At 68.8% G+C, this 115,029-nt stretch carries 107 protein-coding genes (1 of these 107 cut by a window edge); 54 read left to right on the plus strand and 53 right to left on the minus strand.

From position 1 onward, the window contains the following. Positions 1-200 precede the first annotated feature (200 nt). Together EV644_RS20780 and EV644_RS20785 are read right to left on the minus strand one after the other, a co-directional pair. Positions 201-2,504, minus strand: coding sequence for a sodium-translocating pyrophosphatase (locus EV644_RS20780; RefSeq protein ID WP_132190339.1), 2,304 nt, complete (start codon positions 2,502-2,504; stop codon positions 201-203). A 248-nt stretch (positions 2,505-2,752) separates the two neighbouring features. Continuing rightward, positions 2,753-3,112, minus strand: coding sequence for an STAS domain-containing protein (locus EV644_RS20785; RefSeq protein ID WP_439649178.1), 360 nt, complete (start codon positions 3,110-3,112; stop codon positions 2,753-2,755). 188 nt (positions 3,113-3,300) lie between these two features. Here EV644_RS20785 and EV644_RS20790 point away from each other — a divergent pair, with 188 nt between their 5' ends. From EV644_RS20790 to EV644_RS20830, 9 genes are all read left to right on the plus strand, one after another. Next, entirely contained in the window at positions 3,301-5,607 is a 2,307-nt protein-coding gene (locus tag EV644_RS20790; protein ID WP_132190340.1) for a DEAD/DEAH box helicase, read from the plus strand. 43 nt (positions 5,608-5,650) lie between these two features. Beyond that, the gene (locus EV644_RS45435; RefSeq protein WP_199239932.1) at positions 5,651-6,193 is read left to right on the plus strand and encodes a hypothetical protein; all 543 of its coding nucleotides are present in this window, start codon (positions 5,651-5,653) and stop codon (positions 6,191-6,193) included. A gap of 500 nt (positions 6,194-6,693) precedes the next feature. Then, complete coding sequence (locus EV644_RS20800) at positions 6,694-8,121, plus strand: extracellular solute-binding protein (protein WP_132190341.1); 1,428 nt, start codon at positions 6,694-6,696, stop codon at positions 8,119-8,121. Continuing rightward, a complete protein-coding gene (locus EV644_RS20805; RefSeq protein ID WP_132190342.1) occupies positions 8,121-9,044 on the plus strand; it encodes a carbohydrate ABC transporter permease in 924 nt (307 codons plus the stop codon). The genes EV644_RS20800 and EV644_RS20805 overlap by 1 nt, the downstream gene beginning before the upstream one ends. Continuing rightward, the gene (locus EV644_RS20810; protein WP_132190343.1) at positions 9,041-9,862 is read left to right on the plus strand and encodes a carbohydrate ABC transporter permease; all 822 of its coding nucleotides are present in this window, start codon (positions 9,041-9,043) and stop codon (positions 9,860-9,862) included. Before EV644_RS20805 ends, EV644_RS20810 begins: the two co-directional genes overlap by 4 nt. Before the next feature lie 40 nt (positions 9,863-9,902). Beyond that, positions 9,903-10,994, plus strand: coding sequence for an ABC transporter ATP-binding protein (locus tag EV644_RS20815; protein ID WP_132190344.1), 1,092 nt, complete (start codon positions 9,903-9,905; stop codon positions 10,992-10,994). 10 nt (positions 10,995-11,004) lie between these two features. Next, positions 11,005-12,255, plus strand: a complete 1,251-nt coding sequence (locus EV644_RS20820) for a CehA/McbA family metallohydrolase (RefSeq protein WP_132190345.1) — start codon at positions 11,005-11,007, stop codon at positions 12,253-12,255. Between the two features lie 206 nt (positions 12,256-12,461). Continuing rightward, positions 12,462-13,082 (plus strand): response regulator transcription factor, encoded by a 621-nt coding sequence (locus EV644_RS20825; protein ID WP_132190346.1) that lies wholly within the window; start codon positions 12,462-12,464, stop codon positions 13,080-13,082. Positions 13,083-13,180: 98 nt separating this feature from the next. After that, positions 13,181-13,588, plus strand: a complete 408-nt coding sequence (locus EV644_RS20830; protein WP_132190347.1) for an NYN domain-containing protein — start codon at positions 13,181-13,183, stop codon at positions 13,586-13,588. A gap of 74 nt (positions 13,589-13,662) precedes the next feature. Here the strand turns inward: EV644_RS20830 and EV644_RS20835 are convergent, their stop codons facing one another. From EV644_RS20835 to EV644_RS20850, 4 genes are all read right to left on the minus strand, one after another. Continuing rightward, positions 13,663-14,049 carry an Rv3654c family TadE-like protein gene (locus tag EV644_RS20835; protein WP_132190348.1) on the minus strand — a complete coding sequence of 129 codons (387 nt, stop codon included), beginning with the start codon at positions 14,047-14,049 and terminating at the stop codon, positions 13,663-13,665. Beyond that, positions 14,046-14,516: a TadE family type IV pilus minor pilin gene (locus tag EV644_RS20840; protein ID WP_132190349.1), complete on the minus strand. Its 471-nt coding sequence runs from the start codon at positions 14,514-14,516 to the stop codon at positions 14,046-14,048. Before EV644_RS20840 ends, EV644_RS20835 begins: the two co-directional genes overlap by 4 nt. 82 nt (positions 14,517-14,598) lie before the next feature. Beyond that, positions 14,599-14,808, minus strand: coding sequence for a DUF4244 domain-containing protein (locus EV644_RS20845; RefSeq protein ID WP_132190350.1), 210 nt, complete (start codon positions 14,806-14,808; stop codon positions 14,599-14,601). Positions 14,809-14,908: 100 nt separating this feature from the next. Further along, positions 14,909-15,697, minus strand: coding sequence for an aldo/keto reductase (locus EV644_RS20850; protein WP_241998543.1), 789 nt, complete (start codon positions 15,695-15,697; stop codon positions 14,909-14,911). On the opposite strand from EV644_RS20850, the gene EV644_RS20855 reads away from it, so the two are divergent. After that, the gene (locus EV644_RS20855; RefSeq protein WP_132190351.1) at positions 15,681-16,466 is read left to right on the plus strand and encodes an ArsR/SmtB family transcription factor; all 786 of its coding nucleotides are present in this window, start codon (positions 15,681-15,683) and stop codon (positions 16,464-16,466) included. The genes EV644_RS20850 and EV644_RS20855 overlap by 17 nt on opposite strands. Here the strand turns inward: EV644_RS20855 and EV644_RS20860 are convergent. From EV644_RS20860 to ssd, 5 genes are all read right to left on the minus strand, one after another. Continuing rightward, positions 16,463-17,251 carry a DinB family protein gene (locus tag EV644_RS20860; protein ID WP_132190352.1) on the minus strand — a complete coding sequence of 263 codons (789 nt, stop codon included), beginning with the start codon at positions 17,249-17,251 and terminating at the stop codon, positions 16,463-16,465. The genes EV644_RS20855 and EV644_RS20860 overlap by 4 nt on opposite strands. An 84-nt stretch (positions 17,252-17,335) precedes the next feature. After that, entirely contained in the window at positions 17,336-18,103 is a 768-nt protein-coding gene (locus EV644_RS46460; RefSeq protein ID WP_241998545.1) for a type II secretion system F family protein, read from the minus strand. A gap of 140 nt (positions 18,104-18,243) precedes the next feature. Beyond that, complete coding sequence (locus EV644_RS20870; protein ID WP_132190353.1) at positions 18,244-19,098, minus strand: type II secretion system F family protein; 855 nt, start codon at positions 19,096-19,098, stop codon at positions 18,244-18,246. Continuing rightward, positions 19,098-20,261, minus strand: coding sequence for a TadA family conjugal transfer-associated ATPase (locus tag EV644_RS20875; protein WP_132190354.1), 1,164 nt, complete (start codon positions 20,259-20,261; stop codon positions 19,098-19,100). Before EV644_RS20875 ends, EV644_RS20870 begins: the two co-directional genes overlap by 1 nt. Then, on the minus strand, positions 20,258-21,343 hold the full coding sequence (gene ssd / locus EV644_RS20880) for a septum site-determining protein Ssd (RefSeq protein WP_241998547.1): 1,086 nt from the start codon (positions 21,341-21,343) through the stop codon (positions 20,258-20,260). Before ssd ends, EV644_RS20875 begins: the two co-directional genes overlap by 4 nt. A gap of 318 nt (positions 21,344-21,661) precedes the next feature. Here ssd and EV644_RS20885 point away from each other — a divergent pair, with 318 nt between their 5' ends. After that, a complete protein-coding gene (locus EV644_RS20885; RefSeq protein ID WP_241998549.1) occupies positions 21,662-23,380 on the plus strand; it encodes a glycosyl hydrolase family 18 protein in 1,719 nt (572 codons plus the stop codon). A gap of 28 nt (positions 23,381-23,408) precedes the next feature. After that, complete coding sequence (locus EV644_RS20890) at positions 23,409-24,959, plus strand: glycoside hydrolase family 18 protein (RefSeq protein ID WP_132190356.1); 1,551 nt, start codon at positions 23,409-23,411, stop codon at positions 24,957-24,959. A gap of 108 nt (positions 24,960-25,067) precedes the next feature. On the opposite strand, the gene EV644_RS20895 is transcribed toward EV644_RS20890, so the two are convergent. After that, positions 25,068-25,946 carry a LysR family transcriptional regulator gene (locus EV644_RS20895; RefSeq protein WP_132190357.1) on the minus strand — a complete coding sequence of 293 codons (879 nt, stop codon included), beginning with the start codon at positions 25,944-25,946 and terminating at the stop codon, positions 25,068-25,070. On the opposite strand from EV644_RS20895, the gene EV644_RS20900 reads away from it, so the two are divergent. Both EV644_RS20900 and EV644_RS20905 read left to right on the plus strand, forming a co-directional pair. Next, complete coding sequence (locus EV644_RS20900) at positions 25,841-27,304, plus strand: MFS transporter (RefSeq protein ID WP_255511339.1); 1,464 nt, start codon at positions 25,841-25,843, stop codon at positions 27,302-27,304. The genes EV644_RS20895 and EV644_RS20900 overlap by 106 nt on opposite strands. Continuing rightward, positions 27,301-27,750 carry an aminoacyl-tRNA deacylase gene (locus EV644_RS20905; protein WP_132190359.1) on the plus strand — a complete coding sequence of 150 codons (450 nt, stop codon included), beginning with the start codon at positions 27,301-27,303 and terminating at the stop codon, positions 27,748-27,750. Before EV644_RS20900 ends, EV644_RS20905 begins: the two co-directional genes overlap by 4 nt. Positions 27,751-27,756: 6 nt before the next feature. Here the strand turns inward: EV644_RS20905 and EV644_RS20910 are convergent, their stop codons facing one another. Together EV644_RS20910 and EV644_RS20915 are read right to left on the minus strand one after the other, a co-directional pair. Continuing rightward, a complete protein-coding gene (locus EV644_RS20910) occupies positions 27,757-28,683 on the minus strand; it encodes a helix-turn-helix domain-containing protein (RefSeq protein ID WP_132190360.1) in 927 nt (308 codons plus the stop codon). A 14-nt stretch (positions 28,684-28,697) separates the two neighbouring features. Further along, a complete protein-coding gene (locus EV644_RS20915) occupies positions 28,698-30,416 on the minus strand; it encodes a chitinase (protein ID WP_132190361.1) in 1,719 nt (572 codons plus the stop codon). Between the two features lie 487 nt (positions 30,417-30,903). Between EV644_RS20915 and EV644_RS20920 the strand changes: the two genes are divergently transcribed. Further along, on the plus strand, positions 30,904-31,734 hold the full coding sequence (locus EV644_RS20920) for an HAD family hydrolase (RefSeq protein ID WP_132190362.1): 831 nt from the start codon (positions 30,904-30,906) through the stop codon (positions 31,732-31,734). 327 nt (positions 31,735-32,061) lie between these two features. Here EV644_RS20920 and EV644_RS20925 read toward each other — a convergent pair whose 3' ends face one another. Continuing rightward, positions 32,062-32,853 carry a Fic family protein gene (locus EV644_RS20925; RefSeq protein WP_132190363.1) on the minus strand — a complete coding sequence of 264 codons (792 nt, stop codon included), beginning with the start codon at positions 32,851-32,853 and terminating at the stop codon, positions 32,062-32,064. 67 nt (positions 32,854-32,920) lie between these two features. On the opposite strand from EV644_RS20925, the gene EV644_RS20930 reads away from it, so the two are divergent. The 4 genes from EV644_RS20930 (at position 32,921) to EV644_RS20945 (ending at position 39,119) form a co-directional block, all read left to right on the plus strand. Then, on the plus strand, positions 32,921-35,146 hold the full coding sequence (locus tag EV644_RS20930) for a bifunctional glycosyltransferase/CDP-glycerol:glycerophosphate glycerophosphotransferase (protein ID WP_132190364.1): 2,226 nt from the start codon (positions 32,921-32,923) through the stop codon (positions 35,144-35,146). 166 nt (positions 35,147-35,312) lie between these two features. After that, a complete protein-coding gene (argS, locus tag EV644_RS20935; RefSeq protein ID WP_132190365.1) occupies positions 35,313-37,019 on the plus strand; it encodes an arginine--tRNA ligase in 1,707 nt (568 codons plus the stop codon). A gap of 29 nt (positions 37,020-37,048) precedes the next feature. Further along, positions 37,049-38,077, plus strand: a complete 1,029-nt coding sequence (locus EV644_RS20940) for an alpha/beta hydrolase-fold protein (protein ID WP_132190366.1) — start codon at positions 37,049-37,051, stop codon at positions 38,075-38,077. 58 nt (positions 38,078-38,135) lie between these two features. Beyond that, entirely contained in the window at positions 38,136-39,119 is a 984-nt protein-coding gene (locus EV644_RS20945; RefSeq protein ID WP_132190367.1) for a GNAT family N-acetyltransferase, read from the plus strand. Between the two features lie 33 nt (positions 39,120-39,152). On the opposite strand, the gene EV644_RS20950 is transcribed toward EV644_RS20945, so the two are convergent. The 5 genes from EV644_RS20950 to EV644_RS20970 form a co-directional block, all read right to left on the minus strand. Continuing rightward, a complete protein-coding gene (locus tag EV644_RS20950) occupies positions 39,153-40,007 on the minus strand; it encodes a GntR family transcriptional regulator (protein ID WP_132190368.1) in 855 nt (284 codons plus the stop codon). A gap of 37 nt (positions 40,008-40,044) precedes the next feature. Beyond that, positions 40,045-41,091, minus strand: coding sequence for a 4-hydroxythreonine-4-phosphate dehydrogenase PdxA (pdxA, locus tag EV644_RS20955; protein ID WP_132190369.1), 1,047 nt, complete (start codon positions 41,089-41,091; stop codon positions 40,045-40,047). Next, positions 41,088-42,293, minus strand: coding sequence for a four-carbon acid sugar kinase family protein (locus EV644_RS20960; protein ID WP_132190370.1), 1,206 nt, complete (start codon positions 42,291-42,293; stop codon positions 41,088-41,090). The genes pdxA and EV644_RS20960 overlap by 4 nt, the downstream gene beginning before the upstream one ends. Further along, entirely contained in the window at positions 42,290-43,300 is a 1,011-nt protein-coding gene (locus EV644_RS20965) for a 2-keto-3-deoxygluconate permease (RefSeq protein ID WP_132190371.1), read from the minus strand. Before EV644_RS20965 ends, EV644_RS20960 begins: the two co-directional genes overlap by 4 nt. 192 nt (positions 43,301-43,492) lie before the next feature. Continuing rightward, positions 43,493-44,995 carry an MFS transporter gene (locus EV644_RS20970; protein WP_132190372.1) on the minus strand — a complete coding sequence of 501 codons (1,503 nt, stop codon included), beginning with the start codon at positions 44,993-44,995 and terminating at the stop codon, positions 43,493-43,495. A 145-nt stretch (positions 44,996-45,140) separates the two neighbouring features. On the opposite strand from EV644_RS20970, the gene EV644_RS20975 reads away from it, so the two are divergent. Beyond that, a complete protein-coding gene (locus EV644_RS20975) occupies positions 45,141-45,728 on the plus strand; it encodes a TetR/AcrR family transcriptional regulator (protein ID WP_241998551.1) in 588 nt (195 codons plus the stop codon). Between the two features lie 63 nt (positions 45,729-45,791). Here the strand turns inward: EV644_RS20975 and EV644_RS20980 are convergent, their stop codons facing one another. From EV644_RS20980 to EV644_RS20990, 3 genes are read right to left on the minus strand one after another with little or no spacing between them, the layout of a single operon-like run. Continuing rightward, on the minus strand, positions 45,792-47,009 hold the full coding sequence (locus tag EV644_RS20980) for a DUF2786 domain-containing protein (protein WP_241998553.1): 1,218 nt from the start codon (positions 47,007-47,009) through the stop codon (positions 45,792-45,794). 46 nt (positions 47,010-47,055) lie between these two features. Beyond that, the gene (locus EV644_RS20985; protein ID WP_132190374.1) at positions 47,056-48,000 is read right to left on the minus strand and encodes a sigma-70 family RNA polymerase sigma factor; all 945 of its coding nucleotides are present in this window, start codon (positions 47,998-48,000) and stop codon (positions 47,056-47,058) included. After that, positions 47,997-49,424 carry an MFS transporter gene (locus EV644_RS20990; RefSeq protein WP_241998556.1) on the minus strand — a complete coding sequence of 476 codons (1,428 nt, stop codon included), beginning with the start codon at positions 49,422-49,424 and terminating at the stop codon, positions 47,997-47,999. The genes EV644_RS20985 and EV644_RS20990 overlap by 4 nt, the downstream gene beginning before the upstream one ends. Positions 49,425-49,550: 126 nt before the next feature. On the opposite strand from EV644_RS20990, the gene EV644_RS20995 reads away from it, so the two are divergent. Then, positions 49,551-49,832, plus strand: coding sequence for a hypothetical protein (locus EV644_RS20995; protein WP_132190375.1), 282 nt, complete (start codon positions 49,551-49,553; stop codon positions 49,830-49,832). A gap of 379 nt (positions 49,833-50,211) precedes the next feature. Here the strand turns inward: EV644_RS20995 and EV644_RS21000 are convergent, their stop codons facing one another. Beyond that, positions 50,212-51,921, minus strand: a complete 1,710-nt coding sequence (locus tag EV644_RS21000) for an HNH endonuclease signature motif containing protein (RefSeq protein ID WP_132190376.1) — start codon at positions 51,919-51,921, stop codon at positions 50,212-50,214. 266 nt (positions 51,922-52,187) lie between these two features. After that, positions 52,188-52,997, minus strand: a complete 810-nt coding sequence (locus EV644_RS21005) for an LLM class flavin-dependent oxidoreductase (protein WP_132190377.1) — start codon at positions 52,995-52,997, stop codon at positions 52,188-52,190. Between the two features lie 210 nt (positions 52,998-53,207). Between EV644_RS21005 and EV644_RS21010 the strand changes: the two genes are divergently transcribed. Then, on the plus strand, positions 53,208-54,542 hold the full coding sequence (locus EV644_RS21010) for an FAD-binding oxidoreductase (RefSeq protein ID WP_241998559.1): 1,335 nt from the start codon (positions 53,208-53,210) through the stop codon (positions 54,540-54,542). Positions 54,543-54,579: 37 nt separating this feature from the next. Here the strand turns inward: EV644_RS21010 and EV644_RS21015 are convergent, their stop codons facing one another. The 4 genes from EV644_RS21015 to EV644_RS21030 form a co-directional block, all read right to left on the minus strand. Further along, entirely contained in the window at positions 54,580-55,326 is a 747-nt protein-coding gene (locus EV644_RS21015) for an SDR family NAD(P)-dependent oxidoreductase (RefSeq protein ID WP_132190379.1), read from the minus strand. Next, complete coding sequence (locus EV644_RS21020; RefSeq protein ID WP_132190380.1) at positions 55,319-56,575, minus strand: AMP-binding protein; 1,257 nt, start codon at positions 56,573-56,575, stop codon at positions 55,319-55,321. The genes EV644_RS21015 and EV644_RS21020 overlap by 8 nt, the downstream gene beginning before the upstream one ends. Continuing rightward, on the minus strand, positions 56,572-56,823 hold the full coding sequence (locus EV644_RS21025) for an acyl carrier protein (protein WP_132190381.1): 252 nt from the start codon (positions 56,821-56,823) through the stop codon (positions 56,572-56,574). The genes EV644_RS21020 and EV644_RS21025 overlap by 4 nt, the downstream gene beginning before the upstream one ends. A 128-nt stretch (positions 56,824-56,951) precedes the next feature. Continuing rightward, a complete protein-coding gene (locus EV644_RS21030; protein ID WP_132190382.1) occupies positions 56,952-57,140 on the minus strand; it encodes a hypothetical protein in 189 nt (62 codons plus the stop codon). Between the two features lie 175 nt (positions 57,141-57,315). Here EV644_RS21030 and EV644_RS21035 point away from each other — a divergent pair, with 175 nt between their 5' ends. Then, positions 57,316-59,754, plus strand: coding sequence for a hypothetical protein (locus EV644_RS21035; protein ID WP_132190383.1), 2,439 nt, complete (start codon positions 57,316-57,318; stop codon positions 59,752-59,754). On the opposite strand, the gene EV644_RS21040 is transcribed toward EV644_RS21035, so the two are convergent. Continuing rightward, positions 59,755-61,332, minus strand: coding sequence for a glycoside hydrolase family 10-like protein (locus EV644_RS21040; protein ID WP_132190384.1), 1,578 nt, complete (start codon positions 61,330-61,332; stop codon positions 59,755-59,757). Between the two features lie 85 nt (positions 61,333-61,417). Between EV644_RS21040 and EV644_RS21045 the strand changes: the two genes are divergently transcribed. The 4 genes from EV644_RS21045 to EV644_RS21060 are packed head-to-tail and all read left to right on the plus strand — an operon-like array spanning position 61,418 to position 65,485. Continuing rightward, positions 61,418-61,942, plus strand: a complete 525-nt coding sequence (locus EV644_RS21045; RefSeq protein WP_132190385.1) for a GNAT family N-acetyltransferase — start codon at positions 61,418-61,420, stop codon at positions 61,940-61,942. Beyond that, the gene (pseI, locus tag EV644_RS21050) at positions 61,939-62,997 is read left to right on the plus strand and encodes a pseudaminic acid synthase (protein ID WP_132190386.1); all 1,059 of its coding nucleotides are present in this window, start codon (positions 61,939-61,941) and stop codon (positions 62,995-62,997) included. The genes EV644_RS21045 and pseI overlap by 4 nt, the downstream gene beginning before the upstream one ends. A gap of 57 nt (positions 62,998-63,054) precedes the next feature. Continuing rightward, on the plus strand, positions 63,055-63,990 hold the full coding sequence (locus EV644_RS21055) for a glycosyltransferase family 2 protein (protein ID WP_255511341.1): 936 nt from the start codon (positions 63,055-63,057) through the stop codon (positions 63,988-63,990). A 4-nt stretch (positions 63,991-63,994) separates the two neighbouring features. Then, positions 63,995-65,485 carry a class I SAM-dependent methyltransferase gene (locus tag EV644_RS21060; protein WP_132190388.1) on the plus strand — a complete coding sequence of 497 codons (1,491 nt, stop codon included), beginning with the start codon at positions 63,995-63,997 and terminating at the stop codon, positions 65,483-65,485. Positions 65,486-65,529: 44 nt separating this feature from the next. On the opposite strand, the gene EV644_RS21065 is transcribed toward EV644_RS21060, so the two are convergent. From EV644_RS21065 to EV644_RS21090, 6 genes are read right to left on the minus strand one after another with little or no spacing between them, the layout of a single operon-like run. Continuing rightward, a complete protein-coding gene (locus tag EV644_RS21065) occupies positions 65,530-67,359 on the minus strand; it encodes a hypothetical protein (protein ID WP_132190389.1) in 1,830 nt (609 codons plus the stop codon). Further along, positions 67,352-68,182 carry a hypothetical protein gene (locus tag EV644_RS21070; RefSeq protein ID WP_132190390.1) on the minus strand — a complete coding sequence of 277 codons (831 nt, stop codon included), beginning with the start codon at positions 68,180-68,182 and terminating at the stop codon, positions 67,352-67,354. The genes EV644_RS21065 and EV644_RS21070 overlap by 8 nt, the downstream gene beginning before the upstream one ends. After that, positions 68,182-70,503 carry a glycosyltransferase family 2 protein gene (locus EV644_RS21075; protein WP_132190391.1) on the minus strand — a complete coding sequence of 774 codons (2,322 nt, stop codon included), beginning with the start codon at positions 70,501-70,503 and terminating at the stop codon, positions 68,182-68,184. The genes EV644_RS21070 and EV644_RS21075 overlap by 1 nt, the downstream gene beginning before the upstream one ends. 60 nt (positions 70,504-70,563) lie before the next feature. After that, positions 70,564-71,337: an N-acetyltransferase gene (locus EV644_RS21080; protein WP_132190392.1), complete on the minus strand. Its 774-nt coding sequence runs from the start codon at positions 71,335-71,337 to the stop codon at positions 70,564-70,566. After that, a complete protein-coding gene (rffA, locus tag EV644_RS21085; RefSeq protein WP_132190393.1) occupies positions 71,334-72,488 on the minus strand; it encodes a dTDP-4-amino-4,6-dideoxygalactose transaminase in 1,155 nt (384 codons plus the stop codon). The genes EV644_RS21080 and rffA overlap by 4 nt, the downstream gene beginning before the upstream one ends. 11 nt (positions 72,489-72,499) lie before the next feature. Beyond that, entirely contained in the window at positions 72,500-73,495 is a 996-nt protein-coding gene (locus EV644_RS21090) for a glycosyltransferase family 2 protein (protein WP_132190394.1), read from the minus strand. Between the two features lie 58 nt (positions 73,496-73,553). Between EV644_RS21090 and EV644_RS21095 the strand changes: the two genes are divergently transcribed. Then, positions 73,554-75,890 carry a hypothetical protein gene (locus EV644_RS21095; RefSeq protein WP_241998561.1) on the plus strand — a complete coding sequence of 779 codons (2,337 nt, stop codon included), beginning with the start codon at positions 73,554-73,556 and terminating at the stop codon, positions 75,888-75,890. A 195-nt stretch (positions 75,891-76,085) separates the two neighbouring features. On the opposite strand, the gene EV644_RS21100 is transcribed toward EV644_RS21095, so the two are convergent. Further along, entirely contained in the window at positions 76,086-77,084 is a 999-nt protein-coding gene (locus EV644_RS21100; RefSeq protein WP_241998563.1) for a PseG/SpsG family protein, read from the minus strand. Between the two features lie 138 nt (positions 77,085-77,222). Between EV644_RS21100 and pseB the strand changes: the two genes are divergently transcribed. The 8 genes from pseB (at position 77,223) to EV644_RS21140 (ending at position 85,234) form a co-directional block, all read left to right on the plus strand. Continuing rightward, positions 77,223-78,206, plus strand: a complete 984-nt coding sequence (pseB, locus tag EV644_RS21105) for a UDP-N-acetylglucosamine 4,6-dehydratase (inverting) (RefSeq protein ID WP_132190396.1) — start codon at positions 77,223-77,225, stop codon at positions 78,204-78,206. Further along, complete coding sequence (gene pseC / locus EV644_RS21110) at positions 78,199-79,335, plus strand: UDP-4-amino-4,6-dideoxy-N-acetyl-beta-L-altrosamine transaminase (RefSeq protein ID WP_132190397.1); 1,137 nt, start codon at positions 78,199-78,201, stop codon at positions 79,333-79,335. Before pseB ends, pseC begins: the two co-directional genes overlap by 8 nt. Beyond that, positions 79,332-80,765, plus strand: a complete 1,434-nt coding sequence (locus EV644_RS21115; protein ID WP_241998565.1) for a hypothetical protein — start codon at positions 79,332-79,334, stop codon at positions 80,763-80,765. Before pseC ends, EV644_RS21115 begins: the two co-directional genes overlap by 4 nt. Further along, the gene (locus tag EV644_RS21120) at positions 80,765-81,595 is read left to right on the plus strand and encodes a hypothetical protein (protein WP_132190398.1); all 831 of its coding nucleotides are present in this window, start codon (positions 80,765-80,767) and stop codon (positions 81,593-81,595) included. The genes EV644_RS21115 and EV644_RS21120 overlap by 1 nt, the downstream gene beginning before the upstream one ends. Continuing rightward, on the plus strand, positions 81,592-82,320 hold the full coding sequence (locus EV644_RS21125; RefSeq protein ID WP_132190399.1) for a cytidylyltransferase domain-containing protein: 729 nt from the start codon (positions 81,592-81,594) through the stop codon (positions 82,318-82,320). Before EV644_RS21120 ends, EV644_RS21125 begins: the two co-directional genes overlap by 4 nt. Before the next feature lie 38 nt (positions 82,321-82,358). Beyond that, positions 82,359-83,165 (plus strand): class I SAM-dependent methyltransferase, encoded by an 807-nt coding sequence (locus EV644_RS21130; protein WP_132190400.1) that lies wholly within the window; start codon positions 82,359-82,361, stop codon positions 83,163-83,165. 90 nt (positions 83,166-83,255) lie between these two features. Beyond that, the gene (locus EV644_RS21135; RefSeq protein WP_132190401.1) at positions 83,256-83,597 is read left to right on the plus strand and encodes a DUF485 domain-containing protein; all 342 of its coding nucleotides are present in this window, start codon (positions 83,256-83,258) and stop codon (positions 83,595-83,597) included. After that, complete coding sequence (locus EV644_RS21140) at positions 83,594-85,234, plus strand: monocarboxylic acid transporter (protein ID WP_132190402.1); 1,641 nt, start codon at positions 83,594-83,596, stop codon at positions 85,232-85,234. The genes EV644_RS21135 and EV644_RS21140 overlap by 4 nt, the downstream gene beginning before the upstream one ends. Positions 85,235-85,320: 86 nt before the next feature. Here the strand turns inward: EV644_RS21140 and EV644_RS21145 are convergent, their stop codons facing one another. Continuing rightward, complete coding sequence (locus EV644_RS21145) at positions 85,321-85,974, minus strand: winged helix-turn-helix transcriptional regulator (RefSeq protein WP_132190403.1); 654 nt, start codon at positions 85,972-85,974, stop codon at positions 85,321-85,323. Positions 85,975-86,024: 50 nt separating this feature from the next. Here EV644_RS21145 and EV644_RS21150 point away from each other — a divergent pair, with 50 nt between their 5' ends. The 3 genes from EV644_RS21150 to EV644_RS21160 all read left to right on the plus strand — a co-directional run bounded on the left by EV644_RS21150 (position 86,025) and on the right by EV644_RS21160 (position 88,051). Next, positions 86,025-86,465, plus strand: a complete 441-nt coding sequence (locus EV644_RS21150; protein WP_132190404.1) for a pyridoxamine 5'-phosphate oxidase — start codon at positions 86,025-86,027, stop codon at positions 86,463-86,465. Between the two features lie 35 nt (positions 86,466-86,500). Further along, positions 86,501-87,577 (plus strand): right-handed parallel beta-helix repeat-containing protein, encoded by a 1,077-nt coding sequence (locus tag EV644_RS21155; protein WP_241998567.1) that lies wholly within the window; start codon positions 86,501-86,503, stop codon positions 87,575-87,577. Between the two features lie 285 nt (positions 87,578-87,862). Beyond that, positions 87,863-88,051, plus strand: a complete 189-nt coding sequence (locus EV644_RS21160) for a hypothetical protein (RefSeq protein WP_132190405.1) — start codon at positions 87,863-87,865, stop codon at positions 88,049-88,051. Between the two features lie 397 nt (positions 88,052-88,448). Here the strand turns inward: EV644_RS21160 and EV644_RS21165 are convergent, their stop codons facing one another. Then, positions 88,449-88,874, minus strand: a complete 426-nt coding sequence (locus tag EV644_RS21165) for a MarR family winged helix-turn-helix transcriptional regulator (protein ID WP_132190406.1) — start codon at positions 88,872-88,874, stop codon at positions 88,449-88,451. Between the two features lie 172 nt (positions 88,875-89,046). Next, a complete protein-coding gene (locus tag EV644_RS21170; protein WP_132190407.1) occupies positions 89,047-89,664 on the minus strand; it encodes an NAD(P)-dependent oxidoreductase in 618 nt (205 codons plus the stop codon). 82 nt (positions 89,665-89,746) lie between these two features. On the opposite strand from EV644_RS21170, the gene EV644_RS21175 reads away from it, so the two are divergent. Both EV644_RS21175 and EV644_RS21180 read left to right on the plus strand, forming a co-directional pair. Then, positions 89,747-90,100 carry a winged helix-turn-helix transcriptional regulator gene (locus tag EV644_RS21175; protein WP_132190408.1) on the plus strand — a complete coding sequence of 118 codons (354 nt, stop codon included), beginning with the start codon at positions 89,747-89,749 and terminating at the stop codon, positions 90,098-90,100. 36 nt (positions 90,101-90,136) lie between these two features. Continuing rightward, complete coding sequence (locus EV644_RS21180) at positions 90,137-90,586, plus strand: MarR family winged helix-turn-helix transcriptional regulator (protein WP_206751502.1); 450 nt, start codon at positions 90,137-90,139, stop codon at positions 90,584-90,586. Here EV644_RS21180 and EV644_RS21185 read toward each other — a convergent pair. Continuing rightward, on the minus strand, positions 90,568-90,807 hold the full coding sequence (locus EV644_RS21185; RefSeq protein ID WP_132190409.1) for a hypothetical protein: 240 nt from the start codon (positions 90,805-90,807) through the stop codon (positions 90,568-90,570). The two genes, EV644_RS21180 and EV644_RS21185, sit on opposite strands and share 19 nt — an antisense overlap. Positions 90,808-91,074: 267 nt before the next feature. Between EV644_RS21185 and acs the strand changes: the two genes are divergently transcribed. The 4 genes from acs (at position 91,075) to EV644_RS21205 (ending at position 95,171) form a co-directional block, all read left to right on the plus strand. After that, the gene (gene acs / locus EV644_RS21190; protein ID WP_132190564.1) at positions 91,075-93,009 is read left to right on the plus strand and encodes an acetate--CoA ligase; all 1,935 of its coding nucleotides are present in this window, start codon (positions 91,075-91,077) and stop codon (positions 93,007-93,009) included. Positions 93,010-93,097: 88 nt separating this feature from the next. Beyond that, positions 93,098-93,538 (plus strand): hypothetical protein, encoded by a 441-nt coding sequence (locus EV644_RS21195; RefSeq protein ID WP_132190410.1) that lies wholly within the window; start codon positions 93,098-93,100, stop codon positions 93,536-93,538. Between the two features lie 248 nt (positions 93,539-93,786). After that, complete coding sequence (locus EV644_RS21200) at positions 93,787-94,329, plus strand: hypothetical protein (protein ID WP_132190411.1); 543 nt, start codon at positions 93,787-93,789, stop codon at positions 94,327-94,329. Next, entirely contained in the window at positions 94,326-95,171 is an 846-nt protein-coding gene (locus tag EV644_RS21205; RefSeq protein ID WP_132190412.1) for a hypothetical protein, read from the plus strand. The genes EV644_RS21200 and EV644_RS21205 overlap by 4 nt, the downstream gene beginning before the upstream one ends. 48 nt (positions 95,172-95,219) lie before the next feature. Here EV644_RS21205 and EV644_RS21210 read toward each other — a convergent pair whose 3' ends face one another. After that, complete coding sequence (locus EV644_RS21210; protein WP_132190413.1) at positions 95,220-95,978, minus strand: GntR family transcriptional regulator; 759 nt, start codon at positions 95,976-95,978, stop codon at positions 95,220-95,222. A gap of 167 nt (positions 95,979-96,145) precedes the next feature. Here EV644_RS21210 and EV644_RS21215 point away from each other — a divergent pair, with 167 nt between their 5' ends. Beyond that, positions 96,146-97,093: a glutathione S-transferase family protein gene (locus tag EV644_RS21215; protein ID WP_132190414.1), complete on the plus strand. Its 948-nt coding sequence runs from the start codon at positions 96,146-96,148 to the stop codon at positions 97,091-97,093. A gap of 1 nt (position 97,094) precedes the next feature. On the opposite strand, the gene EV644_RS21220 is transcribed toward EV644_RS21215, so the two are convergent. Continuing rightward, positions 97,095-97,676: a TetR/AcrR family transcriptional regulator gene (locus tag EV644_RS21220; RefSeq protein ID WP_132190415.1), complete on the minus strand. Its 582-nt coding sequence runs from the start codon at positions 97,674-97,676 to the stop codon at positions 97,095-97,097. A 52-nt stretch (positions 97,677-97,728) separates the two neighbouring features. Between EV644_RS21220 and EV644_RS21225 the strand changes: the two genes are divergently transcribed. From EV644_RS21225 to EV644_RS21240, 4 genes are all read left to right on the plus strand, one after another. After that, the gene (locus EV644_RS21225; RefSeq protein ID WP_132190416.1) at positions 97,729-98,406 is read left to right on the plus strand and encodes a haloacid dehalogenase type II; all 678 of its coding nucleotides are present in this window, start codon (positions 97,729-97,731) and stop codon (positions 98,404-98,406) included. 99 nt (positions 98,407-98,505) lie between these two features. Beyond that, positions 98,506-99,711 carry a Na+/H+ antiporter NhaA gene (gene nhaA / locus EV644_RS21230; protein WP_132190417.1) on the plus strand — a complete coding sequence of 402 codons (1,206 nt, stop codon included), beginning with the start codon at positions 98,506-98,508 and terminating at the stop codon, positions 99,709-99,711. A 55-nt stretch (positions 99,712-99,766) separates the two neighbouring features. Then, positions 99,767-100,165, plus strand: coding sequence for a phage holin family protein (locus EV644_RS21235; protein ID WP_369410509.1), 399 nt, complete (start codon positions 99,767-99,769; stop codon positions 100,163-100,165). 29 nt (positions 100,166-100,194) lie between these two features. Further along, entirely contained in the window at positions 100,195-101,106 is a 912-nt protein-coding gene (locus tag EV644_RS21240; RefSeq protein ID WP_132190419.1) for an alpha/beta fold hydrolase, read from the plus strand. Here EV644_RS21240 and EV644_RS21245 read toward each other — a convergent pair. The 5 genes from EV644_RS21245 to nth all read right to left on the minus strand — a co-directional run bounded on the left by EV644_RS21245 (position 101,071) and on the right by nth (position 105,501). Next, on the minus strand, positions 101,071-101,781 hold the full coding sequence (locus tag EV644_RS21245) for a GAF and ANTAR domain-containing protein (protein ID WP_132190420.1): 711 nt from the start codon (positions 101,779-101,781) through the stop codon (positions 101,071-101,073). The genes EV644_RS21240 and EV644_RS21245 overlap by 36 nt on opposite strands. Before the next feature lie 240 nt (positions 101,782-102,021). Next, on the minus strand, positions 102,022-103,194 hold the full coding sequence (locus tag EV644_RS21250; RefSeq protein WP_132190421.1) for a MarP family serine protease: 1,173 nt from the start codon (positions 103,192-103,194) through the stop codon (positions 102,022-102,024). Beyond that, a complete protein-coding gene (locus EV644_RS21255) occupies positions 103,191-103,973 on the minus strand; it encodes an NUDIX hydrolase (protein WP_132190422.1) in 783 nt (260 codons plus the stop codon). Before EV644_RS21255 ends, EV644_RS21250 begins: the two co-directional genes overlap by 4 nt. Continuing rightward, positions 103,970-104,719: a TlpA family protein disulfide reductase gene (locus EV644_RS46465; protein WP_241998570.1), complete on the minus strand. Its 750-nt coding sequence runs from the start codon at positions 104,717-104,719 to the stop codon at positions 103,970-103,972. The genes EV644_RS21255 and EV644_RS46465 overlap by 4 nt, the downstream gene beginning before the upstream one ends. After that, the gene (gene nth, locus EV644_RS21265) at positions 104,716-105,501 is read right to left on the minus strand and encodes an endonuclease III (protein ID WP_132190423.1); all 786 of its coding nucleotides are present in this window, start codon (positions 105,499-105,501) and stop codon (positions 104,716-104,718) included. Before nth ends, EV644_RS46465 begins: the two co-directional genes overlap by 4 nt. A gap of 135 nt (positions 105,502-105,636) precedes the next feature. On the opposite strand from nth, the gene EV644_RS21270 reads away from it, so the two are divergent. Beyond that, a complete protein-coding gene (locus EV644_RS21270; protein ID WP_132190424.1) occupies positions 105,637-106,314 on the plus strand; it encodes a Crp/Fnr family transcriptional regulator in 678 nt (225 codons plus the stop codon). A 130-nt stretch (positions 106,315-106,444) separates the two neighbouring features. Here EV644_RS21270 and EV644_RS21275 read toward each other — a convergent pair whose 3' ends face one another. The 5 genes from EV644_RS21275 to sp36 all read right to left on the minus strand — a co-directional run bounded on the left by EV644_RS21275 (position 106,445) and on the right by sp36 (position 110,599). Beyond that, positions 106,445-107,413 (minus strand): type IV toxin-antitoxin system AbiEi family antitoxin domain-containing protein, encoded by a 969-nt coding sequence (locus EV644_RS21275; RefSeq protein ID WP_132190425.1) that lies wholly within the window; start codon positions 107,411-107,413, stop codon positions 106,445-106,447. An 811-nt stretch (positions 107,414-108,224) separates the two neighbouring features. Next, positions 108,225-109,016, minus strand: coding sequence for an MBL fold metallo-hydrolase (locus EV644_RS21280; RefSeq protein WP_132190426.1), 792 nt, complete (start codon positions 109,014-109,016; stop codon positions 108,225-108,227). Beyond that, on the minus strand, positions 109,013-109,843 hold the full coding sequence (locus EV644_RS21285; protein WP_132190427.1) for an NUDIX hydrolase: 831 nt from the start codon (positions 109,841-109,843) through the stop codon (positions 109,013-109,015). The genes EV644_RS21280 and EV644_RS21285 overlap by 4 nt, the downstream gene beginning before the upstream one ends. Before the next feature lie 136 nt (positions 109,844-109,979). After that, a complete protein-coding gene (locus EV644_RS21290; RefSeq protein ID WP_132190428.1) occupies positions 109,980-110,441 on the minus strand; it encodes a RidA family protein in 462 nt (153 codons plus the stop codon). Then, positions 110,438-110,599, minus strand: a complete 162-nt coding sequence (gene sp36, locus EV644_RS45440; protein WP_132190429.1) for a Sp36 family protein — start codon at positions 110,597-110,599, stop codon at positions 110,438-110,440. The genes EV644_RS21290 and sp36 overlap by 4 nt, the downstream gene beginning before the upstream one ends. Before the next feature lie 61 nt (positions 110,600-110,660). Between sp36 and bagA the strand changes: the two genes are divergently transcribed. The 3 genes from bagA to lon form a co-directional block, all read left to right on the plus strand. Then, positions 110,661-111,611, plus strand: a complete 951-nt coding sequence (bagA, locus tag EV644_RS21300; RefSeq protein ID WP_132190430.1) for an ATPase BagA — start codon at positions 110,661-110,663, stop codon at positions 111,609-111,611. After that, positions 111,608-112,729, plus strand: coding sequence for an ArsA family ATPase (gene bagB / locus EV644_RS21305; protein ID WP_132190431.1), 1,122 nt, complete (start codon positions 111,608-111,610; stop codon positions 112,727-112,729). Before bagA ends, bagB begins: the two co-directional genes overlap by 4 nt. Before the next feature lie 189 nt (positions 112,730-112,918). Further along, positions 112,919-115,029, plus strand: the 5' portion of a protein-coding gene (gene lon, locus EV644_RS21310; protein WP_132190432.1) for an endopeptidase La. 241 nt of this gene lie beyond the right edge of the window; only the first 2,111 of its 2,352 coding nucleotides appear in the window; the start codon lies at positions 112,919-112,921; the stop codon falls past the right edge of the window.

Below are 115,029 nucleotides of genomic sequence, written 5' to 3' on the forward strand. Positions count from 1 at the left end.
GGTTAACTCCCTGACCCGTCCCCCACGATCCCTCACCCGCGGGACGGGTACATCCGACCAAAGTCGACGACCGATCGACGAAAGGCCACGCCCATCACCTTGTCCGAACAAGACGAGGGACCCGCCGGAGTGATCCGGCGGGCCCATCGCTTCAACCGTTCAAGCAGTCGTTCGATCCTGGCCATCAGGCCTTGGGTCGATCAGGCTGCGGCGTTCACCTCGGCCGGGGTGTCGGAGATGACCGACTCCCGGCGCTTGGAGACCACCACGGCCACGACGATGATCAGCAGCGCCGCGACCGCGATGATGATCCGCAGCGGCGTGTTGGTGTCCTCGCCGATGCTGGACATGCCCACGACGGCCGGTGCGATCAGCACGGAGACCAGGTTCATCACCTTGATCAACGGGTTGATGGCCGGACCGGCGGTGTCCTTGAACGGGTCGCCGACGGTGTCACCGATGATGGTGGCCTCGTGCGCCGGCGAACCCTTGCCGCCGTGGTTGCCGTCCTCGACCAGCTTCTTCGCGTTGTCCCAGGCGCCACCGGAGTTGGCCAGGAAGACGGCCATCAGGGTGCCGGTGGCGATCGCGCCGGCCAGGTAGCCGGCCAGCGCCGAGGCGCCCAGACCGAAGCCGACCGCGATCGGGGCCGCGAGCGCGAGCAGACCGGGGGTGGCCAGCTCACGCAGCGAGTCGCGGGTGCAGATGTCGACGACCTTGCCGTACTCCGGCTTGCCGGTGCCGTCCATGATCCCGGGGATGTCGCGGAACTGGCGACGCACCTCGTAGACGACCGCACCGGCGGCGCGGCCGACGGCGTTGATCGCGAGCCCGGAGAACATGAACACGACGGCCGCACCGATGATCAGGCCGACCAGGGTGGACGGGTCGAAGACGAGCGCGTCCGCGTTGAACGCGGCGTCGCCGGCGTCGTTCAGCACCGAGTAGATCGAGTCGGTGTAGGACCCGAACAGCGCGGTCGCCGCGAGCACCGCGGTGGCGATCGCGATGCCCTTGGTGATGGCCTTGGTGGTGTTGCCGACGGCGTCCAGCTCGGTCAGGATCTGGGCCGCTTCGCCGTCCACGTCGCCGGACATCTCGGCGATGCCCTGCGCGTTGTCGGAGACCGGGCCGAACGTGTCCATCGCGACGATGACGCCGACGGTGGTGAGCAGACCACAACCGGCCAGCGCGATCGCGAACAGCGCGACCACACCGGAACCACCGACCAGGAAGGCGCCGTACACGGCGGCGGCGATCACCAGCGCGGTGTACACGGCGGACTCGAAGCCGACCGAGATACCCGACAGGATCACGGTCGCGGCGCCGGTCAGCGAGGTCTTGCCAACATCCTGGACCGGCTTGTCCTCGGTACCGGTGAAGTAGCCGGTCAGCGCCAGGATGATCGCTGCCAGCACGATGCCGATGATCACCGAGACGGTGGCGATGACGCGGGGGTCACCGTCGTTGGCGGCGATCGCTTCGGTGGCGCCCGTCAGGTCGCCGAAGTTGGCCGGCAGGTAGACGAAGGCGGCGACCGTACAGAGCACCGCAGAGATCAGCGCCGAGATGTAGAAGGACCGGTTGATCGTGCGCAGGCCGTTCTCGCCGGCCCGCGGCTTGGTCAGGTAGACACCGATCACCGCGGTGACGGCGCCGATGGCCGGCACGATCAGCGGGAAGATCAGGCCCTGCTCACCGAAGGCGGCCTTGCCCAGGATCAGCGAGGCGACCAGCATGACGGCGTACGACTCGAACAGGTCCGCGGCCATACCGGCGCAGTCACCGACGTTGTCGCCCACGTTGTCGGCGATGGTCGCCGCGTTGCGAGGGTCGTCCTCGGGGATGTTCTGCTCGACCTTGCCGACCAGGTCGGCGCCGACGTCGGCGGCCTTGGTGAAGATACCGCCGCCGACCCGCATGAACATGGCGAGCATGGCGGCACCGAAGCCGAAGCCTTCGAGCACGGTCGGGGCGTCACCCTTGAAGAGCAGCACCACCAGGGCGGCACCGAAGAGGCCGAGCCCCACGGTGAACATCCCGACGGTCCCACCGGTCCGGAACGCCACCCGCATGGCGGGTTCGCGGCCCTCGTCCCGCGCGGCGGCGGCGACCCGGACGTTGGCCCGGGTCGCGAGCCACATGCCCAGGTAGCCGATGGTGGCGGAGAAGCCCGCGCCGACCAGGAAGAAGACCGAGCGGAAGATCTTCAGCGTGGTCTCGTTGCCGTCGCCGTGCACCGGCAACAGGAACAGCAGCAGGAAAGCCACCACGGCGAAGACCGACAGTGTCTTGAACTGCCGGGACAAATAGGCCGCGGCGCCTTCCTGAACCGCCAAAGCGATGGTCTTCATGTTCTCGGTGCCATCGTTCGCGGCAAGCACCTGACCGCGGAACACCATCGCGATGGCGACCGCGAAGATCGCGATCACTCCGACGATGATGACCAGCGTGGTGTTGCTCGACGAAAGATCCACCGCTTGTACAGCAAGCAGCGCGGACATCCGTCCTCCTTGTTGGCAACCCTCAGGGCTGAACGGCCCCCGTACTGCCGCATCCGTAGGGTTGAGAATTACGACACAGCGCCAATGGCCTGACGCGGTGGGTCACTCTAACGGGTATCCGACCAGACCTGACGACAGGGTGGTCTACGCCATACCCACGTCAGACGGCAAACCTGGCACCGGATTCGTTCTCCATCCCGTCACCCCGCTCACCGTCGGTGATCATCAGGACACCTTTTCGCTCCGCCTCAGATCGCCGAGGCGACGTCGGGGTGGATCTCGAAAACCTTTGTCAGACCGGTGATCCGGAAGATCTTGAGCAGCCGTTCCTGGGTACAGACCAGCGACAGTGAGCCGTCGTGGGTCCGCACCCGTTTGAGTCCGCCGACCAGCACACCGAGCGCGGTGGAATCCAGGAACTCCACCCTTTCAAGGTCCACGACGAGGTGGTACTGCCCCGCGTCGACCAACGAGACGATGGTCTCGCGGAGCTTCGGTGCGGTGTAGACGTCGATCTCCCCACCCACCTCGACGACGGTGCGCCCACCCTCCGTGCGCGTCGTCAGCGACAGATCCACTTCGGCCTCCGATCCCGTGAACTGTTGCATTCAACCATGTACGGACCGTGAGAAAGGGCCGTGTGCGAAAACTCTTTCATTCCGGCTCTCCCCACGTCGACCCACCTGGTGAAAAAGACCTGTGTATCCGCATTCACACACGCGTTCCGCATCCGGCCGTGCACTCTCAGCCCGCGCGAAGACATCCCATGTCCTAGGGAACTACTAGGGTCGAAGGCATGAGTGAGGCGGCGTTGGTGCTCAAGCGGCTCGCTGCCGGACCGGGCCGCGGCGAGCGGCTCACGCACGTGGAGTCGGTGCCACCGCGACTGGGCCAGACCGGAACCTGGCCACGCTGGGTGCCGGAGGAAGTGCTCGGTCAACTGGCGGATGCCGGCATCTCCGCGCCATGGAGTCACCAGGTGGCTACGGCCGAGGCCGCCTACAGCGGGAAGCACGTCGTCGTAGCCACCGGTACTGCTTCCGGCAAGTCCCTCGGCTACCTTCTGCCTGCCTTCGCCACGTTGAGCATCGCCCAGACGGCATCACCTCACCGGCGTACGGCGTCGGTCTTGTACCTGTCGCCCACCAAGGCCCTGGCGCACGACCAGCTGCGCGCGGTCTCGGCGTACTCCGTGCCCGGGTTGCGGCCCACGACGCTCGACGGAGACTCGGAGCGCACCGAGAGGGACTGGGCCCGCGACTACGCCACCTACGTGCTGAGCAACCCGGACATGCTGCATCGCTCCGTGCTGCCGAACCACCAACGCTGGGCCCGCTTCCTGGGCTGCCTGCAGTACGTCGTGGTCGACGAGTGCCATCACTATCGGGGAGTGTTCGGCGCGCACGTGGCCGGCGTCCTGCGTCGGCTCCGGCGGGTCTGCGCGCAGTACGGGGCGCATCCGATCTTCGTGTGCGCGTCGGCCACCGTCGCGGAGCCTTCGGTGTCCGGAGAGCGCCTGACGGGATTGCCGATGGTCGAGGTCACCGAGGACGGCTCACCGCGCGGCGGCATCTCCTTCGGCCTCTGGGAGCCCCCGCTGACCGCCCTGCACGGCGAGAACGGAGCACCCGTACGCCGGTCCGCCACGGCTGAGGTGGCCGACCTGCTGACGGATCTGGTGGTGTCCGGGGTCAGGACCGTGGCATTCGTCCGGTCCAGGCGAGGGGCGGAGACCGTCGCCATGACAGCGAGGGACAACCTCGCCGAGGTGGATCCGGCGCTGGCCGAGCAGGTGTCGGCGTACCGGGCCGGTTATCTGCCGGAGGAGCGGCGGCGGCTCGAGGCGATGCTGCAGAGCGGGGAGCTCACGGGCGTCGCTGCGACCAATGCCCTGGAGCTGGGGATCGACATCGCCGGGCTGGACGCCGTACTGCTGTCCGGCTGGCCCGGCACGCGGGCATCGCTGTGGCAGCAGGCGGGACGAGCCGGGCGGTCGGGTGGCGACGCGCTGGCCTTGTTCGTGGCTCGCGACGATCCGCTGGACACCTATCTCGTCCGGCATCCACAGGCGATCTTCGGTCAGCCTGTCGAGGCGACGGTGTTCAACCCCGAGAACCCCTATGTGCTCGGCCCCCAGCTCTGTGCCGCGGCGCAGGAGCTGCCGCTGACTCCGGCGGACTACGACATCTTCGGCGCCACCACGGAGAACGTCATCGGCCAGCTGGTCCGGCAGGGGCTGCTGAGGGAGCGACCGCACGGCTGGTTCTGGACCAGGCGCGATCGGGCCGTCGACGCGATCGACATTCGCTCGGCCGGCGGCAAGACCGTGCAGATCGTGGAAGACCAGACCGGGCGTCTGCTGGGCACAGTAGATGGCGGCTCCGCCCATTCGAGCGTGCACGCCGGCGCGGTCTACGTGCATGCGGGCGAGTCCTACCTGGTCCGATCCCTCGACCTCGAGAACCACGCCGCGATCGTCGAGCAGGCCTCACCGGACTACACCACTTTCGCGCGGGACGTCACCGAGATCAGCATCCTGGCCACCGAGGACACCCGGCGGTGGGGTTCCGCGGAACTCTCGCGCGGCTGGGTCCAGGTGACGAACCAGGTGATCTCGTTCCAGCGCAAGCAACTCGTCACCGGCGACGTGCTCGATGAGCAGCCGCTGGATCTCCCGGAGCGCACCCTGCGCACCAAGGCGGTCTGGTGGACCATGCCGGACTCCCAGGTCGCCGAGCTCGGCCTGGACGACGTACCGGGGGCCGCTCACGCCGCCGAGCACGCCTCGATCGGCCTGCTGCCACTGTTCGCCACCTGCGACCGCTGGGACATCGGCGGCGTCTCCACCGCCAAGCACGCGGACACCGGCCGCCTGACCGTTTTCGTGTACGACGGGCACCCGGGCGGCGCCGGCTTCGCCGAACACGGGTACGCCGCGGCGCGCGAGTGGTTGACCGCGACACGTGAGGCGATTGCACACTGTGAGTGCGTGGACGGGTGCCCGTCGTGCGTACAGTCACCCAAATGTGGGAACGGGAACAGTCCCCTCGACAAGGGCGGCGCGGTCGCGCTGCTCACCGCATTACTTGCACGCGAGGCCTGAACGCTCCAGCACCCGGTGGTGGCTGGAAGAAAGGCAGCAAATCATGGTGGTCCTCGGAATCGTCCTGATCGTCCTGGCCGTCCTCCTCGGCCTCGGCGTCTCGGTCTCCTCCAGCGACTCGACCACGATGTCCGTCTTCGGAGTGGACTTCGGCATGGTGGTACCGACCCTGTTCTTCATCGGTGCGGCAGCCGGCGTGGCTCTCGTGATCGGACTGTGGTTGACGAAGAAGGGACTCGGCCGCGGCTACCGCCGCCACAAGGAGGTCAAGGAACTCCGCCAGCAGGTCGCCGCCGCTCCGGCCACGGAGACCGAACCCACCACCGCCTCCTCGCCCACCGCCGCGACGGCCGACTCTGCGGCGGCCGACTCTGCGGCAGCGGGCTCTGCGGCAGCGGGCTCTGCGACGGCTGACTCTGCGGCAGCGGGCTCTACGACGACCGGTGAGACCGCGGATGATCCGGACAGCCGGACGGTCGAGATCGGGTCCGACGAGCGGGTGGCGAGCGGCCCGACGGCGGCCGAGCGACTGGCGGCCGAGCGGCACAGCGTTGCCGACGGCACCGATACCAAGCAGCCGCACTGATCCGCCGCGGACAGCTGCACCTGAACTGTCGGGCACGGTCGCAACTGAGTCCGTCTCACCTTCCCGGGGAGCGCGAGATCGCTTCCCGGGAAGGAGGACAGGCTTCCAGGTAAGACAGCGCCGAGACTCGCATCACCGTTGTACATTGCTGTATTTCGATCGGCACACAGCCGCCGCATAGCCGCGGCACGGCAACCTCCCAGCCGGATTTCGATGCCTTGAGCCACGGTTTGCCGCTGGCAGTTAGTTGCCATTGGCATCAACTTCTCGAGGTTGGCCATAACCACCGCCGACCCTCCTGTGCATTACTGGTCGTGGCGTCGGCGTCGCGTTGAGTCACTGCCGGCCATCCGGGCCACACCGGCGACCCGCCGTACGGATGGTCGGTAGGAAATTGACAACGTTTTCTCCTCCGGTGTTAAAAAGTCTTCACATAGTCAGCTCGGAGTGCCAAGGTGTACCGGCACTGGCTGCACTGACCCCCCGCAAGGAGCCCCCTGATGCGACGTATCTCGCGCTTGTCCCGGCTGGCCGTTCTCGGCTCGGCCGCCACCGTCCTGCTGACCGGCTGTCTCGGGTCGTCGGACTCCGGCTCCGGGGACACCGACGCGAACCGCAACGCCGACGCCAAGAAGGTCGATCTGGTGATCGGCGCCAACTCCGTGAAGGGCGGCAAGAACAGCGCCGGCGCGGAGTTCACCCAGGACGTGCTGATCCCGAAGTTCGTCGAGGCACAGAAGGCCAAGGGCGTCGACGTCACCGTGAAGTTCGAGGGTGACGGGTCCGACGACGAGGTCTACAAGCAGAAGCTGGCGCTGAGCCTGTCGAACAAGGCCGGCCCGGACCTGATCAGCGTGGACGGCATCTGGGTCGGCGAGTTCGCCCAGGCCGGCTACATCAAGCCCCTCACCGACACCGTCGGCGACACGGCCAAGGTGGACGACTGGGACGGCTGGAAGCAGATCCAGGACTCCGTCCAGCAGCTCGGCATGTTCGAGGGCAAGCGGTACGGCGTCCCGGCCGGTACGGACGGCCGGGTGCTCTACTTCAACAAGAAGCTCTTCCAGCAGGCCGGGCTCCCGGCCGACTGGCAGCCCAAGTCCTGGGACGAGATCATCAGCGCGGGCCAGGCCCTGAAGAAGCTGCAGGGCGTCACCCCGATCCAGATCAACGCCGGTACGGCGATGGGCGAGGCGACCAGCATGCAGGGCGTCCTGCCGCTGCTGGTGGGCACCGGTGCGACCATCAACACCGACGGTAAGTGGCTGGGCGACAGCCCGCAGGTCCGGCAGGTGCTGGACCTCTACAAGCAGGTCTACGGCAGCGGCCTGGGCGACCCGGTGCTGCAGCGTGAGGCCAAGGGCCGGGACAAGTCGTTCGCCGAGTTCGCCGCGAACAAGATCGGCATCCTGCTCGAGGGCGACTACTTCTGGCGCAGCGTGGTGGAGCCGAAGGACGGCGTCGCCAAGATGGCGGACCGCGACACCGCGGTCGGCTACGCGCTGATCCCGGCCAGCAAGGCCGGCGGCGGGGTGAAGGGCCAGGACTTCGTCTCGATGTCCGGCGGCGGCGCGACCGCGATCAACCCGAACACCAAGTTCCCCCAGCAGGCCTGGGAGTTGCTGCAGTTCATGAACTCGGCCGAGATGGTCAAGGCCTCCCTGAACGGTGCTGCCAAGATCACCCAGCGCACCGACGTCAACTCCGAGGTGCTGGCCGGCGACCCGATGCTGAACTTCGTCGCCACCAAGGTGCTGCCGGTCACGCAGTACCGGCCGGGCCTGGCGGAGTACCCGAAGATCTCCGCGGCGCTGCAGCAGGCCACGGCGGACGTGGTCGGCGGTAAGTCCACCGACGCCGCCGCGAAGAGCTACCAGACCGCCGTCGAGGCTGCTGCCGGCAGCAAGGACAAGGTCTCCAGCAACTGATGGCGACCACGACCGAACCCGCGCCGGTGCAGCCGGCGCGGGTACGCGGTCCGGCCCAGGACGTCGCCGGGCTCGGGATCTCCCGGGCCCTCGGCTTCGTCGCGCCGGCCCTGCTGCTGATCGGGGCCTTCCTGGTCTTCCCGGCGGTCTGGACGATCTACATCGGCATCACGAACTACCGGCTGACCGGTGTCGAGGCCGTCTCCCCGTCGATCGTCGGGCTGTCGAACTACACCAAGGCCCTTAACGACGCGCTGTTCCACAACGCGCTCTGGCTCACGTGCCTGTTCGTCCTCGGCTCGGCCGTCATCGGGCAGAACATCCTCGGCTTCGCGCTGGCGTGGACGATGCGCCGCGCCCGCCCGGCGGTCCGGCGTACGGTCGAGGCGCTGGTGCTGCTGGCCTGGATCCTGCCCTCGACGGTGGTCGCCTATCTGTGGATCGCGTTCTTCGACCGGGACACCGGCACGCTGAACAGCATCCTCGGGACGCAGGGAACGGCCTGGCTGATCGACTACCCGATGGTCTGCCTGGTGCTCTTCAACACCTGGCGGGGTACGGCGTTCTCGATGATGCTCTACTCGTCCGCGCTGCAGGCGGTGCCACCGTCGCAGCTGGAGTCGGCCCGGATGTTCGGGGCGTCGGGCTGGCAGACGGTGCGGGACGTGGTGTTCCCGCACATCCGCGGTCACGTGCTCACGAACACGCTGCTGATCTCGCTGTGGACCGCGAACGACTTCTCGCCGTTCCTGCTCACCAAGGGCGGACCGAACCACGAGTCCGAGACGGTGCCGGTCTACATCTACAACGTCGCGCTGCAGGGCGGTGAGCTCGGCTACTCGTCGGCGATCTCGTTCCTGCTGCTGATCGCGAATCTGCTGGTGGCGCTGCTCTACCTGCGGCTGCTGAGGAGGCGCTCGTGACTCCGGCCCATGTCGTCCGCCGGATCGGCTTCTACGTCCTGATCTGCGCGATCACGCTGTTCTTCGCGGTACCGATGCTGTGGCTCGCGTCGGCTCCTTTCGACGCTTCCCCGGGCCTGGGTGTGCACTGGCCCGACTGGACGCTGGACAACTTCCGCGAGACACGCGCGCATCCGTATGCGATGCACTCGATGCTGAACTCGCTGCTGATCTGCGTCACCACCGCCGTCGCCGTGACGGCCTTCGCCGCGCTGGCCAGCTACGCGCTCTCGCGGGTCCGGCTCCCGGGCCGGGACGCCTTGCTGTACGGGCTGTTGCTGCTGTCGTCGGTGGTCACCGGTACTGCGGCGATGGTGCCGATCTTCGTGATGATGTTCCAGCTCGGGCTGATCGACTCGCGGTTCGGCGTCGCGCTGGTGTTGACCGGTGGCCTGCTGCCGGCGGCGATCTTCATCCTGAAGGACTTCGTCGACGCGGTGCCGAAGTCGTACGAGGAGTCGGCGCGGGTGTTCGGCGCCTCGACCGTCCAGATCCTGCGGGACGTGGTGCTGCCGGTCGCGCGGCCGGGGTTGGCGACGATCCTGGTCTGGGCGTTCGTGAACTCGTGGGGCAACTTCCTGGTGCCCTTCCTGCTGATCCGGTCGATCGAGAAGCAGCCGGGCGCGGTACTGCTGCAGACCTTCACCGACGAGGGCGGCAGCGCCAACCTCTCGGTGATCCCGGTCTTCTCGCTGCTGTTCTCGATCCCGGTCGTCGTGCTGTACCTGCTGGTGAACTCGCGGTATGGGTTCCGCTTTCACGGAGGGATCAAGAGTTGAGTCACGAAGGGATGCTGAATCAAGGAGGGATGAGGGGCTGATGGTGGGCATCGACATCGAAGGCCTGGCGACCGTCTACCCGAACGGCGTCCGCGCCGTCGACGGGCTGGACCTGAGCGTGGCCGACGGCGAGTTCTTCGCCCTGCTCGGTCCGTCCGGGTGCGGGAAGACGACGCTGCTGCGCACGATCGCGGGACTGGAGCCCGCGAGCGAGGGCACGGTACGGATCGACTCCGCGGACGTGACCCGCCTCGAACCGGGCAAGCGCGGCGTGGCGATGGTCTTCCAGGACTACGCCCTGTTCCCGCACATGACCGTGTCGGAGAACATCACCTACCCACTGAAGGTACGCCGAGTCGCGCCCGCGACGCGTACGGCGGTCGCGGAGCGGACCTCGGGTGAACTCTCTTTGCAGGGCTTGCTCGAACGCAGGCCCGGGCAGCTCTCCGGCGGTCAGCAGCAACGGGTCGCGCTGGCCCGGGCGATCGCGTCCAAGGGCAAGGTGCTGCTGCTCGACGAGCCGCTGTCCAACCTCGACGCGCGGTTGCGGCTGGAGGCCAGGACGTTCCTGAAGAAGCTGCAGAAGGACCTGGGCATCACCACGGTCTTCGTCACCCACGACCAGGCCGAGGCGCTCGCACTGGCCGACCGGATCGCCGTGATGCAGTCCGGCAAGCTCCGTCAGCTGGGCAGCCCGCGCGAGGTCTTCGCCCGGCCGGCGAACACCTTCGTGGCGAACTTCATCGGATCCACGCCGATGAACCTGCTGACCGGTACGGTCGCTTCCGGTGGCTCCGTGTCGATCGCCGGCGGATCGTTGCCTGCGGCTACTGGTTCCGTACCGGTCGGTGCGGAGGTGACGGTCGGCGTGCGGCCGGAGTACCTGACGCTGTCGATCGGGGACGTGTCCGGTCCGTCGATCCGCGGCTCGGTGGTGGTCGCGGAGAACCTGGGGACCCAGTCCTTGGTCAGCGTCGAGTGCGACGGAACGCTGATCGGGGTCACGGTGCCTGAGGAGCACGAGCCGGATCCGGGTGCGACTGTGGTGCTGACCGCTTCCGAGTCCCGGGTGCTGCTCTACGACAAGGAGTCGGGCGAACTGCTGGCTCGGCAGCCTGCGCCGGTCGGTTGATGGTCTGCTGATGGCTGTCACGACTTACCGGCAACGGTGGACTCTCGATGACCGGGCTGCCTCGGTCTGGCATTCGCTGCCGGTCGACATCCCGCCCGGCTGCGACGGCCTGTCCGTCACCCTGACCGTGCCTGACGTCGAGGGCGCGGTGATCGACCTCGGCTGCGAAGGCGCCGGCGGCTGGCGTGGTTGGTCCGGAGGTGCTCGGCGGTCCTTCGCGATCACCCCCACTGCGGCCACTCCCGGCTACCTGGCCGGCGAGCTCGAAGCGGGTGTCTGGTGGGTCGTGATCGGCCTGCATCGGGTACCCGTCGAAGGCGTCGAACTCGTGATCGAGGCCGTCACCGGTCCCGTGTCGGTGACCCCGGGCCTTGCCGAGTACGCCGCGGCGACGGCTGCCGTCGGCGTACCGGCTCGTCCGCCGCGGCGGGAACTTCCGGCCCCGGATGGGCTTCGGTGGGTGGCGGGTGACTTCCACGCGCACTCGTTGCACTCCGACGGCTCGACCCCGATCGCGAACCTCGCCGCGCTCGGGGTGTTGGCTGGGCTCGACGTCCTGGCGATCACCGATCACAACACCGAGGCGCATCACCTGGAACTGCCTGGGCTGAGTCGGCAATTCGGCATCGGGCTCATCCCGGGGCAGGAGGTGACGACCGAGTCGGGACACGCGAACGCGTTCGGCGCCATCGGCGTGATCGACTTCCGCCGCCCGGCCTCCACCTGGGTCTCGGAGGTCGCCCAACGCGGCGGCCTGCTCTCGATCAACCACCCGCTCGGCGGCGACTGCTCCTGGCGGCAACCACTGCCCGAGCACCCCGCGCTGGCCGAGATCTGGCACTCCTCCTGGCTCGACCGTCGCTGGGGCGGCCCGGTCGCCTGGTGGGAAGCCTGGGGTCTCTCGAACACCATCCCGATCGGCGGCAGCGACTGGCACAACCCCACCTCGCTGGCCCCGCCCGGCACCCCGACCACCTGGATCGCCATCGACGCCGCCGCCGAAGGGCCCGACGAACTCCCCACCGCAGTACTGGAAGGCATGGCCGCCGGCCGCACCGCCATCTCCGCCGGCTACAACGCCCCGGTCGTCCTCCGCAACGCCAACGAGTTCGTAGTCCTCGACGCCCCCAACACCGTCCTCATCACCCCAGAAGGCACCCGCCACCCCATCCGCACCCCCCACGAGACCCTCCCCGCCCACACCGCCGGCGGCCACGTCCTCGTAGACCACACCGGCACCTTCATCGCAATCACCAACTAGCTGAGTTTGTTGTGATGGCACGGGCGGGTTGGCGGTTCGGGATCGGGGTGGGTGGTGGGCGGGTCGCGATCTGGTCGCAATCTGGTAGAGATACCGCGTTGATGTGGACGGGGTGAGTTTCGGGGCTCATGATCTGGAACCGAAGTCCTGCTCACTCCTCCCGGACGCACTTCCCCGGCGCCCGGACGGATACCCCGGAGGCTCATTTGCCCGACCGCATCCGGCTGCTGCTGGTCGATGACCAGATCCTCAGCCGAGGCGTCCTCAGAAGCGGTCTGGAACGCGAACGGGATCTGGAGATCGTCGCCGAACTCAATCGCACCGACGACGTCGTGACTGCCGCCAAGCGGCACCGCGCGAACGTGGCGCTGCTCGACGCCGGCGGTCCCGGATACGACAGCATCAACGTCACCACCGAGCTCCGCACCTCGATGCCGGAATGCCGCGTAGTCATGCTCACCACCTACGGCCGCCCGGTACACCTTCGCCGCGGCCTCGAAGCCGGCGCGAAGGGCTTCGCCCTCAAGGGCAGTCCCGCGCCGCAACTCGCCGACGCCGTACGCCGCGTCCACCTCGGCCTCCGTGTTGTCGATGCGAACCTGGCCGCGGAAACGCTGCAGTACGCCGACACACCCCTGAACGAGGGCGAGACGCGAACCCTCCGCGCAGCCCGCGAAGGTGGTTCCGTCGCACTTATGGCCAGGAAGCTGGACGTCTCCGAACGCGTGGTCCGGACCCGCCTCTGGTCCGCCATCGGCAAAACGGGAGCCCGGACCAGAGCCGACGCCATCTCCATTGCCGAACGCAACGGCTGGCTCCTCGACTGACCCGCCAGCGCTCTTCCTCGTAATGCTCCTGCATCCCGTGCCCCGGGGAAGGCCGTAGTGCCCGTAGCCCCACAAGTACGAGGGTGGAGACTGAGGGGGTGACGGGTGACGAGGGTCGGCTGGTCGTGGTGGATGCTGCGAACGTGGTGGGTTCGCGGCCCGACGGGTGGTGGCGTGATCGTGCTGGAGCCGCGCGGAGACTACTGCAGAAACTGACCGTTCTTCCGTTCCGGCTCGAGGTACCGATCGAGGTGACCGTGGTGCTCGAGGGTGCGGCACGAGCCGCGGTCGAGAGTGACAAGCCTGACCTCCAGAGTGTGCGAGTCGTGTTGGCCGATGGATCCGGAGACGACGCGATCGTCGGGGTGGTGGCAGCGGCTGTCGAGGAGGATGCCAACCGCCACATCACCGTCGTCACCGCCGACCGCGGCCTCCGCGAGCGAGTCGAGGCCTACGGCGCCACCACAGTCGGCCCCCGCTGGCTCTGGGACCGCATCGAGACGTAGTTCGCCTGGATCTCCATGGGCTGGGCCCCGGCGGCCTCGATTCGAGTCCGACGTGTGGACCGGCGATAGGGCGTTCAGAGCGTGCCGATCGGGCCTGCTCGTGCAGGTCTGGTGAGGATCGGTGTGCCGAGCGCGCCTAGTCGTAGTTGTACGCCGACCACTACCGAGACGGTCTCGCCTTCTACCTCGCACCTCTTCAACTCCACGCGGTGGTTGGTTGCGATCCGTTGTGCCGCCTCACAAGGGTCATTCCCCGACTGCAGGGCTTGGGCAGCGCTCAGGCCAACCAGGTCCGCGGCCGAGGATGCTCGATGAATTCCCACCGAGATCCCCGCCCAGAGAACTCCTACCGCTCCCGCTCCCAGCAGCACAATCGCGATGCCGAGCGCCAGGATCGTCCCGCTGCCGCGCTCGTTCCTGCTCCGTCTCCGCTTACCGAAGGCATCCGGCCGTGCCTTCATTGCCCGACCGTCATCTGTTCGGGCTGGGCATCCGGCTCAGTCTGGGTGCCGGGCTCGGTCTGGACCGTGGCCTCGGCTCTCACCGGGATCTCCAGGAGACCGCCTACTACAGGCAAGCTGAGGTGGGGTTTCGAGGTGACGAGGACGTGGACCTCGGCGTCTTGCCGGGTGATCGTGATGGTGGAATCGGGTGGTGCGGCGCGTTGACCCAGGTCTTCGGCTGACGCCAGGGGTTCGCCTCTGGCTGTTGCGCGGGCGGTGTCCCGGGCGGCGTCGATGCAGCGGATGTTGGCCGTCACCACGCCGACCATCGTGAGTCCGAGAATCATGACGCCCACCAGCACCGGCAGGAGGATCGCGACCTCGGCAGTCACCGTGCCGTGGTCACCCCGGCGCCGTAGTACGCGGGGAGGCCGGACAGCTCGGTCCGGCGTACGGGAGTTGGTCGGGTGGTCGGCTGCGTGCATGGCGTGGCTCCTCGAGGATCGTCGGTCCACCGCGCCGGCCGCGGCGTTGAGGGGGATGCCGCGGCCGGAGCGAGGAGGGTGGTCAGATCTGGACGCCGTCGAGACCGGCGGACTTGAGGGCGTAGTTGATGATTGCCTTGAGCAATGACATCACCGCGCTCGACTTGAGCAGCGCGATGAGGATGCCACTGAAACCACAGGCCGCCACGATGCTCACCGCGTACTCCGCCGTGGCGGCTCCGCGCTCGTCGGGGTTGCGGAAGCGGCGGACGGCTACCAGCGCCTTGGACATGTCGAACCTCCTGATCTGCCGCCGGCTGATCCGGACGGCTTACTAGAAAGGTGCCGTCGCCAAAGCCCTTGCAGAAAAGGAGTTTTCAACCTGGGGACAACTAGTGTCCCGTAAGTGACATCAGCCTCGCGAGCCGATCCGTGGAGAGCCGGAGCTGCGCGGCTGCCACGTTCTCGGTCAGATGTGCCTCCGACTTCGTTCCCGGGATAGGAACCACGACCGGCGAGCGATGCAACAGCCAGGCCAGCGACACCTGGGCCGGAGTCGCGCCCGGTTCGGCTGCTACCTCAGCCAGTAACGCAGAGGTCGCGTGACTACCGTTGGCGATCGGAAGCCAAGGAATAAAGGCGATTCCCTCTTGCGTGCAATGGTCGAGAACGGAGTCATGCTCCCGATCAGTCAGGTTGTACCGGTTCTGCACGCTGACCACGTCGATCATCCGGCGCGCCTCCTCCAACTGCTCTACGGTCACCTCCGACAAGCCGAGGTGCCGAACCTTGCCTTCCCGCTGAAGCTGCGCCAAGGCGCCGAGCTGATCCGCAAGAGGAACCGCGGGATCGATGCGATGCAGTTGCAACAAGTCGATCCGCTCGATTTTCAGCCGTCGCGGCGACAGCTCAGCAGCTTGCCGCAGGTACTCCGGGCGACCTACCGGCTTCCACTCGCCCGGCGAAGGGCGGGTGTGCCCGATCTTGGTCGCGATCACCAGGTCTTCGGCGTACGGATGTAGTGCTTCGGCGAGAAGTTCCTCATTGGCACCTATGCCGTAAGCATCGGCGGTGTCGATGAACGTGACGCCGAGCTCGACGGCTCGCCGCGCCACCTGGATCGCTTGGGTGCGGTTTGATTCCGGCCGGTACCCCGTGAGCCGCATGGCGCCGAACCCCACCTGCGGACGTTCAACTCGCCGATCTTCAGTGTCGCTTCAATGGTCATCTAACTGCTCCATCTCTCCAGCGCCATCCGGGCACGAGCTCCGATCGGCGCGAGCGGAGGATCTGCCGACCGGGGCAGTTGCCGACCTCTACGCGGATCCGGACGCAGGGATCAGTCGGCTGGCCGACCAGGTCGAGACCTACTGGGAGTTGGCGATGGCTCCGCACTGGGGACGGATCCGCGCGCTGCTCGAAGGAGATGTCCTCTACCGCGGGCGGCGGCTGGGACAGGCAGGTCCCGCAGGGTTGTTCGAGGATCTCGCGGAGTCCGTCAGATGGCGTCACGGGGCTCTGCACATCAAGCATCGCCGGTTCAAGGGAGTGCGGAACCTCTCGGGCGAGGGTTTGCTGATGACGCCGTCCGCCTTCGCCTGGCCGATGGTGTACTCGAGCACAATCCCGCCGTGGCAGCCCACGCTCACCTATCCGGCCCGTGGTATCGCCACGCTGTGGAACGACTCCGCGAGAACCGCCTCGGCTGGCGTCAGCGCAGTACTGGGTCGGTCTCGGGCGGAGTTGCTCTCTCAGCTGGACACGCCTCGATCGACTACCGAGCTGGCCCGGCGTTCGGGGCTGACCGCAGGCGGGGTGTCGCAGCACCTGGGCGCGCTCCGATCGGGCGGCCTCGTCACTTCTCACCGCGTCGGGCGAGTGGTGCTCTACGCGCGAACCTCTGTGGCGGAGGCCCTGCTCGAGGCCGCCGAGCAACCCGAGTCTGGCTAGCGAGCCTCGAGGATCGCCAGATCCCGTACTGCGAAGCGGTGGTGCTCGCACTCTTCATCCATCACCACTGCGAGGCACTCCCAGACGGGGCGGTCCTCCTCGGGGTAGCCGGGCGCTGGGGTGCGGGTACAGAGGCGGCCGAGGTCGGCGTCGGTGAGATCGGTGAGGATTCCGCGAACCACGGACATGCGGTCGGTGCGGGCATCCATCACCTCGTCGTACGACGGGCTCGCGTCGACCTCCATACCGAGGGTGGCCGCGTCCGCCGGGTTGTAGGCGGTTTGTGGGAGGGCGAGTCGGTGGAACGGCAACTCCTGGTCGAGGATCGTCCGGCTGGCCCAGGAGTCCGTGATGAAGACAAGGTGGCGCATCGTCTCGACAAAGGACCACTCGTCGTCGATCCGTTCGTGACGGGCCGCCTCCGGCAGGCGTTCGGCTCGGGCGACCGTGGCGGTCCAGAGGCCCTCGACGGTTTCCCACATCGCGCGGAAGTCGTCGGCTGTGCGCACCTGCTCCAGCTGCACCCGCTCGGGGTGCCGCCGCGCGAACTCGGTGGCGACATACTCGGTGACGTCCACGCCGTTGATGACGAAGTTGTCGATGTAGCCGGAGATGTCGACGCCGACGAGCCAGGAGTCGACGATCTTGACCTGACTCAGGTCGCAGTCGACGAACCTCGCGCCGCTGAGGTCGGTGACGGTGAACTTCGCGCCACGAAACGCGTCGGGCTGGTCGTCGGCGTGATACCCGGCCGACCACCGGTGGGGACCGTACTGAGCTGCCATCGCGCCATTCTCACGGATCGGTCAGCCGGCGACAACAACTCCGGCCAACCCTCGCCAGGTCTTGCAGCTGGAGAATTCGTCGCTTCAGGCAAAGAGATCGAGGATGCCGGTGAGGGAGCTGGCGATGGTGGGGACGATGCCGAGGACCACGAAAGCGGGGAGGAAGCAGAGGCCCAGTGGTACGACGGAGCGGGACTCGACCGCTCGGGCTTGTTCTTCGGCGGACCAGCGGCGGGCTTGGCGGGTGTCGTCGGCTTGACGTTCGAGGGTCTTGGCGAGGGGTGCGCCTGAACGGAGTGCCCGTTGGGTCGTCCGGGCGAAGGTGGCGCAGGCTGGCTCGGCGAGGAGGCAGGACCAGGCGTCGATCGGGTCGGCGCCGAGGTTGAGGTGGCGCTCGACTTCCTTGAAGAGGTTGGCGAGGGGACCGCCCAGAGCAGTGCCGACTATGCCGATCGCCGCCTGTGGTGGGCGACCGGCTCGCAGGCAGGCGGCGAGGAGGTCCACTGCCAGTGGCAGTTCCGCGACTATGCGAGCTGTGCGCTGGCGAGCTGCGGCTGGTTCCAAGCGGCTGAGGGCGATGGGGATGCCGGCGAAGGCGACGGGCGCTAGCAGCAGTCCCCACGGTATGCCGAGGAGGAGAAGCAGGCCTGCCGACACAGCTGTTGCCGCCGCCCGATGCATCCGACGGGTGCTGGACGGCACCTGCTTCGCCTTGAGGAGGCCCGGCAGTTGCCAGTCGGAGAGGACCGTACGCCTTCTGCCGAGCCGTCGAGGTCCTGGACGGCCGGGCAGGAGGAAGGCGACAGCAACTGCCGCCGTAAGCGCGGGCATTAGCAGGCTTGACTCTCGCATGATCAGAACTCCCAAGGACAGTCGACGCGGATGGGTAGCCGGGTGGTCTGGTGCGGGTGGGCCAGGAGTGGCGGAGGTGGCCGCGAGGTGTTGTGGCTGGGTGGGCAGCCGGTGGTGGGGGTGGAGTCGGGCCGGGGTGGTTAGGGGGCGGCTTTGGTTGTGAGGGTGGTGGTCCAGTGAAGGCCCAGGGCGGTTAGGAGGAGGCCGGTTAGGAGGCAGAGGTAGCCGAGCGGGGTGGTTAGGAGGAAGGCGAGGGGATGGGCTCCGATGGCGTAGCCGAGCGCTGTGCCGAAGAGGGGGAGGGCGGCCAAGAGGCGGGCGGTTGCTCGGGTGCCTGCCAGGTTGGCGGTGATTTGGCGGCGGATTGCTTCGTCGGCTCGGAGCGAGTCGGCTAGGCGTTCGGTGATCAGAGCGAAGGCGGCGCCGGATTCTTCGGCTACTCGCCAGGCGGCGGAGAGGGCCTTTAGGCCTTCTGCTCCTGGGGATTCGGCGGCCAGCTCCAGGGCGGCAGGTACGTCGCCGCCCAGTTTGGCGGCAGCTGATGCGACTTGTAGATCGGGACAGATGGTGGCGGCGGCTTCCAGGGCGTCGGCGGGTGGGCGGCCCGCAATCAGGTCTGCGGAGAGGATGTCGCACGCTTCGACGACTGCTGCCCGTCTACTCGTGGCGGCTCGTTGGCGGGCTTGACGTGCGCGTTGGGCCAGGATCAGGGCTGCGACTGCTGCGATGGCGACCGTCGAGATGACGATCGATGGTCCCGCCGACGCGACCAAGAAGATGCCAATGGCAACTAATGTTGCGATGGCGGTCAGGCGGCGACCGGCGGTGCGGGCGAGGTCGGGGGCGCCGACCGAGAGCGCCTTGCGGCGTTCGATCACGCTGTCGCCGAGGGTGTTGGGTTTGGGAGTGGCAGTCAGGCGGTGGATTCCTCGGGTGGGGTTGGAGAAGGTGGCCACGGCGGCTAGGAAGGCCAGCAGACTGGCCATCGCTGGCATCAGGCTGCTCCGGCGAGGAGGTTGGGGTTGTGGAGTTTCAGGGTGTTGTCGGGGAGGAATTCGACGGCGGGGACGGTGGTGGCTTGGCCGTTGGGGAGGCGGGTGATGGTTCGGATCTCGGCGACTCGGCGTTGGCCGCTGGGGGTGCGGATCAGGTGGATGACTGCTTGCAAGGCAGAGGAGATCTGGCTGTGGAGAGCGTCGCGGGTCAGGCCGGCCAGAGCGCCCAGAGCTTCCAGGCGGGCTGGTACGTCGGATGCCGAGTTCGCGTGGACTGTGCCGCAGCCACCTTCATGGCCGGTGTTCAAGGCGCTGAGGAGGTCGACCACCTCGGCGCCTCGGACCTCGCCGACCACCAAACGGTCAGGGCGCATTCGTAGGGCCTGGCGGACCAGGTCTCGCAACGTGATCTCGCCAGTGCCTTCGACATTCGGCGGACGGGCTTCCAGGCGGACCACGTGCGGGTGTTCGGGCCGGAGCTCGCTCGCGTCCTCCACCAGGACCAGCCGTTCGGAGGTGTTCACCAAGGAAAGCAGGGAGTTCAACAAGGTCGTCTTGCCTGTGCCGGTGCCTCCGCTGATCAGGAAGGCGAGTCGGGCATCCAACAAATCCCGCAGCACACCAACGCCAGCAGGAGGAAGCGACCCGCAGGCGACCAGGTCCTCCAGGCCGAAGACCTTGCGCGAAGGGACCCGCAGAGACAGGCAGGTCCCTGGCGCTGCTACCGGTGAGAGGACAGCGTGGAAGCGAGTCCCGTCGGCCAGGCGGACGTCCACGAAGGGAGTTGCGTCGTCCAGGCGGCGGCCGGCTGCGGCCGCGAGGCGGGTGGCCAAGCGCCTGATAGCCGATTCGTCGCCGGTACGAAGGGCGATGCGTTCGAGGCCGGAGCCGCGGTCGACGTAGACCTCGTTCGGGCCGTTGACGAGGATGTCGGTGACTCCTGGTTCCGAGAGGAGCCCGTCGAGTGGACCGGCACCAAGAGCCTCACGCCGTAGGGCAGCTACGACAGCCAGCACGGTGGAGTCGCCGAAGACCGCGCCATCCACTCGGAGGGCAGCGGCGACCCGTGCAGGCGTCGGCTCGGATCCCTGTGCAGCAAGGGTTCCACGGACTCGCTCGAGGAGATCGGCGGGGACACTGACCCCTCCATCGAGCCGCTTCATGCTGCCATCAATCCGTAGAGGCCGAAGAGGTCGAGCAGCTCCGACGCAGCTCGACCGAGAGGTCCCCGTGGCCGTGGATCGAAGCGGCCCTGATCCATCACTGTCGGCAGGTCTTTCTCGACACTCAGCTTCGCCGCCAGCGGTAGCGACAAATGATCCGCGACATCGATCGCCGACAGGCCGTTGAGTCCAGGCTCGCGCGCGACAACTCGCAGGTCGCTGGCAACCTCGCGCAGCGGTGCGACCACGCGAGCCGCCGCGGCGCAGGAACGTACGTCGCGAGGCACCACCACCAGCGTGGCGGTCGCGCGGACGAAAGCCTCCTCAGCGGCGGGATCAGGTCGGCGAGGAAGATCCACGACGACCAGATCACTGCTGCGTTGGGCCGCGCCAAGCACGGAACGCATCGCCTCGGGCGGCAACGCGGCGACCTCGCCTCGATCCCACGACAGCACCGCGAGTCCGTCGATCAGCGGAAGCGCAGAACGGAGAGCCGCCGCGCTCACCCGGCCCGCCGCGTTGAGCAGCCCGGGCCATCGCGTACCGAGACCGCTCTCGCTTCCCAGGACGAGATCGATCCCGCCACCCAGTGGATCCCCATCGATCAGCATCGTCCGAAGACCACGCCTGCTCGAGGTCACCGCGACCGCCGATGCCAAGGTCGTCGCGCCTGCTCCCCCACACCCACCGATGAAGGCGAGGGTGACGGCAGTGCGGACGCCACCGTCCAGAGCGTCCGCGAACTTGTCGCCCAGAGCGCCCTCCGTGTCGGGCAACAGGAACACTCCCTCGGCACCGATCGCGAGCGCGCGCCGATAGACCTCGCCGTCGTCGGGATCCACGCCGGCCACGACGACACCCGAGCGGCGTACCGGTTGGGTACGGCCTAGGGGCTCGACCAGGTCCTGGCCGACGACCACGAGCGAGGTGGACTGCCAGTTGCGGCGCAGGCCCAGCAGATCGCGCTCCACCCGCGGCACGACTTCGGCCGCTGCGGCGAGCCGTAGGAGGTCGTCGAGCAACAGCTCGTCGGAGGTGGCCAGCAGCACGGCAGAGCCCGGCGCCGCCGCAGCCGACGACACAGACGGCGACCAGGAGGGCAAGGAGGACGCCGGAGAGGAAGGCGGCGAAGGCGAAGAGGAAATGTTGTCCATGCCGAAGAAAGTGCCGTTGTTTTGGGCGCCGGCGGCGACGAGCCCAAGACCTGTGGAGAACTGTCGGATATCCGTCAGGAGCGGCAATCCGCCATCGCGACCCGGCGACCTCAGCGCGGTGAAGGGCTACGGTTCGTTTCGAAGCGTCCTTAACTAAGTTTCTTCCGGAACGCTTCCGAACTCGTCCACTCGTGGACACCAACTGGACAACCGTGCACTGCTCAGCTCCTACTGGAGGACCGCCCAATGAGTCGAATGCGCACCGTCGCCGCAGCGGCCGGAGTCGCCGCCACCGCCCTGATCGCCGTCGCCGGCATCTCCGTCGCCGCCGGCCCACCAGACAGAGTCCAAGCCGCGCCCGCAGCGACCAGTGGTGGCGTGAAGACGGCCTACTTCACCCAGTGGGGCATCTACGCGAACGGCTTCTACCCGAAGAACATGATCACCACCGGGATGGCGAGCAGGCTCGACTTCCTGAACTACGCGTTCGCGAACATCCACCCGACCAGCCACACCTGCTTCATGGCGAACAAGGCCGCCTCGCAGGATGAGAACAACCCGAACGCCGGTGACGGCGCGGGCGACGCGTTCGCGGACTACGGCAAGTCGTACGGCGCGGACATCAGCGTCGACGGTGTCGGAGACGTCTGGAACCAGCCGATCCAGGGCAACTTCAACCAGCTGAAGAAGCTGAAGGCGAGGAACCCGAACCTCAAGATCCTGATCTCGATCGGCGGCTGGACCTACTCGAAGTACTTCTCCGACGCGGCCTCGACCGATGCCAAGCGCAAGGCCTTCGTCAGCTCCTGCGTGAACATGTTCCTCAAGGGCGACCTGCCGATGGTCGACGGCTTCGGCGGTCCCGGCAGCGCGGCCGGCATCTTCGACGGCATCGACATCGACTGGGAGTACCCGGGCTCGCCGAACGGCCACGTGGGCAACCACTACGGCCCCGCGGACAAGCAGAACTTCACCCTGCTGCTGGCCGAGCTCCGCGCCCAGCTCGATGCCTACGGCAACAGCGTTGGCCGGCGGATGTGGCTGACCGCGGCCACTCCGGCCGGGCAGGACAAGATCGCCACGATCGAGACGAACAAGATCGGCCAGTACCTCGACTACAACAACGTGATGACGTACGACATGCACGGCGGCTGGGACGCCACCGGGCCGACGAACTTCCAGGACCCGCTCTACCAGGCGCCGAACGACCCGAGCACGCCGATCCCGCCCGGTACTGCGAAGTACTCCGTCGACGGCGCGGTGAAGGCCTGGACCACCGGCGATCCGGCGTACGGCATCCCCGGCGGCTTCCCGGCGAACAAGATGACCATCGGGTATCCCTTCTACTACAGGGGATGGAAGGGCGTTCCGGCCACGGCCAACGGCAAGTACCAGACGGCCACCGGGCCGGCGGACGGCCACGCACTGAGCGGCAACGTGCCGGGAGTCTCCTTCTACAAGGAGCTCACCGGCTTCGTCGACAACCCGTCCTCGACGTTTTTCGACGACGCCACCAAGTCGTCCTGGTTCTACAGCGGCGACACCTTCTGGACCGGGGACAACGCCCGCTCGATCAAGGAGAAGGCCGACTACCAGCACTGCAACGGCCTGGCCGGCGCGATGATGTACTCCCTCGAGGCGCTGGACTCGAACGCGACCCTGTTCAACGCGGTCGTCAACTCGGTCAACGCGGAGACCCCCGGCTGCAGCGGCCCTCCCCCGACCACCCCACCCACCACACCGCCGACGACGCCTCCCACGACGCCGCCGACCACCCCGCCCACAACTCCACCCACGACACCCCCGACCACGCCGCCCACCGCGACCCCGTGGGCGCCCAACACGGCGTACGCGACCGGCTCGCTGGTGTCCTACGACGGCGTCACCTACCGGTGCATCCAGGGCCACACCTCGCTAACCGGCTGGGAACCGCCGAACGTCCCCGCGCTCTGGGGACGGGTCTGATCACGTACCGCCCACTGATCGGAGCAACATGAAACGCAAGCACATGACGGTCGCGCTGGCCGCGATCGCAGCAGTAGTGGCATCCGTGCTCATCGCACCCGCGGCCCAGGCCGCCCCGGTGAGCGCGGCCTTCACCAAGGTGTCCGACTGGGGTAGCGGCTTCGAGGGCAAGGTGACCGTCACCAACGGCACCACCAGCCCGCTCAGCACCTGGTCGATCGCACTGGACTTCCCGTCCGGCTACTCGATCAGCAGTTCCTGGGACGCCCAGCGGACCAGCAGCGGCCTCACCCACACCTTCACTCCGCCCAGCTGGGCCGGACCGCTCCCACCCGGCGCCAGCGTCACCTTCGGCTTCATCGGCAACCCGGGCAACTTCCCGGGCATCGCCGCCTGCCGCTTGAACGGCGGCTCCTGCAGTGGCGGTGGAGGCGGCACAGTGCCCGGTGCGCCTAGCGGACTCACCGGTACTTCGACCGCCTCGTCCGTGAGCCTCTCCTGGTCGGCAGCAAGTGGAGCCACCAGCTACAACGTCTACCGCAACGGTACGAAGGTGGGCTCCCCGACCGGTACGTCGTACACGGACTCCGGGCTGACCGCGAACACGGCGTACAGCTACCAGGTCAGCGGCTCCAACAGTGCGGGTGAAGGCGCCAAGAGCGGCTCCATCTCCGTCACGACCAAGACCGGCGGCGGCGACCCCGTCGGTACCCGCCGGGCCGCGCCGTACCTCTACATGGGCTGGGGTGATCCGCCGAACCCGTCGACGGTGATGAACGCCACCGGCATCAAGTGGTTCACGATGGCCTTCATCCTGTCGTCCGGCGGCTGCAACCCGGCCTGGGACGGCGCACGTCCGCTGCAGGGCAGCGCCGACGCCAACGCGATCGGGGCGATCCGCGCGGCCGGCGGCGACATCGTGCCGTCGATCGGCGGCTGGAGCGGCAACAAGCTCGGCCCGAAGTGCAGCACGCCGGAAGCACTGGCCGGCGCGTACCAGCAGGTGATCAACGCCTACAACCTGAAGGCGATCGACGTCGACATCGAGAACTCCGACGAGTTCGAGAACGAGGTCGTCCAGGACCGCATCCTGAACGCGCTGAAGATCGTCAAGCAGAACAACCCCGGCATCCAGACGATCCTGACGTTCGGCACCTCGACCACCGGCCCGAACTACTACGGCAACCGGCTGATCGAGCGGTCCGCGGCACTCGGCGCGAACATCGACATCTTCACGCTGATGCCGTTCGACTTCGGCAGCGGCAACATCTACAACGACACGGTCGGCGCGTCCCAGGGCCTGAACAACAAGCTGAAGGCCGTCTTCGGCTGGACCACCGCGCAGGCCTACGCCCACCAGGGCATCTCCGGCATGAACGGCCTGTCCGACCAGCAGGAGCTGACCACCACGGCCACCTGGCAGAACATCACCAACTGGGCCAAGAGCAACGGACTCGGCCGGCTGGCGTTCTGGTCCGTGAACCGTGACCGCGGCTGCGCCGGTGGCGGCGTGGTCTCCAACTGCAGCGGTATCGCCCAGCCCGACTGGGAGTTCACCCGCATCACTGCCGGCTTCTGACCGGCACGGCGGGCGGGGACCCCGAGTCCCCGCCCGCCGTCGCCTTCCACTCCAGGCCCCATCCATTGCGAACCTGCAGTACTGCGATGCGCGCCCTGCCGGACGTGGTCAGCCCGGCAAAGCCTGCACGAAGGAGCGGAAGCGTTCGGCTGCCGGTGAGAGCTCCCCTCGCAACCGCCAACTGAGGCCGATGTCGCGGCGTGCGTCGACGCCCTCCAGGTTGACGGGAGTCGCGCCGCTGTCGGGATTCCGGACCGCACCAGCCGGAAGGATGGCGACCCCGAGACCGGCCCCGACCAAGCGGTCGATCGTCGTCAGGTCGGTCGACTCGAAGGCGACGTGCGGCGTGAAGCCGGCAGCCCGGCACAGATCGTCCGTGATGCGGCGAAACCCGAAGTCCGAGCGGACAGCCACGAACGGTTCGCCGGCCGCCGCCGACAGGCTGACGCGTTCCGTCCCCGCCAACGGATGCCCAGCCGGCACGTAGAGACACAGCCGCTGGCGCTCGAGCAGACGCCAGCCGAACGTGTCCTGCGGCGGCCTCGGCCCGGTGATGGCCAGCTCGGCCTCCCCTGATTCCAGGTCGCGAACGATGTCGTGAGACGGCTCCTCCCGCAACGCGAAGCGAACTCGGGGCGCGGTCGAGCGGAACGCCTTCAACAGATCCGGCACGACCCCCGTGGCAACGGAGTGCAGGAAGGCGAGCCGCACCGTCCCGGCGTCAGGATCGAGCAGAGCGTCGATCCTCTGACGGGCGGTGTCGACCGCGGCTGTGCTCGCCCGAGCCGCCTCGAGTACGACCCGGCCATAGGGATTGAGCCGCAGCCCTCGGTGCTCGCGCTCGAACAACCGGGCTCCGAAGGTGTCCTCGACCCGGCGGAGTGCCCGCGACAACGTCGGCTGGCTGGTCCCGAGCGTGGCAGCCGCATCCGTCAGGTGCTCGGTCTCCGCAAGCACCACAAACCACCGCAGGTCTTCGACATGCATACGGGAATCGTATCGATCACTGCCGATCCCGACATTTTACGTATGCCAGGACATCTGGCACCGTCGGACGCATGCAGACAATGCCGGAGGCGACAGTCGCGCAGACCGGCTACCGCCCGGGTGAGGCCGGTTACCGGAGGCTCTCGGTGGCCCTGTTCGCCGCAGGCCTGGCCACCTTCGCCATGCTCTACAGCACCCAGCCACTCCTGCCCGAGCTGGCCCGCGTCTTCCAGGTCTCCCCCAGCCAGAGCGCTTTCAGTGTCTCCTTGGCCACACTCGGCCTGGGACTGGCATTGCTCGTCGCCGGCCCAGTCTCAGAGGTCCTCGGCCGCACCAAGCTGATGCGCTGGTCCGTGGCAGTAGCAGCAGCCATCGCTGTGCTCTGCACCCTCGCTCCCAACTGGACGACCCTCTTGGCTCTGCGGGGTGTTCAAGGGATCGCACTGGCCGGACTCCCGGCTGTAGCCATGGCCTATCTGCGGGAAGAGGTTCACGCCGACAGCCACGCCCGAGCAAGCGGCCTCTACATCGCCGGAACCGCAGTGGGAGGTATGACCGGTCGCCTGGTGGCCGGCGGCCTCGCGGACCTCGGCGGCTGGCGCGCCGCGCTCGGCGGTATCGCCCTGCTCGGCGTGATCTGCGCAGTACTCGTGCTTGTTCTTCTGCCGGACTCCCGGAACTTCACTCGGGCAACACCGAACCGGCAGACCATCAGGGTTCTCAAAGACCCCGCGCTGCTCGCCCTCTACGGTATAGCCGCCACAGCCATGGGAGCGTTCGTCGCTATCTACAACGCGACCGGCTTCCGGCTGGCGGGAGCGCCGTACGGGCTGGGGCCCGGGTTGGCCGGGCTCGTCTTCGCTGTCTATCTGGTGGGGTCGGCGTCCTCGGCGACGGCAGGTCGGTTGGCCGACAGCTTCGGCCGCCGCGCGGTCGTGCCCATCGGATGCCTGGTGACGCTGACAGGCGTCGCGATCACTCTCGCCGAGCCGTTGCCCATCGTGATCCTCGGCCTGGCGGTGATGACGGCGGGCTTCTTCGCGGTCCACGGCGTAGCGAGTGGCTGGGTTGCGGTCCGCGCCCACGCGGGTGGCGGGGGTACCGGCCAAGCCGCGAGCCTCTACTTGTTCGCGTACTACCTCGGCTCCTCGGTCTTCGGCGGCCTCGCCGGTACTGCGTGGACGCACGCCGCCTGGCCGGGAGTCGCCGCAGAGGCGGGTGCTCTTCTCCTCCTCACTCTGGTCCTGGCTCTCCTGCTGCGCCGGGTTCCCAGCCGCGCGGCCGACAGCGCCTCCCAGCCGGGTGCACCTTCCCAGCGAGGTGCGCCTTCCCAACCGGGTGCGAAACTGGCCGGGTGACGAAAGCAACCGAAGCAGCGGACGCACTGGGCCTGGCCTACGAGGTCACCAAGCACGGCCGGGTGAACTCGCTCGAGGAGGCGGCGGCCGCCCGCGGGATCGAACCGGCCAAGCTGATCAAGACCATCGTCGTGCGGCTGGCCGACGACGACTACCGGTTCATCCTCGTCCCCGGCGACCGCGAGATCGCCTGGCCGAAGCTCCGCGCACTGCTCGGCGTCAACCGCATCTCGATGCCCGACGCCAACACCGCCCTCCACGTGACCGGCTACGTCCGCGGCACGATCACCCCGCTCGGCAGCACCAATGCCTGGCCGGTCATCGCCGACGAGCGCATCACCGGCACCATCTCGATCGGCGGCGGCGACCACGGCGTCGGCATGACCGTGGACGCCCAGTCCCTGACCAAGGCCCTCAACGCCACGGTCGCGGACGTCACCGAATAGCCGCACTCAAACAAGCAGCCCTCGCTGTCCTGCCCGCAGGCCGGCCTGGAAGCGGGTGGTGGCATCGAGGGCCTTCAGGATTCGTTGAATTCGTCGCTCGACCGTCCGCTGCGCTACCCCGAGCCGGCGGGCGATCGCCTGGTCGGTCAGGCCTGCGGCCGCCAGTGCCAGCAACTGCTGGTCCTCGAAGCTCAACGGGCCCTCGGACGACGAAGGCGACAGCGAGGTCGCCTGCTGCCACAACAGCTCGAACAACCGCAGCAGTGCGTCCAGCAGACTCGACGGCCCGAGCTCGATCAGCTCCTGCCCGGTCTGCACCAACCCGGTACGCCGGTCCGCGACCACCAGCATCAACGGCACACCACGGAGCACCCGGCAGCTGGGACCCGCAGTACGGGCTGCTGCGATCTCCGCCGGCTCTACGAGTGAAGCCATGTCGTAAATCGTCCGATAGGTCACGCCATACGCCTGGCGAGGTTCGATCGGCAGCACCGCGAACGGCGGCTTGTCGAGCACCAGCACTTCGCTCTGCGCGGTCTGCTGAGCCTGGTAGAACCGCTGGGCCATCGCCTGCTGCCCACGGATCACCGTGAACGGCCCGGCCTCCCGCTTGGAACGGAACTCCTCGGTGAGGACCGCGGCGTTCAGCCGGGCCTGGACGATCGCCTCCTGCTTGCGCAGCGCCAAGAGCTCCACCGCGGCCTCGGGGACCGCCGGGGTGTACCGCGCCGGGCGCCCCGGAGTACGGGAGGCCAGGCCCAGCGACAGGAGTGACCTCAGATGCCGGTTCACCCGTACGGTGGCCCAGCCCGTGTCGGCGACCAGGTCGGTCGCGGTGGCTTCCGGCCGGGCCAGAAGCACGCGGTAGAGCTGCTCGTCCTCCGAGCAGACACCGAGTGCTTCCAGCACCGGAGCGGGGCGGTCGTTGTGCACGACCCGAGTCGCGATCAGGGCAAGGAGTGCACGTGGGAGCCGACCTGGTTGGAGAACTGGTTCCCGTTCAGGGCGTCCCAGTTGGTCGACCAGGTCATCGCGCCGCGCAGCGTCGGCCAAGTGGTGCTCGGCTTGAAGCTGCCGCAGTTGGTGCCCTTGGTGAGGCAGTCCAGCGCGTTGTTGACGATCGTCGGCGACACGTAGCCGCTTCCGGCGCCACGACTGGAGGCCGGCAGACCGAGGCCGACCTGGTCCGGCCGGAGCCCGCCCTGCAGCATGATGCAGGCCTGCGCGGTGATGAAGTCGACCGTGCCCTGGGAGTACACCTGCCCGTTGCAGCCGTTCATCGAGCCGGAGTTGTAGTACTGCACGTTGACCACGGTCAGGATGTCCTTGATCGCCAGCGCCAGCTTGAAGTACTCGAACGACGGGCTCTGCATGTCGATCGTCTGCGGCGCCATCGCGATCACCAGACCGCTGCCGAAGCTGCTCCGCAGGCGCTGCAGCGCCTGACCCATGTACTGCGCGTTGACGCCGTTCTCCAGGTCGATGTCGATCCCGTCGAACCCGTACTCACGCAGTACCGAGAGGGCGCTGCTCGCGAAGTTGGCGGCGGCAGTGGCGTTGGCGACGCTGACCGTGCCGTTCTGGCCGCCGACGGACAGGATGACCTTCTTGCCCGCCACCTTCTTGGCCGCGATGTCGGCCTTGAAGTCGGCGGCGGTGTAACCACCCAGCCGGCTCGACAAGGTCGGGTCGAGGGTGAACGTGATCGCGCCCTGACGGCTCGGGTCGGCATCGGCGAAGGCGACCGCGATCAGGTCGTAGCTGGCCTGCACGTCCCGGATCCGCTGGACCGTCGCACCGTTGTCGAAGTTCTGCCAGTAGCCGGTCAGGATGTGCTTCGGCAGGTTGCCCGGAGGCGGAGTGCTCGGGCCGCTGGAGGTGGTGCCGGACACCGTCGCGCCGTACGGGGAGCAGTTGCCGGCCGCGTCGCAGGCCCGCACCTTGAAGCTGTACGTCGTACTCGGGCTGAGGCCGGTCGCGGTCCAGCTGGTCACGTTGCCGACGTTCTGCGGCGCGTCGGAGCCGCGGATCACGTCGTACCGGGTTACGCCGTTCGCGTCCGAGGCGGCCGACCAGTTGAGCTGCAGCGAGCTGGAGGTCGGGCCACCACCCACGGTGAGACCGCCGGGTGTCGTCGGCGCCGTGGTGTCCGGCGGCGGCCCGGTCCCGCCCGGCCCGTCCAGTACTACGTCGTCCGCCTGGTACGCCGGGAGCGCGTACCAGCCGTGCAGGTAGATCGTCACCGTGCTGGCCGAGGCACTCGTGGTGAACGTGGTGGTCAGCTGGGCCCAGCCGGTGCTCGAGGTCCAGGTACTCGTCCCGCCGTCGGCGCCGAGGTAGACGTTGGAGCCCTTCACCCAGGCCGACAGCGTGTACGTCGAGCTGGGGCGGACCGAGACTGACTGGCTGCAGCGGGCGTTGTCACCGGAGGTGGGGCTGCCCTGCAGTGCGTAGGTCCCGGTGTGAGCCGAACCACTGACGGCGGCTCCGGACCCGGCCGAGCAGGACCAGCCGACCAGCGAGCCGGCCTCGAAGGTCCCGTTGGAGACGAGGTTGGTCGCCGCCGAGCCGGCGCTGGGCACCAGCACCACGGCCGCGAGGGCGAGGACGAACGCGAGCAGGACGGGGATGACCGCGGAGTGGGGGCGGTGGATTCGCGGGTTCATGAGACACAAAGTGTGACCGCGCGACTACATTGTCAAGACCCTACATAAAGTGGGAACGCTCTCACACTCAGCGAAAGTGAAAAATGCACAGCAATCTGACGTTCGAGGAGGGGGTGGAGCCGCAGAACGGCGGCAGAAGCGCGGGCGTACCCGAAGACGGGCAAGACCTGGAGGAGGCGCGACCTGGAGGAGGAAAGGCGACGGCCCCCGGCGGGGGGGTGACCGGGGGCCGTCTTCGGCCACGGGCTCGGGGGGAGGAGCCGGGGGCCGATCAGGAGGCGACAGTCTGCACTGTCGAGAGGTATCTACCCCCCGATGCCGGAAGTCACACATCTCAATTTAGTGGCAAACTGAGTGCCTGACGGCCATGCGCCTAGACCCCGGTGAAGGGGCTTTCGGCCAGTGTCGCTGTCACACTGCTCAACAGTCTAACGGGAGACCAGGCCACACGAAAGGCCGGGGCCCTCGGCGTTTCGCCGACCGACCTATGCTCGACCTCATGACGCCCCTGGGGACGCCGCGCGCGGCCGCCTTCTTCGACCTGGACAAGACCGTCATCGCCCGATCCAGCACCCTCGCCTTCTCCCGGCCGTTCTACGCCGGCGGGCTGATCAACCGGCGGACCGTGCTGCGCAGCGCCTACGCCCAGTTCGTCTACCTGCTCGGCGGCGCGGACCACGATCAGATGGAGCGGATGCGGGAATACCTGTCCGCTATGTGCACAGGCTGGGACGTGCAGACGGTCCGCGCGATCGTCGCCGACACCCTGCACCACATCGTCGAGCCGATGATCTACGACGAGGCCGTGACGCTGATCGAGCAGCACCACGCGGCCGGCCGGGACGTGGTGATCGTCTCCTCGTCCGGCTCCGAGGTGGTCGAGCCGATCGGCGAGATGCTCGGCGCCGACAAGGTGATCGCCACCCGGATGGTCGTTGCCGACGGCAAGTACACCGGCGAGATCGAGCAGTACGCCTACGGTCCGCACAAGGCCACCGCGATCACCGCGCTGGCCGCCGCGGAAGGCTATGACCTGCAGGGTTCCTACGCCTACTCCGACTCGATCACCGACGAGCCGATGCTGGCCGCGGTCGGTCATCCGTTCGCGGTGAACCCCGATCGCGCGCTGCGCCGGCTGGCGATCTCGCGCGACTGGCCGGTGCTCGACTTCACCAGACCAGTGGCGCTGGCCGAGCGCACCCGGTTCACCGAGGTCCGCCGGCCGGCCGTCGCGGCGACCGCCCTCGGGGCCGGACTGGCCGCCGCCGGAGTGCTCCTGTACGCCGCCCGCCGGCGTGCGCGGCAGGACGAAAACTGAGGCCGCCTCCGGTCTTCACAGGTTCATGAAGGTCGCGCAAACCCTTCCCCTGAAGGGCTTAGGGGAGTACAAAGGAACCACAAAGGACCTTCGGGTCCCGTAGAGATTGCACGGAACCCAGGCACCCACGCGGCGACCAGCCCATCCCAAACGGGCAGCGTGACCTCAGGCCTGGTCCTGAGGCGGCAGACAGGTGCACGCCTGGTAACCCGGGTGACGTGCGAGCAACGGCGCTCTCGTTCAGAGGGCGCCGTCGCATGTGCCCAGGGCATTGCTCGGACGTTGCGGACTACCAGCGGATTCCCGTTGCTGCGTTAGTCGTTTGCGTCATCGGGTGGAAATGTTGAGCGGTGAACGTTCCGCTCCCAGCGCGACCACTTCACAACTGCGCAGTAGCCAGTCCCGGACGCCGACCAGGCCGCGCCCGGCGTAGTCCCGCAGGCCCTGCGGATAACTACCGGCCAGTTCGAGGTGCCCCACCTCCGGCACCGTGACCGCGACCGGATCGATGCCCCGGGCAACCAGAAGAACGCGTTCGGCCGCACGGGCGACCAATCCGTTCGCGACCGGGAACGGACGCAGTACGGCGAGTTCCGCGTGCACGATGGCGGCGACCACGATGCCCGGCGCTTTCGTCGGCAGGGTCAAGGCCTTGGCCAGACCGCTCAGGCGCTCCCACATCTCGTCCGCCGGCGGCGCTGGGGGTAGGCCGGGGATGTCGTCCGGTAGCGGTTCACGACTGGTCCGCAAGTGGCCCAACTGGTCCGGCGTGCCGAGTTCCACCGCCGCCAACTGGTGCAGTCTGGTCCAGACCTGTACTGGTGCCGTGTCCATCTGGGGCGCCAGGCTCATCAGTTCACTCGTCATCCGGACCGCGCCGACCGCCCGCGGGTCCGAGGCGCCACGCCGTACCTCCTCGAGCGTCGCCGAGCTGCCGGCCAGGGCGGCGGAGGCGTGGGCGCCGCGGAGCAGGGCCTCGGCGGTCATGTCGGCGCCGACCTTGCGCAGGCCGCGGTCGCGGAGCAGCACGTCGACCGCGTCCCGGGCGGCCCGGGCCGCCGATCCGACCCCCTCGAGACCGGCCAGTGGTTCGAAGACGTCGGCAGGCGTTTGACTCATGACGGGCAGCCTAGTGTTTGCGGACGAGGCAGTGAGCCTCTGGAGTAGAGCCCTAGGATGCAGTCTCATGGCCGCCAGCACCGACTCCGCCGGGGTCCCGACGTTCAGCATCGTGGTCCCGTGTCACAACTCACGGGCCTGGCTGCGACCCTGCCTGGACTCGCTGCTGGGTCAGTCGTTCACCGACTTCGAGATCATCGGGGTGGACGACGCCAGTCCGGACGGCTGCGGCCGGATCCTGGACGAGTACGCCGCGGCCGATCCCCGGGTGCGGGTGCTGCACCTGAGCGAGAACGTCGGCCTCGGACTGGCCCGGAACACCGGGCTCAAGGAGTGCCGCGGCGACTACGTGCTGTTCCTGGACGCCGACGACCTCTACCTGCCCGGCTCGCTGGAGGCGATTGCCGCCCGGATCGAGGCGACCGGCCGGCCGGACATCGTGATGTTCGACTACGAGCGGATCTTCTGGGACGGCAAGGTGGTCCGCAACCAGCGGCACGACGCGTTCGCCCGGGAGGGTGAGGGCGTCTTCACCGCGATGGAGCGGCCGGTGTTCCTCACCTTCCTCGAGGTGGTCTGGAACAAGGCGTGCCGGCGGGACTTCCTCTCGCTGCACGGCCTCGTCTTCACCGCCGGGTTCTACGAGGACGCGCCCTGGACCTACTCCACGATGCTGACCGCCGAGCGGATCGCGACGCTGGACCGGGTCGTCGTGCACTACCGGCAGCACCGCACCGGCGGGAACATCCATGCCACCCGGACCCGCCAGCAGTTCGACATCTTCGACCAGTACGACCGGGTGCACGCGTTCATCACGTCCGACCCGGACCTGGCCGGCTGGCGGCGGTTCGCCTTCGACCGGTCGCTGGATCACATCCTCGCCGTGCTCGCCAAGCCCGAGCGGATCGGCCCCGAGGACCGGGCCGAGTTCTTCCACGCCGCGGCCGCGTTCGCCAAGCGCTGGAAGCCCGAGGGGTACGTCGTCGACCGGACCCGCCGCGGTTTCCGGCGGTGGCAGCTCGTGCACGACGACTACGCGACGTACTGCACGCTGAAGTTCAGCGCCAAGGTGCTGAACGTGCCGAGTCCCCGCAAGGCCGTCGACAAACTGCTGAACCGGGGTGACCTGGATCCGAACCTGGCCCTGTACTGCGCGTACTGGTTCAAGCAGTACGCCTGCAACCCGCGGGCGATCTACGAGAAGGCGGCCGAGCTCGCCCCCCGGCTCCGCGGCGTCTGGGTGATCGACGCCGACCACGTGGCCGCGATCCCGGAGGGCGTGGAGTACGTCGTGGCCGGCTCCCCGGCGTACGAGAAGCTGGTGGGGAAGGCGACGTACTTCATCAGCAACATGAACCTGCCGAAGGAGCTGGAGAAGCGGGACGGGCAGATCCACATCCAGACCCAGCACGGCACGCCGCTGAAGTCGATGGGCACCGACCTGCGGCACTACCCGATGGCGGCGAAGGACTTCGACCTCGAGGAGTTGATGCGCCAGGTCGACCGCTGGGACTACAACCTGTCCTCGAACCGGTACTCGTCGGAGATCTGGGAGCGCACCTACCCGGCGGAGTTCGAGGAGCTCGAGTACGGCTTCCCACGCAACGACCGGCTGGTCAACGCGACTCTGGAGGACATCCGGGCGATCCGCGCGTCGTTCGGGTTCGACGACTCCCACCTGGTGGTGATGTACGCGCCGACCTTCCGTGACGGCGTCGACTCGGTCCGTACTCCGTCCGGCCTGGTCGATCTCGGCGGCGACGGGATCCACCTGGACCTGGATCGGCTGGCCGCGGCAGCCGGGGACCACGGGCGGGTGCTGGTCCGGACGCACTACTCGCTGTCGAAGCACCCGTCGGCGAAGTCCGACCGGGTGGTCGACGCGTCCGACTACCCGCGGGTCGAGGATCTGATGCTGGCGGCCGACGTGCTGATCTCGGACTACTCCTCGATCAGCTTCGACTACGCGAACCTGGACCGGCCGATCGTGCTGCTCGTCGACGACCTGGATACCTACGAAAACATCCGCGGCACGTACTTCGACATCACCGAGTTCCCGCCGGGTCTGGTGGCGCGATCGCCGGAGGAGTTGCTGTCGGCCTTGCAGACCGGGCGGTTCGCGTCGGCCGAGGCGGCCAAGCACCGGCAGTTGTTCCGGGAGAAGTTCTGCGAGTTCGACGACGGGCGCGCGGCCGAACGCGTGGTCCGCCGGGTCTTCCTGGGCGAGACCGACCTGCCGCCGATCGTCCCGCTCGCGGACCGGCACCCGGCACCCTCACCGCATCAGGTGTAGCGAGAACGATTGGGCTGCCGGGCAAGACGACCGGTCGTGCATAATGGGCGCATGTCGACGAGCCCGGTGATCGTGAGCGCCTTGCGCGATCGCTTCGGCCTGCGACGACGAAGCACTGTCTGAACACCTCAGCCTGTTCCAGTGCTTCGTTCTAAGGACCTTTGTCATGTCCGCTGTTCTGCCTGTCCTTGCCTCCCGGCTGTCCACCGCCGTCGCTGACGCCTTCGGCGCGCAGTACGGCGGGCTCGATCCCGAGTTGCGGGCGGCGACCAAGCCCGAGTTCGGCCACTTCCAGACCAACCTCGCGCTGCGGCTCGCCAAGTCGCTCGGGCAACCGCCGCGCGCGATCGCCGAGCAACTCGTCGCGGCGCTGGACCTGGGCGACCTCTGCGAGCCGCCGTCCATCGCCGGGCCGGGCTTCGTCAACCTGACACTGCTGCCCGCCGTGCTCGCTGCCGGCGTCAACGAGCCCGAGCGGTTCCCGTCGAGCGGCAAGCGGGTGGTCGTCGACTACTCGCAGCCCAATGTGGCCAAGCAGATGCACGTCGGCCACCTGCGGTCGACCGTCATCGGCGACGCCCTGTGCAACGTACTGCGGTACGTCGGGGACGAGGTGATCCGGCAGAACCACGTCGGCGACTGGGGCACCCAGTTCGGCATGCTGGTCGAGCAGGTCCTGTTCGAGGGCCTGGTGGTGGAGTCCCTCGACATCGCGGGGCTGCAACTGCTCTACCAACGGGGCCGGAAGCATTTCGATGCCGACAGCAACTTCGCGGACCGGTCGCGGGCCCGGGTGGTGCTGCTGCAGTCCGGCGATCCGCTCACGCTGGAGATCTGGCGGCAGATGGTCGAGGTCTCGCTGATCGAGTTCGACCGGATCTACGCCAAGCTCGGCTCACCGCTGACCCGGGCCGACGTGGTCGGCGAGAGTGCCTACAACGACCAACTACCGGGGATCGTGGCCGACCTCGCGGCCGCCGGGCTCTTGACGGAGTCCGGTGGCGCACAGTGCGCGTTCCTGCCGGGATTCACCGGCCGGGACGGCTCGGCGCTGCCGGTGATCGTGCAGAAGTCCGATGGCGGCTTCGGCTACAGCGCGACGGACCTCGCGGCCGTCCGGCATCGCGTCGCCGACCTGCACGCCGACCGGATCATCTACGTGGTCGATCACCGGCAGGGTCTGCACTTCCAGCAGATCTTCGCACTCTGCCGGGCGGCCGGATGGTTGCCGGAGACCACACCGGCCGAACATGTCGCGTTCGGGACCGTGCTCGGCAAGGACGGGAAACCCTTCAAGACAAGGGATGGCGACACCGTCCGGCTCGCTTCGCTGCTCGACGGCGCGGTCAGCCGTGCCCGGGCGCTCCTGGACGAGCGGGACGCTCCGATGAGCGAGGCCAGCCGCGCCGAGGTCGCCGAGGCGGTCGGGGTGGGCGCGATCAAGTACGCGGACCTCTCGAACGACCGGATCAACGACTACGTCTTCGACCTGGACCGGATGGTCGCCATGACCGGCAACACTGGGCCTTACCTGCAGTACGCGCACGCACGGCTGACGCGGATCCTCGCCAAGGCGGACGAGACCCCGGGGATCGTGACCGTTCTCGAGGAGCCTGCCGAGCAGCGGCTGGCGTTGCTCCTGGGCGGCTTCGGCGACAGCGTCGTACAGGTGGCTGAGACGTTGCAGCCGCATCGGCTGTGCACGTATCTGTACGAGGTTGCCAGTGCGTTGTCGGCGTTCTACGAGACGTGTCCGGTGCTGACCAGTGCGGGTGATGTGCGGACCAGCCGGATCGCGTTGTGCGCCGCGACCCGGCGGGTGTTGCAGGATGGTCTGGGGCTGCTCGGCATCGCGGCACCCGACGCCATGTGACCAAGAAGCTCTGTCTACGGAGGTAGCCGATGTTGCCCTGGTCCGCTGATCTCGCCGGCCGATTCGACCAGCAGGTGTTCGACAGCACGCTGCTGCGGGGCAACCCGCTCGGCGATCCGCACGAGCGGCCGGTACTGGTCTACCTTCCGCCCGGGTACGACGAGTCGGACCGGCGGTACCCCGCGATCTACGTGGCGATGGGGTACACCGGTCACCTCGGCATGTGGTTCAACCGGAGCCCGTTCCGGCAGCCGTACCCGGAGTTGCTGGACGCGTTGTTCGCCAAGGGTGACGTGCCGCCGGCGATCGTGGTGTTCGTCGACGCGTGGACCAGGTTCGGCGGCAGCCAGTACCTCGACTCCCCCGGGACCGGGCAGTACCACTCGTATCTGTGCGACGAGATCGTGCCGTGGGTCGACGCGCAGTACCGGACGATCGCGGACCGGGATCACCGGGCCATCACGGGCAAGTCGAGCGGCGGGTATGCCGCGATGGTGACGCCGCTGCTCCGGCCGGACGTGTTCGGCGCGCTGGCGACCCATGCCGGTGATGCCTTGTTCGGCGTCTGCTACCAGCCCGAGTTCCCTGTCCGTGCCCGGGAACTGCGCGACCTGCACGACGGGTCGTACGAGAAGTTCTTCGCTAGCTTCGAGAGCCGGGCCGGGCAGACCACGAGCCAGGACCTGCACCTGCTGGAGATGTACGGGTACTCCGCGGCGTACTCATCCGAGCCGGACGGCACCGTGCTGCTCCCGTACGACGAGCTGGGCCGGCTGATCCCGGAGGTGTGGGAGCGCTGGCTGAGCCGGGATCCGGTGGCGATGGTGGAGCAGCCGCAGTACGCGGAGGCCTTGCGGTCGATGCGGGCCGTGTGGATCGACGCGGGCAAGCAGGACGAGTACTTCCTCGACCTCGGGGCGACCGCGTTCCACCGGGCCGCACTGGAGGTCGGCGTACCGGAGGAGCGGCTGCACTTCGAGTTGTTCGAGGGGAAGCACGGCGGGATCGAGTACCGCTACCCGCTCGCCGTCGAGTGGCTCTGCCGCCAGCTCGGCTGATCGACCCTCTCGGCTAATTGGGATGCCCGGTGGCGGTTCCCGCTCTACCGTTGCCGACATGGGCACTTTCGAGGGGTGGCCGGTCGGCATCGACGCGCGGCCGATCGACAAAGCGGACGCGGGGGCGTGGGCCGAGCTGCTGGCGGCCAAGGAGAAGGTTGACCAGGAAGGCGAGAACTACGACGCCGACGACCTGGTCGAGGAGCTCAGCGACCCGAAGCTGGACGCCGAGAAGGACACCATCGGGCTCTGGGCCGACGGCACGATGGTCGGGTACGGAGCGGTGCGGTGGCGGGCGAACGTGATCGACGTCGACCGGGTCGGGACCGAGGGGACCGTGCATCCCGAGTGGCGCGGCCGTGGACTCGGAGCGGCGCTGCTGCCCTGGATCATCCGCCGGGCCGGCGAGGTGCACGCCGAACGGCATCCGGAGGTCGACGGTGAGGTCAACACCGGCGCGATCAGCACGAACCTCGGCGCCCACGACCTGCTGACCTCGCACGGCTTCGAGGAGTGCCGGTACTTCTTCCACATGCAGCGCACCTTCGACGCTCCCGTCCCCGAGGTGACCGTGCCGGAGGGCTTGAAGGTGGTGGCGTACGACCCGGCGTACGACCGGAGGCTGATGGATGCCCACAACGAGGCGTTCATGGACCACTGGGGATCGACGCCGAAGGACCAGGAGACCTGGAAGGTGTGGTTCACCGGGTCGCGCGCATTCCGGGGCGATGTCTGCCGCCTGGTCGTCGACGGCGACAAGATCGTCGCGTACGCCCTCGGCTACGAGTACGTCGCGGACACCGAGGCGACGGGGATCCGTGAGATCTACATCGGCCAGGTCGGCACGCTCCGGTCCCACCGGGGACGCGGACTCGCCCGGCTGGCGCTGGCTGAGCTGCTGACCGAATCCCAGCGGACCGGATACCAGCGAGCCTCGCTGGGCGTGGACGCCGACAACCCGACCGGCGCGCTCGGCCTCTACGAACGGCTCGGCTTCACCCAGGTCAGCAAGACCATCTCGTACCGCCTGCCGCTGAACTGACCTGCGGGCAACAGCTCAATCGAGCAGCAGACCTCAACCGAGCAATCGGCCGAGTTCGGCGACGAGGTCGCGGGCCCGCGCGATCTCGTCACCGGCCGGTGGTTCCTCGGCGGGGCGCGCGCCGGCCGGGTCGAGCGACAGCAGTTCGGCGCCCTCGGTGACGTCGATGTCGAAGACGACCTTGTCGGCGCGGTGCCAGGTGGTGAACCACTCCAGCGGGTTGCCGTGCTGGTCGCCGGTCTCTCCCTCGAGCAGCAGCAACGGTGCCCCCGACGGGACCTCGAGGGCGACGGCCAGCCGCTCGTCCGCCGCGACGGCCCGCACCTGCCTGCGGCCGCTGACCGCCCGCAGACCGAACTTGGTACTGAGCAGCTTGTGCAGCGAGGCGTCGGTCAGCTCGGCCGCCGTCAGGTCGGGCACCCGCGCCCGGGGCAGCCAGGTCCGAACGTAGGACAGCGGTTCGCCGTCGATCGATCGCAACCGTTCCAGCCGCAGGGTGTCGCGGGTGCGCAGGTACGCCTGCGCCTCCGGTGGCGGCACATCGTGTTCGATGGCGTCGATCCGGGTGCTCAGCCGGCGGCCGGTGCGCGCGAACTGGTCGAACATGCCGGTCGCCCGCTGCACCAGCCGGCGGTGCTCCGGTTGCGGCGCGACGATGCTCGGCCGGCCCTGATGCCGGTGGACGAGGCCGTCCTCGGCGAGCCGGGCGATCGCCTGCCGTACCACGCTGCGGGAGACGCCGAACCGCTGCTGGAGATCGGACTCGCTGGGCAGCGCCGCGCCCGGAGGCAGGTCGTGGCCCAGGATCTCCCGTCGCAGCGACTCGACGATCTGCAGATAGAGCGGCGCCGCGGCGGATCGGTCGAGGTCAGAGCTTTCGGCGTTCACGGCGTCAGACTAGTGAGTAGTTGTCCGCGGCGTCTGGCTAGTGACTGGTTGTCGCTTCGTCGGCTTGGCGGGCGGTTTCCCAGACGTCGGACCAGCCGGGGGCCAGTTCTGCGGCGCGGCGGGTGGCGAGCACCAGGCTGGCCTCGCGGGCGATGCCCTGGCCCGCGATGTCGAACGCCGTACCGTGGTCGACCGACACCCGGACGACCGGCAGGCCGACGGTGATGTTCACCCCCTCGTCGCCGTACACCGCCTTGAACGGCGCGTGGCCCTGGTCGTGGTAGCAGACGATCACCAGGTTCCACTTGCCCTTCACCGCCTGCGGGATCAGCGCGTCGGCGGGCAGCGGGCCGTGGGCGTTCAGGCCGGCCGCACGAGCCGCTTCGACCGCGGGCGCCAGGATGTCGGCGTCCTCGTCACCGAAGATGCGGTTCTCCCCCGCGTGCGGGTTGAGTCCGGCGACGCCGATCCGCTCGTCCGGCCGACCGAGGGCGCGGGCGAACGAACCGACCAGCCGCAGCACGTTGTCGGTGCGCTCCCGGGTCACGTCCTCGATCGCCTGCCGCAGCGACACGTGGGTGGTGAGGTGGAAGAAGTACAGGTCTCCTGCCGACAGCACGAGGCTGAAGTTGCGGACCCCGAACTCGTGCGCCAGGAGTTCGGTGTGCCCCGGCCAGGGGTGGCCACCGGCGTGCATCGCGGCCTTGTTCAGCGGCGCGGTGACAATGCCGTCGACAAGGCCCTCCCGGGCCAGGGCGCAGGCACGGATGACGAACCGGGCGGCACCGTCGCCGGCCGCCGGGCTGATCTCTCCCCAGGGCACGTCGCCGAGTGAGCGCCCGTCCTGGATCAGCTCGATGGTGCCCGGCTCGTTGCGCGCGTCGGCCGGGCTGTCGATCACCCGGACCAGGCCGGGGTCCCCACCGACCACCTCGACCCCGCGCCGGACCGCGTCGGCGTCACCGATCACGACAGGACGGCAGATCTCGCGGAGCTCGTCATGCCCGAGCAGGGTGCGGGCGGTGGTCTCCGGGCCAATGCCGGCGGCGTCGCCGATCGTCAGTGCCAGGGTGGGGATGGTCATGCACGGCTCCTTCGGGGATCGAGAGGGCTGGATCGAACGGCCTCGGCCGCGCGGATCAGAATGTCGTCGGTGCCGAACCCGCCGGCCTTGGTCGCGACCGGCAGACCGGCGTCCGGACCACCGGTGAGGTAGCCGAGCGGGACGCCGTCAGCGACCTCGCCGCTCAGCCGGATGCCGGTTGCGGACAGTGCGGTGAGCACCGCCAGCGCTCCGTCACCGCCGGCCAGGACGAGCCCGGCAGGACGGAGGGTGCTCACCAGCCGGGAAGCGAGCTCACCCAGTCGGCCGGCAACCACGGATGGGGCGACGGTCGCGCCTTCGGCGGCCGACCCCATCAGCACCAGTACTCCGAAGTCGTCCACCGCCGCGTCGGACACGATCGAGCGAGCGAATTCCTCCCAGGCGCCGGCGTCGCACAGCGTGGCCGCATCCGGCTGGATCCGGCGAGCGCCGGCCGCGGCGAGCAGTTCGGCCTGACCACGGGAGGCATCATGCAGGGAGCTCACCACGACCAGGACAGGCCCCCTGGGCAACGGCCGCCACCGGCGCGCGAGGTGAGCCGCCAGCCCGGCCGATCCGACCGCTACCGCCTGGTTGCCTAGGGCAAGCACTGCCCGGGCCACCCGATCCAGGTCGGCCTCGTCCCGCGCATCCACCACCACGACAGGACCGCGACCTCGCAGAGCGGCGGCCAGTTCCGCGTCATCCGCTCGAGGATCGAGCTTGACCAGCGGTGCGTCCAGGAGCGTCGGGACATGACTCTCCCGGACCGGCGTGACCGGGTCGCGGCCGACCGCGGTCTGTGCGACCGGTACGCCGTGCACGAGCAGGATCCCGTCGACCATGGTGCGGCCGACCGCCGGGAACGCCGGGCAGACCACGGCGACGACCTCACCTCCACGCGCCGCGACCACCGCGTCCGTCATCGCCCGAACCGGCCCACGCAGGGTGGAGTCGATCTTGAGGTAGATCGCTGCTCCGCCTTCGTCGAAAGTCACCTTGTCAAGCGCAGTCCGGACGGCGTCCGCCGCCGCTGCCGGCTCGAGGGCCCGCGAGTCGGTGGTGATGGCAACGACCTCGGCCTCGCTCGGTCCACCAGGCCCGACCTGCAGTTCAGCGGTCCAGCCGGCCCGGTCGAACTGGCCCGCCGTATCGGCCGCCCCCGTGAGGTCGTCAGCCAGGACGACGACCCGAGAGGTCATGCGACACCTTCTTCGACCAGCGGGCGCGGAGTGGATGCTTGCAGTCCACCTTCGCGCCGCAACACGAACGCCGCAACCGTGGGCGCCAGCAGTGCGGTGACGAGCACCGCGGCGGCCACCTGGGCGATCGCCGAGTCGAGGTACGGCTCGAACGAGGAGTCTGCCGCGACCACGATCGCCGGGGTCGCTACCGCGTTGCCGGCCGTAGTGCCGGCAGCGAACCCGATACCGGACTTCGGGCCGCGTTTCAGGATGAAGCGGTACGCCAGGTACAGCAGGCCGCCGGTGAACAGCACCACTCCCGCACCGATGAACAGTCCGGCGAAACCACCGGTGGCGATGTCCTTGATGTTGATCCCGGCGCCGAGGGCGAAGGCGAAGAACGGGATGACGATGTTCGGCACCGGCTCGACCGCCTTGCGCCAGTCCTGGTCGACGTTGCCGACGAGCACCCCGAGCAGGAAGGGCACGACCGCCGCGACCAGCGTGATCAGCGGGACGTCGCCGAGCCCGGAGGCGCCGATGAACAGCAGCACCAGGAACGGGCCGTCGTCGAACGCGCTGGCGATGTACGCACCGCGGTCGCGCTCATCGCCGTACTGGCCGGCGAACGCCAGCCACAGGCCACCGTTGCTGTTCGCGAAGCAGGTGATCAGCGCGAGGATCGAGATACCCCAGAAGCCGTCGATCCCCACCTGGGTGCCGAGCAGGACGACCAGTCCGGCTGGGATCAGGGTCTTGAACACCAGGACCACGACGGTGTGGCCGGCGACGCCCGCCGCGCCGGACCGGATGTCCACCTGGGTGCCGGTGGCGAAGATCAGCAGTGCGATCAGCGGCAGCGCGCCGTCGCTGAACAGGGCGGTGGTGAAACTCCCGATCTCCAGCGTGCCCGGGGCGAACGTCCCGATCAGCGACCCGAGGATCAGCGGGATGAGCATCAGCCCGCCCGGGATCCGCTGCATGGTGGCGAACATCGGGAAGCGTGTCTTTCTGGTGCCGTTCACGCGGCATCTCCTCGTCTCGACGCCCCCCGACGTAACTTGTACGGACAACTTGTCCGCACAGGATTACACGGTGATTTCGCCGCTGTAAACCCCTTTGCGCGAAATGAGACGGCTGAGACGCGTGGCCTCACCAGACGCGTCGAACCCCCCGCCACCTGATGACGGGGGGTTCGTGACGGCGTCTCGGCGAGGTCAGCCGATGGACTCCACCGGGATCTCCGACTCGACCGCCGGGGCAGTGGCGGGCGCCGGGCGCTTGGCCCACGGGCGGACGCCGAGGACGATCACCGCGAGGGTCAGCGCGGCGTAGATCGCCGAGCCGATGAAGGCGGCATGCACGCCGTCGGTCAGCACCTCACGAGCGTGCTCGACCGGGTTCGCGGCGGATGCCGTCGAGTTGCGGCTCGCAGTACCGAAGATGGTGACCAGGATGCCGAGGCCGAGGGCGCCTCCGACCTGCTGCAGCACGTTGAGCATGCCCGAGGCGGCACCCGCGTCCTCCGGCTGGACGCCGGCGAGCGCGCGACCGGTCAGCGGGATGAAGATCATCCCGGCGCCCAGGCCGAACAGCAGCAGCGGGCCGACCACTCCACTGAGGTAGCTGGTATCGATCGTGGCGCGGGTCAACCAGAGCATGCCGAGCAGCACCGAGATCGAGCCGGTGATCATCAGCCGACCACCGTCGATCCGGCCCAGCAGCCGCGGTACCACCCGCGACGAGGTGAACAGCAGGCCCGTCAGCGGCAGGAAGGCCAGACCCGCGGCCAGCGGGCTGAAGCCGAGCACGCCCTGCATGTACTGGGTCAGGAAGAAGAACATCCCGAACATCGTCCCGACCACCAGCAGCATGGTCAGGTACGCCGCGACGCGATCCCGGTTGCCGAACAACCGCAGCGGCACGATCGGGTGGCTCACCCGGCGCTCGATCAGTACGAACGCCACCAACAGGACCAGGCCGGCCGCGAAGGCGCCGAGCACCTCGGGCGACGTCCAGCCGACCTCGGCGACGCGGATGAAACCGTAGACGAGCGAGGTGATACCCAGCGTGGAGGTGAGCGCGCCGGCGACGTCGAACTTGCCCGTCTCAGGCGGCGTCTCGCTCAGCACCTGCCGGGCGGCCAGTACCAGGCCGATGCCGATCGGCACGTTGATGAACAGGCCCCAGCGCCAGGACACCCAGTCGGTGAGCATGCCGCCGACCACCAGGCCGACGCTCGCACCACCGGACGAGACCAGGCTGTAGAGACCCAGTGCCTTCAGCCGCTCCGGACCTTCCTTGAAGGTGAGCATCAGCAGGGTCAGCGCGGCCGGGGCCGCGATCGCGCCGCCGATGCCCTGCAGGACGCGGGCGCCGAGCAGAAGCTCGGCGGACGGGGCGAGGCCACCGAGCAGCGAGGCCGCGGTGAACACGCTCACGCCGGTGATGAAGACCCGGCGACGGCCGAGCAGGTCACCGGCCCGCGCGCCGAGCAGCAGGAGACCTCCGAAAGCGAGGGCATAGGCGTTCTGCACCCAGGACAGACTGGACGGACTGAAGTCGAGCGCGTGCTGGATCTTGGGCATCGCGATGTTCACCACGGTGCCGTCGAGAATGACCATCAACTGGGTGATCAGGATGACTGCGAGGACTACTCCCGGCCGCCGCGCGGGCGTGCCGGTATCGGCGCCGGACGGCGCCGCGGATGTTGCCGCCATAGTGTGACTTGCTCCTTACCCCGAAGGGGCTAGAGTGGAATCAGAATGAAGTGGAGCGCTCCTCCGGATACAATACGGAGGCTACCTCCGCTTTTTCAAGCGATTTTCAGGATGACTTTTCCGTGACGGCTGCGAGGAGGCCGGAATGATGTCGACACAGCTGCCGACCACGCGGCCGGCCCGCGCCGACGCGCGGCGGAACTACGACCTGCTGGTGTCGGCCGCGCGAGAGGCGTTCGCCGAGCACGGCACAGACACCTCGCTCGAGGAGATCGCCCGCCGGGCGGGTGTCGGCATCGGCACGCTGTACCGGCGCTTCCCGAACCGGACCGCCCTGCTCGAGGCGGTCTACGTGGACGAGATCCAGTCCGTCTGCGATCGCGCCTACGGCTATGCGGAAAAGCTCGGGCCGTACGACGCGCTCGCGGCCTGGCTGCGCAGCTTCGTCGGCTACAGCATCTCGAAGAAGAGCCTGGCCGGTGAGCTGACAGTTGCTCTGGGCAAGGACTCCGAGTTCTTCACGGCCTGCAAGGTGAACGTGCGGGAGGCCGGTGAGCTGCTGCTGAACGCGGCCAAGAAGGAGGGCACGGTCCGCGAGGAGCTGCAGCTGATGGACATCCTGCGGCTGGTCGGCGGTATCACCATGGGCCGCGACATGGACCGCGACCAGGCCGAGCGCCTGCTCGAGATCGTCCTCGCCGGCCTGAAGCCGACCGCGACTAGTCCAGCTTGATCGGGGTGCGGGCGTCGAGGAACGGGGCGGTGGCGTCCTTCTCGGTGTCTGGCGGCACCCGGACTAGCGCGGAACCTGGCGGCGGGTTTCGAGGTGGGCCAGGTCGGCTGCGGTCAGGCCCGCGGCCCAGCCGGCGCCGTTGGTGATCCTGGTTCGCCGGACGACCGTGTCCGGAAACAGCTTCGTGAACAACGCGTCCACCTGCTCCTCCCGCTTGCTCAACACAGGCAGCAGCCGCCCCGCGTCCACCTCCGGTACGGCGGCCTGCGTGGCCTCGGTGGTCTTCTGCAGTCGCTCGCCGATCCGCTGGGCATAGGCCATCAGGAACGACTGCCGGAACGAGCGCGTGCGGGACTCGCCGCGATGACCAACGTGCTTCCCTGCCTCCAGCATGGCCCGATTCGCCTGTACCAGCAGGGAAGTCGCGAGCAGCTCGGTCAGCTGGAGATCCAGCTCGGCGCCGACGATCGTGACCACGGCGAGCCGCCCCATCGAGACAGTGCGGCATCGGTTCGCACTCGCCACAGCCCCGACCAGCTGCGCTTTAGCCGACACATAAGGGGTTTCCACCCAGATCCGCCGGGCACCCGAGTCGTCCGGGAGATCCAGCTCCGGATCCGCGTCCACCAGGGCCCGGTCGAGCGAGAACTTCGCCATCAACTCCTGAGCCTTCGCGGACAACGCCTCCGCCTCCTCGGGGAAGTCCGTCCCTTCGGCCTTCGCGAGCAACGCCCGGATCCGCGCCAGTACCTTCCCACTCGACGCCGGTACTGCGGAGGCGGCGCGCGCCGACACCGGAGTACCGGGAAGTGGGAACAGGCGGGCCAGACCTGGCAGGGTCTGGAGGAATCCGGCCAGGGCTAGCGCGGTGTGCAGGGCGAGGTAGCGGCCGAGTCGCTGGTCCGCGGCCCAGCCGGTCAGGTCCAGCGCCGACTCCGGTCGTTTCACCCCGAGATCGGCCAACTGGTCCAGCCAGCGCGGGTCGATCGCCGAGTCCGGGTAGGCCCGGTGCTCGGAAGCGATCACCGCCAGCAGCAGTGGTTCGACGCCCGGCTCGAGCTTGCGGCGCGCGTGCTGGCCGACATCGGCTGGGGTCCAACCGCGTTCCCAGGCCGAGCGGATCAACCCGTGCAGGAACATCTGCAGGCAGCGATCCACCTGAGCCTGGTCGCGCTCGTCGTACCCGCCGAGGCGGGCCAGATAGCCGTCAGTGCGACCGTCGTCGAGCGCGACGGCGGCTGCGGCGGACGGCAGCAGCTGCAGAATCTCCTGATCGCTCACCCGGCAAAGTCTGTCATCCGGGCCCAACCCGCCGCTCGCCGCGGGCTCAGGCCTGTGGAAAACGGTCGATCGGGAGTCCGAAGGCGGGGAACAGCGACGGCTGGTGGAACGCCATGACGGACGCCACGCCAGCCTTCGTGAGGGTGAGCACCTGCACGGAGTACCCGTGGAACCCGCCGTCGCGCCCGCGGGCATACATCGCGAACGCGGGCTGCCCGTTCGCCGCCGTCTCCACCAGGATCCGCCTCCCCTCCCCTGGCGGAAGCTTCGCCGCGAGCAACCGCAGTACGTCCACGCGACCGCTGAACCAGGTCGGGATCGGCGGCATCTCCCACCGGGTGTCCTGAGTCAGCAGCCCTTCCAGCGCGACCAGATCCGCCTGCTCGAAGGCTTTGGCGTACTGGTCGAGCAGCGCACGGCGTACGGGCTCGTCCGGCTCGCTGAACTCGTCCTCGGCGGGTGAGAGCCGAGCAAGCTCCGCACGCGCCCGCTGCAGCGAGCTGTTCACCGCAGCGGTGGTCGTCTCCAGCAGACCGGCGACCTCAGCTGCCTGCCAGGCAAGGACATCCCGCAGGATCAGTACTGCGCGCTGCCGCGGCGGCAGGTGCTGCAGCGCGGCCACCATCGCCAGCCGAAGGCTCTGCCGCGTCCCGACCACGGCAGCCGGGTCGAGCAGGTCCGGGAACGGTTCGAGCCAGCTGACCTCGAGCGCTTGCGTCTCGATCTCGTCAGGGTCATTGCCGGGAGCACCTAGCGCGGACGGGACCAGCCGGCGACTGCTGTGCTGCAAGGCGTTCAGGCAGACCCTGGTGGCGATCCGGTAGAGCCAGGTCCGGACCGACGACCGCTGCTCGAAGTCCGCGAACCCCCGCCAGGCGCGAAGGTAGGTCTCCTGCACCGCGTCCTCGGCGTCGTGCAGCGATCCGAGCATCCGGTAGCAGTGCGCGACCAGCTCACCGCGGTACTGCGCGAACTCGTCCTCCAGGTTCATCTCAGCTCCTCGACCGGCTCCTGCTGGGTGACCACCGAATCGGTACCGCGCCGCCCGGTACTGCGCCGCGCGCTGATCCCTAGTCCGGCTGCAGCCCCGACCAACGACAGTACGCCGCACACGGCCAGGGCTCGGGTGAATCCCGTACTGAACGACTCGTAACCACCGGCGGCGGCGAACACGGCTGCCAGCACGGCGACTCCGACGACGCCTCCGAGCTGACGCATCATGCTGTAGATGCCGGAGGCGATCCCGACGGCCTCACGCGGCAGTGCACCGATGCTCGCGCTCTGCGTTGCCGGCATGGCCATGGATACCCCGCAACCGGCTACTACCAGCGGCAGTACCAGGTCGGAGTACTGGACTGTATTCTTGCTGACTTCGCTGATCCAGAACATCCCGACTGCTTGCAGAGCCAGTCCCGCCACTACGAACGGGCGCTCGCCCAGCCGGTCGACCAGTCGGCCTGCGATGGGTGCGACGAGGAAGAGAGTCGCTGTCCACGGCAGGAGCTGCAAGCCGGCCTTGAGAGGGCCCGAGCCGAAGGTGACCTGCATGTACTGGGCCAGGAAGAACACTGCGCCGAACAACGCGGCAGTGAGGAAGAAGCCGGCGCTGTTACCGGCCGAGAAGGGCCTGGAGCGGAAGAACTCCAGCGGAACCATCGGGTGCTCCGACCGGGCCTCCCAGACCAGGAATCCCACCAGCAGAAGCACTCCCAGCGTGAACGAGGCGAGCACCTCCGGGCTGGTCCAACCCGCGACGGCGCCGCGGACCACGCCCCAGACGAGGGCGAGCACCGCCAGGGTGATCAAGGTGGCGCCACGCAGATCGAGGCGGCGGGCGACACCTCTGCTCTCGGGGATGCGACGGAGTACGAGCGGGATGGCGAGGATGCCGACCGGGACGTTGATCCAGAAGATCCACTGCCAGGCGAGGCCTTCGGTGACCGCGCCGCCGACCATCGGGCCGCCGAGGACCGCGAGGCCGGTGACACCGCTGAAGATGCCGATCGCCCAGCCGCGCCGCTCGGGTGGGAACGCCGCGCCGAGCAGGCCCATGGAGAGCGGCATCACCACGGCCGCGCCGATGCCCTGGACGGTGCGGGCGGCGATCAGCCACGGCACCGAGGTGGCGAGCGCGCAGCCGACCGAGGCGATCGAGAAGAGCCCGAGGCCGGCCGCGAACGTCCGCCTCCGGCCCCAGCGGTCACCGATCGCGGCCGCCGTCATCAGCAACATCGCGAAGCTGAGGCTGTAGGCGTTCACCGTCCACTCGAGCTGCTCGATCGACGCGTCGAGGTCCTGCCGGATCGTGGTCAACGCGGCGGCCACGACCAGTACGTCGAGCGCCACCATCACCGATCCGAGCGAGGTCAGCGCCAGTACCCAGCGCTGCTCGGTGGTCGTTCGTTCCTTTATCACTGGTCCTCCAAGGAATTTCGCTGTCACTGGTACTGACAGCGGCGGCGGACCGAACTCATCGCCGCGATGAGTTCCGGTGCCGGGCGCGGTCTGAAGAAGTGAGAGCACTTCCTTCGGAGGAGAACCATGAACGCAGCAGTGATCCGCTACCGGACCAAGCCGGAAGCAGCGGACGAGAACCAGCGGCTGATCGAGAACGTCTTCGGTGAGCTGGCGCAGAAGACTCCACCCGGCCTCAGTTACACCGCCTTCCGGCTGGCCGACGGCGTCACCTTCGTCCACGTCGTCGACGGCGAGGGCGTCCCCGACCTGACCGCCTTCCAGGAGTTCCAACGCACTCTGCCCGACCGCCTCGAGGTCGCCCCGGCCCGCGAGGAGGCGACGACCGTCGGCAGGTACTCCGCCTAGGCGCGCGGTTGGCCGCCAAGGCGCCTGGTTAGCAGCGCAGACGCCCGGTTAGCCGCGCAGAGCTCGGTTAGCCGCGCAGACGCTCTGTTGGGCGCCTGGGCGCTCGGTTGGGCGCTGGGCGCTCGGCCAGGAGGGCGTTGGACATTCCTGTGGTGTTGACCGGCGGATGCCGAGTCCGCCGCCGACGACAAGCCGATCACCGGCTTCAGGCCGGACGATCGCAGGACTGCGACTGGTCCCGATGCCGAACTGGTGCCACGACACCACCCGGACACCCCGAGGGCTGCGGCGCGCAGCACCCACCCAGTCCGCGGTCGCGTGGGAGGGGAATGGCGGGCCCATAGCCACCGAGTCCGTGAAGCTGCGGGCTCGGTGCCGGTCAGCCCGGTCGGGCACATGGTGGTCCCGCCTGGTTACTTGTGCCCGGCCTGTTATTTGTGGTCGGCCTGGTCGGAGCCGGTCGCCCCGGCCGTGCGTGGTCGCCCCACGGATCGAACCGTCCGGCGGTGTCGTCCGTGGCGGTGGTCCGCGCCGGGTCGCCGGGCGGTGTGTAGGTGCGGGTTACCGCGCCGGGTGGATCGGTGTCATCCCACGGATCGAACCGTCCAGCGGTGATGCTCTCGCTGGCGGTAGGCGCCGGTTCGTCGACGCGAGTCCGGTCCGGTTTGGGAGGCAGGCTCGTCCCCCGGTTTGTGCCGACGAGTGTCTTGTAGCGGCGCCGGGGTCTGGCACCGGTGCCGGGTTCGGCCCAGGCCGGCCGCTGGACGGTGACGACACCGCGATCAAGGGTGATGGTCCAGTGGCCGTGGTGGGTGTCGATGTGGTGGCGGCGGCAGAGCAGGACCAGGTTGGTCAGCGCGGTCGGGCCGTGGTCGATCCAGGAGATCAGGTGGTGGGCGTCGCAGAAGATCGGCGGAGCCTTGCACACGACGCAGCCCTTGTCGCGGGCGTTCAGGGCGCGGCGCATGGCGCGGTTGACGAAGCGTTGGGCCATGCCGACGTCGAGGGGTTCGGAGTTGGCGCCGAGCACGATCGGGATGATCTGCGCCTCGCACGCCAACCGCCGGATCGCGCCCGCGGACAGTCCCTCGCCGTGAACCAGCGTCCCGACCGCGTGCGCCCCCGCGTCGGTGAGGTCTTTGAGGTCGATGGTGATCGTGATGTGCGCCTTCGGGCCGTGCCCGGCCTCCGCGGCGCTGCTGGCTGCGGCACCGGTCTGGGCGGCGCTACCGGCCGGGTCGGCCGGGTCGGCCGGGTCGGCCGGGTCGGGTGACATGGCGGTGGTGATGGCGTTGGAGGCGACGTTGAGGACGTCGGTGAGGGCGTCGGCGCGGCGCTTGTCCGGTGAGCGCGGGTCCAACTCGCCGGTGACGGTCTTGCGGGGCTTGGAACCCTCGAGGATCAGGGCTTGGAACAGTTCGGCGTTCTCGTTGGCCAGGTAGCCGCTGAACTTGACCCCCCGGTCCGCGGGCCGCACCCGCAACTCCTCCCGGGCATAGGCCTTGTCCTCTTCCGGTGCGGGGCCGTCGGCGTCGAGCAGGTCGCGGGCCCGGCGCCCCGCCTTGCGCAGCTCCGACGGGCCGAAGTGGCGCCCCAGCGCGACGAGTTGTTCTTCGGCGACGGCCAGGTCCTCGACCGCGACGGTCTTGGGGACGGCCTCCAGCTCGGTCACGATCGCCGCGGCCTGCGCCGGCGACAACACCACCCCCACACCCGCACCGGCGTCGGCGCCCGGATCGGCATCTGCGTCGCCGCCGTCGGTGTCGGTGTCGGTGTCGGTGTCGGTGTCGGGCACCGGGTCGGGGTGGACCGGTGGCAGGGCGTCGGTCACGGCGGGGTACTTGGGCAGTGCCTTGGCCAGGGCCAGGTCACGCTTGATCACGCCCGGGTCGAGCCGGTGCCGAAACGCCAGCAGCCGGGCGGTGTCACCGGCGCCCAGGGTGGCGGCGTGACCGGACGCGTCGTAGCCGGCCAGAACCTGCAGGCGGTAGGTCTGCAACCGGGAGATCTCGGCGTTGAGCGCGTCGAGAGTCGCCAGCTGCTCGCTGTCGCTCATCGACCACACCGGCCGCTCGCCCAAGATCTCCATACCCCAGACTCTAGACACCACCGCCGACAGTTTCTGCGCCGGAAGGCCCTTATTTGTAAGGGATTCCGAAGATTGACCGAAACTCGACGCAGGCCTCGGATCCGGTCAGGTTATCCACAACCCACCTGCTGTGGACATGGGCGAGAAGGATTTCCGATCACGCCCCGATCGCTAGCTCGTGGGGTGGCAGTGAGGATGACGCGCAGGCGATCGCGTGACGTTCCTACTGTGCGCCGTTGATTGATCTGTACGGCGTTCGTTGCGGGTCAGGCAGGTGGACCGGCTGCCAGGCGGGCGCGGACCTGTTGCATGCGCTCGGTGGAGTTGTGCGGCATGTCCCAGCGCGTCTCCAGCCACCAGGTCGCTCCCGCCTCCGCCCACAGCCTGACCTCGGCAGCCGCAGCCGCCGGGTCGTCTGCCGGCGTCTCGCCCTCGGCCACCACGTCCAGGCCGGGGGCGGCGCCGCGCTCGTCCAGCCACGTACGGAGGGACCGCAGCTGCTCAGGCGAGGCCTCCCCCTGGTACTGCGGCAGGACCCCGTCGCAGCGCAGTACTCTCCGCATCGACTTGGGTCGTGGCCAGGCACCCACGACCCAGATCGGGATCCGCTCCTGCACGGGACGGCCTACCTGGGTGAGGTCATCGCGAGCGCACTCGTAGTCGTAGTGCTTGCTGTGATAGCTCAGCCCGCCGGCCCACAACTCCCGGATCAGGTCGATGCCCTCGTCCATCATCGAAGCCCGCGTCCTGAGATCGAGCTCCTCACCAGTCAGCGGCAGATCCGTGTCGACAGCGCCCAACCCGACCGCCAGAATCGCCCGTCCACCGGACAACTGGTCGAGCGTGACCACCTGACTGGCCACCTTCCACGGCCGCCGCCATGGCAACGGAGTCAGCATCGTGCCGAGCTTGATCCGCTCAGTCCGCGCCGCCATCGCCGACAACAAGCCCCAGGCATCGACCCCGTAGGCCGCCTCCCACACGAAGACTCCGTCCCACCCCGCCTCCTCGGCCAGCACGGCCTGCTCCAACTGCTCCACTGCCGTCCCACCCGGCAGGATCACCCCAAATCTCATGCCCCGTTCCTACCCCTCCCCACGGACACTTTCCGGCTCCGCGGCGAGCGTCAGGGAAGGGGTGGATTTAAGGCTGGCCGAAGAGGATGGCGGCAGGGTGTGGCGATGGGGGCATTTTGAACACGGACAGTGACAAGATGAACGGGGTGGATGACATGACGCAGACTGCTGGGACTGGGGTCGAGGAGCTACGAGGGAGCATCAGGGGCGGTGTTCGCACCGGGCGATGCCGGGTACGACGATGCGCGGCGGGTGTGGAACGCGAACATCGACCGGCGGCCGGCGGTGATCGCCAGCTGCCGGACGGCCGAGGAGGTGCGAGCGGCGATCGCGTTCGCCACCATGACCGGGATGGAGATCGCGGTCCGGGGTGGTGCGCACAACCCGACCGGCTCGGCGAGTGTCGACGACGGGCTGGTGATCGACCTCAGCGGGATGAACCAGGTGACGGTGGACCCGGAGGCCAAGCGGGCCAAGGTCGGCGGCGGGGCGCTGCTGGCGGATCTCGACGCGGCCACGCAGGCGCACGGGCTCGCAGTACCGGCGGGCATGATCAGCCACACCGGCGTCGGGGGCCTCACGCTGGGCGGTGGGATGGGCTGGCTGACACGGCTCGGCGGGCTCAGCATCGACAACCTCGTCTCGGCCCAGGTGGTCACCGCGGACGGGCGGATCCTGCGCGCCGCCGAGGACGAGCACCCCGAACTCTTCTGGGCGCTGCGCGGTGGCGGCGGCAACTTCGGCGTGGTGACGGAGTTCGAGTTCCGCCTGTACGACGTGGGGCCGCTCGTCCAGTACGGGTTGCTCTTCTTCGGACTGGAGCAGGGGCCGGAGATGTTCCGGCTGGCGCGCGAGGTGATTCCGACTCTGTCACGCGAGTTCAACGTGGTGCTCGGCGGGCTGAACGCGCCGCCCCCGCCGTTCGTGCCGGAGGAGTTCCACTTCCGGCCGGGGTACGTGATGGTCGTCACGGGCCTCGGGTCGCCCGAGGCACATGCGGAGGTGCTCGACCGAGTGCGGTCCGCGTTGCCACCGCTGTTCGAGTTCGCCACGCCGATGCCGTACGTCGCGCTGCAGCAACTCCTGGACGAGTCGCAGCGCTGGGGGCAGCACGTCTACGAGAAGAGCAGCTTCTTCGACGACCTGACGGACGAGGTTATCGAGGTCATCACCGAGCACGTGCCGGCCAAGACGTCTCCCACGTCGGTGAACCTGTTCTACCGGCTGGACGAGGCGTTCTCGGAGGTGGACGACGACGCGACGGCCTTCGGCGGCGGCCGGACGCCGCGGTACGCGTGCTTCGTCATCGGCGTCTGCCAGGACCCGGAGTCATTGCCGGCCGAGCAGGCGTGGGTGCGCTCCTTCTGGGAGGCGCTCACTCCACACGCGATCAGCACGGGCGGATACGTCAACGCGCTGGGCGACATGGACCAGGATCGCGTGCGGGCGTCGTACGGGAAGAAGTACGACCGGCTGGCCCAGGTGAAGGCGGAGTACGACCCGGGCAACGTGTTCCACCTGAACGCGAACATCAAGCCCGCTTAGCGAGTCGGCTCAGCGTGCCTGCCGCGACGGCGTCGCCTCAGATGGAGGCGGCGCCGTCGAGCACCAGGACCTGGCCGTTGATGTTGGTGTTGTCGAGCAGCAGCATCCGGACCACCGGGACGACCTCGTCCGGCTCGGTCAGGTGACCGGTCGGGGTCCGGCGGACGATCTGGTCGAGCTGGGTCTGGCCGAGCACCGCCGACATGTCCGAGGCGAAGAAGCCGGGTGCGACCGAGTTGGCCAGCACCCGGCCGCCCAGCTCACGCGCCAGTGACCTGGTGGCCGAGTCCATGCCGCCCTTCGTCGCGGAGTACGCGACCAGGCCGGGGAAGCCACGCTGGGCGCAGATCGAGGTGATGTTGACGATCCGGCCCTTGAGGCTCTTGGCCAGCAGCCGGCGCAGTACGAACCGGGTCAGCACCAGCGGCGAGGTCAGGTTCGTCTGGATGATGTGCGCGAGTTGGTCGGCCGAGGTGTGCACGTGCAGCGAGTCCTGGCCGATCGCCGCGTTGTTGACCAGCCCGTCGATCGGGCCGAGCTTCTCCTCGACCTCCTTGACGAAGGCCTGGGTCGCCTTCGCGTCGTTCACGTCGACCGAGCCGATGTGCACCTGGTCCGGGTACTTCTCGGCCAGCGCGGTCAGTTCCGGCGTCACCGTCCGGGCGAACGCGGCCACCTTCACGCCGTTGCCGACCAGGTCGCTGACTATGGCCAGCCCGAGACCCCGGGAACCACCCGAGACGAGCACCACCGACGAGGGCGGAACCAAAGGGGATTCAGACATCGCTCTTCAACGTCTCCTTCTGCGGGATCGTGTCCAGGAACTTGATCCGCCGCGGTACGCCGTAGTCCGGCAGGCGGTTCGAACACCACTGGACCAGATCGGCGTCAGTGATCGGTCCGAGGTCCGGGCTCGTCACCACCTCGGCGGCGACCATCCGGCCGACCAGCGGGGCCTTGCGGGCGAAGACCCGGGCCCAGGCGACGGCCGGGTGGCCCATCAGCACGTTGCGGACCAGGCCGGCCGAGACCTTGGACCCGCCGACGTTGATCTCGTCGGTGTCCAGCCGTCCGGTGATCAGCACGCGATCGTCGACGAACTCGACCCGGTCACCGGTCCGGACGGCTCCGTCGAGACCCGCGCCGTGGTGCGGTGAGGTGATGATCAGTTCGTCCTTGTCCACCGAGAGGATCGGCCGCTCGGACTCGGGATCGGGGTCGCGATCCAGCCAGGCCTGGGGGAACCCGGCCTTGCCGTCGTGCACCACGATCGACGCGCCGACCTCGGAGGACGCGTAGATCCAGGAGATCCGCGCCTGCGGGAAGATCTCCCGCAGCCGGTCCAGGATCGCCTGGTCCACCGGCTCACCGCCGAGGGTGATCTGCTCCAGCGGCACCTTGGCGAGCGCCTCGGTGTCGCGGTAGATCGTCTGCCGCCAGAAGGTCGGCGTCCCCGAGGCCGCGGTGACGCCGTGCTCCGCGGCGATCAGCGGCCAGGTCTCCAGCTCGGAGGGCTCGATCACGACCAGGCCCTGGTCCGCCTGGGTCAGCGAGATCGTCACCAACTGCCACCAGGCGTAGGTGCCCGGGGCGTAGGGGAGCAACCAGGTGCGCGGTTGCTGCTGAGTGGTCACGGTGGTCAGGGACTCGAGGGTGTGACCGATACGCTTCGGCCGTCCGGTCGAGCCGGAGGTGAGCAGCCAGACGCGGCCGGACTCCTCCACCCGCTTGAGTTTCGCCGGGGTCACCGAGTGCTCGTCGCCCTTGGCGATCACCACCGCGAAACCGGACTCGCCGAGCTCCTCGCGCATGCTCAGATCCACCCGCGAGCCGGTCGCGACCAGCAGTTCGGTGCCGTGCACGGCATGGTGCCGGACCGCCGCCAGGGCGTCGGCGCCGTTGTCCACCAGTACCGCGGCCGGCGACGGCAGCTGGGGCAGTTTGTGCAGGGTCCTCCAGGTCACCGTCCGGCCACCGGCGACGACGGTGTTGTCGTCGCCGATCAGGGCGGTGGTTCGGCGCCGGGCGGTCACGCCGACTGGAGCTGCTCGATGAAGTCCAGCACGTCGCCGACCTTGGCGATCTGGCGCAGCCCGGGGGCATCGAAGTTCAGCTCGTCGCCGATCTCGTCCTCGACCCGCAGGGCCAGTTCGGAGAAGTCCAGCGACCGGAAGCCGATCTCCCGCAGGTCGGCGGTGTCGTCGGACGGCAAGGTCTTGCCCTGCGCCTTCATCACCGCTCCCATCAGGTCCCGGATCTGCTCCCGCGTCAATTCAGCCATGACCACAGAGCCTAGGGCATGGCTGTTCATCCCCCGCACTCGCGAGCAGGAGGTGTTCGACACGGTCGCTCCGTGTGCCGGCGTGACGACAGCGATGCGGCGTGGCCGGATGCGGTCCGCCGCATGGTCTACGGGACTTCCGGGGACGCCTCGGGGACGCGGTCGGGGAGGTCGCGGTGGCGGGACAGCCGGCGGCGGACCCGTTTGGCCCGGTCCCGGATCTCCCAGCCGATCAGCGCGATCATCGGAGTGGCGGCGGCGAGCGAAGCGAGCAGGATCTCCTCGACCGGCAGACCGGCGATGTGCTGGGCCCACATGAGGACCTCCCGTGCGCTGCGTGACGGACCGGGGGGAGTTCGCCTACTCAGTGTAGGCGGGAGTGCCCGTCGGGTAAACGGCTCATACACTAGGCCCCGATTTGCCATCAGCAGGGAACTTTCCGTCGTCCGGGGCCCCCTTTCCGTGTGCAAGGACGCGATCGAGAGGAACGGGATGACGAGACCGGGACGCGGGACGCGCCTTGCCGCGATGGCGAGCCTGCCCGTGCTGCCGCTGGCCTGGTTCCTCGCCCTGCGGGACCTCCCGATCTGGATGTCCGCGGCGTACCTCGGCTACCTGCTGATCGTGATCGCCATCCCGGGCACGGTCTTCTGGCGACGGCTCACCGGCGGCACCGGCTGGTTCACGGTCGACGTGGTGCTCGGGACGACGTTCGGCCTGGCCGTCGAGGCACTCCTCTACCCGCTCGGCAGATGGGTCGACATCCCGCTGATCGTCCTGGTGATGCCGGCTCTGGCCAGCGGCATGTACCGCGGGCTGCCGCGCCGCCGCCTGCCCGACCGGCCGACCCCGTGGTGGGCGATCGCCGGAGTGATGGTGTCGGTCGGAGTCGCTGCCGCGTGGTTCGTCCGGGTCGGCTCCCGCCTGATCCCCTTGGACGGCCCGGCCGCACTCCGCCCGGACTCGGATGCGCAGTACAACCTGTCCATCGCGGCCGAGCTGACCCACCACTTCCCGCCGCAGATCCCGTATGCCTTCGCGCGGCCGCTCACCAGTCACTGGGGAGCGTTCGACCACATCGCGTCCGCGCACTGGACCACCAGCATCGAGCTCGACGTGCTGACCTTCCGGATCGTGCCGCTCGCCCTTCTGCTCCTAACGGTCCTCGCTGCGGCTGCGGTCGGCATGGTGCTCACTGGGCGGGCCGTGGCCGCGCCGATCGCGGCGGGCCTCACAGTGGCCGCTGGTGATCTTGCGGGCTGGCCGTGGGCCATCACTGGGCGGCTGTACAACGACAGCCCGTTCTCCCTGGGCCAACTGACCAGCCCGTCGCAGGCGTTCTCCACAGTCCTGGTGCTGCCTCTGATCGCTGTCACTGCCCTGCTGCTGCGGCGGAAGCCCGGACAGACACGGCTACAGCTCGCCGGGCTGTTCGTGGCCGCAGGGATCCTGATCGCGGCGCTGGCCACCGCCAAAGCCTCAGCACTGCCTGTGTACGGCGCTGGGCTCGCTGCGGCTTGGGTCTATCTGACAGTGCGCGCCGGACGGCTCAACCTGCGTTCTCTGGTGCTCGCGGCCGCAGTGGCGGCCTCCTACCTGCTCATGTTCTTCGTGGCCTTGCGCGGCACTCCGTCGATGGTGACCTTCGAGCCGGCCAAGACCTTCCGTCACCTGCTCGACGAGATGACGACCGAGCGGACCACTTCTGCCCTGGTCGTGGTTGCCGTCGTCGTGGCGATCGGCTGGCTGATGCCTGCCGCCGGCGCTCTCCTGATCCGGCGACGTCTCCCGCGCGACCCGATGCCCGTGATGCTGCTGGTCTCTCTGCTTAGCGCTGTCGTCGCGACCGGTCTGCTGTACGACGACGGCCAGGCGCAGTTGTTCTTCATCCGCAGCGGCTTCATCTACGGCGTCCTGCTCGCCACCTGGGGCCTGGGCTCACTCGACCGTCGCCAGTACTACGTCGCCGGGCCGGCGCTGCTGATCGGAGTCGCCGCGATCTACTGGGGCCGCTATCGCTCCGAGGACTCCTGCGGCGGCCCGGACTGCCTTGCGCAGCCTCTGGCGGTCGCGCTCGTCACCGCGGCGGTCGGTGTCGGGGTGCTCGGGCTGCTCGTCCGCGGAGCCCGCCGGACCTGGGCGGTGATCGCGGTCGCGGTCGCTCTGGGTATGACCGTGTCCCCGACCTTGGCGTCCCTGCAGGACTTCGCCACGCCCCCGCTGACGGCGTACGAGTCGGTGGCGCCGGGTGGGATCGAGGCGGCCCGGTTCATCCGACGGAACTCCGGGCCGAACGACCTGATCGCGACCAACATCCACTGCCGGGACGCCGGCGCGGAGAAGTGCCTGACCGGGTCGTACTGGATCCCCGGGTATGCCGAGCGGCGCGTACTGCTCGAGGGCTGGGCCTACACGACCAGGCTGGACGACACGTACACGAAGGACGAGCGGGTCCAGGGAGCCTTCTGGGACCAGGAGATGCGCCGGCTCAACGACGAGGCGTTCACGGCGCCGACCCGGGAGATCCTGGAGACGCTGCGGACGAAGTACGGCGTGCAGTGGTTGCTCGCCGACAAGCGCGTCGGCGAGCCCTCGGAGGACCTGGAACGCCTGACGGAGCTCCGGTTCGAGTACGGCACCGTCCGGGTCTACCAGCTCTTCCCGCCGCCGACCGGCAGCCCGACCCCGACACCGACCGGGTTCCCGAGCGGGTCGCCGTCCGGCTCTCCGTCGCAGACGCCGAGCGGCTCGCCGTCGCAGCCGCCGGGCGGGTTCCCGACCCAGACGCCGGGCGCGCTTCCGATCCAGACGCCGGGCGGTTTCCCGTCGACGCGGGGTGGGTTCCCCAGTCAGCCCCAGGTCGGTTTCCCCTCGCAGACGCCGTCGCCCGGGTTCACTCCGCCGACTCCGCCTTCCAGTGGGAGCTTCTGATCAGCCCGCGCTGATCGTCGGGATCGGCAGGCTCTGGTTCCAGGTGCGGTCTAGGGCGGTCACGGAGTACAGGTAGTGATGCCCCTTGACCGCTGCGGTGTCGACGTACGTCTGCTGGCCTCCGGTCGACCGCAGCGTCGCGACCAGGTTGCGCGCGTCGTTGTCCGCGCACCAGTCACCGGCCGCCAGGTCCCGCCGGTAGACCGCGTACGACGTGGTCTCAGCCGAGGTGGCCCGCCACTGCAGCCGCACCCCGGTGCTGGTCCTGTCGGAGCGCAGCGAACGCACCGGCAGCGGCGCACGGGAGTCCAGCGAGGGCATCGCCGGGATCAACGCCGGCCGTGTGTACCAGTTGCTGTTCAGCAGACTGGTCGCTCCGAGCCGGTCGGCCCGCACGTCCTTGGCGGAGAAGTAGACGTCGCCCCTGACCTCGGGAATCGTGGCGTTGAAGGCCAGGTGGTCGCTCAGCTCGGCCGGGTCGGACCAGTCCGGCGACTGCGTCGAGGTGCCGACCTTGTACGTCGCCTGGCCGATGTAGAGGTGGACATCGGTGCCACGGACCTGCTCCGCCCACCACGGCACGATCTTGTTGTAGTCCGCCGGAGCGAAGCCGCCGGCCCAGTAGACCTGCGGCACGATGTAGTCGATCCACTCCTCGCGCACCCAGCGACGGGTGTCCGCGGCGAGGTCGTCGTACGTCTGGACCCCTGCGGTCGTGTCGGAGCCGAGCGGGTCGGTCGCGGCGTTCCGCCAGACGGCGAAGGGCGAGATGCCGAACTTCACCCATGGCTTGGCCGCCTTGATCCGGTGCTGCAGTTCCTGGATCAGCAGGTTGATGTTGTTCCGCCGCCACTCGGCCACCGTCGGGAAACCGGCCCCGTACTGCGCGTAGGTGGCCGCGTCGTCGAAGACCTGGCCCGCCACCGGGTACGGGTAGAAGTAGTCGTCGAAGTGCACGCCGTCGAGGTCGTAGCCCGAGACCGCGTCCATGATCGCGTCCTCGACGAGCTTGCGCGCCGCGGGGATTCCCGGGTTGTAGTAGAGCTTGCCGCCGTAGGTGACGACCCAGTCCGGGTGCTGCCGAGCCGGATGCTCCGGGACCAGGGCGTTGAGGTCGGTGCCCATCGAGAGCCGGTACGGGTTGAACCAGCCGTGCAGTTCGAGGTTCCGCTTGTGCGCCTCGGCCACGGCGAAGGCGAGCGGGTCGTAGCCGGGGTTCCCGCCCTGCTGACCGGTGAGGTACCGCGACCACGGCTCGACCTTGGACGGCCAGAACGCGTCCGCTGTCGGCCGGATCTGGAGTACTACGGCGTTGTGGTGCTGCCGGACGGCGTCGTCGAGCCAGCCGATCAGTTCGGCCTGCTGCTGCGCCGCGGTGAGCCCGGTCCGCGAGGGCCAGTCGATGTTGACCACCGACGACACCCACGTCGCGCGGAACTGCCTCAACGGAGTACTGGGATCGGGGGCACAGGACGAGTCTGCCTGCACCGCCGACGCGCCGGCCGCAGTAATGGGCAGGGTGCTGGTGAGCAGGGCTGCCGCCACCCCGAGAACGCCGACGATCCGCCAGACTCTCATGTCACTCTCCGACTGATTCGTGGATGAAGTCGAAAAATAGTTACACAGTTGGGCCGTGCGTAGAAGGGGTCGGTACGGTTGGCACATGCTGCGCACGGCGACTGACCACGACGTCGACCTCATCCGGACCCTGCGCAACCAGCAGGCCAACCGCGAGGTGAGCGTCAACTCGCACGAGATCTCCCCCGACGAGCACGCCGGCTGGTGGGCCAAGACGAGCGTCGACCCGACCCGGCGGGTGCTGATCTACGAACGCGCCGGCACCGTCGCCGGGGTGGTGAGCTTCTTCGACCTGGAGCTCGACGCGGCACCGCGGACCGGGGCCTGGGGGTTCTTCCTCGACGCCGACGGCCTGGCCGAGCGAGGTGAGACACTGCCCGCCTGGATCGAGGTGATGAGCGAAGCCACCGGGTACGCGTTCGACGAACTCGGCCTGGACGAGCTGACCGGCGAGGTGCTCGAGCACAACACCGTGGTCCGGCAGATGAACAGGCGGTTCCGCTTCACCGAGGGCGAGCCGCAGACCCGGTACGCCGATGGTCGCGAGATCACCGTGCTGCCGATCAGCCTTCTCAAAGACAACCGGCGCAAGCCGAAGGGAAACTCATGAGTGCCAGCAAGACCATCGACTTCGGCGGTGTCCCGGTCGGACCGGAGCACCAGCCGTTCGTGATCGCGGAGATGTCGGGCAACCACAACGGCGACCTCGAGCGGGCCAAGGACATCGTCCGCGCGATGGCGGACACCGGGGTGCAGGCGCTCAAGCTGCAGACCTACACCGCCGACACGATCACCCTGGACGTCGATCTGCCCGCCTTCCGGCTGCCGTCGGAGCACGAACTGTGGGGCGGCGCCCGGTTGTACGACCTGTACGACGAGGCCCACACGCCGTGGGAGTGGCACGAGCCGCTGTTCGAGCTGGCGAACTCGCTCGGCATGCTGGGATTCTCGTCGCCGTTCGACCCGACCGCGATCGACTTCCTGGAGAAGTTGCAGGTCCCGGCGTACAAGGTCGCGTCGAACGAGATCGGCGACCTGCCGCTGGTCCGCGCGATGGCCGAGACCGGCAAGCCGATCATCATCTCCACCGGCTCCGCGACGCTGACCGACATCGACGCGGCGGTCCGCGCGGCCCGCTCCACCGGCAACGAGCAGATCGTCGTGCTCTCGTGCACGGCGAGCTACCCGGCCCCGGCCGACCAGTCCAACCTCCGCGGCATCCCCGTACTGCGGGACGCGCTCGGCGTGCAGATCGGCCTGTCGGACCACACGATGGGGATCGGCGCGTCGATCGCGGCGGTGGCGCTCGGCGCGACGGTGATCGAGAAGCACGTGACGCTGTCCCGCGCGGACGGCGGCGTCGACTCCGCCTTCTCGCTGGAACCGGCCGAGATGAAGCTCCTGGTCGAAGGCACCAAGGTCGCCCAGCAGGCCCTCGGCGAGCCGCTGATCGGCCCGAAGCAGGCCGAGCAGAACGTACTGCGCTTCCGCCGCTCCCTCTACATCACCCGCGACGTCAAGGCCGGCGAGAAGGTTGCCCCCGACAACGTCCGCTCCGTCCGCCCGGCCGGCGGCCTCCCCCCGGACGCCTTCAGCTCCGTCGAAGGTCGCCCCTTCCGCACCGACGCCCCCGCCGGCACCCCCCTCACCTGGGACGTCCTCTAACTCCCTCCGCCGCCCCTCCGCCCTCCGGGAAGGTTTGTTGTGCTGGTTTCCGTCGTGGTGCCTTGTTATCGGTCGGGTGCCACGTTGCCGCGGTTGGTGGATGAGCTGAACCAGGTGTTGCCGGAGGTGACGGCCGGGTTCGAGATCGTGCTGGTGGTAGACGGGAGTCCGGACGACACCTGGCAGGTCGCGAGCGAGCTGGCGAACAAGTACCCGGAGACGCGGGCGCTGCGGCTCGCGCGGAACTACGGGCAGCACAATGCGTTGATCGCCGGCGTCCGCAACGCGCGGTACGAGGTGGTCGTGACGATGGACGACGACCTGCAGCACCCGGCCGACCAGGTGCCGGTGCTGCTGCGCGCCCTGACCGACGACCTCGACCTCGTGTACGGCGTACCGGCGGATGAGGAGCACGGGCTGGTCCGGAGCTTCTCGTCGCGGCTGGTCAAGGCGGCGATGGCGTCGACCATGTCAGTGCGCAACGCCAGGTCCATCAGCGCTTTCCGGGCCTTCCGGACCTTCCTGCGGGACGGGTTCGACGGACTCGACGGGCCGCATGCGTCGGTGGACGTGGCGTTGTCGTGGTCGACCACCAGGATCGCGCAGACCACGGTCCGGATGGAGGAGCGAACCGACGGACAGTCGAACTACACAACCTGGATGCTGATCAAGCATGCGCTCACGCTGATCACCGGGTACTCCGTGGAGCCGCTGCGGCTGGTCGGCTATCTCGGCTTCATCTGCGCGGTGTTCGGCGTCGGGTTGTTCGGGGTGATCATCTACAAGTACGCCACCGGGGCGACCACGGTCGCGGGGTTCACCACGATCGCGTCCATGGTCGCGCTGTTCTCCGGCGCCCAGATGCTCGCGCTCGGCGTCCTCGGCGAGTACGTCGGCCGGCTGCACTCGGGCTCGATGGGCCGGCCGACCTACGTGATCCGGGAACGCACCGACGTGGACGCCCATCCGGACATCAAGAGTGAGGGCGTCTGACCCGATGGAGTACCTGCTGTTCCCCGGGCGGCACCACGTCCTGACGCGGTTCCAGGCCGAGTTCCTGCAGGCGACAGCTCAGGGCGCCACGATCGTCTGGGCGGTGACGTCCTCGAACCACCACACAACCAAGCGGAACCCGGTGCCGTTCGACCGGCGGGAGGCGGCGATCGAGCGGTTCAGCGTCGCGACCGGGATCCGTTCGCTGGTGGTCGGCGTCACCGACACGCACGCGACCGACGACTTCGCCGACGTGACGATCAAGGCCGTCGAGGCCGGCACGGACGACCAGGTCCAGCTGGATCCGGGCAACACCGTCGTCGCCTGCTCGACCCCCGAGGTCGCCAAGCTGTACGAGCGGCTCGGCTACCCAGTGATCGGCGTCGAGCCGCCCGGCGAGCCCAGGCCGTGGGACGTGCTGCTACTGATTGCTGCAGGCAACGACACCTGGCGGGAGCTCGCGCATCCGGCGACGGCCGACGTCTTCGACCGGTACCGGCTCGACGCGCAGATCCAGCGCTGCGTGAACGACCCGGTGGTCGGCGACGACGGCGGGCTCACCACCACCCGCGACTACAAGACCTACGCGGACGCCTTCGAGACCGCCGCCGACCGCAAGTGGCAGCAGATCAAGGACTTCCTCCGCCCCGGGCGGATCCTCGACATCGGCTGCGCGACCGGCGCCACCCTGCAGCTGGTGGACGCGGACCCGCGGTTCCACGAGTCCGACCTGATCGGCGTCGAGGTCGCCCGGCACCTGTACGCCGAGTGCGTGCACAAGAAGGAGCAAGGGCTCTTCCAGAACCCGAACGTGTACTTCTACCAGCGCAACATGCTCGGCTCCGCGGTCTTCCCGGCCCGCTCGATCGACACCACGCTGACACTCGCGCTGACCCACGAGATCTGGTCGTACGCCGACGGGTCGCGCCCGGCGACGGTGCAACGCTTCGCCGACGGGTTGTTCGCGCACACCGCGCCGGGCGGGGTCTGGGTGAACTCGGACGTATGCGGACCCGCCGAGCCCGACCGGCCCGTAGTACTGGAGCTCGACGACAGTGACGGCGCCAACCCGGCCGACGTGACCGACCTCGAGGCGCTCGCCGATCCGGCGGCGTACGTGGGCGCGCTGTCCACCAGGGCGAGGTTCTTCCAGTTCGCGCACGACTTCCGGCGGAACGCGTCCGTGCCCTTCGAGTACTCCGAACGCGGCGGCAAGCCGGTACTGCGGCTCGCGGACGCGATGGACTTCCTGACCCGCAAGGACTACGTCGACAACTGGCTGAGCGAGACCCACGAGCAGTTCTGCGGGCTCGACTTCACCGGCTGGTGCGAGATCGCGAAGCAGGCAGGCTTCACCATCGACCCGGCCTCGAAGCCCTGGCGCAACGACTGGGTGATCACCAACCGGATCGCGCCGGTCGCCTCACTCACCAGCCCCGACGGGACGCCCGTCGACTGGCCTGACACCCACCAGCTGCTGATCGCCCGCCGCTGACCCGCGTCCGAAGAACCCCGATGCGGTTCTTCGGACGCGGACGGTCAGCCGAGTCGGTTGCGGAGGATTCGCTTGAGGCGGCGCTTCAGCTTGCCGGCGAACTCGCGCGGGTTGCGGATCGTCGCCACGTTGCGCACCACGGTGACGGCCGCGAAGGCGCGCGAGCCGTGCAGCTTGGCGCGCTCCGCGTTCACCTTCTGCACCTGCAGCCGCATCTCCCGGAGCCGGTTCTCGCGCGTCTTCAGCGCCTTGTCCCGGAACCCGAGCGTCCGCTCGAGCCCGAAGATCTGCCCCTTCAGCTCGAACACTTCCTGCTGCGCCCGCTCAGCATCAGCCAGCGCCGTCCGTACGTCGGGAGTCTGCGAGGCGTCGGCCGGAATCCCCAGCGCAGAAGCCAGAGCCTCTGCCAACTCCCTGCCTCGGGCAACTTGTGCGGCGGAGGCCGGTGTAGTCTCCGGCTTCGTCGCCGAGACCGGAGCCGGTGCCTCGACACCGGACATCCCCAGCCACGCGGACACCAGGTCGTCCCCGACCATCCACGGCGGCCACGGGTGACGCCGGTGCCCACCGATCAGCCGATCGTGGAACCGCCACCAAGCAGCGGCCAACACATCCGCGGCGCTCTCGCCACCAGCAGTCACCCACGGCGAGACGCCGGCCGCGAAGCCATCCCCATCGACCACCACGTCATCCCACCGCAGCACCAGCCGCGCCGAGTCCTGGGCCCGAGCCCACTCACCGAGCCGAGCAGCCAACGCCCGGAACCCCGGCACATCCTCAGCAGCAGCCAACCGAAGCAGCTGAGTCTCCACAGTGATCCCACTCGGCACACTCCCGGGAACGGCCCCTAGGTCGAACACCACCGGCGCTGCCGCGGCGGAAGCGTCACCAGAGGCGGCGCGGGCTGCAGCAAAGCCGGCTTCATCGCCTGCCGCGGCGCCGAGTCCCAGCTGGTCCGTGGTGATGGACCAGCCGGCTGCGGCGGTGTCGGCGGTGAGGACGGTGGTGTGGCCCGAGGCTTGGGCGTAAACGGGGTGGTGGGCCGGGGTGGTGGTGATTGCCAGCCAGGAGGGGGCGGTGGAGGCGAGGAGGCCGGCCCGAGCGGCCGCGGTGGCGCCTTCGGCGATCGGGGCCAGCAGCGGTACTGCGACCGCGGCAGTCTCCAGGGCCTCCAGCGCCAGGCGGGCTGGTAGTTCGCCCGGCCGGGTGGCGGCGGCCGTGTCCGCGGCGAGCAACGTCAGGACCGTGTCCTGGGCGGAGAAGGCCGCGTAGGCGTGGGCGTCGGCGAAGCCCACTCGCGACAGCTCAGCAAGGAGCTGGCCGGTGGAGACCGGGCGAGTGGGGTCGTCGTGGAGCGGTCGCCAGTCGTCGTCGGCGTGGCGGTCCTGGGGTAGGCGGCGATCCAGCAGCTTGGTGAGGGAGAACTCGTTCTCCAGTCCGAGAACGACGACCGCTGCAGGCGACGCGACCGCGGCCAGGGCGTCCAGGCGGGCGGACCAGTTCAGGTCGTCGCTGTCATAGCCGAGGACGCGATCCAGACCGTCGGCGGCAACCACGACCTCGAACGCGGCAGGCTCCATCCCGTCCAGGGCGCCCGCGATGACCTGCAGGTCGTCGCCGAAGCGCTCGGCCAGCGAGTTGGCGTCCGAGACCGACCGGACCAGCATGGTCGCCTTCGCCGACCTGGCGACGACGACGTCGATCAGGTCGGCGCTGTGCGGCCCGACGATGAGGGTGCGTGCCCCAGAAGGCAGGACGTCGTCCAGCAGTGCTCGCAGCACCGGTCCCTGGACGGCCCCGCGCTTGCCGTCGTAGTCGCTCCACGGTTGCATCTCACCGCGAACCACATCGACGGCCAGCTGGTTGTCAGACACGCTCTCTCCAATCGAACAGCATCCGAAGTTCCGCGGGCGGCAGCATCCACGGCACGCCCAGTTCCAGGTCCGTGGTCGCGCGGGCGGCGGCCAGGTCGATCTCCTTGCCGAGCATCTCCGGCCACAGCCTGGCGATCCGGCTCTGCCCGCCGAACAGCGGGTTCTCGCCCTCCATCTCCATCGGATCGCCGTACACGGCGGGCTCGCAGCCCGCGGCGATGCCGTAGAAGATCGCGGTCGACAGCCGGTTCGCGGCCACCCTCTTGTGCTTACGGAGCTCGGTGAGCTGCTTGTAGAGGAACCGCGGGTCCGTGCCCTCGTACGAGAAGCCCCGGCGGCCGAACGACACCACCCGGAACCCGGCGTCCTCGTACGACTTCCGGATCTCCGGCCGCTCGTACTCCGTGTAGTACAGGCTGAAGGTGACCGGGCCGGGCTCGGTCTCGCGGATCTCGTCGATCAGGCGCTTGTGGTCGCCCTGGATCTTGCCGCCCTCCCAGCCGTGGAAGAGGAACCACAGCGTGCCCTCGCGCTCCTCCTCCGGCACCGCGCCGAGCTCCGGCTCCAGGTCGAGCAGGTAGAGCCAGGGCGCGCCGATGCTGTGGTAGTTCCGCCGGCCGAGCGCGTGCCCCCGGCGGCGCGGCGCGTCACTCCAGGTGAACCGCCAGGCGCCGTCGAAGAACTCGTGCACCGGGTTCCAGCCGTCCGCGATGTTCCAGCCGTGCTGCAGGTAGCCGCGCAGCCGGGGCGGAGCCTGGTCGTCGAGACCGGCGTACCGGGCCAGGATGTGGGCTTGCCCGTAGTAGTGGTTGTGGTGATGCATCAGCGGACCTCGACGTGAAGTGTTCCTGCGTGCGGACGGATACCGGCGACATGGCCGCCCTGCTCGACCTCGATCGGCAACCGGCTGGCAAGGAACGGCTCACACTGCACGGCCTGGGCAGAACCGTCCGCCGCCGTGGCGAACAACACCCAGTCTGCCAAGCTGGCCAGGGGATCCACGGAGTGCGCGACCACCTCGTCCGGAATCAGCTCGGACAACCCGACAGAGGCCACCCACTCCCCGGACGCCGAGACGGTACTGCGGCACGCGACGTCCAGGTGTTCGTCGGAGTCCTCCAGGAACCGCCGCCAGCTGAACGCGGCCCCGCCGGTCAACAACCCGGCGATCCGCAGTTCATTGCTCTCAGCAACAACCTCGGCCTGCTGGGCGACCACCCGGGCGGGGCCTTCGTGCAGGTTCACGTACCCACCGGTGGATCGGGTGAGCGTGACCAGGCGACCCTGGTCCAGGTGGCTCACCGCCTGGTCGCCGGCGGTCCAGAGCAGCAACCTCTCGTCGCCGCCGGAGCCGAGCATCCGGAAGGCCCAGGTGGTCCGCTGGGTGAACGGGTCATCGGGGCTGGTCTCGGCGATGATCGGGCCGAACGGGATCCGCACGCTGAAGTCCCGCCCGGACCACTCGAGCGGCAGCACCTGGCCCAGACCGGACAGCGCCCGGGTCACCTGCAGCCGCGGATCCTCCAGATCGGCCGGCACCCGCCCCCGCAGTACGAGCGCGTCGGAGGTCTGCTCGGCCGAGGTGATGCGGCACGGGTCGACCATCTTCCGCAGGACGAAGGCGCCGTCCGCGCCGGGACCGGGCTGGACCCAGGTGGTCTCGTCGATCCAGTTGCCCGGCGGCCAGCCGGGACTGCCCGCACGCTGACCGCGGAGCTTGCCGTGCTCGCGCAGCCGCCCGGACTTCATCCGTACTGCGAAGTGCGCCGGGGCCGCCGTGTCCGCGAGTTTCGTCAGCAGGCGGCGGTCGAGGCGCACCTCGAACCCGACCAGGGAGGAGTCACCATGCGAGTCCGTCGCGGCGTACCGACGGACAGGCAGCGGGATACGGTTCCCCGCGACGACCAGCGCGATCCGCAGGCTGGACGACGCGGTGGTCTCCAGGTGCCGGATCTCGGCGGTCCCGTGCAGCGACAGCACGTCGTCCTGCCAGGCGACCCGCTGCACGGTCGTCGCCAGCGTCAGGTCCTTCTTCGGCAATTCGTAGAGGGTGCGCGGTACGGCGGTGTTCTGCTCGTGCACGCCCGGGTAGTTGTGCTCGAACTGCCACCGACTACCGGCCTTCGGGATTGCGCGGGCGCCACCGCGAAGGCCACCCTCGTTGCGGAAGTGCGCCAGCCGGCGCAGCAGGTCCACGTCGCCGGCGCGGAGCGCGGAGTGCTGGATCCGGTCGTAGCTGTGCGCGCGGACCAGAACCGAGTTGTCCAGCCGCTCCAGCAACCGGCAGGCCAGCAGGACCAGGTTCTGCTCCTCCGCGGGCGGCACCGCGCCGAACGCCATCACCAGCGTCAGCATGTCGATCTGGGTGAAGTGCGAGTGCACCCGGCGCCGGATCTCGCCCAGTCCCTGATACGCGCCGCTGTCGATCAGGTCCATCACCAGTTCGGCGGAGCGGACCCGGTCCTCCAGGTTGCTCAACTGGAACTTCTGCTGGGTGATCGACTCGCCCGACTCCCGCTCCCGCCAGTAGTAGACCGGGGCGGCCAGCGCGTCCACGGTGACCGCGTCCAGGTGCGCCTTCAGCGTGACCGGGTAATCCTCGTACCGGATCGCGGGGAACTCGTAGCCGTACTCGTCCCAGAAGGAGCGCCGGTAGACCTTGTTCCAGACCATCCGGTCCAGGATCAGGTCGGGCGACTCCAGCACGTGGCTGGCGATCCGGTTCTTCGCGAACGGCAGCCCGTGGATCCACGACGGCCGGACCCCGGCGCTGTTGTTGAAGCGCCGCGCGTTCCCGCCGGCGAAGGACGACCCCGTCTCGTCCAGCGACCGGACCAGCCGCTCGAACCCGTGCCGGCTGACCAGGTCGTCGCTGTCGACGAAGGTCAGATACTCGCCCTGGGCGTGCCGGACCCCGGTGTTGCGGGCCGGGCCGAGGCCCTGGTTGTCCTGCTCGACGATCCGGAACCGGGAGTCGCGGGAACACAGGTCCTTGGCGATCGCCGCGCTGTCGTCCGGGGATCCGTCGTCGACGAGGATCGCCTCGAAATCCGTCCAGGTTTGCCGTGCGATCGAATCGAGGCAGTCCCCGATGTAGTCACCGACGTTGTAGAAAGGCACAACCACGCTCAGCCGTGGCGTCACAACCGTGTATCTCCTCGGCTCAGACGAATTCGGTCAATGATGCTAGCAGCCGGTCTCCGGCTACTGTCGCGCTGCCAGGGGTAGGTCGGGCCCGACCAGATGAACCGTCAGCAGCGTGTGGATCGGCTCGAACCCATAACGCGCCCAAGCTCTTTGTACCCCGGTGTTGTGGCCCTGGGTGGAAATGACGAGCCGACGGGAGGTTGCGGCATCCTCGACGGCCGCGAGCAGGTGCCCGTACCGGCCACGGCCCTGCTCGGCCGGAACCACGCCGGCCAGCTCGATCTCGGTCCACGACCGTTGCTGGTCCACCGTGGCCAGAGCGAGCACCCGCCGGTCCGGGCCTCGCAGTACGACCGCGCCCTGGTCCTCGACGCTGCGCCGGGCCCATTCCTGGTACCCCGCGAGCGCCTGGGTCCGAGCGAACAGCGGGTTGGCGCAGTAGTGGTTCCCGTAGTCGCCGAAGATGTCACCGACCAGGTCGTCCACCAGATCGTCGTCGACCGCCGGCTCGAGCATCGCGGCGAACCCGGCCAGCGGCGCCGGGCGACGGCCCTTGCCCACAGGGAGTGACCAGTAGACGAGGCTGTCCGCGAGCAGCGCTGTCCGCGGACCACTCGCCAGCGCCGCGAACCAGGAGACCTCGCGGGCCGGGTAGCGCAGGATCACCACGTCGGCCGTCGACTTGTCGACCGCGGCGAGCACCTCCGGCAGCGGCGTACCGGCTGAGGCCGAGATCGAGATCCGGTCGACGGCGACGCCGAACCGCCGTGACTCGTAGTCACCCGGCCGGATCGTCAGCTCGCCCGCCTCGAGGGCGTCGTACCAGCTCATGCCGGACCGAACGGGTAGGAGTGCACTCCGTCGATCACTCGGTTCAGCTCCTCCTCGGTGAGCTGGCTGTACAGCGGCAACCGGACCAACGAGCTACTGACCCGGTCTGTGACGGCGCAACCGCCCGGCCCGACCCGGCCGTACTTCTCGCCCGCCGGGGACGAGTGCAGCGGCACGTAGTGGAACGGCGCGCTGACGTTGCGCTCGCGCAAGTGGGCGATCAGGCCCTGCTGGTGCTCGTGGGACGGCATCAGCAGGTAGTACATATGCGCGGGGTGCACGCAGCCCGCGGGAACGGTCGGTAGGCCGACGCCGTGCGACCCGGCCCACTCGGCCAGCGCCTCGTCGTACCGCTGCCAGCTCGCCAGCCGTGGCGCGTGGATCTCGTCGAAGTGCTCCAGCTGGGCTGTCAGGAATGCGGCCAGCGGGTCCGCCGGGAGATAGCTGGACCCGATGTCCACCCAGCGGTACTTGTCGACCTGGCCGCGGAAGAACTGGGCGCGGTTGGTGCCCTTCTCCCGGATCACCTCGGCCCGGGCGAGCAGGTCGGTGTCGTTGACGACCAGCGCGCCACCCTCGCCGCAATGCACGTTCTTGGTGCCGTGGAAGGACTGCGTCGCCATCAGCCCGAGCGAGCCGAGCGGGCGGCCGTGGTACGACCCGCCGAGACCGTGCGCGTTGTCCTCGATCACCGGCAGCCCGTACTTCGCGGCGATCGCGAGCACCTCGTCCATGGCGGCGGCGACCCCGGCGTAGTGAACCACCACGATCGCCTTGGTCCGCTCGGTGATCGCGGCCTCGATCTGCGTCTCGTCGAGGTTCAGCGTGTCCGGCCGGATGTCCACGAACACCGGTACGGCGCCGCGCAGCGCGTAGGCGTTCGCGGTGGAGACGAAAGTGAACGACGGCATGATCACCTCGTCCCCCGGCTCCAGGTCGAGCAGCAGGGCGGTCATCTCCAGCGCGTGGGTGCACGACGTGGTCAGCAGCGAGCCGACGCCACCGGTGAGTTTGGTGATCAGCTCCGTCGCCCGGGCGGTGAACGGGCCGTCGCCGGAGACCGCGGCCGAGGAGAAGGACTGGTTCACGTAGACGAGCTCGTCACCCGCCACGTATGCCTTGACGAAAGGGATCGGCGACAGGTCCGGCATAGGCGGGGAGCCTACCTTTGCTCCGGCGACTGCCCGTCGATCGCCTCCGCGTAACTGTGGTGCCCGGGATCCTCCAGGCTGTCGTAACCCACCAGGAACTGCGGCCGCCGCTGGCTCGACTGGAACAGCCTCGCCACGTACTCGCCCAGCAACCCCAGGCACAGCAGCTGGATCGCGCCGATGATGCCGACCGCCAGCACGGTCGAGGTCCAGCCCGGAACGCTGTTGCCCGACAGCTTGACCACCAGCGCCCCGACCACGAACAACCCGCAGACCAGCCCACCCAGCAGCCCGAGCCAGGTGGCCAGCCGGAGCGGAGCGGCCGAGAACGCCGTCACGCTGTCGAAGGCCAGCCGGAACATCTTCGACCAGTTGTACTTCGTCACGCCTGCCGCCCGCTCGGCGCGAACGTACTTCACCTGCGCGCTCGGGAACCCCAGCCACGGGATCACCAGCCGGAACACCCGGCCGTCCTCGGGGAGCCCGTTGACGGCATCCACCACGCGGCGCGACACCAGCCGGAAGTCGCCGGCGTCGAACGGGATGTCCATGCCCACCAGGCGACACATCAGCCGGTAGTACATGCGAGCCGTGGTCCGCTTGGGCCAGGAGTCACTCGACCGGTCGGACCGTACGCCGTACACGACGTCGACGTCCTTCTCCCGCGCGGTGGCGAGCAACTCGGCGATCGCCTCGGGGGGATCCTGCAGGTCGGCGTCGATGGTGACCAGGTAATCACCACGAGCGCGGCGGAATCCCGCGGACAGGGCGGCCTGGTGACCGGAGTTCCGGAGCAGGCGGACGAGCCGGAGTTGCGGCCAGGTGCCGGTCGCCTCGCGCAGCAGGGTGGCCGTGCCGTCGCGGCTGCCGTCGTCGACGACGAGCACCTCGTAGCTGATCCCCAACCCGTCGAGCAACGGGTGCATCCGCTCGAAGAAGATCGGCAGCACGTCCTCCTCGTCGTACATCGGCACGACGACGGACAGCACTGGGTGACTGGTTGGCATGCGGACCTCCTGCGGTGAGATTACTCGGCCCGGGGCTTAGCACGGATACTCTGCCTCCGTGTCAACCGTGACCGGCATCGCGCCCAGCCGCCCAGGCGCCCCGGAGCGGGAGACGAGCCGGCCGTCCTGGCAGCCCATCGTCCCGCACCTGGTCAAGGCCGCCGCAGGCCTCGCGGTGGCATGGCTGGCGATCTGGCTGATGGCCGGGCACGCGTCCGCCGACAGCATCGTGTCGCTGCTGCGGTTCTGGATCTTCGGCATCACCCTGCCGGGCGTGATCCTGTGGCGGCTCGCCAGCCCGTTCCGGCACAACCTGATCGAGGACTTCGCCGCCGGCTCTCTGGTGGGTGTCGCGGTGCTCCTGCTCGTCTACATGGCCGTCGCGCCGATCGGCCTGCAGCAGTGGGCCTGGCTGTGGGCCGCGCCCGTGGTGATCGCCGCTGTCTGTGTGCCGTCGTGGCGTCCGCGCATCCTCAGCCGGGTCGAGCGGCCGGTGAGCCCTCTGACCGCCTGGCTGGTTGCCCTTGCCTTGGCGCTGCCCTTGTACGGGATCGGGCGTTATCGGAACCTCGTGCCCGCGCCGTACACCGATGCGCGGTCCAACTCGCCCGACATGGCGTTCCACCAGGCCCTGGCGGCCAGCGCGCGGTCCGACTTCCCCCTGCAAGCGCCGTACGTGCAGGGCGAGCAGATGGACTACCACTATTTCTGGCACCAGTTCACGGCCGCGGTGTCGTGGGCGACCGGCATCAACCTGACCGATCTCGTCTACACGATCGGCTGGGTGCCGCTGCTGCTCGCCGGGACCGCGCTGATCTTCGCGCTGACGGACCGACTGGCTCCGGGCTCGCGGTGGGCCGGGCCGCTGGCGATCGCGGTCGCCTCGGTCGGCGGCACGGTGAACGCGTACCCGTCGGTGACGCTGCCGGCCGAGGGCCTCATCAACTACGTCTGGGGCAGCCCGACGCAGAATCTCGGCAGCGCGCTGATCGTGCTGCTCGCGTTGATCGGCATCGACCTGCTGCGGGGCCGGAGTGGGCCCGGGACCTGGGTCCTGTTCGTCGTGATCGCCGCGGCGGCCTCGGGGTCGAAGGCGACCGTGCTGCCGCTGATCATCTGCGGGCTCGCGCTGGTCGTCCTCGTCCGGCTCTGCTACGGCCGGTTCGCCAAGGCCGCGCTGCTCACGGCGGCTGTCCTGGGCGGGTTGTTCGCAGCCTCGATCGTGGTCGTCTTCGGCATGCACTCGTCCGGGCTGGCGGTGAAACCGTGGATCACCTTCGCCAAGGTGGGCGTCTATCCGCTCGTCGCGGACTCCCTGCCCGCCGGCCAGCTCGACCACGGCGCGATGTGGATCACCGCGATCACCACCTGCCTCGGTCTGATCCTCGGCTCGGCCGGCCTCCTCGTCCTCACCGGTACTGCGGCCCGCTGGTTCCGCGACCCCGGGATGATCTTCCTCGTCGGAATCTCCATCGCCGGGTTCTCCGGGATGGTGCTGACGGATCAGCCCGGCACCAGCCAGTTGTACTTCCACCGCACCGCCGTACCGATCATCGCGGCACTGGCCGCGGCGGGTGCCTGGATGCTGGTGTTCTGGTTCGCCGACCGGCGGTCGGACCTCGCCGTGCTCGCGTCGATCGCGGGTGGCATCGGCGCGACCGCGCTGGCTCGCGCGATCGTCAACGCACTGCCGTCGGACGGCAAGCCCTTCCGCACACCGGACGGATCCCTCGCCGGGCTGATCAGCCCGTGGTTGTGGACGATCTTCCTTCTCGCCCTGGTAGCGGTGCTCGTCACCGTGGTGTGGAAGCGGGTCGCCAAGCGCAGGGGCCGTCCGACCAGGATCGCGATGGCGTCCTTCGTGCTCGCCGGAATGGGCGCGGGCCTGTTCCTGCCGCTCCAGGCGATGACCGAGTACGCGCCCGTGTCGCTGGCCCCGCAGACGGACAAGCAACTGCTCGGCCCGAGCCGGAGCCAGACCGCCGCAGCCCTCTGGCTGAAGGACCACGCCGCCCCGGGCGACCTGATCGCGACCAACGCGCACTGCGCGATGAAGAACACCAAAGGCTGCGACGCCCGGCATTTCTGGATCTCCGCGCTGACCGAGCGGCACGTGCTGCTGGAGGGCTGGGCGTACACGAATACCCTCAACGACCTGGTCGCCGGCACCGGGATGGGCCCGAACGGGTTGCCGTTCTGGGACCAGACGAGACAGGAGGAGAACGACCGCGCGTTCATCTCCCCGAGCCGCGACAACCTGCGGGTGCTGCGGGAGAAGTACGGCGTCCGCTGGCTCTACGCGGACCCCACCCAGACGATCCTGTCGCCCAATCTCGGCGCCTTCGCCACGCTGCGCTTCAAGGCCTCCGACGCGCTCGTCTACGAACTGCCCTGAATCAACCGCTCTACCGGGGTGAACCCGAGCCTGATCCCCTACTGGAGCGAGGAGGAGCTGGCGACCGACGATGCGCCTTCACGTCCCCCTCGGTCGCGGTCATCGAGCGACTGCGCCGGGTCGGCGTGCCGACAACAGGGCCGGCACCGTGTCGCCCCAGCTCAAGCAGTTCGTGCGGCTCCGGCACGCCACGATCTACGAAATCAGGTGAAAGAGAGCATCGGCGACCCGGACCCGACCCTGTCCGTCCACCAGCTTCCAGCCGGCCTCGGCGATCCGTGCGCGTTCCACCGGGTCCGTCAGGAGTGGCCGGAGTACGGCGGCCGCGGCTGTTGGGTCCGCCTTCAGGTCTGAGAGCACTCCGACTCCGACCGCCGCGCCAGTGGCGACTGCCCTTTCGTAGCCCATCTCCTGGTTGTCCACCACGCACACGAGGCCTGCCGTCGCCCCGAGGCACATCAACTCCCAGGTCGACGTACCGGACGCGCTGACCACCAGGTCCGAGGCCACCACGGCCCTGGCGAGCTGGGAGGTCGGGCCGATCACGTCGACCCGCTGGCCAGGGTTCAGCGGCACTGCGGTGATCGCCTCGGCCAGGTCGTCGTCCGGAGCCACCACGAGGGCCTCGAACGGCACCCCCGTCGCCGCGAGGGCCGCCGCGACGTACGGCCCGGCGCCATATGCGTCGGTGCCCCCGAAGAACGCGAACACCTTCGGTACGTCGTGCCGTCGCGGCTCGGGCGGTTCGGCCGGACGGAGGGTGAGGATCTCGTCACGCAGCAGCACGTAGTCCAGCCCGGCGAGCCGGATCGCACCCTCGGGGAGCTCCGGCTGGTCCAGCTCGGAGCCCAGGTTCTGGTCCACGAACACGTCTGCCTCGGCGCCGCGGAAGTCCCCGTCGACGATCGCGAGGGCGGGGATGCCGGACCTGCGCACTCGGGTGAACACCTCGCCCGGCAGGTCGTACGAGTCGAAGACGACGGCATCCAGCTCGAGCCGCCGGAACAGCTCCACGTGCTCCTCGGCGGTCCAGACGGCAGGCTCCACCGGGATGCCCCGGGCCAGGATCTGTTCGTTGGCCCAGGGCACGGTGTGGCTGTCGCAGACGAAGACCACTTCGGCCCCGCGCAGCCGCAATTCCTCGGCCAGCGCCAGGCCCCGCATCACGTGTCCGATGCCCCGTCTGGGCCCCACGTCACACCTGACTCCGACCCGCCTCTGTCCAGTCACGCACCAGACCGTATCCGGTCCACTGGGGGCGCCCAGCTAAGGTATCCACTTGCGTGACATGCTCGCGCGGTCCGGAAACGCACATGAGAAGGGTCCCCCGACTTGTCCATCCTCACCGGCTCAGACATCCTCGTCACCGGAGGCACTGGGTCCTTCGGCAAGGCGTTCATCCGGTTCGCCCTCGATCAGCTCGACCCGCGGCGGATCATCGTCTTCAGCCGCGACGAGCTGAAGCAGTGGGAGGTCCGGCAGTACTTCGGCGACGACCCGCGGCTGCGGTTCTTCATCGGCGACGTACGCGACCGGGCCCGGCTGAACCGGGCGATGCACAGGGTCGACTACGTGGTGCACGCGGCCGCGCTGAAACAGGTCGACACCGCGGAGTACAACCCATGGGAGTTCGTCCAGACCAACGTGGTCGGCTCACAGAACGTGATCGAGTCGGCCATCGACTCGGGCGTCAAGAAGGTCGTCGCGCTGTCCACCGACAAGGCCTCGAGCCCGATCAACCTGTACGGCGCGACCAAGCTGACCGCCGACAAGCTCTTCATCACCGGCAACCACTACGCGGCCGCCTACGACACCCGCTTCAGCGTGGTCCGGTACGGCAACGTGATGGGCAGCCGCGGCTCGATCATCCCGAAGTTCCGGGCCCTGCACGCGGCCGGCCAGTCGCTGCCGATCACCGACCTGCGCTGCACCCGGTTCCTGATCACGCTGCCGGAGGCGGTCGAATTCGTCGTCGACTCGTTCGAGCAGATGATGGGCGGCGAGCTGTACGTGCCGCGGATCCCGTCGATGAAGATCACCGACCTGGCCCAGGCGATCGCGCCGGGCGCGAAAATGCACGACATGGGGCTGCGGCCGGGCGAGAAGCTGCACGAGGAGATGATCAGCCCGGAGGAGGGTCGCCGCGCGCTCGCGATCGGCAACCGGTACGTGCTGCAGCCGGACCTGGCGACCTGGGGCTACACCCCGCCGGCGCACGGCACGCCGGTGCCCGACGGCTTCCACTACGCCTCCGACACCAACGACCAGTGGTACACGATCGACGAGATCCGCAAGATTCTCGACAGCGATGTCTGATCCGATGCTGCCCTACGGCCGCCAGTCGATCTCGGCGGAGGACATCGACGCGGTCACCGCTGTCCTCCGCGGCGACTGGCTCACCACCGGCCCAGCCGTCACCGCGTTCGAGACCGCCGTCTCCGAGCTGACCGGCGGCCACCGCGCGGTCAGCTGCACGTCGGGCACCGCCGCCCTGCACATGGCGTACGCCGGGCTCGGCGTCGGCCCCGGCGACGAGATCGTGACCACGCCGATGACGTTCGTGGCGACCGCGTCCTGCGCCGCGATCCTCGGCGCGAAGGTGGTCTTCGCCGACGTCGAGGAGGACACCGCGCTGCTCGACCCGGCGGCCGTCGAGGCGGTCGTCACCGAGCGTACGAAGGTCGTCGCGGCCGTCGACTATGCCGGCCACCCGGCGGACTACGACGCCCTGCAGCCGATCGCGGACTCGGTCGGCGCCAGCACGCTGGACGACGCGGCACACTCGGTCGGCGGCTTCTACCGCGGCCGCCCGGTCGGCGACCTGGCCGACGTCACCACGCTGTCGTTCTTCCCGACCAAGAACCTGACCACCGGCGAGGGCGGCGCCGTCGTCGCCAAGGACCCGGCGGTCGGGCAGAAGGTGCACGAGTTCCACTTCATCGGACTGGTCCGGGACCCCGAGCGGTTCGAGATCACCGACGAGGGCCCCTGGCACCAGGAAGTTCACGAGTTCGGCGTGAACTACCGCCTCACCGACGTCGCCTGCGCGCTCGGGTTGTCCCAGCTGCGCAGGCTCGCGGCGTTCAAGAAACGCCGGGCCGAGCTCACCGCGCGGTACAACGAGGCCCTGAGCGACGTCGACGGCCTCCGTACTCCGCCCCAGCGCGCGGACGTGGACCCGGCCTGGCACCTCTACCCGGTCCGCGTTCTCGGCGGTCGCCGGCGGGAGATCTTCGAAGGCCTGCGGGCGGCCGGGATCGGCGTCCAGGTGAACTACATCCCGGTCTACTGGCACCCAGTGTTCGCGAACCAGGGCTATCAGCGCGGCATGTGCCCGAACGCGGAGCAGTTCTACCACGAGGAGATCTCGCTACCGATGTTCCCGGACCTGACCGACTCCGACGTCGACCGGGTGATCGACACGTTGACTAAGCTGGTCCAGTGACGAGTCTGGTCATGGTCGGGGCCGAGATGCTCAACTGGTCCGACCTCATACCTCGCGACGGACGTCCCGCGACCGGCGGTCGTGTTCCAGCGGCGCTGCTGGAAGCCGTGCTGAAGCCGACGGACTCCGTCCTGGTGGCCGGTCCGCACACGCTCGAACTGCTCAAGCAGGTCGTCGGCGCGACCGCTTCCGTGGACGCGCTGGTCCGATCCGCTCCGGATGCCGAAGAGATCGCCGCACTGATCCAGGGTCGGGTCTACTGCGGGGCCCTCGATCGCTTCAGCCCCGACGACACGTACGACGTGATCGTGGCGCTGGACGGGTTGCATCGCCTGGTGGGACCTGACACGCCGGTGCTGACCTGGGCCGACGCACTCGCTGCCCTGCAGGCGCGGCTGGCTCCAGGGGGCCGGCTGTTGCTCGCGGCCGAGAACTCCTTCGGCATCGAGCGCTTGATCCAGCCCAACCTGGCCACCGTCCCGGGCGACCAGGCGTGGCCCCGCGACCTCTTCGGCAGCGTCGAACCGCCTGCCGGGCTGAAGGCTGTCCACGCCGCCGTCGGCACGTCCGCGACGACGTACGCCGTCTATCCGGACCTGGCAGACCCCTCGGTCGCGCTGACCGAGACCGATACTCCGCTGGCCGGCGTGACGATCGGCCGAGCGGTCGCGTCGCGATACGCCGGGCCGATGATGACCGATCCGTATCGCCTGATGCAGGACGCGATCGCCGCCGGCCTCGGCACCGAACTGGCCCCGGGCTGGTACTTCGTGATCGGCGCCGCCGAGGTGCCTGCCGTGCTGCCCGGTGATGCCGTGCCGACCGGCTCCGGCATCCTGCTGGAGGAATATCTCCTCGATGCTCTGCGGGTCGACGACCAGGCGGCGATCCGGCGTACGGTGCCCGGCTACGTGTCATGGTTGCTGGCGCAGGACGCCCAGACCGCCTCGATCGCGTCGGCGGACAACGTGATCGTCGACGGTACGTCGTACCAGGTGTTCGGGGAGGGTGAGCCGGTCGCGGGTCGCGGCGAGGCCCTCGTGATCTCGCAGTTGGCACGCTTCGTGCGGCGCTCGCTGGAAGCCGGCTCGAGGCAGTCGTGGACGGCCGGCGAGAGCACCCGCGGCCTGACCGCGCTGTTCGCGTCGATGGCCGGAATCACTTTGACAGAAGCACTCTGGGCATCCGTTGCCCCAGGCAATAAGCAGCCGCAGCCGGCCGGGAGTGCGGAGCAGGTCGCCACCATCGCGCGGCTCACCAAGGAGCTGTCCGAGGCGGCCACGCAGGCCATCTACTTCGAGCGTCAGCTGAGCAGCATCCGCCGGTCGCGTGCGTACCGGATCGGGGTGGCGGTGATGAACCCGGCGAAGGTGGTCGTCAGACGGGCTCGCCGCAGGGTCAGACGGGTTCGCCGCAGGGTGGGTCGCTGATGCACCACGCGAACCACTTCTACGGCCACGCGCACGTGATGGCCTCGTACGCCGGGCTGCCCGGCGCGCCAGGGATCTGGGGCTACCTGCAGCACGGCTGGAACATCCTCGACGGGTTCGCCTTCGGCACCGCCTTCGTCGACGGGATGCCGAAGTTCGTCTGGTCCGACAGCGTCCGGCGGCGCGGCTGGTCGATGGGCCTGCGCAACTACTCGGTGATCGGCGCCGCCTGGCTCTACCTGCTGAAGGTGCACCCGGAGCTGGCCACCCCGGCGAAAGATGCCGCCGGCACCATCTTCTACCCGTTCCACGGCTGGGAAGGCCAGCACGTACTGGGCGATCACGGCCGGATCGTTGCCTCGATCAACGAGCACGAGAAGGGCCCGGTCACCGTCTGCCTGTACTGGAACGAGTACGAGAACCCGGCCATCCGGCAGGTCTACGCGCGGGCCGGCTTCCGGGTGATCACCCACGGGTACCGCGGGCTGCACTGGCTCGGGACCGACGCGGACTTCCTGCTGAAGCAGCTCCGCGAGGTCCGCAAACACCGCCGCGTCGCCTCCAACCGGCTCAGCTCGGCCGTCCTGTACGGCGCCTCCCTGGGCCTGCAGCCCGGCGTGTACGGCGACCCGATGCTGCTGGAGAACGAGCATCCTTCCTTCGGCGGCCAGGCCCGGATCAAGCGGCTGTGGCCCGAGATGAACCAGCCGTACGTACCGCTCGACCTGGCCCGGGAGTTCACCGACACCGAGCTCGGTGTCGAGCACCTGGCCGGTCCGGCGGAGATCCGTGAGTTGTTCAGGTGGACCACGCTGAAGGCGGTTTCGTGAAGATCGGCATCATCACCCAGGCCCGCGCGACGAGCACCAGGCTGCCCGCCAAGATCCTGCTGACCGCGGGTAAGCGGACCTTCCTCGAGCACCACCTGGACCGGCTGGCCCGGACCGGGCTTCCGGTGATCGTGGCAACCACCACGAACGCCGACGACGAGCCGATCGTGGGGCTGGCCGGCGAGGCCGGGGTCCCGGTGTTCCGTGGCAGCGAGCTGGACGTGCTCTCCCGGTTCGCCGGCGCGGCCCGCGAACACGAGCTGGACGCGGTCGTCCGGGTCACCTCGGACTGCCCGCTGATCGACGCGGAGGTCGTTGCCGCGGGCGTCGATCGGTACCGCGCCGAGAACGACGAGAATCTGTACGTGTCGAACTGCCTCGAGCGGACCTACCCGCGCGGCATGGACTACGAGGTGTTCTCGGTCCCGCAGCTGCTCCGGGCCGAGGCCCGGGCCACCCTGCAGGCCGACCGCGAGCACGTCACGTCGTACCTGCACCAGAACCGCGGCGGGGACGTCCGGCTGCTCAACCTCCCGTGGCAGGGCGGCGGCTCGCAGTACCGGCTGACGCTGGACACCGAGGACGACCGGCTGCTGCTGACCACGCTGATCGAGGACTACGCCGCGACCACGCTGAACTGCGCCGATCTGGTCGAGATCATGGCCGCGCACCCCGAGCTCGCCGCGCTCAACGCGCACATCGAACAGAAGAAGCTCGGCGAGTAACGCCCCGCAAGGCGGTGGCTACGGCATGATTTGCCGTGATGACCACCGATGACCCAGGTCCTGATGCCGGTCGCGCGCGATCCTTCGGCGCCGTCGCCGCCGCGTACGACGCGGGCCGGCCGACGTTCCCTGCCGACGCGCTGACCTGGATCCTGGGTCCCGGCCGGCTCCAGATCCTCGATCTCGGGGCAGGGACCGGCAAGCTGAGCAAGGTCGCCGCGTCCCTCGGGCACGACGTGGTCGCGGTCGATCCGTCCGAGGAGATGCTCGCGCTGTGCCGGCGCGTTCCCGGCGTCGACACGATGGTCGGAGCCGCCGAGTCCATCCCGCTGGCGCACGCCTCGGTCGACGCGGTCCTCGTCGGACAGGCCTTCCACTGGTTCGACCACGCCCGCGCCCTGCCCGAGATCGCCCGGGTACTGCGGCCGCACGGCGTGCTGGGCCTGCTCTGGAACAACCACGACACGGTCGTCCCCTGGGTCCGGCGGCTGCACCGGGCGATCATCGGCGAGGACTTCCTGGCCGGGAACGACGAGTTCGACCCGATGCCGATCCTGCTCCAGTCGGACCTGTTCTCGATGGTGGAGACGGCCCGGTTCCGGCACTGGCACGACCTCGACCGCAACGGACTGCGGCAACTCGCCCAGTCGCACTCGCGGGTCGCGGTTCTGACCGAGTCCCGGCGGGAGTCGGTACTTGAGCAGATCGACGCCATCTACGACAGCACCGCGAGGCCGCCGGAGCCGTTGCGCGTGCCCTACTTCACCAACTGCTACCGCACCCGCCCCAGCGACCTCGCGAACTACCACCGCACCCTGGACGCACCCCTCGCACCACCGCTGTGACCTGAAACGGTTTGGTTGCATTCGATCACAAATGCTCGGCAAGCGGCTAACGTGCACCTGTTCGCCTTCCGACCGAAGGGTGCAGTGCTGATGTCTGAGGAAGTGGTGCACGACCGCGAGGCTCGTGCGTATGAGGCCGTGCACGAGGCGCGCGACTTCCAGGAGCTGAAACGCCGGTACAAGAACTTCGTGGTGCCCTGGACCATCGCGTTCATGACCTGGTACCTCCTGTACGTCGCGTGCTGCAACTGGGCGCGTGACTTCATGAATCACCAGGTGATCGGGCACATCAACGTGGCGCTGATCTTCGGGCTGCTCCAGTTCGTCTCGACCTTCCTGATCGCGGCCCTCTACGGGCGGTTCGCGAACCGGAAGCTGGACCCGCTGGCCAGCGGGCTGAACGCCAAGTACAAGAGGGAGCGCCGCCGGTGAGCAGTCTTCTCGTCCCGCTCGCGGACGCCGAGCCGGGCAACCAGGCCCTCACCATCTCGCTGTTCATCGCGATCGTCGCCATCACGCTCTACATCACCTGGTGGGCGTCGCGGCAGAACAAGACGACGACCGACTACTACGCCGGCGGCCGCAACTTCAGCGGCTCCCAGAACGGCCTGGCCGTGGCCGGCGACTACATGTCCGCCGCGTCCTTCCTCGGCATCTCCGGCCAGATCGCGCTCTACGGGTACGACGGCTTCCTGTACTCGATCGGCTTCCTGGTCGCCTGGCTGGTCGCCCTGCTGCTGGTCGCCGAGCTGCTGCGGAACTCCGGCCGGTTCACCATGGCCGACCAGCTCGCCTTCCGGATGCGGCAGCGACCGGTCCGGACCGCCGCCGCGACCTCGACGATCGTGGTCTCGATCTTCTACCTGCTGGCCCAGATGGTCGGCGCCGGTACGCTCGTCGGCCTGCTGCTCGGCGTCACCGACGAGACCCTGAAGGCCGGCGTGATCGTGCTGGTCGGCGCGCTGATGATCATCTACGTGGCCGTCGGCGGCATGAGGGGCACGACCTGGGTGCAGATCGTGAAGGCCGTGCTCCTGATGAGCGGCACTCTGATCATCACCTTCCTGGTGCTGCTGAAGTTCCACTTCAACCCGTCCGAGCTGCTCGGCGCGGCCGCCGAGAAGTCCGGCAAGGGCGAGGCGTTCCTGCAGCCGGGCCTGCTCTACGGCAAGGACCTCGTCGGCCAGATCGACTTCCTGTCGCTGGGCCTCGCGCTTGTCCTCGGCACCGCGGGCCTGCCGCACATCCTGATCCGCTTCTACACCGTGCCGGACTCCAGGGCGGCCCGGAGGTCCGTGCAGTGGGCGATCGGGCTGATCGGCGCCTTCTACCTGATGACGCTGGCCCTCGGGTTCGGCGCCGCGGCGCTGCTCGACACCGGCAAGGACAGCGCGGTGGCCGCCTCGAAGGGCAACACCGCGTCGGTGCTGCTGGCCGAGGTCGTCGGTGGTGGCGCCGGGTCGATCGGCGGCGCGATCCTGCTCGCGCTGATCGCGGCCGTCGCCTTCGCCACCATCCTGGCGGTGGTCGCGGGCCTGACGCTGACCTCGGCGTCGTCGTTCGCGCACGACCTGTACGTCAATGTCATTGCCAAGCGCAAGGTCACCGAGAAGGAGGAGATCCGGGTGGCCCGGTACGCGGCGGTCGGCATCGGCGCTATCTCGATCGGGCTGGCCATCCCGGCGCAGAAGCTGAACATCGCGTTCCTGGTCGCGCTCGCCTTCGCGGTCGCGGCTTCGGCGAACCTGCCGGCCCTGCTGTACAACCTGTTCTGGAAGCGGTTCAACACCTCCGGCGCGGTCTGGAGCATCTACGGCGGCCTGATCTCCGCCGTGGTGCTGGTGATCTTCTCGCCGGTCGTCTCGGGCTCGCCGACGTCGATGATCACCGACGCGGACTTCTCCTGGTTCCCGCTGTCCAACCCGGGCATCGTCTCGATCCCGCTCGGCTTCCTGCTCGGCGTCGTCGGCACCTACCTGGGCAGGGACAAGTCCAGCGCGAACCGCTACAACGAGCTCTCCGTCCGCGCCCTGACCGGCGCCGGCGCGGAGGTTGCCTCGAAGCATTGACCGATCCTCTGCCAGACCCTGTACGGCGCACGCTCTGTCGAAGCGTGCGCCGTTTCAGGGAGAGGACGGGGCACCGGCCAGTCGGGCTAGTCGGCAGCGGGCGTCGGGCCGATGCGGAAGAGCTTGGCGAAGCGGGCCAGCGCGGCAACGGACCCGTTGGTGCTGACGATGCCCGCCTCGAGGGCCGCCTTGGCGTCGAGTTCCCCGTTCAGCAACGGGCTCAGCGGCGCGTAGGCCTCGATCGCGAGATCCGCGGCCGGGAGCGGACCGGGCGCTGACTCCAGTGATTCCCCATCAACGATCGCGTGCACGACCACCTCGCCGAACCGCAACTCGTACGTCGCCTTGACGTCCCCCGGCTCGAAGGTGGACCGCAACGCCATCACCAGCGTCTCCGCCGTGGCGATCTCGCCCGGCCTGAGCTCGCCGAGCGACCGCGCACCCCAACGGCCCAGGGCGAGCACGACCTGGTCGAGGTCGGCGCCGTACGGGGTGAGCTCGTAGACGATCGCGCCGGACGGCCTGGGCTGGACCCGGCGGGTGACGATTCCCGCCTGCTCGAGCTCCTTCAGCCGGGTGGCGAGCACGTTCGTGGGGATCTTCGGCAGCCCGGCGCGCAGATCCGTGTACCGCTTCGGCGCGACCAGCAGGTCCCGGATGATCAGCAGCGCCCAGCGCTCCCCGACGAGTTCCAGCGCGCGGGCGACCCCGCAGTACTGGCCGTACGTCTTGGTCGTCATGTTGCCTACTCTACTTGACAGATCATACTTGCTTTTATGAAGCTTACTATATGACAACAATGACGAAGCAGCAGCGCGAAGAGTTTCTGGCCGGCCCCCACGTGGGCGTCCTGAGCGTGGCGGGCGGCGCCGGACAGGCGCCGACCAGCGTGCCGACGTTCTATACCTACGAGCCGGGCGGCGAGATCACCATGTTCACCGGCACCCAGCGGCGGGCGCCGAAGCGGATCGAGCGGATCAAGGAGGCCGGCGTGGTGACGCTGGTCGTGCAGCGGGAGGCGATGCCGCCGGCATACGTGACCGTCGAGGCGGAACTCGTCGCGGTCGCTCCGCCGACGCCCGAGCAGATGCTGACGATCGCGCGGCGCTACATGCCCGAGGAGCACGCCCAGGGTTACGTCCAGGCAGAACTCGGCGACCCGGGGAACATCGTCATCCTGCTCACCTTCCGGCCGGTCCGCTGGTTCAGCTCGGACACCTCGACCGATTGACCGTCATGAACCGTTGACGCTCGCGTCGCTGCAGGGTGTACCTGCCTGCTGGTGACTACCAGACGTCGAGCAAGTTCAACGTGTACGGCAAGGCGATCAAGGTGGTCGGGGCCGGGCCTTGGTACACGAGGTTCATCGCGCCGACCTCGCAGACCAACACCGATGTCGGGTTCGACGCGCAGTCGTCGGCGAACGGGTCGACGTTCAGCGGGTTCGCGTACTTCGGCAACTACGACAGCCGCAACGACGGCCCCGGCAAGGTGTTCAACTTCAACGGCACCTCGAACATGAAGATCGACAACATCTGGGTCGAGCACCAGATGTGCCTGTACTGGGGTGCGAACACGGACAACTCCACGATCAGGAACTCGCGGATCCGGGACACCTTTGCCGACGGCATCAACATGACGAACGGCTCGGCGGGCAACACGGTCAGCAACAACGACGCCCGCAGTACCGGTGACGACAGCTTCGCCCTCTTCAACGCCGTCGACGGCGGCGGGGGCGAGGTCCGGGACAACGTCTTCGAGAACCTCCCGGCGACGCTGACCTGGCGGGCGGCCGGCTTCGCGGTCTACGGCGGCACCAACAACGTGTTCCGCAACCTGTACGTCGCGGACATGCTGGTGCACTCCGGGATCACGATCAGCTCGCTCGACTTCGGCATCCCGATGAACGGCTTCGGCGCCACCCCGCCGACGCGCTGGGAGAACATCTCGGTGGTCAGATCCGGCGGCCACTTCTGGGGCGCCCAGACGTTCCCCGGCATCTGGATCTACTCCGCCACCAAGGTCTTCCAGGGCATCCGCCTGGACAACGTCGACATCGTCGATCCGACGTACAGCGGGATCATGTTCCAGACCGACTACGTGGGTGGGCAACGGCTCTTCCCGATCGCCGACACCGTCCTCACCAACATCTCCATCTCCGGCGCCCGAAAGTCCGGCGACGCCTTCGACGCCAAATCCGGCTTCGGCATCTGGGCCAACGAACTCCCCGAACCCGGCGAAGGCCCAGCCGCCGGCACCGCCACCTTCAACAACCTGGCCCTCACCAACAACGCAGTAGACATCCGCAACACAACGACCACGTTCACCATCGTCCGCAACTAACCACGCAGAACAGAAAGGCCGCCGAGGTCCAAACCTCGGCGGCCGTTTCACTGCGCAAGACCCCGCTCGTCCACCGTCCGGTAGGCTGCCGAATCCACTTCCAGGGGACTTTGCTGCCCCAAGGCACTGCAAATCTACCCTCGCTCCACCGGCTCAGATAGGCCTTTCAGAATCTGCCCCGGCCTGCCCTAGACTGCCCCGGTCAGCTGGCCCAATCCTCAAGAAAACAAGGGCTTCAGTGTGCAAGGGTCGGATTTTGCAGTCCGGTCCGCTGGGGGAAGAGCAATGCCAGTCCACGTGTTCGTCGACGAGACGAAGACTCGCGGTCTGCTGATGGCGGCCGCTCGGTGTGCCGCCGATGACGTCGCGGTGAACCGCAAGGCGTTGCGTGGGCTGCTGCTCTCGGGGCAGGAACGCAACAGCGGTGCCTGGAGGCCATTGTCCGGGACAACGCGACGACGGCGGAGCGTCTGATCGTGGAGCGGGAGGAGTCGACCTACCACCGCGACGGGAGGACGCTGAACGCGGCAACGCATCGGTTCGGGTGCCACGGTCTGCTCAGATGGGACCTGCTGGCGCCGAAGGAGGATCCGATGCTCTGGGTGCCTGATGCGGTCGCGTGGTGCTGGATGCGAGGCGGACAACGGCGCCGGTCCGTTCAAACCTTCAGCCAGCTGAGAGACCTCTGAACAGCGCGAAACCCGGCTCGTCCACCGTCCGGTAGGCTGCCGGGTTCACTTCCTAAGGACTCCTGTCCCAGGCGTTCCTTACCTTACCGCTTCCGGCGCGCAGTGTCGTCCGGCTATCCGGGGCAGATTGATCTGCCCCTAGATGCCCGGATTCCGGCGAGCTCCGTAGCTAGCCGGATGCGTTAGAGGCCGTCGGCCATTTTCGAGAGTACTGCGCCAGCGGACAGGACCAGCGAGCGCTCTTCGGGGGTCAGGCGGTCGAGGAGTTTGGCGAGGTCTTCGGCTGCGTGGCGGCCGGCGGCGCTGACCATCTCCGCGCCCGCCGGTGTCAGTACGACCACGGTGGCCCGGCCGTCGAGGGTGTCCTGTTCCCGGCGTACCAGGCCGGCCGTCTCCAGCCCGGCGACGGTCGTCGTCGCGGTCGGCTGGGAGCACGGCACGCGCGCGGCGATCGTGCCGATCCGGATGGGTTGCTCGTCGGCGATCAGCAGGAGCGCGATGAACTGGGTCGGGTGCAGCGCGGTGGCCGTGCCGCTGCGGCGCAGGTGTCGCACGACCCGGTGCATGCCGACGAGCAGTTGCAGCGTTTCCTGCTCGATCCTGACCATCTCCCTCCACGCCGGATGCGCAATCCTGGCACACGATCCGGCGTGGAAGGAGATCTCGCCGCTAAGCGGCCAGGATGTCCGACTGGTGGAGGTCGAGCCAGGTACGCCGGGTCCTGGGTCTGCGGATACGGGCTTTTCTTGCGTTCGGCAACGGATCCCCGAGTGATCAAGCTCATGCAGGAGCAATACCTAGGAGGGCCCGGTGGTGGCGCGGCTTGTCGAGCTCGTCGATCAGGGCGAGCGCGAGGTCGGCGTATGAGATCCGGCTGCGCGCAGACGCCGGTACGACGAGGTAGGTCCCAGTGCGCTCGGGTTTCTCGTGCTCGAAGTCGCCGGCCGGGGCGATCGATACCCAGTCCAGGTCGGAGTTCGCGAACACCTCGAGCGCGGCCGCGTGGGCGAGGTAGAAGCCCCGGTACTCCTGGGGATAGCCGGGCGTATCCATCAGCGGTGTTCCGTCCTCGGTGGCGAGAAGCGAGGCCAGGCCCACCCAGACCAGCCGTGACACCCCTGCCCTGGCGAGTCCTTTCACCAACGCAGTGGCCGCCTTCGGGTAGAACTCGGCCGGATCCGCGCCGCCGTCGTACACGGCCGCGATGACAGCGTCCTGCCCGGCGGCGAGTTCGGCGACCCGCTCGGCATCCGTGACGTCGGCGGCGACACCACCTAGCTCGGCGTACTTGCTGGGGGTTCGCATCGCGGCCGTCACCTCGTGGCCGCGGCGACTCGCCTCCTCGACAGCCGCCCGGCCTGCTCGCCCACCTGCGCCGAACACCAGTACCTTGCTCATCTCTCATCCCCTTCGGTCGGATGTTGCGGCCGACCGTAGGCGGAGACCTGGTTACCACCCGGATACTCACTACCCTGGTCGGATGGAACCGTTGCGGCCGGACATGTTCGACGAGATCTGCCCGTCCTCGCTGAACCCGATCCGCTTCGGCGGCGACAAGTGGGCCGGCCTGGTGATCCGCTGCCTGGAGGACGGCCCCCGCCGGTACTCCGAACTGCGGGTGCCGCTGCATCGGGTCACCCCGAAGGTGCTGACTCAGTCCCTGCGCTCGCTGGAGCGGGACGGACTCGTCCGGCGCACGGAGTACGCCCTACCGGTGCGGCGGGTCGTCTACGAGCTGACGCCGCTCGGGCGGAGCATGCTCGAGCCGATGCGGATCGCCTGCGAGTGGGCCGCCGACCACTGGGACGAACTCCTGGACGCCCGCGAAGCCTGATCGTGGGGGTGGCCAACAGATGGCTAGACTCGCGGAGTGGCGGATGACGAACTGGCCCCGAGCGCGCTGCTGAAGACGCCGAGCTGGCTGCTCACGCAGAGCGCGATGCACGCCCAGCGGATCGTGGGAGAGGCCTTCGCCGCGGGGAACGCCCGCGGCTACCACTACCGTCTGCTGGCGACCCTGGCCGAGTTCGGACCTGCGAGCCAGGCGTCACTCGGCCGCCGTACCGGCATCGACCGCAGCGACGTAGTGGCCGCGATCAACGAACTCACCGCCGACGGCTACGTCGAACGCTCCCCCGACCCCGAAGACGGGCGCCGCAACATCATCACCATCACCCCCGCCGGCCGCCGGCAGCACAGCCGGCTGGACGACCTCGTCAAAGAAGCCCAAGCCACCATCTTCGCCCCACTCTCCCCCGCGGAACGCGACCAACTGACAGCCCTCCTGGCGAAGGTCCTCACTCACCACGCCGGGCGGTAGGTCGGGAGCTGGCCGCGGGTACGGCGGACGCGACGCTCGCGGGCGTGGACCCGGCGGCGGGCGGCGCGGGAGATCTTGCGGCGCTCGGCCGTGGGCTCAGCCGGATGGACCTCGGGCCCGGCGTACGGGTGCGGCTGCGGGACGAGCGCGGCGTACGGCGCGCCGGAGTACTGGTGAGGGGCGGGCTCGGCGTACGGGTGGGGCTGGGGGGTGGCGTACATCGGCGGGCTCCTCGGGGTCGGCGGGGTGCGGACAAGGGGTCGGATGCGGGAGATGGGGCCCTGGTTCCGGCTGTGATCCTGTTCACGAAGGGGGCCGTTCGGCGCAGATCGGGGGCGGCTGGGCGATGCACCAGTACCGCGGGTGGTCCGGCGTTGGTAGAAAGGGGACCGGAGCGCCCGGGCGTTCCGTTGTCTTGCAGCTCTCAACGAGGAGTCCGCGACGTGACCAGTTCCGAGTCCAACCAGTCCGATGCGCTGTCGAACCTGATGCACGAGGAGCGCCGGTTCGAGCCCCCTGCCGAACTCGCGGCGAACGCGAACGTGAAGGCGGACGCGTACGAGGCGGCCGAGGCAGATTTCGAGGGCTTCTGGGCGGAGCAGGCGAAGCGGCTCAGCTGGGCCGTCGAGCCCACCCAGACGCTGGACTGGAGCAACCCGCCCTTCGCCAAGTGGTACGCCGACGGCAAGCTGAACGCGGCGTACAACTGCGTCGACCGGCATGTGGAGAACGGCCTCGGCGACAAGATCGCGTACTACTTCGAAGGCGAGCCCGGCGACACCCGCGAGATCACCTACGCCCAACTGAAGGACGAGGTCAGCAAGGCGGCCAACGCGCTGCTCGAACTGAACGTCCAGGCCGGTGACGTGGTCGCCATCTACATGCCGATGATCCCCGAGACCGTGGTCGCGATGCTCGCCTGCGCCCGGATCGGTGCCCCGCACACGGTCATCTTCGGCGGTTTCTCCGCGGACGCGCTCAAAGGCCGCATCCTGGACTGCGACGCCCGCGTCGTGATCACCTCCGACGGCGGCTACCGCCGAGGCGCTCCGGCCGGGTTGAAGCCGGCCGTCGATGCCGCGCTGGCCGACTGCCCGGACGTGCGCAACGTGCTCGTGGTGAAGCGCACCGGCCAGGAGACCGCGATGGTCGAGAACCGCGACCGGTGGTGGGACGACTTCGTCGGCAAGCAGTCGCCCGAGCACACGCCTGAGGCGTTCGACGCCGAGCACCCGCTGTACGTCATGTACACGTCCGGCAGCACGGGCAAGCCGAAGGGCATCCTGCACACGACCGGCGGCTACCTGGTGGGTACGGCGTACACGCAGTGGGCCGTCTTCGACCTCAAGGCCGACACCGACGTCTACTGGACCGCCGCCGACATCGGCTGGGTCACCGGCCACAGCTACATCGTGTACGGCGCGCTCGCCAACGCCACCACCTCCGTGCTCTACGAAGGCACCCCGGACACTCCGCACCAGGGCCGCTGGTGGGAGATCATCCAGAAGTACAAGGTCTCCATCCTGTACTGCGCTCCGACCGCCATCCGCACCTTCATGAAGTGGGGCAAGGAGATCCCGGAGAAGTTCGACCTGTCGACGCTGCGGGTGATCGGTTCGGTCGGCGAGCCGATCAACCCCGAGGCCTACATCTGGTACCGGGAGAACATCGGCGGCAACAAGGCGCCGGTGGTCGACACCTGGTGGCAGACCGAGACCGGCATGCACATGATCTCCCCACTGCCCGGTGTCACCGCCGGCAAGCCGGGCGCCGCGATGAAGGCGATCCCGGGTGTCTCGGCCGAGGTGGTCGACGACGCGGGCAAGCCGGTGCCGAACGGCTCCGGCGGCTACCTGGTGCTGACCAAGCCGTGGCCGGCCATGCTGCGCACCCTGTGGGGCGACGACGAGCGTTTCAAGGAGACGTACTGGTCGCGCTTCCCCGGCATGTACTTCGCGGGCGACGGTGCCAAGAAGGACGAAGACGGCGACCTGTGGCTGCTCGGCCGCGTCGACGACGTGATGAACGTGTCGGGCCACCGGCTGTCCACCACCGAGATCGAGTCCGCTCTGGTCTCCCACCCGAAGGTCGCCGAGGCCGCCGTCGTGGGCGCCTCCGACCCGACCACCGGCCAGGCGATCGCCGCCTTCGTCATCCTCCGCTCGGAGGCCGGTGACGGCGGCCCGGGCGTGGTCCAGGAACTCCGCAACCACGTCGCCAAAGAGATCGGCCCGATCGCCAAGCCCCGCCAGATCATGGTCGTCGCCGAACTCCCCAAGACCCGCTCCGGCAAGATCATGCGCCGCCTCCTCCGCGACGTGGCCGAGAACCGCGAGGTCGGCGACGTCACCACCCTCGCCGACTCCACCGTCATGGACCTGATCAGGACCAACCTCGCCTCCGGCAAGTCCGAAGAGGACTAACCCTCAACTCCTAGAAACAGCCTGTACTCCGGCCCCGGAGTACAGGCTGTTTCGGGTTCGAGACACGGCGGGGTGGCACTATCTGGGGATGACTGCCGTGATCGCGATCGTGCATGCCGGGCTTGCCGCCGCCTGGGTGGGCGGGATGGCGTACTCGCTCTTCGTCGTACAGCCGAAGCTGCGGAAGTTCTTCGGCCCGGACGAGGACAGTCGCGAGGCGCTCACCGCAGTGATTGCCTCAGGCAACCGATGGAAGGTCATCGGCCTGATCGCGGCGATCGCCGCCACCGGCGGCATCCTCCTCCTGCTGGATCACCAACACTGGTGGCTGCACGCCCTCAAGGCAATCCTGTTGCTAGCAGCAACCGCCATCTTCTGGTACGTCTCCTGGCGCCACTGGCCCCGCCGGGTCTTCGCCACCTCAACGGAACGCCCCACCCTCCAGCGCCAACTAATCATCCTGGCCACCACCATGCTCGCCCTATCCGGCACCGCCTTCGCCCTCGGCGTCGCCGCAGTTTATTTCTGACAAGCTGCCGAGCAGGAAACAATCCAACGATCACGAGTCGATTACTTCAACGATTCATTTCGCTCACCTCTCGACTCACCATGGGCGGCTGCGTAGCATCCCTTCGCATGCGGGGATCCAGGGGTGGGAACCGAATTTCGTGTATTGGGCTTCTGATTGGCGCGCTGGTTTTTACAGCCGCCTGCGGCGAATCAGAACAAGGGGGCGATTTACCGCCGGCAGGCCAACCTGTCGCGATCAGTACACCTATGCCCCAGACACAATCGCCGACATTGCCGATTGAAACGTCGCCGACAGACGCGCCGACGACCGACGAAGCACCGAGCGAGCCGACCGAATCAGAGTCGAGTCCGGCGGTCCTTGCTTCAGAGGCTGCGGGACAGCCGTTGACTTTGAGCAAGATTTTCAAGTATCCGGACACTTGGCGCGACGGTCGCTACGACATCGCCGATCGCAAGCAGGTGCCAGGTGTCGGGGGCTTGATCCTGGGCTGTGGTGACCTTGACCCGGCGATCCTCGAACTCAGACTCGCCAACAACTTCAGCAAGCTGAAGTTGGAGTTCGGCCAGAGCAATTCATCGGAGAGTTCGGACCAGACGCTTGCCGTGCGTATCGACGCAAACGGACAGTACCGGGATCAGAAGAGCGTGAAACTCAACCAGATCGCCGCATTCGAGATCCCTGTCCAAAAAGTCAATGCTCTGAAGATCAGCGTTTACCTGAAGGAGACGCCCGACTGCGGCGGCTTTGGCAGCGCAGAAGCCGTGCTGACCAATATGGTTCTGTCTTGACCAACAGCACTAGATCGCCAGTTGTGACGCTTCGCGGCTGGGGGGCGTCCTTGTTCCGCCATCTCGACCGCTTCGTCAACCATCGCGGACTGAAGACATTCATCGCGGTTGGCGAAATAGTCGGGTTCGCGGCACTGATCGTCAGCACAACCACGGCGGCGGTCCATCATTTCGCCGACGGGGACAAACAGGCGGCCGATCCGCCGAGTATCTCGGTGACACCGCCACCCTCCACACCACCCCCTCAGACGACACCGCCTCCTGATGGACCGAGCAACACCGCCTCGGCCCTCGCCTCGAGATGTTGGACATCAGCACGCGTGCCAGTCGATTGCCGGGAGAGTCATCGCTTCGAAGAGATGCCGCAGACACTCGCCTGTACTCAGGCCACCGTCACCAACTTTCTCGGTGGACTCGCCAATCTGGATGTCCTGATCGCGCGCCCAGCAACGATCTCTGGTCACGGCTGTGTGCTCGACGCCGGACACAACACGAGCGGATCTGCACTTGATGTACTGCGGTCGGGATCCAGCGCATCCTGGCGTCGGTGCTTCGACAGAGCTGTGGCCGAGAACCTCCCCTGCTCTGCAATCCACACCGGCGAGTACTTCGCGACCGGCAGTACCCGGCAAGCTACCGACTCTGAGTGCCTGATCGCTGCGACTGCCTACATGGATCAGATCCCAGGCAACTTGGTCGAGGACCTGGCTGTGCACGCTCTCGATGTCGAGAGTGGTACTCCGGATTCGGCACGCTGCATCATCAACGCTCGCGGCAATCACCGGCTGGTTGACTCAGTCCGGAACCTTGGGTCGCGGCCGGTCCCGCTCGCAACCGGCTGACAACCTGGCAGGGTCTGATCGTTGACCAAGAGCTCACTTCGGGAACCCTCAGGTGGCGCGGTAGGCGATGGTTATGTCGTAGCGGTCGGAGCGGTAGACGGAGCGGCCGAACTCGATGACTTCGCCTGAGGCCGTGCGGGGGGCCGAGGTGATGATGAGGCACGGGGTGGTGGCGTCGATGCCGAGGAGTTCGCAGTCGGACGCGTCCGGTGGGGCGGCGATGATCGAGGCGGAGACCATGCCGAGGGTGACGCCCCAGCGCGAGGAGAGCGAGTCGTACAGGGAGACCTCGCTCAGGTCGAGTTCGTCGAGGCCCGGGTAGCGCGACAGGGACAGGGACGTTCGCTCGATCGCCATCGGCTCGCCGTCGGCCGTGCGGAGGCGGACCAGGTGCAGCACCGGAGTACCGACTGGTTCTTCCAGCTCCGCGGCCAGCGCCTCGTCGGCGGTGCCGATGCGGTGCTCGAGCACTTTGCCGCCCGGCACGATGCCGCGGGCGCGCATGTCCTGGCTGAACGACGAGGTGAGCATCCGGGCCGGGCGTGGCTCGGCGACGAAGGTGCCGCCACCGGGCCGGCGGGCGGCGAGGCCTTCGGCAACGACCCGGTCCACCTCCTGGCGGACTGTCATCCGGGCGACCCCGAACCGCTCGGCCAGCACTCGCTCGGACGGCAGCACGGTGCCGGCGGAGAGGTTGCGGGTGAGGGTCTGGAGGATCTCGCGGATCTGGTCACCCTTCGGCCGGTCGCTGCGGAGCTCGGTGGGGAGCTCGGCGAGGTCGCCGGGGTTGTTCCTTGGGCGGGCCATGGCGTCAGTATCCCTGGGAATGTGCCCGGCAAACCGGTTACCGGGGGTCGCGAGCCGACAAAAAGCATGCTCCTGGTCGATCGAACTGAACCGTGAGCCCGACAGTACTGTCCGGCTCCCCAGCACGGCCAGCAACCATCTAATCAAGGCTGGGTACTTTTGACGACATGAGCCGCGCAGAGGTCGACAGAGAAAGTGCTTCCACGGGTGAATGGAAGCGCCAGGGCAACCGCTTCACCGACCGGATCAGCCGGGATACCACCTCGGCGCCCGGCGAAGGGCCCGACGACCAGGGTCGCTGGCCGGTCGAGCCAGGCCGGTACCGGCTGGTGGTGAGCCTCGCCTGCCCGTGGGCCCACCGCGCCCTGATCGTGCGCGGTTTGCTCGGCCTGGAGGACGCGATCAGCCTCGCGATCGTCGACCCGATCCGCGACGAGAAGGGCTGGCGGTTCACCCTCGACCCGGACGACCGGGATCCGGTGCTCGGGATCAGCTACCTGTCCGAGGCGTACCTCGGCACCGATCCGGAGTACGCCGGACGGGTGACGGTGCCTGCGATCGTGGACACTGTGACCGGGCGCGTCGTCACGAACGACTTCCCGCAGATCACCCTGGACCTCTCGACCGAGTGGGTGGACTTCCACCGGCCGGACGCGCCCCGGCTGATCCCGGACCAGCGCGACGAGATGGACCAGCTGATCGCGGAGATCTACACGGACGTGAACAACGGCGTCTACCGGTGCGGCTTCGCGAAGAGCCAGGAGGCGTACGAGGCGGCGTACGACGCTCTGTTCGCCCGGCTCGACGTGCTCGAGCAGCGGCTGGCGGATCGTGACTACCTGCTCGGGGACACCCTCAGTGAGGTCGACATCCGGTTGTTCACCACGCTGGTCCGCTTCGACGCGGTCTACTACGGGCACTTCAAGTGCAACCGGTCGAAGCTGACCGAACTGCCGAACCTGTGGGCGTACGCGCGCCGGCTCTACCAGTCACCCGGCTTCGGCGAGACGGTCGACTTCGACCAGATCAAGCGGCACTACTACGGCACCCACGACACCATCAACCCGAACGGCATCATCCCCAAGGGCCCCGACCCCCGCGTCTGGACCGACTGACTCAGCGCCCCAACGATCCAAGCGCAGCCTGTACTCCGGTACGCAGCGTCGCCCGGGACGCCCCTGAACGAGAGCGAAGGTTGACGCCGTAGGCGAGCAGCGTGAGCATCTCGGCCGTCGCGTCGAGGTCGATCCCGGACCTGAGCTGTTCCTTGCCCCGAGCAACCTCCAGGGCGTGAGCGAAGGCCGCACTCAGCCCTGCGTGATGCTGGTCCAGCACGGCCCGGGTGGCATCGGACGGCTCCTCGGTGTGCGCGTTCGAGACCAGGCAACCCCAGCCGGCGTGCTCGCCCGAGCAGCGCAGCCGGAGCAGCCGCTCGAAGAAGTCGGCGATCGCAGGCAAACCCCGACCGTCCGCGGCGAGCCGGTCGAACATCGGCCGCGACCGCTGGTCGAGATACCGCTGCAGCGCGGCCAGGTAGAGGTCGTCCTTGCCGCCGAAGGAGCTGTACAGACTCGAACGGCTGAGCCCGGTCGCGCCGACGATCTCCTGGATCCCGGTCGCCGCCACCCCTCGCCGCCAGAACAACCGCTCCACCACGGCCAGTACCTCGGCCGTGTCGAAGTGTTTGACATCCGGCACCCTGACACCCCTTATCTTGGAACGACTGGTCCAAGATAAGGGGTGTGCCGCGATGACCGCAATCCGACCCGAGGTTCTGGTGTTGGACGTGAACGAGACGCTGTCCGAGATGGAGTCGTTGCGGTCGCGCTTCGAGGGCGCCGGCCTGCCCGGTGAAAGCCTGGACACCTGGTTCGCCGCCACCTTGCGGGACGGGTTCGCGCTGACGGCGGCCGGCTCGTACGGCGCTTTCCGGACGATCGGCGCCGACGTCCTGCGATCGATGCTGGCCGGCGCGGGGCTCGCTCCGGACGAGGCGACGATCGGCGGCGTGCTCTTCGGATTCGGCGAACTGCGGGTCCATCCTGATGTCGCGTCCGGGCTGCGGCGGATCCACGACCTCGGCGTGCGGCTCGTCACCCTGACCAACGGGGCAGCGTCGATGTCCGAGCGGATGTTCGCCGAGGCAGGCGTCCTCCCGCTGCTCGAGCACCGACTCGACGTCGAGTCCCCCGGCCGGTGGAAGCCACACCCGGCGGCGTACCAGTACGCCGCTGAGGTCTGCGGCGTCGAGGTGGAGCGGATGGCGCTGGTCGCGGTGCACCCGTGGGACATCGACGGAGCCCGCCGGGCCGGGTTGCAGGGGTTCTACCTGGACCGGCGCGCCACGCCGTACCCGGAGGCATTTCTTGCGCCTGATCTGGTGGTTCCGGATCTCCTGGCGCTCGCGAAGGCGTTGGAGGCTCGTTAGAATCGCGGGCAGAGCCAACCGCTGGGCGCGGGCGGCTTGGTGTGCCGGGAAGTCTGGTCGGCGGCTGGACCGATGACGCCCGAGCGAAGGGGGCCGCCCGTGCGGTTGCTGCAGAAGCGACGAGCATTCCCACGCATCCTGGGGTCCGAGCGCGCCTTCCTCGCGGACACGTTGCGCGCCGAGACCACCGGTGGTCTGGTGCTCGTCGGCGCCGCGGTGATCGCGCTGATCTGGGCGAACACCCCTTGGCAGGACCAGTACCACAATCTCCGCGACGCGCAGCTCGGGCCGTTGACGGTCGAGCAGTGGGCGACCGACGGCGCGCTGACCCTGTTCTTCTACCTGGCCGGCGTGGAGCTCAAGCGCGAGCTCGTCGTCGGCACGCTGTCGAAGCTCAGCGAGGCCGTCGTGCCGGTGGTCGCGGCGATCTGCGGGATGGCGATACCAGCGCTGATCTACGCGGTGATCAACCTGACCGCGGACGACGGCAAGCCGCACGGCTGGGCGGTGCCGACGGCAACGGATATCGCGTTCGCCCTTGCGGTGCTGGCGATCGTGGGATCTTCGTTGCCCAGCGCACTGAGGGCGTTCCTGCTCACCCTGGCGGTGGTCGACGACCTCGGCGCGATCCTGGTGATCGCCGTGTTCTTCTCCCACGGTCTCAACCTGCTCGCGCTGCTGGCCGCGCTGGCCCTGATCGCCGCGTTCGCCGTGCTGCAGCACTTCCGGTTCCGTACTCCGTTCCTGTACATGCCGGTCGTGCTCGGGGCCTGGTGGTTCATGCACGAGTCGGGCATCCACGCGACGATCGCCGGGGTCGCGCTCGGGCTCGTCACCCGGGTACTGCCGGACGAAGGTGAGACGAGGTCCCCGGCCGAGCGGCTGGAGCATCGGTTGAGGCCGTGGTCGGCCGGGGTCGCAGTACCGGTGTTCGCGTTGTTCGCGGCCGGGGTCACGCTGAGCCGGGAAGCGCTGCGGGAGATGCTCACGGACCCGGTCGCGATCGGGGTGGTCTGCGGGCTGTTGTTCGGCAAGATCATCGGGGTGTTCGGCGGGTCCTGGCTGACCGCGCGCTTCACCCGGGCGGAGCTGAACTCGGACCTTTCCTGGCGGGACGTCGGCGCGGTCTCGGTGCTGGCCGGGATCGGATTCACAGTCGCGCTGCTGATCGCCCAGCTCGCCTTCGGCGACGACACCGCCCAGATCGAACGGGCCAAGGCGGCCGTCCTGATCGCGTCGCTGCTGGCCGCGCTGATCGCCGCGGTGCTGCTCTTCCACCGCAACCGCGCGTACGCCGACGATTGAGGCGTGGGGACAGGCTAGTGTCGGGTCACGGAACCGCGGAAGGAGTGCCATGTCGATGGGGCAGACCGAGGATGAGCCCACTGTCGGGCAACTCGTCGCCAATGCCAGCCGGGACCTGTCCAACCTGGTCCGCAGCGAGATCGAGCTGGCCAAGGCCGAGCTGAAGTCCACCGCCGTCGCGGCCGGGACAGGCGCGGGGCTGTTCGGCGGCGCCGTGTTCCTGGCGCTGCTGGCGGTCATCCTGCTGTCCATCGCCGCGGCGTACGGGCTGACCGCGCTCGGGTTGCACCCGGCGCTGTCCTTCCTGATCATTGCCGTGTTCTACCTGTTGATCGCGGTCGCGCTGATCCTGATCGGCAGGCGGCAGCTCGGCAAGGCGAAGGGCCCGCAGCGCGCGATCGAGACCTCGAAGGAGTCGGTCGAGGCGCTGAAGGCGATCGGGAAGGGCGACTAGGACGTGTCTGTCAGCCACGTCCTAGTGGTTTGAGTCCCGCGGGGGTCTCCGACCTGCTCGTCGACGGACCCTGGTCGCACTCGCTCGTCGCGGCCAACGGAGCACGGTTCCACGTCGCCGAGTGCGGAGCGGCAGACGATCCACTGGTCCTGTTCCTGCACGGCTTCCCCGAGTTCTGGTGGGCCTGGCGTCACCAGTTGCCCGTGGTCGCCGCGGCCGGATATCGCGCTGTCGCGATGGACCTGCGCGGCTACGGCGCGAGCGACAAGACGCCACGCGGGTACGACCCCAACACCGCAGCCGCCGACGTTTCCGGCGTCATCAGGTCACTCGGTGCCGGTGACGCGGTGATCGTCGGACATGGCTGGGGTGGGTTCGCCGCGTGGTCCGCGGCCGTGCTCGCACCCAAGCAGGTCCGAGGGGTGGCCGCCGTGTCGGCACCACACCCGCTGATGCTGATGCGGTCGGGTCAGCTGAAGTCCGTGGCGCACGCGGGATGGTTCCAGCTGCCGATCCTGCCGGAGCGCCGACTGCTCGCCCACGACGGCATCCACATCGAGCAGATGCTTCGGGCCTGGTCTGCCCCTGGCGGTAGCTTCCCCGACGCGGAGGCTTCGCGCCGTTATCGCGCTGCCCTCCAGGTCTGGCCCGCGCCGCACTGCGCCTTGGAGTACCACCGGTGGTTCGTGCGGTCCCGCCTGCGTCCCGACGGCCGCCGGTACTCCGCTCGCATGCGGACGCCGATCGCAGTACCGGTGCTGCAGGTCCATGGAGCGATGGACGGCGCCGTGAACGCGACGAGCATGACCACCCCGGCGGGCCTGGTCGAGGGTCCACTGCGTCACCAGGTGCTAACCAGTGCAGGGCATTTCCCGCACGAGGAGACGCCCGAGCTGCTCAACGCGCTACTGCTGGACTGGCTTGCTTCCCTTGGGGAGTAGGCCGGTGTCGACCAGCCGGCGGGCGACCTCGCGCAGCTTGACGTTGTTGTCCTGCGAGTAGCGCTGCAGTACTGCGAACGCGCGGTCGCCGTCGAGGCCGAACCGTTCCATCAGGATCCCCTGCGCCTGCCCGATCAGCTTGCGCGCGTCGATCGCCTGCCAGAGGGTCTCCTCCTGCCGGGCGGTCCCGACCGCGACGGACGCGTGCCGCGCCAGGATGTGGGCGACGGCGATGTCGTCGTCATCGAAGGCGAACGGCTCGCTGTTGAACAGCTCCAGCACCCCGACGGTCTTGTCGTGCGCCTGCAACCGGACCGCCAGCACGGTCCGCAGTCCGAGATCGGCGACGGCGCCCGACCACAAGGGCCAGCGATCGTCCGTCGCGAGGTCCGGCACCACGACCACGGCCTCGCGGTCCGCCACGATCGCCTGGGCCGGCCCCTGGCCCAGCTCGAGCTGCAGCAGGTCGGCCTTCTCGACGGCCGGATCGGTCGTCGCCCCGAGATCGAGCCGCCCACTCCGGCCGGCGAGCAGGATGCCGGCCTGGGTGCAATTGACCGCCTGCAGAGCGAATCGCGCGACTGCGTCGATCGTCTCCTCGACCCCGTCCTCCTGGTGCAGCTCCAAGGCCAACCGCGCGAACGCCGCAGCGGTCTCGACCGTGTGCTCGGTCATGCTCGCGCCACCTCCGGGATCTCCGCTGGTCCGCGCCGGGCGACGCGGATATCTATGATGACGAGGACAGCTTTTCGGCAGTGATGCCTGCAGGAAAATTGTCGCTATAACTGCCCAATAGTCAAGCCACCAGAGCAAGAAATTCTCAGACGTGCGGGCAGACAACTGACAGTGAGCAACCGAGGCTTTTCCAGCGACGGTCGTGCTCACCTGATCAGGAGCGAAGTCGCGTCCTGGGTGTCAGGTGCAGCTGCGGGTGGAGACTTCCTGGGTGGCCCGGGCCCCGGTGGCGGCGTCGTCGGCCACCTGCTCCGCCGTCAGCACGTAGCCGGTGCGGTTGTCCTCGACCGACGCCGCGAAGACGACGCCGTACACCTTGCCCTTCGACGAGAGCAACGGACCGCCGGAGTTGCCCGGGCGGACCTGGGCCCAGATCGAGAAGGCTCGCCGGGTCACCGTCTTGTCGCCGTAGATGTCCGGACCGCGGAGGCGTTCCTCGGACCGGATCCGGGCCGGCTCGGCGTCGAACGGCCCGTTCTCCGGGTAGCCGAGCACGACCGCCGGCGCGTCCGCCTTGCCCTCCGGGTCGAAGTTCAGCGGCTGGACGTTCAGCTCGGGCACGTAGAGCACGGCGATGTCCACGCTGGGGTCGAACAGGACGACGGTCCCGTTGTAGGAGCGGTTGTTGACCTCCACCTTCGGGTTGCTCACGCCGGCCACCACGTGCGCGTTCGTCATCACCCGCTGCGGGGCGTAGACGAACCCGCTGCCCTCCAGGCCACGGGAACAGTTGGCGACACCGGTGATCTTGGCGATCCGGCTGTACGCGTCACGCACCGGCTTCTGCCGGGCGATCGTGCCGTCCGGCGGCTGGGTCTCGCGGATCCGCTCCGGTACGAACGGGTCGAGGAACCGCGGGAACAGGTCGGTGTTGACCACGTCGTTGAACGCCTGCAGCGCTCGGTCCGCCCCGCCCGGCAGCGCCTCGTCGACCTTCGCCAGCACCTGGGAACCACGCACCGCCGACGTGACACTCGGGATCCGGGCACCGCTGACCGCCACGCCGAGCACCCACGACACGACCAGTACCGACACCGCGGCCAGGGCGGCGCCACCCAGCGCGTCCACGGCCTTCACCGGTTTCCAGGAGATCCGGTTGCGCAGCTTGGAGCCGAGCAGCGCCCCGACCGTCCGCCCGATCGACGCCAGCAGGACCACCAGGACCAGGGCGGCGAAGGACACCTCGACGCTGGGCGAGAAGTTGTCCAGCACCCGCGGTACGCCGTACACGCCGACCGCCGCACCCGCGAGCAGGCCGAGCGTCGCGCAGGCACCGAGGACGAACCCCTCGATGTATCCGGAGATCGCCACGAGTCCGGTGATCACCAGCAGCGCGATATCGAGACTGCTCACTCCACACCCTCCGGCCGCCCGAGGTCGTGCTCGATGGCCGTCAGCCGTCGCACATCCTCCGACCGCCGGCCCTCACTCCGCCAGGCCGCCTCGACCAGTCGGTCGGGCAACGGTACGACGTTGGCCGGGTCCCAGTCCCGCGCCCAGCCGCCGAGCGTCAGCAGTTTGTCGAGCAGACCGGCGGTGAAGCCCCAGATGTAGAGGTCACCGATGGTGAACGCGGGACCGGTGAATCCGGAGGGGTGCAGGCAACTGATCCGGTTGGCCGGGTCGGTCAGCGCCGCGATGGACACGCGGTGCACCGAGGCCACCTCGGCGGGATCGACCACCGCGACAGGCGAGGGCTCGCGCCACCAGCCCAGCACCGGCGCCACCCCGAAGTTGCTCACCGGCACCCAGAGCGACGGCCAGACGGCGAACACCTCGACCCCGGCCGGATTCAGGCCGGTCTCCTCCTCCGCCTCGCGCAGCGCGGTCCGGATCATCCCGTCGACGCCGGTGCCGTCGCCCTCGTCGGCCCGGCCGCCCGGGAACGCCATCTGCCCGGCGTGCGATCGCAACGTCCAGGACCGCTCGGTCAGCAACACGTCCGGACCGTTGCCGCCGGCATCACCATCGTTGCCATCAGCAAGCAGGATCAGTACTGCGGACTGCCGGATCTCCGGGTCGTCCGGCGGGACGAAGCGGGACAGCTCCTTCGGGTCGACCTGCTTGGACGCCATCGCCAGCGTGTGCAGCCAGTCCGGCAGCTCCACGTCGAACGTCGCGCTGGTCCTCACCAGGTCACCCCCAGCTTCTCCCGCACCAACTGGTCCAGCTGCTGCTGCGAGGTCAGCTCGCCGCGATGGACGTAGACGACCGCGCCGTCCTGATCGACGAAGGCGGTCAACGGCGGGCCGGCGATCTTGAGCGCCTGCTGGGTCGCCTTCTCGTCGTCGACGACGTGCGGGTAGTCCCACTGTTGCTCGGTCGCGAACTTCACCGCGAGCTCGGGCCGGGGATCGGCATAGTCGATCCCGACCAACTGGAGCTTGCCCCCGGCCTTCTTCTTCAGCGCAGCCAGGTAGGGGGCCTCCTTGCGGCACGGACCACACCACTGCGCCCACACGTTGACCACCAAGGGTCCGCGCAGAGCCGACAGCCGCATGTCCGGGCCGTTGCCGAGGCAAGGCAGGCTGATGTCGGGCAGCGCGTTCGCCACCGGCGGCCGCGACGGAACACTCGGACAGGCGGCCAGCTTGTCGGCGCCGGCGATGCTCCGGCTCTGCGACCCGCCACCCGAGGGCTGGTTCCCAGCCCCGCTCTGCTCCGACCCACAGGCCGCCAGCAAGCCCATCACAACCACCACCGCAAGCATCCACACATGCGCTCCACCACGCCCCGTGCGGTGCAGTACCGCACGACGCTGCACCGCACCACTGGCCGCCGCCCGGCGGGAGTCCGCTCCAGCACGCGCCTTCCAGCGCGGCACTGCGGCTGCGGGCGCGGCGCGGCGGAGCGCAGTACGGGGCGATGGGTGGGTCACGCGGGGACCTTCACCAGCTTCGCGGCGAGCTCCGGGTCGGTCGGGCCGGTGCCGTAGGACGGGCACCACTGGGCGATCGGGCAGGCGCCGCAGGCCGGCTTCTTGGCGTGGCAGCGGCGGCGGCCGTGGAAGATCAGCCGGTGCGACAACATCGTCCAGTCCTTCTTCGGGAACAGGTCGCCGATGATGTGCTCGACCTTGACCGGGTCGGTCTCCTCGGTCCAGCCGAACCGGCGGACCAGCCGGCCGAAGTGGGTGTCGACGGTGATGCCGGGGACCCCGAAGGCGTTGCCGAGCACCACGTTCGCCGTCTTGCGGCCGGTGCCCGGGAGCTTGACGAGCTCCTCCAGCTTGGCCGGCACGATGCCGTCGTAGTCGTCGACCAGGGCCTGGCCGAGCTTCATCAGGCTGTTCGTCTTGGCCCGGAAGAACCCGGTCGGCTTGAGGATCGCCTCCATCTCCTCGCGGTCGGCCTCCGCGTACGCCTTGGCGTCGGGATACCTCGCGAACAGGGCCGGGGAGATCTTGTTGACCGTCACATCGGTGGTCTGGGCCGACAGGATGGTGGCGACCAGGAGCTCGAGCGGGGTGGTGAAGTCCAGCTCGCAGTGAGCATCCGGATACGTCTCGGTGAGCACCTTGTGCATCTTCCGGGCCCGGCGGACGAGCTGGGTGTGGGTCTCGTCGGTGAAGACCGGGGCCTTCCGGGGAAGTTTCACCGGCACCGACGGGATGGTTCCGAGGGACGCCTGAACGGGCGCCGCGACACGCTGGGTGGGCATGCAGGCCAGCCTACGTGGCGGGCCCGACACCCGAGGGGCTACGGTTTTGGGGCGACCGGGTGTAAACGGCCCGGTGCCGAGGGGGCTCGCAGCCCCTTCGAAGGCTTGTGGTCAAAGGTCCGAGGAGGCCCATTCGTGGACGCCGCAGTGCTCCGACAGGCACCGCTGTTCAGTCAGCTCGACGACGAGGCAGCCGAAGCGCTGACCGCCTCGATGACGGAGAGCAGGCTGCGCCGCGGCCAGGTGCTGTTCCACGAGGGCGACTCCGGCGACCGGCTGTTCGTCGTCGTCGAGGGCAAGGTCAAGCTCGGCCGCACCTCCGCGGACGGCCGGGAGAACCTGATCGCCGTCCTCGGCCCCGGCCAGATGTTCGGCGAGCTGTCGCTGTTCGACCCGGGACCGCGCTCCGCGACCGTCACGGCCGTCACCGACGCCTCGATGATGTCGCTGACCCACGATGAACTGCTCCGCTGGCTGGCCGGCCGTCCCGAGGTGGCCCGCGGCCTGCTCCTGCAGCTCGCGTCCCGCCTCCGCAAGGTCTCCGACGTGGTGGCCGACCTGGTCTTCTCCGACGTACCGGGCCGCGTCGCCAAGGCCCTGCTCGACCTGGCCAGCCGCTTCGGCCGAACCGCCGACGACGGCGTCCACGTCCACCACGACCTCACCCAGGAGGAGCTCGCCCAGCTGGTCGGCGCCTCCCGCGAAACCGTCAACAAGGCCCTGGCCGACTTCGCCTCCCGAGGCTGGGTCCGCCTCGAACCCCGCTCCGTAGTACTCCTCGACGTAGAGCGCCTCCAACGCCGCGCCCGCTAGCCCTCGCCCGCTAGCCCTCGCCCGCTAGCCCTCGCCCGCAAGCCTCGCCGGCACTCCGCGAGTACTCCGGGCGGGTTAACCCCCTGTTGAAGGGTTAGCCCACTGTCAGAGCAGTGGGCTAACCCCGCGCTCAGGGGTGGACCCGCCTCATCCCCGCACGCTCGGCCCGGGCGAAAGCCTGGCGGATGCGGTGCACCACGCGCTCGGGCTGATCGAGGTCGTCCCAGGTCACCCGGACGACCAGGACACCCGCCGAGCGCAGCCGGTCCTCGCGATGCTTCTCGCGGACGACAGCGCCGACGGCGTCATCGCGGTACTTGAGCATCCCGTCGAACTCGACCACCACCTGGTACTCCCGGAAGAAGAAGTCCACCCGGGCAACCACCTCGTTCGGCCCGGTGCCGAACGGGACCTGCAGATCCGGTGCGGGCAGCCCGTGAGTATCCAGCAACACCCTGAGTCGTGTTTCACCGACGGACTCCGACCGCTCGTCGGCAAAGGCGACGGCCGCGAGCGGAGTACCGGTGCCGGGCCAGCCACTCATCTGGCCAAGCATTTCCGTCAGATCGGTCCTCGTCACCAGACCGCTCCGCAATCCGCTGTCGCAGAGCACAACCGCCGCTTCGTACCGCGCCGCGCAGGAAGTCTCGATGATCGCCCTCGCGACCGTGGTCGCGGGCAAGCCCTCCGCCGAGGTCACCGCGCTCGCCGGCAACTCGCCTACATGGTGACTCGTGCCTGCGAGGATGCGTCCGTGCCCGCGATCCGTGCGGGTCACGTGAACGAGGTCCAGATCGAGCCCCCAGGACGGCAGGCCGTGCAGAACCACTGCCGACTGATGGCTGATCACCACCGCACTACCGGCGAGTGCCCGCGCCGCGGCATGAACGGCGAGCCGGTGCGCCTCCGTCTCCCGCTCCCAGGGCGGTCTGTCGGTCGAGTCGGACCGCTCTGCGTAGAAACCCCTTCGAAGCAAGATCCAGCGGCCGTCCCGGAGACGCTCGCGGACCTGGCTGACTGTGTATCCGGACTCGACGGCATCCTGACGGGAGAAAGTACCGCCGTGCCCTGCAGCGCGGCGGCGAAGCTTTGGGTTCATACTCCAGAACTTGCCGCAATCCCAAGGCTTGTCCGCAGCCTTTCCAAACCCTGTGGACAACCACCCGAACGCCGCAGTTGGAGTACCCCGCTCCCGTGCGCGGGGTTCCCACCGCGCAGGGTTCGCGCCCCCCGGGCGCGGGGTTCACCCCCCGGGCGCGGGGTTCACCCCCCGGGCGCGGGGTTCACCCCCCGGGCGCGGGGTTCACCCACCAGGCGGGCAGTGGGCGAACCCCGTCCGGAGGAGCCAACCCCGCCGAGCGGGCGGAATTGACCCGGCGAGTCGGAGTAATTCGCTCCCCGCCCCACGAGGTTTGCCCCCCAGGCGCGGGGCTCGCCCCCGGGCGCGGGGCTCGCCCCCGGGCGCGGGGCTCGCCCCCGGGCGCGGGGTTCGCCCACCGGGCGGGCAGTGGGCGAACCCCGTCTGGAGGAGCCAACCCCGCCGAGCGGGCGGAATTGACCCCGGCGAGTCGGAGTACTTCGCTCCCCGCCCCAACGAGGTTCGCCCCCCGGGCGCGGGGCTCGCCCGCTGGGCGCGGGGTTCACCCCCGGCCGCGGGGTTCGCCCACCGGGCGGGCAGTGGGCGAACCCCCGTCCGGAGGAGCCAACCCCGCCGAGCGGGCGGAGTTGACCCGGCGAGTCGGAGTACTTCGCTCCCCGCGCCACGAGGTTCGCCCGGTGGGCGCGGGGTTCGCCCCCGGGCGCGGGGTTCGCCCCCCGGGCGCGGGCAGTGGGCGAACCCCGTCCGAAGGGGCTGACCCCGCCGAGCGGGGCAGTTGACGCCGGTGAGGGGGCAGGTCGGCGGCGGGGGGCTAGTGCGACTGGAGGTAGGCGAGTTGGGCTTGGACTGAGCGTTCGGCGGCTGGCCAGAGGGGGCGGGGGACGTCGGCGTAGACGTGGGCGACGATGGCCTCCGGGGTGGTGTGGCCGGCGGCGACGGCCTCGCGGACCTGGGTCAGCCGCTCCTTGCGGTGATCCAGGTAGAAGGTGAGGACGGCGCTCGGGTCGTCGATGACCGGGCCGTGGCCTGGGAGTAGGCGGTCTACACCTGCTGGGGAGTTGGCGAAGGCGCGGAGGCTTTCCAAGGACTCGAGGTAGGGGCCGAGGGCACCGTCGGGGTGGGCGACCACCGACGTACCGCGGCCGAGCACGGTGTCGCCGGTCAGCAGGGAGCCGTCCTGCGGGAGCCAGAAGCAGACCGAGTCCATGGTGTGCCCGGGGGTCGGCAGTACTTCGATCCGCAGCTCGCCCGAGGTGATCACGTCCCCCTCGGCGAGCCCGTGCGCGTGGTCGGTCGGGATCCGGAACGCCGGGTCCACCGACCGCACCGCGCTGTTGGCCCGCTGCGCGAACCACGCGGCGCCCTCGGAGTGGTCGAAGTGCCCGTGCGTCAGCAGCACCATCGACACAGTGCACCCGTACTGCGCGACTGCGTCGAGCACGGCGCGGAGGTGTTCCTCGAGCATCGGCCCGGGGTCCACCACGACCGCGGTGTCGGACTCGGGCGCCCGGAGGATCCAGGTGTTCGTACCGTCCAGGGTCATCGGGCCGGGGTTGGCCGCGAGGACTCGGGACGCGTACGGGGTGACTGCCTCGACTGTCATGTGGTCTCCAGGTAGGCCCGGTCGTTCTCCACCCGCACGGTCGGGAGGATCGGCCGGACCTCGCGCTCGGTGGACGCCGCCAGCACGTCGGCGACAGCGTCGTACGGGATCAGGTCGCGGCAGCACAGGTACGTCGGCGGGAGCATCAGCATCTCCCCGGCCTCGACAGCCTGGACCGCGTCGGCCGGGCGGAGCCACGCGACCTGGTCGGACTCGCTCGTCACGTCCCGGGTCACCTGGCCCGCGGGGAGCGCCGCGACGAAGAACCGGGTGTCGTAGCGCCGCGGCTCGAACTCGGGGGTGATCCAGTGCGCCCAGACGCCGAGCAGGTCGGCCCGCAGTACGAGGCCGCGGCGGTGCAGGAAGTCGGCGAAGCCGAGCTCGCGGGACTCCAGCGCGACCCGGTCGGCCTCCCAGTCGTCCCCGGTGGTGTCGCCGACGACGGATTCGGTCGACGGACCGGCCAGGAGTACGCCGGACTCCTCGAAGGTCTCCCGTACTGCGGCCGCGACGTACGCGGCGGCGGTCTCCGCGGAACACCCGAGCCGCTCCCCGAACCACTCGGGCGAAGGTCCGGACCACGAATCCGCGATCGAGGAGTCGGTGGGGTCCACCCGGCCGCCGGGGAACACGGTCATCCCCGCCGCAAACGCCATCGACTGCTGCCGCCGGAGCAGATAGACCTCAGGGCCCTTCGAGGTGTCCCGGAGCAGAATCACCGTCGAAGCAGGCCTCGGCTCGGCCGCCACCCGCCCTTCCCGCACAAACGACAAGGCCTCAGCCGCCATCCGCCCGGACAACAGTTGCGCCTTCAGATCCCGAACCACCAAACCTCCAAATCGCTGAGCCGCCCACCCACACGCCGCGCCCCTGGCGCGCCCGTCGGGCGGAGGACAAGGGAAGGCGTGCTGAACCAGTGGCGCCCCCGTGGTGCTCCCGCCTGGCGGGTGGGAGCGGGGTGGGTCAGGCGACCTCGACGATCAGTTCGACCTCTACTGGGGCGTCCAGGGGGAGGACGGGGACGCCTACGGCGCTGCGGGCGTGTCGGCCGGCTTCGGCGAAGACGTGGCCGAGGAGCTCGGAGGCGCCGTTGGCGATCTGGGGCTGACCGGTGAAGTCGGGGGTCGAGGCGACGAAGGCGACCACCTTGACGATCCGGGTGATGTTCGCCAGGTCGCCGATCTCGGACTTGATCGCGGCCAGGGCGTTGAGCGCACACTGCTGGGCGCACTCGACCGCCACCTCGGCGCTGACGCCGTCGCCGTTCTTGCCGGTGGCGATCAGGGCTCCCTCACGCAGCGGCAGCTGACCGGACGTGTAGACCAGGTTGCCGGTGCGCACCACGGGCACGTACGCGGCGACCGGCTTGGCGACCTCGGGCAGCTTCAGGCCGAGCTCGGCCAGCTTCTCCTCCGGGTGGCTCATGACTCGGTGATCTCCCGCTTCAGGTAGGCGACCAGCGTCTCCGGGTTGGGCCCCTGGATGACCTGGACCAGCTCCCAGCCGTCCTGCCCGAAGTTGTCGAGGATCTCCTTGGTCGAGTGGACCAGGAGTGGCGCGGTGAAGTACTCGAACTTCTTCATAGCTGGACTCTAACGGGCGGCTCTCCCAGTGTGACGTGGCCTACGCCCTACGCTGGAGATCATGGCGAGGCTGCATGTGGTCACCGGTAAGGGCGGGACCGGCAAGACGACGGTGGCTGCTGCCATGGCGCTCGCGCTGGCCGACCAGGGCAAGCGGATCCTGCTGGTCGAGGTCGAGGGCCGCCAGGGGCTCGCGCAGCTCTTCGACGTACCGCCGCTCCCGTACGTCGAACGCCGGATCGCGGTGGGACCGGCCGGGGGCGAGGTGTTCGCGCTGGCGGTGGACGCCGAGGCGGCCCTGCTGGAGTACCTGGACATGTATTACCACCTCGGCCGGGCCGGGAAGGCGCTCGACAAGGTGGGTGCCGTCGACTTCGTCACCACCATCGCCCCGGGCCTGCGGGACGTGCTGCTGACCGGCAAGGTCTACGAGGCCACCCGGCGCAAGTCGCACGGCCGCCTCGCGTACGACGCCGTCGTCCTGGACGCGCCTCCCACCGGCCGGATCGGGCCGTTCCTGAACGTGAACCAAGAGGTGGCAGGCCTGGCCAAGGTCGGGCCGATCCGCAACCAGGCGGACGCGATCATGGGCATGCTGCGCTCCGACGTGACCCGGGTCCACCTGGTCACGCTGCTGGAGGAGATGCCGGTCCAGGAGACCCTCGACGCGGTGGAACAGCTGGAGCGGCTGGACCTGCGGATCGGGTCGATCGTGGTGAACATGGTGCGCAACAGCCCGCTCGACGACGACGCGCTCGCCCTTGCGGTGAAGGAGAAACTCCCCGCCGCCGAGCTGACCCGCGGGCTCCGGGCGGCCGGTTTCACGGCCACCAAGGACATCGTCGCCACCTTGACGAAAGATGCCCGCGACCACGCCGTACGGGTCGGGCTGGAACGGGAGAACCGCGACCGGATCGATGCCCTGGGCAAGAAAGTGACCGAGGTGGCGTTGTTGCCGGACGGGATCGACCACGGCGCCCTGTTCGACCTGGCCGAGGAGCTGCGCTCGTGACCACGCTGGACCTGGACGCGCTGATCGACGACCCCGGGACGCGCATCATCGTCACCTGCGGCTCCGGTGGCGTCGGCAAGACGACGACCGCCGCCGCTCTCGGCCTGCGAGCCGCCGAGCGCGGGCGGAAGGTCGTCGTACTGACGATCGATCCGGCGCGCAGGCTGGCCCAGTCGCTCGGCCTGACCGAGCTGGACAACACGCCTCGCGCCGTCGCCGACATCGACCCGGCGAACGGTGGCCGCCTCGACGCGATGATGCTGGACATGAAGCGCACCTTCGACGAGGTGGTGCTCACGCACGCCACCCCCGAGAAGGCCGAGCAGATCCTGGCGAACCCCTTCTACGTCGCGCTGTCGTCGTCGTTCGCGGGGACCCAGGAGTACATGGCGATGGAGAAGCTCGGCCAGCTGCACAAGCAGGCCGAACGCACCGGCGACTGGGACCTGATCGTGGTCGACACGCCTCCGTCGAGGTCGGCGCTGGACTTCCTGGATGCTCCGGAGCGGCTGGCCTCGCTGCTGGAAGGGCGGTTCCTGCGGCTGCTGCTGGCACCCGCGCGGGGACCGCTGCGGCTGATGTCGGCCGGGGTGAACCTGGCGATGTCGGTGATGAACAAGGTGCTCGGCGCACAGGTGCTGACCGACGTGCAGACGTTCGCGGCCGCCTTCGACACGCTGTTCGGCGGGTTCCGGGAGCGGGCCGACAAGACGGTCGCGCTGCTGCGGGAGCCGCACACCGCCTTCCTGGTGGTGGCCTCGCCGCAGAACGACGCCCTGCGCGAGGCGTCGTACTTCACCGAACGGCTGCGCGAGGAGCAGATGCCGCTGGCCGGCGTCGTGCTGAACCGGGTGACCACCACCCACGTCCCCGATCTGTCGGCCGAGCAGTCCATGGCCGCTGCCGAGAAGCTCGAGACCGCGGGCAAATCCGAACTGACGGCGGCCGTCCTGCGGCTGCACGCCGACAAGATGCAGCAGGTGGTCAGCGACCGGAAACGCGCTGACCGGTTCCGCCGCGGCCACCGCGCGATCGCGACCGTCGACGTCCCGGCCCTGCCCGACGACGTGCACGACCTGACCGGCCTGCGCACCATCGGCGATCTCCTCACCGCCTGACACCCCCTCCGCCCACAGCACCGCCCACCACTCCACCAAACCGCTCCGTCACGGCATCCTCACAGGCGGGAACCGGACGGTTCCGGGCTGGTTTTCACCCTCAGCGAACGCTCGACAGGCCCGGGAATGACCTGGTGAGGGCGGTGGTTGAGCCTGTCAGACTCAATCTTCAACAGAGGGTGTGACAGCGTGACAGAGACGTTGAACCTTCCCGTTCTCCCGCTAGACGACGTCGTGGTGCTGCCTGGAATGGTCGTGCCGGTGCGCCTTGCGGACTCCGAGGCGCGCGCTGCCATCGACGCCGCGCAGGCCTCGGGCCAGGACCAGGTACTGCTGGTGCCGCGCCTGGACGGGAAATATGCGAAGGCCGGAACGCTCGGTGAGATCGAGCAGATCGGCCGGTTGCCGGGCGGCGCCCAGGCAGCCGTGATCCGGGGTACCGCCCGGGTCCTGATCGGCGCGGGGACCACCGGTCCCGGCGCGGCCCTGTGGGTCGGCGCGACCGTGCTGGACGAAACCACTGACAACAAGTCCGCCGAGCTCGCTCGTGACTACAAGGCCCTGGTGACCACGGTGCTGGAGCGCCGCGAAGCCTGGCAGGTCATCGACTCGGTGAAGCAGGTGAACAACCCCGCGGAGCTGGCCGACCTGGCCGGCTACGCGTCGTACCTGAACAACGAGCAGAAGAGCTGGCTGCTGGAGACCCCTGACGTCTCCGAGCGGCTGACCAAGCTGATCGGCTGGGTGAAGGACCACCTCGCCGAGCTCGAGGTCTCCGAGACGATCCAGAAGGACGTCCAGGAGGGCATGGAGAAGCAGCAGCGGGAGTTCCTGCTGCGCCAGCAGATGGCCGCCATCCGCAAGGAACTGGCCGAGCTGGACGGCAAGGCCGAGTCCGAGGAAGAGGACTACCGCGCCCGCGTCGAGGCCGCCGACCTGCCCGAGCACGTCCAGAAGGCCGCGCTCGCCGAGGTCGACAAGCTGGAGCGTACGGCGGAGCAGTCCCCCGAGGTCGGCTGGATCCGGACCTGGCTGGACACCGTCCTGGAGATGCCGTGGAACGAGCGGACCGAGGAAGGCTACGACCTCCGTGAGGCGCGCGCCATCCTGGACGCCGACCACGCGGGTCTGGACGACGTGAAGGAACGCATCACCGAGTACCTGGCCGTACGCCGCCGCAGGGCGGATCGCGGTCTCGGGGTGGTCGGCGGACGCCGCAGTGGCGCAGTACTGGCCCTGGTCGGTCCTCCAGGCGTCGGCAAGACCTCGCTGGGTGAGTCCGTGGCGCGTGCGATGGGCCGGAAGTTCGTCCGGGTCGCCCTGGGTGGCGTCCGGGACGAGGCCGAGATCCGCGGTCACCGCCGCACGTACGTCGGGGCGCTGCCCGGGCGGATCGTGCGTGCGATCACCGAGGCGGGTTCGATGAACCCGGTGGTGCTGCTGGACGAGATCGACAAGGTGGGCGCGGACTACCGGGGTGACCCGACGGCCGCCCTGCTGGAGGTCCTCGACCCGGCGCAGAACCACACCTTCCGGGACCACTACCTGGAGGTCGAGCTCGACCTGTCCGACGTGGTCTTCCTGGCCACGGCGAACGTGCTCGACTCGATCCCGGCGCCGCTGCTGGACCGGATGGAACTGGTGCAGCTCGACGGCTACACCGAGGACGAGAAGGTCACCATCGCCCGCGACCACCTGCTCCCGCGTCAGCTGGACCGGGCCGGTCTGTCGGCCGAGGAGGTCACCATCGAGGACTCGGCGCTGCGGCTGCTGGCCGGCGAGTACACCCGAGAGGCCGGAGTACGGCAGCTCGAGCGTGCGATCGCCCGGGTGCTGCGCAAGGTGACGGCGAAGCTCGCCCTGGGCGAGGACCTGGGGTCTGTGACCATCGGCGCCGGGGAGCTGAAGAGCTACCTGGGTTCGCCGAAGTTCACGCCGGAGTCGGGCGAGCGTACGGCGCTGCCGGGTGTCGCGACCGGTCTGGCCGTGACAGGCGCTGGTGGTGACGTGCTCTTCATCGAGGCGTCGCTGGCGGACAAGGAGACCGGCCCGACCGGAGTCACGTTGACGGGGCAGCTCGGCGACGTGATGAAGGAGTCGGCGCAGATCGCCCTGTCGTACCTGCGGTCGCACGGTGCGGAACTGGGTCTGCCGGTGAGCGATCTCGCCGAGCGGAACACCCACATCCACGTACCGGCGGGCGCCGTCCCGAAGGACGGACCGTCAGCCGGTGTCACGATGACGACGGCGCTCGCGTCGCTGCTGTCGGGACGGCCTGTGCGCTCCGAGGTCGCGATGAC

The sequence above is a fragment of the Kribbella orskensis genome, assembly GCF_004342085.1.
Lineage (GTDB): Bacteria > Actinomycetota > Actinomycetes > Propionibacteriales > Kribbellaceae > Kribbella > Kribbella orskensis.

Coding starts and splice junctions, on each gene's coding strand:
- EV644_RS20780 (WP_132190339.1), bottom strand. CDS start 2,504: ATGTCCGCGCTGCTTGCTGTACAAGCGGTGGATCTTTCGTCGAGCAAC.
- EV644_RS20785 (WP_439649178.1), bottom strand. CDS start 3,112: ATGCAACAGTTCACGGGATCGGAGGCCGAAGTGGATCTGTCGCTGACG.
- EV644_RS20790 (WP_132190340.1), top strand. CDS start 3,301: ATGAGTGAGGCGGCGTTGGTGCTCAAGCGGCTCGCTGCCGGACCGGGC.
- EV644_RS45435 (WP_199239932.1), top strand. CDS start 5,651: ATGGTGGTCCTCGGAATCGTCCTGATCGTCCTGGCCGTCCTCCTCGGC.
- EV644_RS20800 (WP_132190341.1), top strand. CDS start 6,694: ATGCGACGTATCTCGCGCTTGTCCCGGCTGGCCGTTCTCGGCTCGGCC.
- EV644_RS20805 (WP_132190342.1), top strand. CDS start 8,121: ATGGCGACCACGACCGAACCCGCGCCGGTGCAGCCGGCGCGGGTACGC.
- EV644_RS20815 (WP_132190344.1), top strand. CDS start 9,903: ATGGTGGGCATCGACATCGAAGGCCTGGCGACCGTCTACCCGAACGGC.
- EV644_RS20820 (WP_132190345.1), top strand. CDS start 11,005: ATGGCTGTCACGACTTACCGGCAACGGTGGACTCTCGATGACCGGGCT.
- EV644_RS20835 (WP_132190348.1), bottom strand. CDS start 14,049: ATGAAGGCACGGCCGGATGCCTTCGGTAAGCGGAGACGGAGCAGGAAC.
- EV644_RS20840 (WP_132190349.1), bottom strand. CDS start 14,516: ATGCACGCAGCCGACCACCCGACCAACTCCCGTACGCCGGACCGAGCT.
- EV644_RS20845 (WP_132190350.1), bottom strand. CDS start 14,808: ATGTCCAAGGCGCTGGTAGCCGTCCGCCGCTTCCGCAACCCCGACGAG.
- EV644_RS20855 (WP_132190351.1), top strand. CDS start 15,681: ATGGCGCCGAACCCCACCTGCGGACGTTCAACTCGCCGATCTTCAGTG.
- EV644_RS20860 (WP_132190352.1), bottom strand. CDS start 17,251: ATGGCAGCTCAGTACGGTCCCCACCGGTGGTCGGCCGGGTATCACGCC.
- EV644_RS46460 (WP_241998545.1), bottom strand. CDS start 18,103: ATGCGAGAGTCAAGCCTGCTAATGCCCGCGCTTACGGCGGCAGTTGCT.
- EV644_RS20870 (WP_132190353.1), bottom strand. CDS start 19,098: ATGCCAGCGATGGCCAGTCTGCTGGCCTTCCTAGCCGCCGTGGCCACC.
- EV644_RS20875 (WP_132190354.1), bottom strand. CDS start 20,261: ATGAAGCGGCTCGATGGAGGGGTCAGTGTCCCCGCCGATCTCCTCGAG.
- EV644_RS20885 (WP_241998549.1), top strand. CDS start 21,662: ATGAGTCGAATGCGCACCGTCGCCGCAGCGGCCGGAGTCGCCGCCACC.
- EV644_RS20890 (WP_132190356.1), top strand. CDS start 23,409: ATGAAACGCAAGCACATGACGGTCGCGCTGGCCGCGATCGCAGCAGTA.
- EV644_RS20895 (WP_132190357.1), bottom strand. CDS start 25,946: ATGCATGTCGAAGACCTGCGGTGGTTTGTGGTGCTTGCGGAGACCGAG.
- EV644_RS20915 (WP_132190361.1), bottom strand. CDS start 30,416: ATGAACCCGCGAATCCACCGCCCCCACTCCGCGGTCATCCCCGTCCTG.
- EV644_RS20920 (WP_132190362.1), top strand. CDS start 30,904: ATGCTCGACCTCATGACGCCCCTGGGGACGCCGCGCGCGGCCGCCTTC.
- EV644_RS20925 (WP_132190363.1), bottom strand. CDS start 32,853: ATGAGTCAAACGCCTGCCGACGTCTTCGAACCACTGGCCGGTCTCGAG.
- EV644_RS20930 (WP_132190364.1), top strand. CDS start 32,921: ATGGCCGCCAGCACCGACTCCGCCGGGGTCCCGACGTTCAGCATCGTG.
- argS (WP_132190365.1), top strand. CDS start 35,313: ATGTCCGCTGTTCTGCCTGTCCTTGCCTCCCGGCTGTCCACCGCCGTC.
- EV644_RS20940 (WP_132190366.1), top strand. CDS start 37,049: ATGTTGCCCTGGTCCGCTGATCTCGCCGGCCGATTCGACCAGCAGGTG.
- EV644_RS20945 (WP_132190367.1), top strand. CDS start 38,136: ATGGGCACTTTCGAGGGGTGGCCGGTCGGCATCGACGCGCGGCCGATC.
- pdxA (WP_132190369.1), bottom strand. CDS start 41,091: ATGACCATCCCCACCCTGGCACTGACGATCGGCGACGCCGCCGGCATT.
- EV644_RS20960 (WP_132190370.1), bottom strand. CDS start 42,293: ATGACCTCTCGGGTCGTCGTCCTGGCTGACGACCTCACGGGGGCGGCC.
- EV644_RS20970 (WP_132190372.1), bottom strand. CDS start 44,995: ATGGCGGCAACATCCGCGGCGCCGTCCGGCGCCGATACCGGCACGCCC.
- EV644_RS20975 (WP_241998551.1), top strand. CDS start 45,141: ATGATGTCGACACAGCTGCCGACCACGCGGCCGGCCCGCGCCGACGCG.
- EV644_RS20985 (WP_132190374.1), bottom strand. CDS start 48,000: ATGAACCTGGAGGACGAGTTCGCGCAGTACCGCGGTGAGCTGGTCGCG.
- EV644_RS20995 (WP_132190375.1), top strand. CDS start 49,551: ATGAACGCAGCAGTGATCCGCTACCGGACCAAGCCGGAAGCAGCGGAC.
- EV644_RS21000 (WP_132190376.1), bottom strand. CDS start 51,921: ATGGAGATCTTGGGCGAGCGGCCGGTGTGGTCGATGAGCGACAGCGAG.
- EV644_RS21005 (WP_132190377.1), bottom strand. CDS start 52,997: ATGAGATTTGGGGTGATCCTGCCGGGTGGGACGGCAGTGGAGCAGTTG.
- EV644_RS21015 (WP_132190379.1), bottom strand. CDS start 55,326: ATGTCTGAATCCCCTTTGGTTCCGCCCTCGTCGGTGGTGCTCGTCTCG.
- EV644_RS21025 (WP_132190381.1), bottom strand. CDS start 56,823: ATGGCTGAATTGACGCGGGAGCAGATCCGGGACCTGATGGGAGCGGTG.
- EV644_RS21030 (WP_132190382.1), bottom strand. CDS start 57,140: ATGTGGGCCCAGCACATCGCCGGTCTGCCGGTCGAGGAGATCCTGCTC.
- EV644_RS21035 (WP_132190383.1), top strand. CDS start 57,316: ATGACGAGACCGGGACGCGGGACGCGCCTTGCCGCGATGGCGAGCCTG.
- EV644_RS21040 (WP_132190384.1), bottom strand. CDS start 61,332: ATGAGAGTCTGGCGGATCGTCGGCGTTCTCGGGGTGGCGGCAGCCCTG.
- EV644_RS21045 (WP_132190385.1), top strand. CDS start 61,418: ATGCTGCGCACGGCGACTGACCACGACGTCGACCTCATCCGGACCCTG.
- pseI (WP_132190386.1), top strand. CDS start 61,939: ATGAGTGCCAGCAAGACCATCGACTTCGGCGGTGTCCCGGTCGGACCG.
- EV644_RS21060 (WP_132190388.1), top strand. CDS start 63,995: ATGGAGTACCTGCTGTTCCCCGGGCGGCACCACGTCCTGACGCGGTTC.
- EV644_RS21070 (WP_132190390.1), bottom strand. CDS start 68,182: ATGCATCACCACAACCACTACTACGGGCAAGCCCACATCCTGGCCCGG.
- EV644_RS21080 (WP_132190392.1), bottom strand. CDS start 71,337: ATGAGCTGGTACGACGCCCTCGAGGCGGGCGAGCTGACGATCCGGCCG.
- rffA (WP_132190393.1), bottom strand. CDS start 72,488: ATGCCGGACCTGTCGCCGATCCCTTTCGTCAAGGCATACGTGGCGGGT.
- EV644_RS21090 (WP_132190394.1), bottom strand. CDS start 73,495: ATGCCAACCAGTCACCCAGTGCTGTCCGTCGTCGTGCCGATGTACGAC.
- pseC (WP_132190397.1), top strand. CDS start 78,199: ATGTCTGATCCGATGCTGCCCTACGGCCGCCAGTCGATCTCGGCGGAG.
- EV644_RS21120 (WP_132190398.1), top strand. CDS start 80,765: ATGCACCACGCGAACCACTTCTACGGCCACGCGCACGTGATGGCCTCG.
- EV644_RS21130 (WP_132190400.1), top strand. CDS start 82,359: ATGACCACCGATGACCCAGGTCCTGATGCCGGTCGCGCGCGATCCTTC.
- EV644_RS21135 (WP_132190401.1), top strand. CDS start 83,256: ATGTCTGAGGAAGTGGTGCACGACCGCGAGGCTCGTGCGTATGAGGCC.
- EV644_RS21145 (WP_132190403.1), bottom strand. CDS start 85,974: ATGACGACCAAGACGTACGGCCAGTACTGCGGGGTCGCCCGCGCGCTG.
- EV644_RS21150 (WP_132190404.1), top strand. CDS start 86,025: ATGACAACAATGACGAAGCAGCAGCGCGAAGAGTTTCTGGCCGGCCCC.
- EV644_RS21160 (WP_132190405.1), top strand. CDS start 87,863: ATGCCAGTCCACGTGTTCGTCGACGAGACGAAGACTCGCGGTCTGCTG.
- EV644_RS21165 (WP_132190406.1), bottom strand. CDS start 88,874: ATGGTCAGGATCGAGCAGGAAACGCTGCAACTGCTCGTCGGCATGCAC.
- EV644_RS21170 (WP_132190407.1), bottom strand. CDS start 89,664: ATGAGCAAGGTACTGGTGTTCGGCGCAGGTGGGCGAGCAGGCCGGGCG.
- EV644_RS21175 (WP_132190408.1), top strand. CDS start 89,747: ATGGAACCGTTGCGGCCGGACATGTTCGACGAGATCTGCCCGTCCTCG.
- EV644_RS21185 (WP_132190409.1), bottom strand. CDS start 90,807: ATGTACGCCACCCCCCAGCCCCACCCGTACGCCGAGCCCGCCCCTCAC.
- acs (WP_132190564.1), top strand. CDS start 91,075: ATGCACGAGGAGCGCCGGTTCGAGCCCCCTGCCGAACTCGCGGCGAAC.
- EV644_RS21195 (WP_132190410.1), top strand. CDS start 93,098: ATGACTGCCGTGATCGCGATCGTGCATGCCGGGCTTGCCGCCGCCTGG.
- EV644_RS21200 (WP_132190411.1), top strand. CDS start 93,787: ATGCCCCAGACACAATCGCCGACATTGCCGATTGAAACGTCGCCGACA.
- EV644_RS21210 (WP_132190413.1), bottom strand. CDS start 95,978: ATGGCCCGCCCAAGGAACAACCCCGGCGACCTCGCCGAGCTCCCCACC.
- EV644_RS21215 (WP_132190414.1), top strand. CDS start 96,146: ATGAGCCGCGCAGAGGTCGACAGAGAAAGTGCTTCCACGGGTGAATGG.
- EV644_RS21225 (WP_132190416.1), top strand. CDS start 97,729: ATGACCGCAATCCGACCCGAGGTTCTGGTGTTGGACGTGAACGAGACG.
- EV644_RS21235 (WP_369410509.1), top strand. CDS start 99,767: ATGGGGCAGACCGAGGATGAGCCCACTGTCGGGCAACTCGTCGCCAAT.
- EV644_RS21245 (WP_132190420.1), bottom strand. CDS start 101,781: ATGACCGAGCACACGGTCGAGACCGCTGCGGCGTTCGCGCGGTTGGCC.
- nth (WP_132190423.1), bottom strand. CDS start 105,501: ATGCCCACCCAGCGTGTCGCGGCGCCCGTTCAGGCGTCCCTCGGAACC.
- EV644_RS21275 (WP_132190425.1), bottom strand. CDS start 107,413: ATGAACCCAAAGCTTCGCCGCCGCGCTGCAGGGCACGGCGGTACTTTC.
- EV644_RS21280 (WP_132190426.1), bottom strand. CDS start 109,016: ATGACAGTCGAGGCAGTCACCCCGTACGCGTCCCGAGTCCTCGCGGCC.
- EV644_RS21290 (WP_132190428.1), bottom strand. CDS start 110,441: ATGAGCCACCCGGAGGAGAAGCTGGCCGAGCTCGGCCTGAAGCTGCCC.
- sp36 (WP_132190429.1), bottom strand. CDS start 110,599: ATGAAGAAGTTCGAGTACTTCACCGCGCCACTCCTGGTCCACTCGACC.
- bagA (WP_132190430.1), top strand. CDS start 110,661: ATGGCGAGGCTGCATGTGGTCACCGGTAAGGGCGGGACCGGCAAGACG.